Annotated in this window: 93 protein-coding genes, 4 pseudogenes and 1 riboswitch; of the genes and pseudogenes, 48 read left to right on the top strand and 49 right to left on the bottom strand. The window is 62.4% G+C overall.

Features of this window, described 5'->3' with window-relative positions; genetic code table 11:
- The 8 genes and pseudogenes from LIX93_RS13030 to LIX93_RS13065 form a co-directional block, all read right to left on the bottom strand.
- A pseudogene (locus LIX93_RS13030) lies at positions 1-1,164 on the bottom strand (adhesin); the annotation flags it as partial.
- Between the two features lie 160 nt (positions 1,165-1,324).
- A complete protein-coding gene (locus LIX93_RS13035) occupies positions 1,325-1,672 on the bottom strand; it encodes an immunity 8 family protein (RefSeq protein ID WP_226504472.1) in 348 nt (115 codons plus the stop codon).
- A gap of 8 nt (positions 1,673-1,680) precedes the next feature.
- Positions 1,681-2,046 (bottom strand): hypothetical protein, encoded by a 366-nt coding sequence (locus tag LIX93_RS13040; RefSeq protein ID WP_226504473.1) that lies wholly within the window; start codon positions 2,044-2,046, stop codon positions 1,681-1,683.
- A 58-nt stretch (positions 2,047-2,104) separates the two neighbouring features.
- Positions 2,105-2,395, bottom strand: a complete 291-nt coding sequence (locus LIX93_RS13045; RefSeq protein ID WP_226504474.1) for a hypothetical protein — start codon at positions 2,393-2,395, stop codon at positions 2,105-2,107.
- The gene (locus LIX93_RS13050) at positions 2,392-14,949 is read right to left on the bottom strand and encodes a hemagglutinin repeat-containing protein (RefSeq protein ID WP_226504475.1); all 12,558 of its coding nucleotides are present in this window, start codon (positions 14,947-14,949) and stop codon (positions 2,392-2,394) included. Before LIX93_RS13050 ends, LIX93_RS13045 begins: the two co-directional genes overlap by 4 nt.
- 21 nt (positions 14,950-14,970) lie before the next feature.
- Positions 14,971-16,671, bottom strand: a complete 1,701-nt coding sequence (locus LIX93_RS13055; protein ID WP_226504476.1) for a ShlB/FhaC/HecB family hemolysin secretion/activation protein — start codon at positions 16,669-16,671, stop codon at positions 14,971-14,973.
- Between the two features lie 218 nt (positions 16,672-16,889).
- Positions 16,890-17,573 (bottom strand): GNAT family N-acetyltransferase, encoded by a 684-nt coding sequence (locus LIX93_RS13060; protein WP_226504477.1) that lies wholly within the window; start codon positions 17,571-17,573, stop codon positions 16,890-16,892.
- A 172-nt stretch (positions 17,574-17,745) separates the two neighbouring features.
- Positions 17,746-18,414: a polysaccharide lyase family 7 protein gene (locus tag LIX93_RS13065; protein ID WP_226504478.1), complete on the bottom strand. Its 669-nt coding sequence runs from the start codon at positions 18,412-18,414 to the stop codon at positions 17,746-17,748.
- A 431-nt stretch (positions 18,415-18,845) separates the two neighbouring features.
- Here LIX93_RS13065 and LIX93_RS13070 point away from each other — a divergent pair, with 431 nt between their 5' ends.
- From LIX93_RS13070 to LIX93_RS13080, 3 genes are all read left to right on the top strand, one after another.
- Entirely contained in the window at positions 18,846-20,693 is a 1,848-nt protein-coding gene (locus LIX93_RS13070) for a diguanylate cyclase (RefSeq protein WP_226504479.1), read from the top strand.
- Between the two features lie 133 nt (positions 20,694-20,826).
- Positions 20,827-21,663 (top strand): aldo/keto reductase, encoded by an 837-nt coding sequence (locus tag LIX93_RS13075; protein WP_226504480.1) that lies wholly within the window; start codon positions 20,827-20,829, stop codon positions 21,661-21,663.
- Positions 21,664-21,740: 77 nt separating this feature from the next.
- Positions 21,741-22,802 (top strand): SDR family oxidoreductase, encoded by a 1,062-nt coding sequence (locus LIX93_RS13080; RefSeq protein WP_226504481.1) that lies wholly within the window; start codon positions 21,741-21,743, stop codon positions 22,800-22,802.
- Positions 22,803-22,888: 86 nt separating this feature from the next.
- On the opposite strand, the gene LIX93_RS29725 is transcribed toward LIX93_RS13080, so the two are convergent.
- The gene (locus LIX93_RS29725) at positions 22,889-23,260 is read right to left on the bottom strand and encodes a hypothetical protein (RefSeq protein ID WP_226504909.1); all 372 of its coding nucleotides are present in this window, start codon (positions 23,258-23,260) and stop codon (positions 22,889-22,891) included.
- A gap of 233 nt (positions 23,261-23,493) precedes the next feature.
- On the opposite strand from LIX93_RS29725, the gene LIX93_RS13090 reads away from it, so the two are divergent.
- The 3 genes from LIX93_RS13090 (at position 23,494) to LIX93_RS13100 (ending at position 26,494) form a co-directional block, all read left to right on the top strand.
- Positions 23,494-23,742, top strand: a complete 249-nt coding sequence (locus LIX93_RS13090) for a hypothetical protein (RefSeq protein WP_226504482.1) — start codon at positions 23,494-23,496, stop codon at positions 23,740-23,742.
- A 184-nt stretch (positions 23,743-23,926) separates the two neighbouring features.
- Complete coding sequence (locus LIX93_RS13095) at positions 23,927-25,159, top strand: N-acetylmuramoyl-L-alanine amidase (protein WP_226504483.1); 1,233 nt, start codon at positions 23,927-23,929, stop codon at positions 25,157-25,159.
- A gap of 243 nt (positions 25,160-25,402) precedes the next feature.
- Positions 25,403-26,494, top strand: a complete 1,092-nt coding sequence (locus tag LIX93_RS13100) for an enoyl-CoA hydratase/isomerase family protein (protein WP_226504484.1) — start codon at positions 25,403-25,405, stop codon at positions 26,492-26,494.
- A gap of 88 nt (positions 26,495-26,582) precedes the next feature.
- Here LIX93_RS13100 and LIX93_RS13105 read toward each other — a convergent pair whose 3' ends face one another.
- The 5 genes from LIX93_RS13105 to tam form a co-directional block, all read right to left on the bottom strand.
- Complete coding sequence (locus LIX93_RS13105; protein ID WP_226504485.1) at positions 26,583-27,224, bottom strand: 3-oxoacid CoA-transferase subunit B; 642 nt, start codon at positions 27,222-27,224, stop codon at positions 26,583-26,585.
- 8 nt (positions 27,225-27,232) lie between these two features.
- Positions 27,233-27,928: a 3-oxoacid CoA-transferase subunit A gene (locus tag LIX93_RS13110; protein WP_226504486.1), complete on the bottom strand. Its 696-nt coding sequence runs from the start codon at positions 27,926-27,928 to the stop codon at positions 27,233-27,235.
- Positions 27,929-28,203: 275 nt separating this feature from the next.
- Entirely contained in the window at positions 28,204-29,154 is a 951-nt protein-coding gene (locus LIX93_RS13115) for a FecR domain-containing protein (RefSeq protein WP_226504487.1), read from the bottom strand.
- Entirely contained in the window at positions 29,151-29,648 is a 498-nt protein-coding gene (locus LIX93_RS13120) for a sigma-70 family RNA polymerase sigma factor (protein ID WP_226504488.1), read from the bottom strand. The genes LIX93_RS13115 and LIX93_RS13120 overlap by 4 nt, the downstream gene beginning before the upstream one ends.
- 205 nt (positions 29,649-29,853) lie before the next feature.
- A complete protein-coding gene (gene tam, locus LIX93_RS13125) occupies positions 29,854-30,618 on the bottom strand; it encodes a trans-aconitate 2-methyltransferase (RefSeq protein WP_226504489.1) in 765 nt (254 codons plus the stop codon).
- 279 nt (positions 30,619-30,897) lie between these two features.
- On the opposite strand from tam, the gene LIX93_RS13130 reads away from it, so the two are divergent.
- The 6 genes from LIX93_RS13130 to LIX93_RS13155 are packed head-to-tail and all read left to right on the top strand — an operon-like array spanning position 30,898 to position 36,316.
- Entirely contained in the window at positions 30,898-31,749 is an 852-nt protein-coding gene (locus LIX93_RS13130; RefSeq protein ID WP_226504490.1) for an STAS domain-containing protein, read from the top strand.
- Between the two features lie 4 nt (positions 31,750-31,753).
- Entirely contained in the window at positions 31,754-32,116 is a 363-nt protein-coding gene (locus LIX93_RS13135; protein WP_226504491.1) for an STAS domain-containing protein, read from the top strand.
- Positions 32,113-32,517 carry an anti-sigma regulatory factor gene (locus tag LIX93_RS13140; RefSeq protein WP_226504492.1) on the top strand — a complete coding sequence of 135 codons (405 nt, stop codon included), beginning with the start codon at positions 32,113-32,115 and terminating at the stop codon, positions 32,515-32,517. Before LIX93_RS13135 ends, LIX93_RS13140 begins: the two co-directional genes overlap by 4 nt.
- Positions 32,508-33,518: an ATP-binding protein gene (locus tag LIX93_RS13145; protein WP_226504493.1), complete on the top strand. Its 1,011-nt coding sequence runs from the start codon at positions 32,508-32,510 to the stop codon at positions 33,516-33,518. Before LIX93_RS13140 ends, LIX93_RS13145 begins: the two co-directional genes overlap by 10 nt.
- Positions 33,511-34,386, top strand: a complete 876-nt coding sequence (locus LIX93_RS13150) for an ATP-binding protein (protein WP_226504494.1) — start codon at positions 33,511-33,513, stop codon at positions 34,384-34,386. The genes LIX93_RS13145 and LIX93_RS13150 overlap by 8 nt, the downstream gene beginning before the upstream one ends.
- Complete coding sequence (locus tag LIX93_RS13155; protein ID WP_226504495.1) at positions 34,376-36,316, top strand: response regulator; 1,941 nt, start codon at positions 34,376-34,378, stop codon at positions 36,314-36,316. The genes LIX93_RS13150 and LIX93_RS13155 overlap by 11 nt, the downstream gene beginning before the upstream one ends.
- Before the next feature lie 120 nt (positions 36,317-36,436).
- On the opposite strand, the gene LIX93_RS13160 is transcribed toward LIX93_RS13155, so the two are convergent.
- The 3 genes from LIX93_RS13160 to LIX93_RS13170 all read right to left on the bottom strand — a co-directional run bounded on the left by LIX93_RS13160 (position 36,437) and on the right by LIX93_RS13170 (position 39,801).
- Positions 36,437-37,870 carry an MFS transporter gene (locus tag LIX93_RS13160; RefSeq protein ID WP_226504496.1) on the bottom strand — a complete coding sequence of 478 codons (1,434 nt, stop codon included), beginning with the start codon at positions 37,868-37,870 and terminating at the stop codon, positions 36,437-36,439.
- Positions 37,871-37,895: 25 nt separating this feature from the next.
- Positions 37,896-38,699 carry an N-acetylmuramoyl-L-alanine amidase-like domain-containing protein gene (locus LIX93_RS13165; protein ID WP_226504497.1) on the bottom strand — a complete coding sequence of 268 codons (804 nt, stop codon included), beginning with the start codon at positions 38,697-38,699 and terminating at the stop codon, positions 37,896-37,898.
- Between the two features lie 214 nt (positions 38,700-38,913).
- Positions 38,914-39,801, bottom strand: a complete 888-nt coding sequence (locus LIX93_RS13170; RefSeq protein WP_226504498.1) for an RHS repeat-associated core domain-containing protein — start codon at positions 39,799-39,801, stop codon at positions 38,914-38,916.
- A gap of 340 nt (positions 39,802-40,141) precedes the next feature.
- Here LIX93_RS13170 and LIX93_RS13180 point away from each other — a divergent pair.
- From LIX93_RS13180 to LIX93_RS13200, 5 genes and pseudogenes are all read left to right on the top strand, one after another.
- Positions 40,142-40,477: pseudogene (locus LIX93_RS13180) on the top strand (queuosine precursor transporter); the annotation flags it as partial.
- A 264-nt stretch (positions 40,478-40,741) separates the two neighbouring features.
- Entirely contained in the window at positions 40,742-40,990 is a 249-nt protein-coding gene (locus LIX93_RS13185; RefSeq protein ID WP_226504499.1) for a hypothetical protein, read from the top strand.
- A 103-nt stretch (positions 40,991-41,093) separates the two neighbouring features.
- On the top strand, positions 41,094-41,288 hold the full coding sequence (locus tag LIX93_RS13190) for a hypothetical protein (RefSeq protein ID WP_226504500.1): 195 nt from the start codon (positions 41,094-41,096) through the stop codon (positions 41,286-41,288).
- A 178-nt stretch (positions 41,289-41,466) separates the two neighbouring features.
- On the top strand, positions 41,467-42,513 hold the full coding sequence (locus LIX93_RS13195; RefSeq protein ID WP_226504501.1) for a nucleoid-associated protein: 1,047 nt from the start codon (positions 41,467-41,469) through the stop codon (positions 42,511-42,513).
- A complete protein-coding gene (locus LIX93_RS13200) occupies positions 42,491-43,936 on the top strand; it encodes a hypothetical protein (protein ID WP_226504502.1) in 1,446 nt (481 codons plus the stop codon). The genes LIX93_RS13195 and LIX93_RS13200 overlap by 23 nt, the downstream gene beginning before the upstream one ends.
- Positions 43,937-44,249: 313 nt before the next feature.
- Here LIX93_RS13200 and LIX93_RS13205 read toward each other — a convergent pair whose 3' ends face one another.
- Positions 44,250-45,380, bottom strand: coding sequence for an MBL fold metallo-hydrolase (locus LIX93_RS13205; protein ID WP_226504503.1), 1,131 nt, complete (start codon positions 45,378-45,380; stop codon positions 44,250-44,252).
- Between the two features lie 157 nt (positions 45,381-45,537).
- Between LIX93_RS13205 and LIX93_RS13210 the strand changes: the two genes are divergently transcribed.
- Both LIX93_RS13210 and LIX93_RS13215 read left to right on the top strand, forming a co-directional pair.
- The gene (locus LIX93_RS13210) at positions 45,538-46,149 is read left to right on the top strand and encodes a TetR/AcrR family transcriptional regulator (RefSeq protein WP_226504504.1); all 612 of its coding nucleotides are present in this window, start codon (positions 45,538-45,540) and stop codon (positions 46,147-46,149) included.
- Positions 46,150-46,282: 133 nt separating this feature from the next.
- Positions 46,283-47,641 carry an amino acid permease gene (locus LIX93_RS13215; RefSeq protein ID WP_226504505.1) on the top strand — a complete coding sequence of 453 codons (1,359 nt, stop codon included), beginning with the start codon at positions 46,283-46,285 and terminating at the stop codon, positions 47,639-47,641.
- Positions 47,642-47,804: 163 nt separating this feature from the next.
- On the opposite strand, the gene LIX93_RS13220 is transcribed toward LIX93_RS13215, so the two are convergent.
- Together LIX93_RS13220 and LIX93_RS13225 are read right to left on the bottom strand one after the other, a co-directional pair.
- Positions 47,805-48,335, bottom strand: a complete 531-nt coding sequence (locus tag LIX93_RS13220) for a cysteine hydrolase family protein (protein ID WP_226504506.1) — start codon at positions 48,333-48,335, stop codon at positions 47,805-47,807.
- 211 nt (positions 48,336-48,546) lie between these two features.
- Positions 48,547-49,365, bottom strand: coding sequence for a helix-turn-helix transcriptional regulator (locus tag LIX93_RS13225; RefSeq protein WP_226504507.1), 819 nt, complete (start codon positions 49,363-49,365; stop codon positions 48,547-48,549).
- A gap of 173 nt (positions 49,366-49,538) precedes the next feature.
- Here LIX93_RS13225 and LIX93_RS13230 point away from each other — a divergent pair, with 173 nt between their 5' ends.
- The 5 genes from LIX93_RS13230 to LIX93_RS13250 all read left to right on the top strand — a co-directional run bounded on the left by LIX93_RS13230 (position 49,539) and on the right by LIX93_RS13250 (position 56,898).
- Positions 49,539-50,981 (top strand): alanine/glycine:cation symporter family protein, encoded by a 1,443-nt coding sequence (locus LIX93_RS13230; RefSeq protein ID WP_226504508.1) that lies wholly within the window; start codon positions 49,539-49,541, stop codon positions 50,979-50,981.
- A gap of 316 nt (positions 50,982-51,297) precedes the next feature.
- Positions 51,298-51,495, top strand: a riboswitch (cobalamin riboswitch).
- 40 nt (positions 51,496-51,535) lie between these two features.
- Positions 51,536-52,561, top strand: a complete 1,026-nt coding sequence (locus tag LIX93_RS13235; RefSeq protein ID WP_226504509.1) for an ABC transporter substrate-binding protein — start codon at positions 51,536-51,538, stop codon at positions 52,559-52,561.
- Entirely contained in the window at positions 52,558-53,595 is a 1,038-nt protein-coding gene (locus tag LIX93_RS13240; RefSeq protein WP_226504510.1) for an iron chelate uptake ABC transporter family permease subunit, read from the top strand. The genes LIX93_RS13235 and LIX93_RS13240 overlap by 4 nt, the downstream gene beginning before the upstream one ends.
- On the top strand, positions 53,592-54,374 hold the full coding sequence (locus LIX93_RS13245; protein WP_226504511.1) for an ABC transporter ATP-binding protein: 783 nt from the start codon (positions 53,592-53,594) through the stop codon (positions 54,372-54,374). Before LIX93_RS13240 ends, LIX93_RS13245 begins: the two co-directional genes overlap by 4 nt.
- 148 nt (positions 54,375-54,522) lie before the next feature.
- Positions 54,523-56,898, top strand: coding sequence for a membrane-bound PQQ-dependent dehydrogenase, glucose/quinate/shikimate family (locus LIX93_RS13250; protein WP_226504894.1), 2,376 nt, complete (start codon positions 54,523-54,525; stop codon positions 56,896-56,898).
- A 51-nt stretch (positions 56,899-56,949) separates the two neighbouring features.
- On the opposite strand, the gene LIX93_RS13255 is transcribed toward LIX93_RS13250, so the two are convergent.
- The 4 genes from LIX93_RS13255 to LIX93_RS13270 are packed head-to-tail and all read right to left on the bottom strand — an operon-like array spanning position 56,950 to position 60,538.
- Positions 56,950-57,783 carry a sugar phosphate isomerase/epimerase gene (locus LIX93_RS13255; protein WP_226504512.1) on the bottom strand — a complete coding sequence of 278 codons (834 nt, stop codon included), beginning with the start codon at positions 57,781-57,783 and terminating at the stop codon, positions 56,950-56,952.
- A gap of 2 nt (positions 57,784-57,785) precedes the next feature.
- Positions 57,786-59,027 (bottom strand): FAD-dependent oxidoreductase, encoded by a 1,242-nt coding sequence (locus tag LIX93_RS13260; RefSeq protein WP_226504513.1) that lies wholly within the window; start codon positions 59,025-59,027, stop codon positions 57,786-57,788.
- Positions 59,028-59,085: 58 nt separating this feature from the next.
- Positions 59,086-59,406: a MocE family 2Fe-2S type ferredoxin gene (locus tag LIX93_RS13265; RefSeq protein ID WP_226504895.1), complete on the bottom strand. Its 321-nt coding sequence runs from the start codon at positions 59,404-59,406 to the stop codon at positions 59,086-59,088.
- Between the two features lie 49 nt (positions 59,407-59,455).
- Entirely contained in the window at positions 59,456-60,538 is a 1,083-nt protein-coding gene (locus tag LIX93_RS13270) for a fatty acid desaturase family protein (protein ID WP_226504514.1), read from the bottom strand.
- Between the two features lie 182 nt (positions 60,539-60,720).
- On the opposite strand from LIX93_RS13270, the gene LIX93_RS13275 reads away from it, so the two are divergent.
- Positions 60,721-61,770 carry a LacI family DNA-binding transcriptional regulator gene (locus LIX93_RS13275; protein WP_226504515.1) on the top strand — a complete coding sequence of 350 codons (1,050 nt, stop codon included), beginning with the start codon at positions 60,721-60,723 and terminating at the stop codon, positions 61,768-61,770.
- On the opposite strand, the gene LIX93_RS13280 is transcribed toward LIX93_RS13275, so the two are convergent.
- From LIX93_RS13280 to LIX93_RS13305, 6 genes are all read right to left on the bottom strand, one after another.
- Positions 61,745-63,040, bottom strand: coding sequence for a serine hydrolase (locus tag LIX93_RS13280; RefSeq protein ID WP_226504516.1), 1,296 nt, complete (start codon positions 63,038-63,040; stop codon positions 61,745-61,747). The two genes, LIX93_RS13275 and LIX93_RS13280, sit on opposite strands and share 26 nt — an antisense overlap.
- A 267-nt stretch (positions 63,041-63,307) precedes the next feature.
- Positions 63,308-65,206: a sigma 54-interacting transcriptional regulator gene (locus LIX93_RS13285; protein ID WP_226504517.1), complete on the bottom strand. Its 1,899-nt coding sequence runs from the start codon at positions 65,204-65,206 to the stop codon at positions 63,308-63,310.
- Between the two features lie 99 nt (positions 65,207-65,305).
- Positions 65,306-66,511 carry a multidrug effflux MFS transporter gene (locus tag LIX93_RS13290; protein WP_226504518.1) on the bottom strand — a complete coding sequence of 402 codons (1,206 nt, stop codon included), beginning with the start codon at positions 66,509-66,511 and terminating at the stop codon, positions 65,306-65,308.
- A gap of 187 nt (positions 66,512-66,698) precedes the next feature.
- Positions 66,699-67,892: an amino acid aminotransferase gene (locus LIX93_RS13295; RefSeq protein WP_226504519.1), complete on the bottom strand. Its 1,194-nt coding sequence runs from the start codon at positions 67,890-67,892 to the stop codon at positions 66,699-66,701.
- A gap of 30 nt (positions 67,893-67,922) precedes the next feature.
- The gene (locus LIX93_RS13300; protein ID WP_226504520.1) at positions 67,923-68,534 is read right to left on the bottom strand and encodes a YitT family protein; all 612 of its coding nucleotides are present in this window, start codon (positions 68,532-68,534) and stop codon (positions 67,923-67,925) included.
- A 347-nt stretch (positions 68,535-68,881) separates the two neighbouring features.
- Positions 68,882-69,340 carry an Lrp/AsnC family transcriptional regulator gene (locus tag LIX93_RS13305; protein WP_226504521.1) on the bottom strand — a complete coding sequence of 153 codons (459 nt, stop codon included), beginning with the start codon at positions 69,338-69,340 and terminating at the stop codon, positions 68,882-68,884.
- A 400-nt stretch (positions 69,341-69,740) separates the two neighbouring features.
- Here LIX93_RS13305 and hpxO point away from each other — a divergent pair, with 400 nt between their 5' ends.
- The gene (gene hpxO / locus LIX93_RS13310) at positions 69,741-70,934 is read left to right on the top strand and encodes an FAD-dependent urate hydroxylase HpxO (RefSeq protein WP_260524784.1); all 1,194 of its coding nucleotides are present in this window, start codon (positions 69,741-69,743) and stop codon (positions 70,932-70,934) included.
- A 96-nt stretch (positions 70,935-71,030) separates the two neighbouring features.
- On the opposite strand, the gene mqo is transcribed toward hpxO, so the two are convergent.
- The 9 genes and pseudogenes from mqo to argH form a co-directional block, all read right to left on the bottom strand.
- Positions 71,031-72,686 (bottom strand): malate dehydrogenase (quinone), encoded by a 1,656-nt coding sequence (gene mqo / locus LIX93_RS13315; protein ID WP_226504522.1) that lies wholly within the window; start codon positions 72,684-72,686, stop codon positions 71,031-71,033.
- Positions 72,687-73,119: 433 nt separating this feature from the next.
- Positions 73,120-74,019, bottom strand: a pseudogene (locus tag LIX93_RS13320) (transporter substrate-binding domain-containing protein).
- Positions 73,973-75,340 carry an MmgE/PrpD family protein gene (locus LIX93_RS13325; protein WP_226504523.1) on the bottom strand — a complete coding sequence of 456 codons (1,368 nt, stop codon included), beginning with the start codon at positions 75,338-75,340 and terminating at the stop codon, positions 73,973-73,975. Before LIX93_RS13325 ends, LIX93_RS13320 begins: the two are co-directional and overlap by 47 nt.
- On the bottom strand, positions 75,337-76,230 hold the full coding sequence (locus LIX93_RS13330; RefSeq protein WP_226504524.1) for a polysaccharide deacetylase: 894 nt from the start codon (positions 76,228-76,230) through the stop codon (positions 75,337-75,339). Before LIX93_RS13330 ends, LIX93_RS13325 begins: the two co-directional genes overlap by 4 nt.
- Positions 76,223-77,071, bottom strand: a complete 849-nt coding sequence (locus LIX93_RS13335; RefSeq protein ID WP_226504525.1) for a polysaccharide deacetylase — start codon at positions 77,069-77,071, stop codon at positions 76,223-76,225. Before LIX93_RS13335 ends, LIX93_RS13330 begins: the two co-directional genes overlap by 8 nt.
- A gap of 167 nt (positions 77,072-77,238) precedes the next feature.
- Entirely contained in the window at positions 77,239-78,072 is an 834-nt protein-coding gene (locus LIX93_RS13340; protein WP_226504526.1) for an ABC transporter substrate-binding protein, read from the bottom strand.
- A gap of 36 nt (positions 78,073-78,108) precedes the next feature.
- Positions 78,109-78,873 (bottom strand): amino acid ABC transporter ATP-binding protein, encoded by a 765-nt coding sequence (locus tag LIX93_RS13345; RefSeq protein WP_226504527.1) that lies wholly within the window; start codon positions 78,871-78,873, stop codon positions 78,109-78,111.
- Positions 78,874-78,885: 12 nt separating this feature from the next.
- Entirely contained in the window at positions 78,886-79,761 is an 876-nt protein-coding gene (locus tag LIX93_RS13350; protein WP_226504528.1) for an amino acid ABC transporter permease, read from the bottom strand.
- A gap of 16 nt (positions 79,762-79,777) precedes the next feature.
- On the bottom strand, positions 79,778-81,205 hold the full coding sequence (gene argH, locus LIX93_RS13355; protein ID WP_226504529.1) for an argininosuccinate lyase: 1,428 nt from the start codon (positions 81,203-81,205) through the stop codon (positions 79,778-79,780).
- Between the two features lie 250 nt (positions 81,206-81,455).
- On the opposite strand from argH, the gene LIX93_RS13360 reads away from it, so the two are divergent.
- Positions 81,456-82,367, top strand: coding sequence for a LysR family transcriptional regulator (locus LIX93_RS13360; protein WP_226504530.1), 912 nt, complete (start codon positions 81,456-81,458; stop codon positions 82,365-82,367).
- A gap of 2 nt (positions 82,368-82,369) precedes the next feature.
- Here LIX93_RS13360 and LIX93_RS13365 read toward each other — a convergent pair whose 3' ends face one another.
- Entirely contained in the window at positions 82,370-83,332 is a 963-nt protein-coding gene (locus LIX93_RS13365) for a LysR family transcriptional regulator (protein WP_226504531.1), read from the bottom strand.
- A gap of 601 nt (positions 83,333-83,933) precedes the next feature.
- Between LIX93_RS13365 and LIX93_RS13370 the strand changes: the two genes are divergently transcribed.
- The 5 genes from LIX93_RS13370 to LIX93_RS13390 all read left to right on the top strand — a co-directional run bounded on the left by LIX93_RS13370 (position 83,934) and on the right by LIX93_RS13390 (position 88,455).
- Positions 83,934-85,181, top strand: coding sequence for an OprD family porin (locus tag LIX93_RS13370; protein WP_226504532.1), 1,248 nt, complete (start codon positions 83,934-83,936; stop codon positions 85,179-85,181).
- Between the two features lie 133 nt (positions 85,182-85,314).
- The gene (locus LIX93_RS13375) at positions 85,315-86,184 is read left to right on the top strand and encodes a transporter substrate-binding domain-containing protein (protein ID WP_226504533.1); all 870 of its coding nucleotides are present in this window, start codon (positions 85,315-85,317) and stop codon (positions 86,182-86,184) included.
- A gap of 156 nt (positions 86,185-86,340) precedes the next feature.
- Positions 86,341-87,111: a class II aldolase/adducin family protein gene (locus LIX93_RS13380; RefSeq protein ID WP_226504534.1), complete on the top strand. Its 771-nt coding sequence runs from the start codon at positions 86,341-86,343 to the stop codon at positions 87,109-87,111.
- Positions 87,108-88,034 carry a glyoxylate/hydroxypyruvate reductase A gene (locus tag LIX93_RS13385; RefSeq protein WP_226504535.1) on the top strand — a complete coding sequence of 309 codons (927 nt, stop codon included), beginning with the start codon at positions 87,108-87,110 and terminating at the stop codon, positions 88,032-88,034. The genes LIX93_RS13380 and LIX93_RS13385 overlap by 4 nt, the downstream gene beginning before the upstream one ends.
- A gap of 172 nt (positions 88,035-88,206) precedes the next feature.
- On the top strand, positions 88,207-88,455 hold the full coding sequence (locus LIX93_RS13390; RefSeq protein WP_226504536.1) for a DUF6555 family protein: 249 nt from the start codon (positions 88,207-88,209) through the stop codon (positions 88,453-88,455).
- Between the two features lie 37 nt (positions 88,456-88,492).
- Here the strand turns inward: LIX93_RS13390 and LIX93_RS13395 are convergent, their stop codons facing one another.
- On the bottom strand, positions 88,493-89,425 hold the full coding sequence (locus LIX93_RS13395) for a LysR family transcriptional regulator (protein WP_226504537.1): 933 nt from the start codon (positions 89,423-89,425) through the stop codon (positions 88,493-88,495).
- Positions 89,426-89,562: 137 nt separating this feature from the next.
- On the opposite strand from LIX93_RS13395, the gene LIX93_RS13400 reads away from it, so the two are divergent.
- The 6 genes from LIX93_RS13400 to LIX93_RS13425 all read left to right on the top strand — a co-directional run bounded on the left by LIX93_RS13400 (position 89,563) and on the right by LIX93_RS13425 (position 95,542).
- Positions 89,563-90,753, top strand: a complete 1,191-nt coding sequence (locus LIX93_RS13400; protein WP_226504538.1) for a fumarylacetoacetate hydrolase family protein — start codon at positions 89,563-89,565, stop codon at positions 90,751-90,753.
- Between the two features lie 85 nt (positions 90,754-90,838).
- A complete protein-coding gene (locus LIX93_RS13405) occupies positions 90,839-92,626 on the top strand; it encodes an IlvD/Edd family dehydratase (RefSeq protein ID WP_226504539.1) in 1,788 nt (595 codons plus the stop codon).
- 209 nt (positions 92,627-92,835) lie between these two features.
- Positions 92,836-93,738 carry a sugar phosphate isomerase/epimerase gene (locus LIX93_RS13410; protein WP_226504540.1) on the top strand — a complete coding sequence of 301 codons (903 nt, stop codon included), beginning with the start codon at positions 92,836-92,838 and terminating at the stop codon, positions 93,736-93,738.
- Positions 93,739-93,939: 201 nt separating this feature from the next.
- Positions 93,940-94,317 carry a copper homeostasis periplasmic binding protein CopC gene (gene copC, locus LIX93_RS13415; protein WP_226504541.1) on the top strand — a complete coding sequence of 126 codons (378 nt, stop codon included), beginning with the start codon at positions 93,940-93,942 and terminating at the stop codon, positions 94,315-94,317.
- Between the two features lie 3 nt (positions 94,318-94,320).
- Positions 94,321-95,172 (top strand): copper homeostasis membrane protein CopD, encoded by an 852-nt coding sequence (gene copD, locus LIX93_RS13420; protein ID WP_226504542.1) that lies wholly within the window; start codon positions 94,321-94,323, stop codon positions 95,170-95,172.
- Between the two features lie 112 nt (positions 95,173-95,284).
- Positions 95,285-95,542: a hypothetical protein gene (locus tag LIX93_RS13425; protein ID WP_226504543.1), complete on the top strand. Its 258-nt coding sequence runs from the start codon at positions 95,285-95,287 to the stop codon at positions 95,540-95,542.
- A gap of 6 nt (positions 95,543-95,548) precedes the next feature.
- Here the strand turns inward: LIX93_RS13425 and LIX93_RS13430 are convergent, their stop codons facing one another.
- From LIX93_RS13430 to LIX93_RS13445, 4 genes and pseudogenes are all read right to left on the bottom strand, one after another.
- The gene (locus LIX93_RS13430) at positions 95,549-95,791 is read right to left on the bottom strand and encodes a hypothetical protein (RefSeq protein ID WP_226504544.1); all 243 of its coding nucleotides are present in this window, start codon (positions 95,789-95,791) and stop codon (positions 95,549-95,551) included.
- A gap of 403 nt (positions 95,792-96,194) precedes the next feature.
- Complete coding sequence (locus LIX93_RS13435; protein WP_226504545.1) at positions 96,195-96,974, bottom strand: SDR family oxidoreductase; 780 nt, start codon at positions 96,972-96,974, stop codon at positions 96,195-96,197.
- A 106-nt stretch (positions 96,975-97,080) separates the two neighbouring features.
- On the bottom strand, positions 97,081-99,228 hold the full coding sequence (locus tag LIX93_RS13440; RefSeq protein WP_226504546.1) for a PAS domain-containing protein: 2,148 nt from the start codon (positions 99,226-99,228) through the stop codon (positions 97,081-97,083).
- 111 nt (positions 99,229-99,339) lie between these two features.
- Positions 99,340-99,498, bottom strand: a pseudogene (locus tag LIX93_RS13445) (LysR family transcriptional regulator); the annotation flags it as partial.
- Between the two features lie 351 nt (positions 99,499-99,849).
- Between LIX93_RS13445 and LIX93_RS13450 the strand changes: the two are divergent.
- The 7 genes from LIX93_RS13450 (at position 99,850) to LIX93_RS13480 (ending at position 109,667) form a co-directional block, all read left to right on the top strand.
- The gene (locus tag LIX93_RS13450) at positions 99,850-100,365 is read left to right on the top strand and encodes a sigma-70 family RNA polymerase sigma factor (protein ID WP_226504897.1); all 516 of its coding nucleotides are present in this window, start codon (positions 99,850-99,852) and stop codon (positions 100,363-100,365) included.
- Positions 100,362-101,366: a FecR domain-containing protein gene (locus LIX93_RS13455; protein WP_226504547.1), complete on the top strand. Its 1,005-nt coding sequence runs from the start codon at positions 100,362-100,364 to the stop codon at positions 101,364-101,366. Before LIX93_RS13450 ends, LIX93_RS13455 begins: the two co-directional genes overlap by 4 nt.
- 50 nt (positions 101,367-101,416) lie before the next feature.
- Entirely contained in the window at positions 101,417-102,574 is a 1,158-nt protein-coding gene (gene ampC, locus LIX93_RS13460; RefSeq protein ID WP_226504548.1) for a class C beta-lactamase, read from the top strand.
- A gap of 100 nt (positions 102,575-102,674) precedes the next feature.
- A complete protein-coding gene (locus tag LIX93_RS13465) occupies positions 102,675-105,089 on the top strand; it encodes a TonB-dependent receptor (protein ID WP_226504549.1) in 2,415 nt (804 codons plus the stop codon).
- Between the two features lie 356 nt (positions 105,090-105,445).
- Positions 105,446-107,545 carry a TonB-dependent siderophore receptor gene (locus LIX93_RS13470; protein ID WP_346015222.1) on the top strand — a complete coding sequence of 700 codons (2,100 nt, stop codon included), beginning with the start codon at positions 105,446-105,448 and terminating at the stop codon, positions 107,543-107,545.
- 26 nt (positions 107,546-107,571) lie between these two features.
- Complete coding sequence (locus tag LIX93_RS13475) at positions 107,572-108,618, top strand: substrate-binding domain-containing protein (protein WP_226504551.1); 1,047 nt, start codon at positions 107,572-107,574, stop codon at positions 108,616-108,618.
- The gene (locus LIX93_RS13480; RefSeq protein ID WP_226504552.1) at positions 108,615-109,667 is read left to right on the top strand and encodes a substrate-binding domain-containing protein; all 1,053 of its coding nucleotides are present in this window, start codon (positions 108,615-108,617) and stop codon (positions 109,665-109,667) included. The genes LIX93_RS13475 and LIX93_RS13480 overlap by 4 nt, the downstream gene beginning before the upstream one ends.
- Positions 109,668-109,716: 49 nt before the next feature.
- On the opposite strand, the gene LIX93_RS13485 is transcribed toward LIX93_RS13480, so the two are convergent.
- Positions 109,717-110,838, bottom strand: a complete 1,122-nt coding sequence (locus tag LIX93_RS13485; protein ID WP_226504553.1) for an NADH:flavin oxidoreductase — start codon at positions 110,836-110,838, stop codon at positions 109,717-109,719.
- Between the two features lie 101 nt (positions 110,839-110,939).
- On the opposite strand from LIX93_RS13485, the gene LIX93_RS13490 reads away from it, so the two are divergent.
- Positions 110,940-111,335 (top strand): helix-turn-helix domain-containing protein, encoded by a 396-nt coding sequence (locus tag LIX93_RS13490; RefSeq protein WP_226504554.1) that lies wholly within the window; start codon positions 110,940-110,942, stop codon positions 111,333-111,335.
- A 107-nt stretch (positions 111,336-111,442) separates the two neighbouring features.
- Here LIX93_RS13490 and LIX93_RS13495 read toward each other — a convergent pair whose 3' ends face one another.
- Positions 111,443-111,985 (bottom strand): glutathione peroxidase, encoded by a 543-nt coding sequence (locus tag LIX93_RS13495; protein ID WP_226504555.1) that lies wholly within the window; start codon positions 111,983-111,985, stop codon positions 111,443-111,445.
- Between the two features lie 89 nt (positions 111,986-112,074).
- The gene (locus tag LIX93_RS13500; RefSeq protein WP_226504556.1) at positions 112,075-113,313 is read right to left on the bottom strand and encodes an EAL domain-containing protein; all 1,239 of its coding nucleotides are present in this window, start codon (positions 113,311-113,313) and stop codon (positions 112,075-112,077) included.
- 260 nt (positions 113,314-113,573) lie between these two features.
- Here LIX93_RS13500 and LIX93_RS13505 point away from each other — a divergent pair, with 260 nt between their 5' ends.
- Together LIX93_RS13505 and LIX93_RS13510 are read left to right on the top strand one after the other, a co-directional pair.
- Positions 113,574-114,038, top strand: a complete 465-nt coding sequence (locus LIX93_RS13505; RefSeq protein ID WP_226504557.1) for a hypothetical protein — start codon at positions 113,574-113,576, stop codon at positions 114,036-114,038.
- A 111-nt stretch (positions 114,039-114,149) separates the two neighbouring features.
- On the top strand, positions 114,150-114,488 hold the full coding sequence (locus LIX93_RS13510) for a glycine zipper 2TM domain-containing protein (RefSeq protein WP_226504558.1): 339 nt from the start codon (positions 114,150-114,152) through the stop codon (positions 114,486-114,488).
- A 65-nt stretch (positions 114,489-114,553) separates the two neighbouring features.
- On the opposite strand, the gene LIX93_RS13515 is transcribed toward LIX93_RS13510, so the two are convergent.
- On the bottom strand, positions 114,554-115,300 hold the full coding sequence (locus tag LIX93_RS13515) for an IclR family transcriptional regulator (protein ID WP_226504559.1): 747 nt from the start codon (positions 115,298-115,300) through the stop codon (positions 114,554-114,556).
- Positions 115,301-115,343: the final 43 nt, after the last annotated feature.

Genomic DNA, 115,343 nt, shown 5'->3' on the forward strand with positions numbered 1-115,343 from the left:
GGCCATACCAGCGACCGCAGCAATGGCGCCTGATATCAAAAATTTTGCGCCGATCACTTCCGCCGAGCCATTCATACCATCGTTGCCTGACTTGGCGTATTCCTGTTTCCCCTCTTCGTTATTCTCGACTACCAGCTCAACGTCCTGATCCGTCAGCACGTTTACAATCTTCGTCGCTCCATTCTCCACCAACCGCTCGGCGGTTGGGCCTAGCGTATGTTCGAATACGACGGAACCCAGATATCCAGCAGCGGCTGTTACCGGTCCCAGGGCGACTTGGACCGCCAACATCCCAGCTGCAATTTGCTCTTTTGGCACCATGACACTGAATTTGGCAACATTTATCAGTGCATCTTGATAAAGATTGTTATGTATGTAGGTGCTATCCAGTTGAATCGACGGATTCCCGTTTTTATCCAAAACTGTGGTGGATGTTGATGTTCCTGGCAGTGAATCCACGGCTTCTGGGCACTTTCCAGCACATTGCTGCAGCTTGCCAAAGCTTGTGAAGACCGCGTCCAGCGATGAGTAAACCTCTGGGCGCCACGTGCCTAGGACAGAACTGGACAAACCGTTTTCCAGTAATTTTTTTGTCAGCGCCAGTGCCTTTTCATTTCCTAGAGCTGCTTTTGCTTGCTGAGGAACATCATCTATCGTCACCAGCGGCGCACGCAGTCGATTCAGATTACCAAGAAGCTCATTGATCTGCGCCGAACCATAATTCCTGGCATCATCTTCCCACCGCTTCAAAGTCCCCGGCACATCCATCACCGCATCAACTGAAGACTTCGTCACATATAAATCAGTCCGGTGTTCTTCATCCTTGGTAATCTCATACGCCTTACTGACATCCCGATTCAGCCCAGCCGTAGAATCCGCCCCAGTCTGCTCATCCCCACGCACCACAACATTCCCCGCACCTACCGTCGCGCGGACGATCTGCTGGCGATCCTTGTCGTACTTGTAACCCGAGGCACTCCAGCCGGCTTCGCCGGTTTTACCCTTGCCGACCTGACTGCTGTCCTGCTGGGCGCTCGCGCCACCAGTGGCATAGCTCCCGCCAACATTCAGGTAATAGGCGTGCTCGGTATCCTTGCCCGCGATATCGCTGAAGCCCAGGGTGCCGGTATCGAGCAACAGCTTCCCGGCATCCGATGCGATCAATGCTCCATCGAGCTGGGTGTGATCCGGGAAAAGAGTGCAATTAGGGTGCAAATAGGGTGCAAAAAAACCGGCGCAAGGTCAGGGTGTCAGATCAAGTCGAGACTTCTACAGATAAAGCAACACCGGCACATGGCCGGTGTTAGATAAACAATCTTATTGATTAGGATTGGTAATCATCAAACTCCCAGGCAAATATCTTTCCCAGCTTTATCACGATAGTTTCCCAGCTATCCCCCTCGCAGCGACTCACATACTCATGAATCAATCCATTAATAGTCGAAAAATCATATTCTCGAACAATTAATAGACCTCTCCCCCAACGAGGCTCCCACATTGTCTCTTCTAACCACTTTGGAGTGCAGATGAAAAGCTCAAAATCATCTGCCCCTTGCGTACTATCAAGCCCAATTCGAATACGAAGACTTAAAGAAAAGTTGTCTACTTTCTCAGGAACGTAGGTCTCGACATCAAAAAAATCATTAGAAATACTTTTTATAACAGCACACATCATTCCTCCTAGTCAGCCACATTTAGATGGCCGTTACTTACTTTTACGCGCTGACCTGTTACCGGGTTGATGCTGTACGTTTCAAAATTGGCCTGCACGCCTGTCGTTGCAAAAGATGAATCTTTGGGTGTTGGCGGCCTATATACACGAGTGCCGTCCGCGCTAATCAAACCAAGCCCATCACTTGTTTTTGTCGCACCATCTCCAACCCAGGTTTTACCCAACTGATTAGCTTCGGAAGATGTACCTTGACCTATAGAGAAGTTCGGATTTTTCGTTCCACTGCCGTTCACAGCTGCAGCTAATCTTGAGTCCTGAGCCGCAATATTGCTCAGGTTTTCTTGTATCAGTTGATCCTTCAGCTTTGGATACAAGGCCGCATTTTCAGCGCCGGAGCTAGCAGCTCCACCTTTTGCACCGACTAATTATCGGCTATGGGCAATACTCCACCGTATAATCACTCTCTAGTTCTTGTTGTATCGATTTGGCCAGTTGCATCCCCTCGGCTTTGTGCCGAAGCTCTGCCTCAGGTGTAGTAAAACCAGAATCTGGCGGGTAGTCACTGTTGAACGTCGCCTGATACTCACCGTCCCACTTACTGATTTTGGCCCTCAACTCTTGAGAAATCGGCAGATCTTCAATATCAATGTGCCCCATTCTATCCGGATCTGGGCAGAATATCGGTCCAGCCAAATACTCACTTGTTAGTCTTAACTTGATCATGGCAATGGCTTCCAGGAGCTGACCGGATTAGCTCGGACCACGAAGCCGTTTGAGCCAACCCCAACAGCAATATTTTGTTCAACACCATTGTACGTGATGCGATAAACGTTAGCCGAACCATTGGTCCCGACAACTTCTCCACGCTCAAGAGCATTCATCACAACATTTGGAATGTCATCACGGGAGATCCCTTTATTGATAAAGTCGACTTCGTGTCGCTTGTAGATGTGTTGCAACCCGGCGGCATCAGTACCATTTTCCAGCCAGACGGTTCGGCCGTCTGGCAATCTACGGATATCAACCACATTTTCTGGTGTGATCTTAGTGCCTACAGGCAAGCCCGAGATCAATTCGTCTCTTGTCAGAGTCGAACCTGACACTCCTTTTGGACCAACGACATCCGCCCCTACCCCACGGTCGGAGCCATTATACTCCTTCCAACCCGGATGATAAGGGTCTGCCTTCATCTCGGGCGAAATCGTCACGGTTTTCCCCGCTCCGCTCTTCGCCCAAAGCGCACCAATCCCTGCTGCGGCCATACCAGCGACCGCAGCAATGGCGCCTGATATCAAAAATTTTGCGCCGATCACTTCCGCCGAGCCATTCATACCATCGTTGCCTGACTTGGCGTATTCCTGTTTCCCCTCTTCGTTATTCTCGACTACCAGCTCAACGTCCTGATCCGTCAGCACGTTTACAATCTTCGTCGCTCCATTCTCCACCAACCGCTCGGCGGTTGGGCCTAGCGTATGTTCGAATACGACGGAACCCAGATATCCAGCAGCGGCTGTTACCGGTCCCAGGGCGACTTGGACCGCCAACATCCCAGCTGCAATTTGCTCTTTTGGCACCATGACACTGAATTTGGCAACATTTATCAGTGCATCTTGATAAAGGTTGTTATGGATGTAGGTGCTATCCAGTTGAATCGACGGATTCCCGTTTTTATCCAAAACTGTGGTGGATGTTGATGTTCCTGGCAGTGAATCCACGGCTTCTGGGCACTTTCCAGCACATTGCTGCAGCTTGCCAAAGCTTGTGAAGACCGCGTCCAGCGATGAGTAAACCTCTGGGCGCCACGTGCCTAGGACAGAACTGGACAAACCGTTTTCCAGTAATTTTTTTGTCAGCGCCAGTGCCTTTTCATTTCCTAGAGCTGCTTTTGCTTGCTGAGGAACATCATCTATCGTCACCAGCGGCGCACGCAGTCGATTCAGATTACCAAGAAGCTCATTGATCTGCGCCGAACCATAATTCCTGGCATCATCTTCCCACCGCTTCAAAGTCCCCGGCACATCCATCACCGCATCAACTGAAGACTTCGTCACATATAAATCAGTCCGGTGTTCTTCATCCTTGGTAATCTCATACGCCTTACTGACATCCCGATTCAGCCCAGCCGTAGAATCCGCCCCAGTCTGCTCATCCCCACGCACCACAACATTCCCCGCACCTACCGTCGCGCGGACGATCTGCTGGCGATCCTTGTCGTACTTGTAACCCGAGGCACTCCAGCCGGCTTCGCCGGTTTTACCCTTGCCGACCTGACTGCTGTCCTGCTGGGCGCTCGCGCCACCAGTGGCATAGCTCCCGCCAACATTCAGGTAATAGGCGTGCTCGGTATCCTTGCCCGCGATATCGCTGAAGCCCAGGGTGCCGGTATCGAGCAACAGCTTCCCGGCATCCGATGCGATCAATGCTCCATCGATCTGGGTGTGATCCTGGGTACGGATGTTCACATCATTGGCAGCGGTTATGGACGTCTGCTGCTCGACCCATTTGGTCGAGCCCGTTGTTTGGCCATAGCCCACAGAGCCACTGGCACTGCCACCTCCCAGTCCCACCACGACGGTGGCACTCACGTCGAACTCCTTGCCGCTCACCTTGCCGGTGTTCGGCGCCGAACTGACGGTCAGGTTGCGGCCCACGTCCCCGTTGACGCTATCGCCACGCAGGGTCGCACCGCTGATGGTGGTGTCGCGGCCGCTGGTGAAGTTCAGCTGGTCGCCAGCATTGAGGTGGGCTTCCTGCTGTTGCGCGCCTTCACGGTCGAGGTTGCCGCGGCCGATATCGACACTGGCGTAAACGCCGATGCCTTGCTGGCCGACGGCGATACCGGCGCTGCCGCCGCCGTTGTGGCGGGCATCCTGGCTGCTGGAATCGTTCTGCGCAGCCTTGATGGTCAGGTCGTTGCCCGCGTTGAGGTTGATGTCACGCTGTGCTTGCACCTGGGCGCCGATCAAACTCAGGTCGTTGCTGGCAACCAGGTTGATGTCGCGGACGGCGTTCAGGGCGCTCGGCGTCGAAGTACCTTGGCTAGAGTTGCCGGTAGCGATGCCGGTACTACCGCCCACCCCGATCTTGAAGCCGCCAGTGGTGCCACCGATGACACCGCCTTTGCTCTGGGTCTCTTCGCTGTCGGTCCCTTGCGCACCTTTGGCGACATCAATGGTCACGTCGCGGCCACCGATGCTGATATCACGACCGGCGTTGAGACCACTGCCGCGCACGGTCACGTCATTGCCAGCGACCATCGACACATCATTGCCCGCCTGCACGATCGAGCCGCGTTGGCTGTCGACGGTCTGGGTGACGGTCTGGCTCTGGCTGGTGTTGCCAATATGGCCGTCCATGGTCGGGCCGTTGAGGAACTGCGATATGGCGTCCACTGCCTTAAGCGTGCTCGACGCTTTGCTGACACCGTCTTCACCTTTGCCCGCGCCGCTCAACGCATCGCGAGTGTTGCCCAGGTTGTGGTTGATGGTGCCGGAGATGCCGTTGGTACTGACGCTTTTACTGGCGGTTTGCTCGCTGTGTTCGCTGGCGGCATCGATGACGATGTTGCGACCAGCCTGGTAAGCAATGTCATTCCCGGCGTAGGCATCGGAGCCCTGCTGCAGGATGTCGCGGCCGGCGCTCACGCTCAGGTCCTGACCGGCACTTAGTTGGCTGGCGGCTGCGGTTTGTTGGGCACCGTTCGCAGTTTCCTTTATGGCTTGCTGGCCAGCGAAGGCGGTGAAGCCGTTGCGGTCCGCACTGACCTTGACGCCGACGGACTTGGTCTTCTCCCAGGTGTCGCTCTGCGCCGTCGAGATACCCGCGATGACATTGACGTCCTGCCCCGCGCCCAAGGTGATGTTGCGCCCGGCGCTGACGCCGCTACCGACGATGTTGATGTCCCGAGCGGCGTTGAGGGTCGCATCCTGCTCGGCGCTGACCTGGCTTCCTACATTGGTTGTGCTCTGGGCCAAAGCGCCGGCCTTCTGAGCAGCGCTGAAGCTGATACCCCCCTTTGTACCCATGATGCCGGTGCGTGTACTGTACTGCTCACTCTTGCTATAGGCCGTATCGCTGGCGGCCACCAAGTTGATATCACCGCTGCTGTTGATCAGACCGGCGTGCAGCTCGGCATCATTGGCAGCGGTGACATTACTGGCGCGCACGCGCACATCGTTGCCGGCAACCACGACCACGTCGTTGCCGCCGTCCACATCACTGGCCACTTGCGAAGCCGTGGTTTTCAGCTGGCTCTTGCCACTCTTCGAGAGGCCCAGGAAGCCCGATTTGGTCTTCTTGTTGTACGAGCCATGCTCTTCAGTACCGGACAGAATCGCCACGTCACCGGTGCCACCGACCATCACATCGTGACCGGCCTTGAGCTGGCTGCCGATGACGCTGACGTCACGGCCGCCATCGAGGCTGACGCCGCCATCAGCGGTACTCGATGTGTTGATGGTCAGATCGCTGCCCGCGGTGATGACCGAGGCGACATTGGTACTGTCGTAGCTTTCCTTTTGCTGGCTGCTGCTGCGGCCAAACGACCCTTTTTTCTTCTTGAAGTAGAACGAAGACTTCTCGTCCATGGCCGACGCGATGGTCACGTCCTGGCCGGCGTCGATATCGACCGCTTTGGCCGCAGTGACGTGGCTGGCAACGATGCCCAGGTCGGTACCTGCACTCAGGACAACATCGCCTCCAGCGCTGATATCGCTTGATACTTGAGTCACTTGATCGCGCTGACTAGTTACCTTTTTCGATTTGCTGTACGCATGCTCCTCATCCGCCGCCGAACTCACCGTTAAGTTCTCGGTGGCCGTCATGGCCACATCACCCTTCGCGGCCACCTGACTGGCGATCACATTTATATCCCGGCCGCCCTGCACAGCCACATCGCGGCCCGCGTCTACGGTCGAGCCGAGCTGCGTGATATCACTGCTGGTGTGCTTGCTGTTCAACACCTGGCTGTTGGTGACCTGCGTCGCCGCGATATTCACATCGCGCCCGGCGGTCAGGGTCAGATCACGGCCGCTTTGCAGGGCGCTGCCGACGTTGTTGATGTCTCGCCCAGCGGAAATGCTCAGATCATTGGCCGCCTCGATACGCGAGGCGCTGTCGGCATAGTCCTTGTGCAGTTGGCCGCGGGCGGTGCTGTCCAGCGCGACCACGGTCCGTTCGTTGACCACATCACCGGTGACGGCGGTGACCGCCACGTCGCGCCCAGCAATGATGCCGCCGGCCTTGTTGGTGACGTTGTTGATCGCCAGGGCATCCAGCCGGTCGCCAGCGTCGATCAGGCCGCTGTTGACCAGGTCCTGGCCAGCGGTGGCGCTGAGGTTGCCGGTGGCTTTCAGGGTGCCGGCGTTATCGAGGTTCTGGCCGGCGGTGAGGCTGACGTCGCTACCGGCGATGAGTGCGCCGGTCGGCCCGAGGCGGCCGTCGGCCTGGGCCAGATAGACCACGGGCACCAGGACCTTTTCGCCGTTCACTTCGTGCTCTTCGAGCCAGACGATGTCGTGGGTCAGGGACGCGACTTGGGCGCTGCTGAGGCCGACGCCGATGGACAGGTTGAGGGCGTCCTTTTCGGCGACGGCGTTGTTCATCAGGTATTGGTACATCGCCTCGTTGGAGGTCTGGCCGTCGATAAAGGCTTGGCCAGTGCGGGCGGTGACGGCTTGTTGGATCAGGCGTTGCTCGTAGAGGCCGTCGCCCAGGCGTTTGGCGCTGGTGTCGGGATCGTAGCCGAGGGCCGCGAGCAGGTAGTCCGAGCTCATGAATTGCTTGAGGTCGGTGAGCGCCGGGTTGGTTTCGATCAGGTATTTGCCGGTGCTTGGTTTGGCGGCGGAGCTGGGCAAGCCTTGGACGCGCGCGATGTTCTGCGACGAACTTGAGGCCGTTTGGATGTGGGTAGCGCTGCCCGCGACGGCGGAGCCCTCACGGTCGACAGCCGCAAGTTGATAGCCGCCCACGACGGTGTCATCGGTAGCGCTGATGCGAATGTCGCGGGACTGCAGGCCCGGGATGGCTTGATCACGTTGCGCGGTGGTGATGCTTGCCCCGCCTATGGACCAGTCGTTTGCCGCCGCGCCTGGCTGGGCGCTGGTCTGGCCGCTGAGGCGGAACAGGCCGTTCTGGCCGGTGGGCAGGCTGAAGCCGGGCAACGCGGTGGGGTCGATCTGTTGTTGTGCCAGGTCGGGGGGCAGCTGTGCGTTGACCCTGATGACCACCCGCGCGCCAGCGGCGGCTTGGGTGTTCTGGACTTGATTGGTGCCTGCGCTGTAACCGTAATCCTCGTGGATCACGCTGTTGGTGAGGTTCTGGCTGGCGGTGATTGCCACCTTGCCGCCGGCCTGGATGACGGCGTTACGCACGGTGCCGGTGCTGGCGGCACCGGTGCTGTCTTTGGCGACTTCTACGTCGCTGACCAAGGTGTATTGGGTAATGAGAGTAGGGAGCGCGAGCAGGTTATTGGGGTCGTATTGGGACAGAGTCGCGGTCTCGAAGCCATAGCTGAGTCCGGACTCAGCAATACCATAGACTTCACCATTGAAGGCGGACTTGACTACTTTCCCAGTAACCGAGTCGGTCAACTGGACGCGTTTATACGTATTGCCGTCTCGCCCGCCCTCACGATAGGTCGCGGACTTTGCAATCGCGGTGCGTATTGCTCCTGTATCGTCGATGTAAGGCACCAGCGGGAAATCAGGATTGTCGCGCTGGTTATAAGGCATCACCACATTTGCCATGAGGCGGTTGGCGGTACCATCCGTGATATTACCCGTGGCATAGGTACGGGTACGCTCGATGCTGCCGCCAACCGAACCGACGTTCTGCAGATTATCAGCCTCGATAGTAATATTGCCGCTGGCCGCGATGGTGCTCTTGCTATTAAGGAAAGTACCGCCGTGAAACGAGAAGTCCTTACCAACCGACAGTGTGGAGGCGGCGCTGATATCAGCATCGGCCCCTTCGAATATTTCACGAGCAATGATGGTGAAGTCGTAATAGTCGCCTTTGCAGTCATTGCACCTGACCGCCATGCTCCCCGACGTCAGCGTCCGCTCGCCCGTTCCAGTCCCACCCTCAGTCCTGTTCTCAAACGCATCCGCATCAATCCCGAACGCCCCGGCACTCTCCATCCCACCCGAGATATTCAACACACTCGCCGAGCGCGTCACGCCGTTGTACCCACCAATGCTCACATTACCCAAGCCGTACACATTGGCCGCGTGGTTGGTGAGTGCATTGGCGTGCAACGCCAGGTCGCCACCCGCGAAGATCAACCCGCCCTCGTTGAGCAATGTGGGCGTGCTCAGGCTGACGTTCTGGCCGCCGCCCAGAGTCCCGTAGTTATTGATGGCACCGGCGCTGGCGGTCAAATCACCTCCGGCGGTGATGCGCCCGAGATTGCGCAGGGTCCCGGCTACCGAGAACACACCTTTACCGCCGCCACTCAGTCGCGAGGTAGCGGCGTTGAGGTCGGCCTGATTGGCTACGAACGTCAGGTCGCCGACGCTGGTCAGGCTCCCCGCGCCGCTGTACGTACCCGCGATTTGCAGATCGGCGCTGCCATTGCTGGCGATCAGGCCGTCGTTGTTCCAGTTGCCGCCGCGGCCGACAAAGGTGCGGTTGGTCAACAGTTGGCCGGTGGCAGACTGGTTGAAGGTGCCTATGTTGAGGTTGAGGTCGCCGACTTGCAGCACGCTGGTGTTGGTCCAGCTGTCGCCGCTGATGCTCAGGCTGCCGTTGCTGACCAGGTTGCCGCCCGCGTTCTGCAACAGATTGAGGCCCAGGCCAAAGGTGCCGGTGCCGCTGTGCAGGATGGAACCGCCGACGTTTTGCAGAGCGCCGACGTTGAGCGCCAGGTTGCTGTTGGCCGTCTCCAGGGTGCCGTTGCTGTTGTTCAGCAGGCCGCTGACATTCAACAGCGTGGTACCGCTGGCGCCCAACGCTCGCAGCTTGCCAGTCTGATTATCAATGCTCGCCGCAACAATGCTCAGCGTACTGTCACTTTCAATTACCCCCAGCCGATTGTTCAGCGCCCCGCTCAAACTCAAATCAATCTGCTGCCCGCCAATCTGCCCGTCATTGTCGCCGCTGTTATCAAAGTTGTTGCCGGTAACGCTGACCCGCTGCTTGGCATACAACCCGCCATTACGGTTATCAAAATCACCGGTATTGATCAGCGCATCACCGGATTGCGCCGACACCCGCCCGCCGTAATTGTTGAAACCCGCCAGCGCCCGAATATCCAGGCTCTGCGCCTGAGTGATGCCGCCCTTGTGATCAAGGTCATAACCGTTTTTCAGCACGCCGGTAATGCGCGCCGTAAAAGCTTGCTGCAGGCTGGCCAGCACCCCGCCGCGGTTGTCGACGTTAGTGGCGGTGACGTTCAGCGCTCCGCCCTGCGCGAGAATCTTGCCGCTGAGGCTGTCGATATCGCCGGTAACCGTGAGGTCCAGCGCGCCTTGGCTTTGCAGTGTGCCTTTGCCGTTGGCCAGGCTGGCGGCTTGCAGTTTGAGGTTGGCATTCTTGCTGTAGATCAGGCCGTCATTGGCGTTTTGCAGCGCGCCGCTGGCGGTGATCAGCAACGCGTCGTTGGCGGCCAGCGTGCCGCGGTTGCTGTTGTCCAGCCCGCCGGTAAACAGGGTAATCGCCCGTTGGCTGGTCAGTTCGCCGCCTTGGTTATCGACCTGGGTAGCGCGCTTGAGCAACAGGTTGCCAGCGCTGGCGAGCTTGGCATTGGTGTTGATCAGTTTGCCGAGCAAGTCGAGGGTCACGCCGCCGTTGCTGGCGAGGCTGCCTGCGCTGTTGTCGAAGTCGGTCGCGGCCAGGCTCAAGTCCTGTTGCGCGTTGATCGTGCCAGCGGCGTTGCTCACATTACCGGCGTTGATCAGCAACCCCGCGCCACTGTCGATCAGGCCGTTCTGGCCGTTGTTCAACAGGCCGCTGACGGTCAAGGTCTGCCCTGCTCCACTGGACAGAATCCCGCCTTGGTTGTCGACGCTGGCCGCGCTGACGCTCATTGCTTGCTGGCTGACCAGCGCCCCCGAGTTGCCGTTGAGCAGCGCGCCGGCAAGGCTGACATTTACCTCGGCGTTGCGGCTCGACAGGGTCCCGCTGTTGCGGTTGTCGAGGCTGCCACCACTGACGCTCAGCCCTTGCCAACCGGAGATCAAGCCCAGCGCGTTGAGCACCGAATCGGCACTCACGGTCAGCACCTGATTGCTGATCAACTTGCCGCTGCTGTTATCCAGGGTACGGCCGCTGAGGCTGAAGCTTTGGCTGCTGGAGATTTCGCCATTAGCATTTTTCAGGTCGCGCAGGTGGCTGAGGGTCAGCGGGCTGCGGGTGGTGATGAGGCCGTTGCGGTTATCGAGATCGGCGCCGTTGAAGTCGAGGTTCAATGCGGTGGCGCCGAGCAAGGAGCCACCGGCGTTGTCGATGCCCGTGGCTTTGACGGTGAGCGCTTGGGCGGCGTTGATCAGGCCGTCGCTCTGGTTGCCGAGCAGGCCGGTGACGTTGAGGGTCAGGTCGCTGCGGCTGGTAAGGGTACCGGCGCTGTTGTCGAGGCTGCCAGCAGCGGCATCGACACTGGCGGCGGCGATCATGCCTCTGACGTTGGCCAGCGCGTGCGCCACGCGCACCGTCAGCGCCTGGTTGCTGAGCAGTTTGCCGTTGCCGTTGTCGAGGCTGTCGGCGCTGAAGGTATAGGCCTGGCCGCTGGAGATCTCGCCGTTCTGGTTGTTGACGTCGGCGAGGTTGTTCAGCAGTAACGCGCCGGTGGCGTTGATCAGGCCGCTGCGGTTGTCGAGTTGGCCGTGGTTGAGGTCGAGGGTCAGGTCGGCATTGCTGAACAGTTCGCCGCCTTGTTGATCAAGGCCGATGACGTCAGCGCGCAGCGATTTGTCGGCACCAATGCTACCGCCATCGCGGTTGGTCAACTGCGCTGCGTGCAGTTGCAGGCCATCGGCACTGCTCACCCGGCCGTCATGGCTGTTGTCAAAATCACCGGTGTCGATCGACACCGCACCTTTAGCGCTCACCAGGCCTTTTTGCGTGTTGTCCAAGCGCGTGCTGCTGAGCACCAGCGTGGCATCGGTCACCAGCCGGCCGCCTTGGTTGGTGATCGCGCCGGTGCTGTCGACGGTCAATGCGTCCGCGCTGGACAGGCTGCCGCCATTGTTGGCCAGCGTGCCGGCGCGCACCTGCAGCGTGCCTTCACTGCTGATCAGGCCAAGCGTGTTGAGCAGATCGCCGTCGAGGCGCACATCAATGCCGTGTTGGCTCAGCAAGCTGGCGCCGCTGTTGTCCAGGCGGGTACCCGTCACTGTCAGGCCGGTGCTGCCGGACAACACCCCGGCATTGCGGTTAAGGGTTTGGTCGATAGCCAGCGCCAGGCCTTGCTGGGCGATGATGCGGCCGGCATCGCTGTTGTCGAGCTGTTCGCCGGTCAGGCTGATGTCGCCCTGGCTGGAGATCTCGCCGCCGCGGTTGTCGATGCTGGCGACGTTGAGCACCATCGCGCCGTGGGCGCCGATCAGGCCGGCCTGGGTGTTGTCGAGGCTCGTACCGGTGAGGCTCAGGGTGGTCAAGGCGATCAGCTGACCACCGGGCTGCTGTAGCGCGCCGATGGTTGCAGACAGACTTTTTTGGCTGGCGATCTGGCCGTTGCTGTTGTCGACGCGGGCGGCCTGGAGGCGCAGGTCGCCGTCGGCGATCAGGGTGGCAGTGCGGTTGATCAGGGTGCCGGCGACATCCAGGTCAAGGTCGCTGCGGCTGCTGAGTTCACCCTCGGTGTTGTCCAGGCTGGCGGCCTTGGCATCCAGCACCGCCGCCGAGATCACCCCTTTGACGTTGCTGAGTGCCCGGGCGACTCGCACCACGAGCGCTTGATTGCTCAGCAGCTTGCCAGCGCTGTTATCCAGGCTGTCGGCATTGAACTGGAACGCCGACGCACTGGAGATTTCGCCGTTCTGGTTGTTGACCGCTGCCAGGTTGTTGAGCAGCAAGGCGCCAGGCGCGTTGATCAGGCCGTTCTGGTTGTCGAGCTGGCCATGGTTGAGGTCGAGCGTCAGGCGGGTATTGCTGAACAGTTGACCGCCGCGCTGATCGAGGCCGGTCACGCTGGCCTGGAGTGCCTTGGCGGCGGCGATGCGGCCTTGATCCTGATTGGTGACCTGGCCGGCAGTGAGGTCGAGGCGATCGCTGCTGGTCAGCTTGCCGCTGTGGCTGTTATCGAAGGCCCCGGTGGTGACGGCGGTCGCGCCCTTGCCGGAGATCATGCCGCTGTTGCGGTTGTCGAGGCTGGCGCTGCTGAGGGTCAGGCCGCTGTCGGTGCTGATCGAGCCTTGCTGGTTGTTCACATCGCCATCGCTGGCGACGCTGAGTGCGCCGGCACTGGAGAGTTTGCCGGCGGCGTTGTTCACGTGACTGGCAGCGGCGTTCAGCGCGCCTTCGCTGCTGATCAGGCCGTTGCCGTTGTCCAGCGCGCCGGTCAGGTGGACGACCACATCGGTCTGTCCGCTCAGTGTGCCGTGGCTGTTGTCCAGCTGCCCGCCGTCTAGGCGCAACGCGGTGCCGGCGTAGATCAAACCGTTGTTCTGGTTGATCACACGGGCGATGTCGAGGGCCAGCACGGTGCCAGAAAGCAGCTTGCCGGCATCGCTGTTGGTCAATTGGCTGGCTTTGACTGTCCCGCCCGCCTGGCTGGAGATTTCCCCGGCGCGGTTATCGATGCCGTTAGTGATAGCCAGGCTCAGCGCTTTTGTCGCGCCTACCAGGCCGCCAGTGCGGTTATCGAGGTCGCTGGCTTTGAGCGTCAGGTTGCCCTGGGCGGTGACTCGGCCTTGCTGGTTGTTCAGCGCGGCGACGGTGGCGTTGAGGTCGGCCTGGCTCGCAATCACGCCGTTGGCGTTATTGAGGTCGCCAGCGTCCAGTTGCAGGGCGTTGCCGCTCAACGTGCCGTTCTGGTTATTCAAGGCAGCACCAGCGCTTGCGTTCAGCGTGCGCCCGGCGTTCAGCTGGTGGCCGCTGTTGTCCAGCGCCTGGGTGACCGTCGCAGTCAGGTCCCGACTGGCCACCACACTCCCGGCGTTGCGCAGATTCTGCGCCCTGAGCACCACATCGCCGTTGGTATTGCGGCTGTTGTCGGCATTGACACCGGCTTCGACGATAGCGTTGTTAGTCAGCTGCCCGCCACTGCTGAGGCTGATGCGATCGCGCGCCGCCACGTTCTGCTGCACCGCCAGCGCGCCGGCCGTTTGCACCTCGACGCTCTGCCCATAGATCGCCCCCTGGGCCTCCAGGCTTGCCGCTTGCACCTTGACGGCGCCATTGGCCGAGGCCTGGGCCATGCTCAGGTGGCCGCTGGCGTCGATCTGAATGTCCTCGGCGCTGGCCGCCAGATTGCCGGCCAGACGCACGCCCACGCCCTTCTCGGTGCCCACCAGTTTGATCGCACCGGCGTACATGCCGCCCAGCGCTGAACTGTCGATGGCCAGTTGTGGCGCGTCGCTGCCGTCGTCGGCCAGCGCGGTGGGGTTGAGGGTCTGCGCGTTGACGTCGTTGCGCCCGGTGACGAGGGTGAGGCTCTTGGCGTGCAGCTCGGCGTTGATTTTGGCGCTGCGGGTGATGATCTCGAACTGATCGACGTTGTCGGCGTTGAGCCCGGCGCCTTCGACCGTGACGCTGCCGTTCTGCACGTTGAAGTGGTCCAGCGCGCCGTTGCTCAGCACCGGCTTGCCGGTGGTCAGGGTCACGCGCGGGGTGTTGATGAAGCCGCAGCCGTTGCAGGTGACGCCGTAAGGGTTGGCGACGATGACGCGCGCCGCCTGACCGGCGACTTCGGTGTAGCCATTGAGCTGGCTGGCGTTGGCACCGGTCACTTCGTTGAGGATGGTGCTGGCGGCCTGCCCCTTGAAGTTGGGGTTGCCGACGATGATGCCGCCCAGTTGGGTGCTCTGGGTACGGCCGCTGGCGTTGTTGAGGATCACCCCCTGACTGCCGACGTTGTACTGCTGGTATTGGTTATGCGACAGGCCGCTGGCGTTGGGCGCGGCGATGTTGACGATCGGCACACCGTTGCCGGCCTGGCCCAGGGTCGTGTTGGGGGTGGCGACGACGATGCCCTCGGCCTGCGCCCACAGCGGTTGCCAGAACATGGCGTTGGCCAGCAAGAACGCCAGCCCGCGCTTGGGCAGGCCCCAGAAGCGCTCGCGCTCGATCAGGGCGGCCGAGGGCTGGCGGGCGAGCAGGTCGAATTGGTTAACGTCCATGTTGAAAGTTTCCGAACAGCGTTAAAGGAAGAAATCGAGGCGAAAGTAGATCGGCGATTCGCGCTCGATCAGTCCCGCAGGGCGTTCCAGGGAGTGGGCGTAGGTCGCGCTGACGGCAACGTGCTGGCCGCGCGCGAACAGCTCGAAGGCGTTGCTCGACAGGCGCCCATGCTGGTCGCCGTTGTAGCGGTCGTGGCGGATCACGCCCTGGTCGTAGCCGATGGAGGCGCCGTATTCGCTGAAGGCCGGGCGCAGCCAGTCGAGGTTGACCGGGCGGGTCAGGCGCAGGTCGTTGCGCCAGTAACCGCCGCTGTCGCCACTGAGGAATTGATCCTTGTAGCCGCGCACCGAGGACGAGCCGCCGAGGCTGGTGCGCTGGGCACTGAACAGCACGTCTTCGCTGCGCTGCCCGGTGGCCAGGCTGCTGAAGCTGAGGCGCTCGCCCCAGAGGGTGAACGGCTGCAGGTAGCTGAGGGTGCCAGTGTATTTGCGGTAGCGCGAATCGGGCGCGCCGGGGCCGGAATGATCCTCGCTCTGTGCGCCGAAGCCGCCGACGCCTTGCTGCATGCCGAGGTCGAGGTTGACGAAGGCCGAGCCGATGCGCCGGCCGTGGTTGAAACCGTACTGCACTTCGCTGAGGCTGGGGCTGCTGCCGCTGAGCAGGCTGTCTTCGACGTAATTGCGGGTGCGCATGTGGGAGAAGCCGACACTCAGGGAGGTCTTGCTCACCGCGTCGCGATGGATCACCCGTTCGGCATGCAGGGTGTGAGTTTCGCTGTCCCCGCTTTGCTCGAACGAGTAGCCGTTGGCTTGCGCAACGGAGCGGTAGTCGCTCTGGCTGTAGCTGTAGTTGAAGGTCCACCAGCCCAGCGGCAGGCTGTAGTTGAGCATGGCGTTTTTCGACAGTTGCTGATGATCGCTGACCGCATCGTGGCCGCCACGCAGGGCCAGCTGATCCATCAGCCCCAAGGGGCTGTCCCATTCGAAACCGGTGTTCCACTGCTGCTCGCCGGTGCTCTTCTGGCCGTCGTTGTTGCGTGACAGGTTGGCGCGCCAGGGCTTTTGCTCGGTGTTTTTGACCAGTACGTCGCTGCCGCCGACCTCGGTGCCGGGCGCCAGCTCCATCTGCGCCTGGTTGGAGGGCAAGCGGTTGACCTGATCCAGCAGTTGTTCGACTTCGCGCAGATTGAGGCGTTGGCCCTCGTGGCCGGGGAACGCCATGGTCAGCTCGCGCGGCGACAGGCCACTGCCCGCCTCGCTGCGCAGGTGTTCGAGCTTGCCTTCGACGATCAGGACTTGCAGGTGCCCGGTGGCGAGGTCCTGCTGCGGCAGGTAGGCGCGGGAGGTGACCAGGCCTTTGTCGATGTACAGGTTGGTAATGACCTTGAGCAGCTCGTTGAGCTGGGCGACGCCCAGGCACTGGCCGATGTAGGGCTTGGTGAGCGTCTCGCGCTCACCGGCAGACAGCGCGTCGGCGCCCTTGAGTTCGATGCTTTGGATGGTGAAGCAGCGGCTGCTGGCCGGTGCTGCGGGGGCGACCGGGGCGGTGGTTTTACCGGGCAGGTCACGCAGCTCTTCGAGGCGCCGCTGTTGATCTTGCAGCAGACGGTCCTGACGGTCGCGGATCAGGTCCTGGTCGCCAGGGGTGGGCGCGGCATCGACGGTAAAGGGGGCAGCGGACAGCACAAGCAGCAATGCAATCCTGGCAGAGGCAAAATCCACGAGACGTCCTTGAGTGGCTCTTTAATATCACGGCGGCGATATTAGTGAGCCACAATTCTGGCGTCAACGTTTTGTATCAAATCATGTCGAAAACGTTACTTGACGCCGACGAATGGTCAAGAGGCGTCTAGCACGCACTGTACCGAGCCCGCATACCCCACATTGGCCCGCCAGGACAGCGCAATTCCCCCGAACGATTGTCGGAACAAGCCCCCTCGCTACTGCGCAGACCGTTGCTGCACGCACAACACCGCCTGCCGCGTCAGCTGGTCCAAATGCCGGTTGCGTTGCTTCTCGGCATCGGCCATGGCGCGCTTGCCGTGCTGCTTGAGCAGGTAGGCATGAATCTGCTGGACCTCGACGCTGCGGTAGATCGGCGCGATGTCCAGCTGCGGGATCAGCCCGTGGGTCGCGTGGTCGCGGGTGTTCATCAGCACTTGCGGGCCGCGCGCGCCGAGCACCTCGAAGCCCAATGCTTCAAACGTCAGGACTTTGCCCGGATGGCAGGCCAGTTCGGCATGGGGATAGCGGGCGGTCATGGCCGCGAGCAGGCGGCGCGCGATACCGCGGCGGCGATGGCCCTTGCTCACGGCCAGGTAGGCCAGCGCGCAGGCATCGGCGTCGTCCTTGACCGGCAGGTACAGGGCGAAGCCGAGCACGGTGTCCGGGTCGTCGGGGTCGCAGGCGGTGATCAGCTCGGCGGGGATGCCCTTGGCGCCATCCATGCCGTCGAGGTACAGGTGGACCTCGAAGCCCACACCGTATTGATAAAGGTTGTACAGCGGGTTGCTTGGCGCGATGGCGACGCTGCTGATGTCGGTGAGGTTGTCGACCACCAACTGCAGGATCTGGCTTTTTATCGGTTCGGCCGGGGTGGTGCGGTAATGGTTGAGGCTGTACATCAGGGGGACGGCTCCGGGGTCAAGTCAGGCTCGGGCATGATAACCCGATCGGAGCGTATCCCCTGCCAGCAACTGTAGCGAGGGCGCTTGCCCCCGAAAAAACCGATCAGTCAGCCCTTGCTGCACCGGCTCGGCCAATCGGGGGCAAGCCCCCTCGCTACATGGGGTGGCATCAGCTCTTCTTGGCGTGCTCTGCAGTCAATTTGTAGAACGTCGCCGCGCCGCCTTCAGTGGCGTAGCCGGTGTTGTCCTGGGTATACACGCCGGCCTTGAAATACAGGGCTTTGGGTGCCCAGGTGCTATCGACCTTGGTGCTCCACTGGTAATTGAAGGCGTTGACCGTCAGGTTGCCCGCAGGCGTCAGGTGGATGGTGTAGGTGAAGCGCTGGTTCATCGGCACCATCTGCGCGACGGTAATCACTTCAGGCTCCGCGTCTGGGGTGACACGGTACTTGACCACCAGGTTGCCCAGGCGCTTGGCATCCTTGTACTGGTATTCAAGTTTGAGCATCGGCTCGGTGCTGCCGAAGCAGTGGATCTGGCCGATGACGATCTTGCCGGTCGAAGGCACCTGATTGACGGCTACCGCAGCGCGCAGCATGTTGTCGGCGGCGCCGTATTGCCAGTTGTTGACGCTGCCATCGGCTTTGGTTTCACGCAGTTCGGTACGTGGGTACACAGCGTTGGCGGTCTTGCTGCCGGTCACCGGTGCCCAGAAGAACAACGTGTCGCCCGACTTGAAGTAACCGTCGGTGTAACCACTGACCAGCTGCGGGGTATTGATGGTCACCGAGGGGGTGCCGACGGGGATGCTCAGGTTCCAGGTATCGAGAGTGATCATGCTTGACTCCAAAGGGGGCGCGATTAGCCGTTGCACGGTCAGGCTGAGGTGCCCACCGCTTGGTCAATGCTGTTATCGGCGCTCCTGACTGGAGCTGAAACGGTACGGCCATAAAGATGACGCCGTTAATTTGGCGAATCCTGTAAGGGCCATTATTGCGCTATCAAGGGCCTATTCCGGGCTTGAAAAGCCAACTCAATCCCGCCGCGCCTTTGCAGGCAGCGGTACCGCCAAGCTTTTGGCTGAAACCCGTCAAGGTAGATGAAAAATAATTCAGTCGGCTGCGCCAGTTCCCGACCAATGGCACTCACGTGGCAGCGGTTGCAACGTATTTTCCGGCAATTTCCCGCAGGGCCTTCAGCTTGCGGAGTACTTTCCGATACCTTGTAGATAACCGCCAAAAACCACTGGCATCGCCGCCGAGACCGAACATGTTGATCGCGCCCCATCCGACCAATGAAGAAGCCCGCTTGCGCCTGCTGCGCAGCCTCGGGGTGCTGGATACGCCGCCGGAAGAAGACTTCGATCGCATTACCCGGGTTTGCGCCGAACTGCTGCAGGTGCCCATCACATTGGTGTCGCTGGTGGACGAGAATCGCCAGTGGTTCAAGTCCAAGATCGGCCTGAAGGTGTGCGAAACCTCGCGGGACGTGGCGTTCTGCGCCCACGCCCTGCATGTCCAGGACATCCTGCTGATCAAAGACGCCACCCAGGACCCGCGCTTCAGCGACAACCCGCTGGTGGTCGGTTCCCCGCATATCCGCTTTTATGCCGGGGTACCGCTGCGCAGTGACGACGGCCTGGTGCTGGGCACCTTGTGTGCGATCGACACCCGCCCTCGCGACCTGACGGCCAAGGCCCTGGCCGCGTTCAAGGACCTGGCCAGGGTGGTGGAACGCGACCTGTTGCACCGCAGCGCAGCCCTGGATATGCGCGCGGCCTGGGAGGGCGACCGCCAGGCCAAGGTGCTCAGCGAGGCGCGCTTCGCCCTGGTGTTCCAGCAGACGCCCAGCGGCAAGGCGATCGTCGATCTGCAGGGGCGCTTCAATGCAGTCAACCCCAAGCTGTGCGCCATCACTGGTTACTCGGAAGACGAGCTGCTCAAGCTCACCTTCGCCGCAATCACCCACCCGGACGACCTCGAAAAAGACCTGCTTCACGTGGCCGATCTATTGTTCGGCCGAAACACCACCTATGCCATGGAAAAGCGCTATATCCGCCGTGATGGCTCACTGGTCTGGGTCGAGATCAACGTCTCGCTGGTGCGTACCGAGCAAGGCGAGCCTGACCACTTCATCGCGGTCATCCTCGACATCACCGATCGCAAACGTGGCGAAGAAGTCCTGCACAACTACCAGGAGGAGCTGGAAAGCAAGGTTGTCGAGCGCACCCGCGAACTCACCGCCAGCCGCGAAACCCTCCAGGCGATCGCCGATAACATGCCGATCCTGATCGCCCACGTCGACCGCGACCTGCGCTACCTGTTCAACAACGGCGTGTATCGCCAGGTATTCGGTATCGATCCGGCGACGCTGCGTGGCAAGTACGTCAAGGAGGTGCTGGATCCGGAACTGTTCAGCGAGCTGCTGCCGAACTTCCAGCGCGCCCTGGCCGGCGAGCGGGTGGTCCATGACGGCCTTATCTACAACCTTGAGCAGGGTCGAATCTGGACCGCGACCTACGTGCCAGATGTGCGCAACGGTGAAGTGGTGGGCTTTTACGTGATGTCGCAGGACGTCACCGACCGCACGCGCGTGGAGCGCAACCTGCGCGACAAGGCCATGCTCGACCCGCTCACTGAACTGCCCAATCGACGTGCCTTGCATGAGCACCTGGAGCACGCGATCGGCAACGCTGTCCGTTCGCCCGAACCGTTCGCGCTGTTCTTTCTCGATCTCGATGGCTTCAAGGCGGTTAACGACCAGCACGGCCACGACGCCGGTGACGAGCTGCTCAAGCAGGTCGCCACGCGCCTCGAGCAGACGGTGCGTAAAGGCGATTTCGTCTGCCGTCTGGCGGGCGACGAGTTCGTGGTGGTGGCCCACGGGGTGCCGAATCCGGAGATTGCCGGGCGCATCGCCGAAAACCTGTGCGAGGCAATCGCGACACCTTTCGCGTTGAGCCTGGGCGCCGTGAAGATCGGCACCAGCCTGGGCATCGCCCTGAGCCCTCCAACCGGGGGCGTTGCCGCGGCATCCTTGCTCACCCAGGCCGATAACGCGATGTACGAAGCCAAGCGTCGGGGGCGCAATGGCTATCGGTTTGCCAGCGGGGATTAAGGCGAGCCAGTGTAGTTTATTCATAGCGGCCATTCCCGTGACAAACGCCGAGCCTCTGCGTCGAGCTTTTCGCAACTTTATCGTGTCAGCCCCCTCGAACACTGGGCACCCTTTATTCATCGAGGAGACTCCCATGGCATCCGCCCCCCTGATTACCCTCAACGACGGCGTGAAGATCCCCCAGCTCGGCCTTGGCGTCTGGCAGCTCGACGACGATCAGGCTTATGCGTCGTCCACCGCCGCGCTCAAGGCGGGTTATCGGCACATCGACACCGCGAAAATCTACGGCAACGAAGCCGGCGTCGGCCGCGCGGTGGCTGAAAGCGGCCTGCCCCGCGAGCAGATCTTTATCACCACCAAGCTGTGGAACGAGGATCAGGGCTACGACAACACCCTGCGCGCCTTCGACGCCAGCCTTGAGCGCCTGGGCCTCGAGACCCTGGACCTGTACCTGGTCCACTGGGCCATCCCGAAAAAAGGCACCTACCGCGACACCTGGAAGGCCTTTGTGCGGCTGCAGGAAGAAGGCCGCGTACGCTCGATCGGCGTGTCCAACTTCAATGTCGATCACCTGGAACACATCATCGAAGACACTGGCGTCACGCCCTCGGTGAACCAGATCGAGACTCACCCCGACTTCGCCCAGACCGACCTGCACGCCTGGTGCCGCGCCAAGGGCATCGTCAGTGAATCCTGGAGCCCGTTGGGTCAAGGCGGCGAGCTGCTCAAGCTGCCGCTGTTCGCCGACATCGCCAAGCGCCACGGCAAGACACCCGCCCACGTTGTTCTGCGCTGGCACTTGCAGCATGGCCATGTGGTAATCCCGCGGTCGTCGAATGCCGAGCGCATCGCGGCCAATATCGACGTGTTCGATTTCGAGCTCAGCAGCGAAGAGCTCAAGGCCATCGACGGTATTCGCCAGACCGGCCGCCTGGGGCCTGATCCAGAAACCATCGAAATGGGCCTGTAAGCTTTATCCCCTTTTTTTGCACCCCGCGGCGCGGTGGGCCTGCAACGGCCACCCTCGTCGCCACGGAGGTTTTGTGTATGTCTGAATCAGCATTGGTCGTCGGCGTCACCGGCATCGTCGGCAGCGCCATTTCCCGTTTGTTGCTCGATCGCGGCTGGCAGGTGGCCGGGCTTTCGCGCACGCCCACCGAGCAGCAAGGTGTGACCCCGGTGGTCGCCGACCTCAACGATCCCGAAGCCCTCAAATCCGCACTCAAGGGCCTGGCGCCGACTTACGTGTACCTGGCGACCTGGTCGCGCCAGGCTACCGAAGCCGAGAATATCCGCGTCAACGCCGCTCACATACGCAATGTGCTGGACGCCCTGGCGGTGGACGGCTCGGTGCGCCACGTAGCGCTGGTGACCGGTCTCAAGCACTACCTTGGCCCGTTCGAGGCCTACGGCAAAGGCGCCCTGCCGCAGACGCCGTTTCGCGAAGAACAGGGCCGCCTCGACGTCGAGAATTTCTACTACGCCCAGGAGGACGAAGTCTTCGCCGCGGCCGCGCGTGACGGTTTTACCTGGAGCGTGCATCGGCCCCACACCATCATCGGCGTGGCGGTAGGCAATGCCATGAACATGGCCACGACGCTGGCCGTGCATGCCTCGATCTGCAAGCACACCGGCCGGCCGTTCGTGTTCCCCGGATCTGCAGCGCAGTGGAACAGCCTGACCGACATGGCCGATGCCCGGCAGCTCGCCCGGCAACTGCTATGGGCGGCAACGACTCCGGCCGCCGCCAATCAGGCCTTCAACATCGTCAACGGCGACGTGTTCCGCTGGCAATGGATGTGGGGCCGGATCGCGCAGTGGTTCGATATTCACCCGGCGGCCCTGCCTAGCGAAACCCAACCGTTGGAGCAGCAGATGGCCAACGACGCCGAGGTGTGGAAGACCATGGCCAGCCAGTACGGACTGCAGGAAGCGGATATCACTCGTTTGATCTCGCCTTGGCACACCGACGCCGACCTCGGCCGGCCGATCGAAGTGGTCACTGACATGTCCAAGAGCCGCAAGCTGGGCTTTCTGGATTACCAGGCCACCGATGATGCCTTCTTCGATGTCTTCACTCAGTTGCGTGAGGCGCGGTTGATTCCCTGACCCACTGTGTCGCGAGGGCGCTTGCCCCGATGGCGCCGGCAGGAGTGCCGACTTCGGGGGCAAGGCCCCGCGCTACAAGGGTGACCTTACAACGCGTGGACGCGCACATCGGTGATGCCCATCACCGCAGCCTGGGCCAGCACCTGCTCGGCGCTGGCTTCGGCGTTGGGCATCAACAGGCTGTTCTCGCCGTCACCAAAATGCAGCATCAACAGATGCAAGGCCGCCTCCGCTGTGGTCATCGAGGTCGCCTCCCATTGCACGTCGTGGTGATGGGGCTCGTGCTTGAGCAGGTAGTCGATACGCAACACCCGCACCGCTTCGCTGCTGATCGGCTGCTTCTCGCCGGTACGCTCGGCGCTGTCTGCCGGACCGATCACCGGGTACAGGTCGTCTGCCAGCGGCACTGCCGAATCGGCTGACTGGATACCGCTTTTGTAGTGGGGATTGATGTCCATACACACCTCGCTTGCCGGCCGCACGTATCGGGCCTGTTCGCTTTGGAGCCAGCCGAATCGTCAGGGTGCCCGGCAATGGGATGAGTGGTCATGGGGGAACCGTCGAGCAGACCGATGGAATCCTCGCGCCGCCAGCCAGTCACAGCTGTCATGCAACCTGCAGTCGCCGCTGCTTGATGGCACACGGCGCTGGCAGGCATTGCATGTATTCAATCACTGCATCAGAGGTAGACATGACCATTGATAAAGAGCTTGAGAAAGAAGTGCTCACTCGACTCCTGCACGCTCATCCACAAGGCCTGGGCAAGGAGATCCTCGACAATTATCGCGGCGAGACGGCGGTGTTCGAAACCCTCGACGCCCTGCAGAACCGCGGTCTGATCCAGCACGGGCATGTCAGCGCTAAGGAAAGCGGCGCGCCAACGGTCAACTATCCCATCAAGCTCTCGGCGGCGGGGGTCAATGCCGCGCAGACGATGTAGTCAAGGGTGCCCGGCCCCTGCGCCGGGCACCATAGCGCCCCCTCGCTACCTGAAGTTTTCGCCCTCAGCCGCGCAACAAACCGCCTTTAACCCCGCAACATGAAATTTCTCTCAGCTTTGTCTCTTAACTCTTTGTTACCGCTAATATTCAAAGCTCGAAATAATGCTTATGGAAGGTTTCTCCATGCACCGGCGCCGATTGCTGACTTTCCTGCTTGCGGGTGTCACCCTGCCCGCTCCTTTTCTTGCCCAGGCCGCGCAAACCGTGTTGGCGGCCCGCGGCTGGCGACACGACGGCAAGATGCGCCTGGTGCTGGACCTCAGCGGCGACGTGCGCTATCAAACTTTCGACCTGGATGCCCCGCCGCGGATGATCATCGATCTGCATGGCACCCGCCTGGCCAAGGCGCTCAACGATGCCTCGCTGGTCGGTGCGCCCCTCAAGGCCATCCGCAGCAGCGACCGCGGTAACGGCGATACGCGGCTGGTGCTGGAGTTCGTCGAGCCGGTGGACAGCAGCAGCTTTGTGCTGCCGCCTTCCGGCGAAGCGGGCCACCGCCTGGTGCTGGACTTCAAGCCCAAGTCCGCGCCGGCTACCGTCGCGGCCGTGACCGAGCCGGCCGCCCCAGCCGTGGTCGCGCAGACCACGCAGCCCGAGATCAACCGCCGGCCCGGCCAGCGGGACATCATCGTGGTGGTCGACGCCGGCCATGGCGGCAAGGACCCCGGCGCGCTAGGGGCCAACGGCGAGCAGGAAAAACACGTAGCGCTGTCGATCGCGCAGATGCTGGCCGCGCGCATCAACCGTCAGAAAGGCTACAAGGCCCGCCTGGTGCGCAACGACGATATCTTCATCCCGCTGCGCAAGCGCGTCGACGTGGCCCGCAAATACAACGCCGACATGTTCGTGTCGGTGCATGCCGACGCCGCGCCACGCCGCACCGCCTCGGGTGCTTCGGTGTTCGCGTTGTCGGAACACGGCGCTACCTCGACCATGGCGCGCTGGATGGCCGACCAGGAGAACAGCGCCGATCTGATCGGCAGCAAACAGCTGCTCAATCTCAAGGACAAGGACCCGATGGTCGCCAACGTGATCCTCGACATGTCGCTCAACTCCACCATCAGCGCCAGCCTCGACCTGGGCGGCATCGTGCTCGACAGCGTCGGCAAGGTCGCCGGGGTGCATGGCGAGCGCGTCGAGCAGGCAGGCTTTGCGGTGCTCAAATCGCCGGACATCCCTTCGATTCTGGTAGAGACCGGCTTTATCTCCAATGCCCGCGACTGCCAACGGCTGATGGACATGCGCCACCGGCAGAGCGTCGCCACGGCGATCTTCGACGGCGTGAGCGGCTACTTCGGGCGCAATCCGCCGGCCGGTACCTACCTGGCCGAGGCCAAGGGCAATAGTCTGGCCTGAGGTTCGACGATAGCCGCACCGGCCTCTTCGCCGCCGAACAGATCGAGCCGCGAGGAGGTGCTCGAACATACCGTATTTCTTCGAACCAACGCCGCGCCCCTCATGTCTACCGATTTATACCGGCCGAGCACACGGTATAAACGCTTTGGCGCGCTGCACGTTTACCGATTGATAGGGGCAAAAATACCCTGTTAGCATCGATAGCCACCGCGCAGCCATCCAATAACGAACAGGGAGTCAGTCATGACGGCACCGGTTTCATCGCTTCTGGGTAATGCCCCCAGCCTGCTGGACGCGCAAGTGACCAGTGAGGTGCGCAATCATATCGGCTATCTGACGCTCAATCGGCCGCAGGGGCTCAACACCCTGACGTTGGCGATGGTGCGCAGTCTGCAGGGCATTCTCGACGCATGGGCCCTCGATAGTCATATTCAGGCGGTGGTGCTCCGGGGCTCAGGCGACAAGGCGTTCTGCGCTGGCGGCGACATCCGTGCGCTGTACGACAGCCACCTGCAGGGCGACACCCAGCACGTGAGTTTTTTCCAGGAAGAATACGCCCTCGACCTGACCCTGCATCACTATCGCAAACCGGTGCTGTGCGTGATGCATGGCTACACCTTGGGGGGTGGCATGGGCCTGGCCCAAGGGTGCGATCTGCGCATCGTCACCGACAGCAGTCGGCTGGGCATGCCAGAGGTCGCCATAGGCTACTTCCCGGATGTGGGCGCCAGTTATTTCCTGCCGCGTATCTGCGGCGAGCTGGGCATCTATCTGGGCGTCACCGGCGTGCAGATCGAAGCTGCGGACGCCTTGTACTGCGGGCTGGCCGACTGGTACTTGCCGCAGCATCAACTGGAAATGCTGGAGGACCGACTGGACCGCATCAGTTGGTCCGACATGCCGCTCAAGGACCTGCAGAACGTGCTGAGCAAGCTCGGCGTGCAAACTCTGCCCGATGCGCCACTGGATCGTCTGCGGCCCGCCATCGACCACTTCTTTTCGCAGCCGAATGTCGGCAGCATGATCGAGCAGCTGCATCAAGTGACGGTTGCCAATAGCCACAAATGGGCCGATGGCATCGCCTCGCTGATGGAAACTCGCTCCCCTTTGGCGATGGCGGTGACCCTGGAGATGCTGCGCCGCGGGCGCGGGCTGTCGATCGAGGGCTGCTTCGATATGGAGCAGCACCTGGGCCAGCAGTGGTTTGACCACGGCGACCTGGTCGAAGGGATTCGCGCGCTGCTGGTGGACAAGGACAAGCTGCCGAGGTGGCGTCATCGGGGGATGGCGGAGCTGAAGGCGGATCAGGTGCAGCGTTTTTTTGCGGGGTTGTGACCGCCGCGCAACACCGCAGCGACCGCTTCGTGGACCGAGCCCAGTCCCATAGGGAGTAATGCGGGCCCACGCAGCGGCGTTTTTGCGGTTACTTGATCAACGGCACGCCACTGAGTTCTTGTAGCGCTTCAAAGCTGATATCCGCGACGATCTCGCGCACCTTCAGGCCATCCGAGGTCACGTCCAGAATCGCCAGATCGGTATAGATACGACTCACGCAGCTGATTCCGGTCAGGGGATAGGTACACTCGGGCACCAGCTTGCTTTCGCCGGTCTTGGTCAGGTGGTCCATCATCACGAACACCTGGCGCGCGCCGGTGGCCAGGTCCATCGCCCCGCCCACTGCCGGGATCGAGCCTTCGGCACCGGTGTGCCAGTTGGCCAGATCACCTTTGACCGACACCTGAAAAGCGCCCAGCACGGCGATGTCGATATGGCCGCCGCGCATCATCGAGAACGAGTCGGCGTGGTGGAAAAACGCACCTCCGGTCAGCAGCGTCACGTGCTGTTTGCCGGCGTTGATCAGGTCGTCGTCCTCTTGCCCTTCGGCCGGGCTGGGGCCCATGCCCAGCACGCCGTTTTCACTGTGCAGGAACACTTCCTTGTCGCCCAGGTAGTTGGCCACCAGCGTCGGTACACCGATACCGAGGTTGACGTAGGCGCCTTCAAGGATGTCTTCGGCCACTCGCTGGGCCATTTCGTTACGCGAGAGTTTCTTGGTGACAGTCATGGCAGGCCTCAGACAGCGTTGGCGGACGAAGAAGTGGGGTAGCTCTGCACCGCTACCACACGCTGGACAAAGATGCCCGGAGTGATGATGTGCTCCGGATCCAGCTCACCCAGTTCGACGATTTCGTTGACCTGGGCGATCGCGGTCTTCGCCGCCATGGCCATGATCGGGCCGAAATTGCGTGCTGCCTTGCGGTACACCAGGTTGCCCCAACGGTCGCCCTTGTAGGCCTTGATCAGCGCCACATCGGCGTGCAACGGCATTTCCAGCACATAGTTGCGACCATCGATCACGCGGGTCTCCTTGCCTTCAGCCAGCAGGGTGCCGAAGCCGGTGGGCGAAAAGAACGCACCAATGCCCGAACCGGCGGCGCGGATGCGCTCGGCCAGGTTGCCCTGCGGCACGACTTCGAGTTCTACCTTGCCGGCACGGTACAGTTCGTCGAAGACATAGGAGTCGGATTGGCGCGGGAACGAGCAGATGACCTTGCGTACGCTGCCGGCCTTGAGCAGCGCGGCCAGCCCCAGGTCGCCGTTGCCGGCATTGTTGCTGATGATGGTCAAGTCGCGCGCGCCGCTGGCGATGACGCCATCGACCAGCTCCGAAGGCATCCCGGCGGTGCCGAAGCCACCCACCATGATGACCGAACCGTCGGCGATCCCTTCCACCGCGGCAGCGACGGACTCAAAGGTTTTATTGATCAAAGCGAGCTCCTGGTTTTCCTGGAGTATGAATGGATCGAGGCGCAGGCCATGAACAAGACTCGGCCACGTCTTCAGCTCTTGTTATCAGCGTAGCCGAGCGGGTGTCGGCAGCGACGGCAGGCGGCCGGGTGGGCGCGCTTGTCGTCTTGCCCCATAGCGTGCCGCAAGTTGAGGCCGGAGGAAAATATCTACGGCGAAATCGGTGCGATTATCGGACCGCCGTTCGCTGACCGGCGGGTAGTCAAGCGAGCGCGCAGTGCAGGTGCTAACCGCTATCAGCTCATCGGTTTGCGCATCTGCACCGTGACCCAATAGCGGGTGCGCGATTGCACCTCGATAGGCAGGCTGGCGCTGAGCAGACGCAGGATGCGATCGGTATCGTCCAGCCGGAAGATGCCGGTGACCCGCAGCGCCGCGACAGGCGGTGACCAGCGTAGTACGCCGGGACGATAGCGGTTCAGTTCCTCAAGGAAATCCCCGAGTGGCTGGTCCATGGCTGTCAGCACGCCGTCGCGCCAGCCCAGTTGCAGGCCATCGAAGGCGCTCAGCGGGCCGACGCCCTGAGGCAGCAGGCGCACTTGCTCACCGGCCTGGAGCAGCATCGATGCGCCGTGCAAGGGCATTAATTGCGCGCTGCCGCGCACCACCGCGACCTCGCAGCCGTGCGCCAGCTGGCGCACGCAGATATCACCCTGACCGACCCGCACCTGACCGGCCGAGGTGAGCACGGTGTTGGTCTGCGGGCCCGGGACGCTGAGCGCTACTTCGCCTTCAAGGAGGCGGATCGAGCGCGCCGCGAGGTCGAGATCGACCGCCGTGGCAGTGTTGAGCTGCAGGCTGGCGCCATCGAGCAAGGCAATGGAGCGCCGCTCGCCGGTGGCGGTGCGCACATCGGCAGTCCAGCTGTCCCACGGCATCTGCCGCGCTACCAGCCAGGCGCTGGGCACCACAGCGGCCACCGCCAAAGTGCGCTTGAGCAGTTGGCGGCGGTCGAGCGCCGGCCGATCGAGGCTGGCCAACGCCAGGGCCGGCGGCAATCCGGCGAAGCGCTCGCGCAATTGCTGGGCTTTTTGCCAGGCGTGTTCGTGGCGGGTGTCGCTGTCACGCCAATGCTGCAACCGCGCGTGATCGCCCGCATTGGCCCCACCCGATTCCAGCAATGCCAGCCACTGCGCTGCGGCGCGGGCCACCTGGCGTGCCTCGGTGCTGGGCGCGAGGCTACTCACAGCTCGGCCATCAGGCAGTGCTCATAGGCCTGCGCCATGTAGCGTTTGATGGTGCGCTCACTGACTCGCAGTCGCGCGGCGATGTCGCGGTAACTGAGGCCCTCGAGCTGCGCCAGCAGAAACGCCCGGCGGACGGCGCCAGGCAGACCGTCGAGCAAGGCATCCAGGGCTTGCAGCGCTTCGAGCAGGAGCCAGCGCTGCTCCGGCGACGGCGCACAGGTCTCAGGCAGCAAGGCCAAGGCATCCAGATAGGCCCGCTCGAGGCTGCGCCGTTGGTAGAAGTTGATCAGCAGACGTTTGCCCAGCGTCAGCAGATAGGCGCGTGGCTCGCGCAGTTCGTGGAGCGGCTGGTCGCTGGCGTGCAGGCGCAGGAACGTATCGTGGCTGAGGTCGGCGGCATCCCAGCGGTTGTCGAGCCGGCGCCGCAGCCAGCCTTCGAGCCAGCTGTGGTGGTCGCGGTACAAAATAGCGAGGGCGGCAGCTGAGTGGCTCATGGAGGGGACGCGCACCAATCGAATATGAATGAGAAACATTCTAATTAATGATACGTCCACAGGCTATAGCGATCTTCGCCAGTTGCGTAGTCGCCTTATTGCGGCGCGCATGACCGACGAAAACAGCCATTAACCTGCGCATCCCCGTTCAAGTGCACCGGCGCGATGCGTTCGGAGCACTACTGCGACCCCTCGCGCGCTGCACTTAACGCGTCGCCACGATAAACAACCGCGGGAACGGCAACAGTACCGTACCGTCCGGCAGCGCTGGATACGCGGCTTGGATCTGCGTCAGGTAGGCCTCGAGAAAAGCTACCTGCTCGCCCTCCTCCAGCCTTTGCAGATAAGGGCGCAACGCCGATCCCGTGAACCAATCCACCACGGCCTGATGGCCGCCGGCCAAGGGGTGCAGGTAGGTCGTGCGCCAGACGTCGACGCTGCTGCAATGGCTGGCCAGCAGTTGGTAGTAATAGCTGGGCGCATGGCGATCGGGGTGTTTGACGCTGCCGATCTTGCTAGCCCATGGCCCTTCGGCGGCCACTTGCCGCGCCAGGCGATGGGAGGGTTCTTCGAGGTTGTCCGGAGTCTGCACCGCGAGAGTGCCGCCTGGCGCCAACTGCTCCACCAGCCGAGGATAAAGCGTGGCGTGGTCGGGTAGCCATTGCAGCGAGGCGTTGGCGAGAATCACATCGACTGGCTCGTGCGCCGTCCAATCGGCAATGTCCGCCAGCTCGAACGTCAGCGCCGGCAAGCGCTTGCGCGCATCGCCGAGCATGTCGGCGGAGCTGTCCAGGCCACTGACCTGCGCGCCGGGGAAACGCTGGGCCAGCACCTCGGTCGAATTGCCGGGGCCGCAGCCCAGGTCTACCGCCTGGCGCACGTGCTGGGTGGCAATGGCTGCGACCAGATCGCGGACCGGGCGCGTGCGTTGCTGTTCGAACATCGTATATTGCTTGGCAGACCAGCTCATGGGGTGTCCTTTTTATAGCGCCCCGGTGGGGCGGGTTCACGCATGCAGCGCAACAGAGTTGTAGCCGCGCCAGGTATCTGCTGGCGAGATTAGCATGCCTGCAGCGATGGATTTTATCGGCTGCCAACGGAACGATTTCTAGGCGCTATCCTCAATTGCCCAATAAGTGATCAGGCACCGTTTGGCAAATTGAAAAGTGCAAATCGACGGCACCGTCAATTTGCTTGATACTCCGCACCACGTTGCCCACCTCTATTCAGAAAGCCCAGGAGCTCACCCATGGCTGCGCTGCACGCCCGTACAGTCGACACTTTCAAGAAACAGCAACCAGCGATTGCCAGCGTCTGGCTGACCGGTCTAGAAGCCGGTGGTGCGCTGCGCAACGTCAAGGAAGAAGAGGTCAAGCAGCAGACCCGGGATTTCCTCCACGCCCTGGTCAGCGGCCTGGAGCATGGTGAGTCTCTGAACGTAGCCAGCAGCAACTGGGACGAGGCCCGTTCGTTCCTCGAGAAGCTTTCCAATAGCCGTGCACTGCTGGGCCATGATTCCCACCAGACCGCCAACTTCATCTTCGCGCTCAAGGGCCCGCTGTTCGAAGCGCTGCAACGTGAATACGAAGCCGACCCTGCGTCCCTGGCCAGCCAACTGCTGCAAGTTTCCGATCTGCTGGACGCGCTGGGCCTGCACACTATCCGCACCTTCCAGAAATCCCGCGAAGCGGTAATCAAGCGTCAGCAGGAAGAACTGCTCGAGCTCTCCACCCCGGTGGTCAAGCTCTGGGACGGCGTGTTGGCGCTGCCGATGATCGGCACGCTCGACTCGCAGCGTACCCAAGTGGTGATGGAATCCCTGCTGCAGCGCATCGTCGATACCGGCTCGGAAATCGCCATCATCGACATCACTGGCGTGCCGACCGTCGACACCCTAGTGGCCCAGCACCTGCTCAAGACCGTCACCGCCATTCGCCTGATGGGCGCCGACTGCATCATCAGCGGCGTGCGCCCTCAGATCGCCCAGACCATCGTGCACCTGGGCCTCGACCTGCAAGGCGTCGTCACCAAGGCCAACCTCGCTGACGCCCTGGCGCTTGCCCTGCGCCGCCTGGGCGTGACCGTCAGCAAGGCGGTCTGAGCCCATGGACCGCATCCCGATTCTACAAATGGGGGCTTACCTGCTGGTGACCATCCAGGTCGACATGCATGACCAGCTGGCGCTGACACTGCAGGACGATCTGTCCGAGCGCATCAGCAAGACCTCGGCCCGTGGTGTGCTGATCGATATCTCGGCGCTGGACATGGTCGACTCGTTCATTGGCCGCATGATCGGCACCATCTCTGGCTTGTCACGGATCATGGACGCCGAGACCGTGCTGGTGGGCATGCAGCCGGCGGTGGCCATCACGCTGGTGGAGCTGGGCATGACGCTGCCCGGCGTGAGCACGGCGCTCAACGTCGAGCGCGGCATGCGCTTGCTGCAAGAACGCGTGGCGCAATCATGAATGTACGCAGCAGCGGCACCCAGCCCGTGCGCATCGAGCAGGACGTGGTGCTGGCCCGCCAGAGCGCGCGCAAGCTGGCAACGGAATGCGGCATGCGCTTGATCGACCTGACCAAGCTGGTGACAGCGGTCAGTGAGCTGGCCCGGAACACCGTGGTCTACGGCGGCGGTGGCGACATGGACTGGCAGATCCTCGAGGACGGCCCGCGCGTCGGCCTGCGCCTGACGTTTCGCGACGAAGGCCCTGGCATCCCCGACATCAAGCTGGCGCTGACCGATGGCTGGACCTCCGGCGGTGGTCTGGGCCTGGGCCTGACCGGTGCGCGCCGGCTGGTCGAAGACTTCGAGCTGGACACCGCTCCCGGCAAAGGTACCCGTGTGACGATCGCCCGATGGACTTGACCCTTTACAGCGCGCTGACCCAGGTCGTGGCCCTGGAAGATGAGACCCAGGTCGGCGAAGCCCGCCGTACCGCGCAAAAGCTCGCCGAGCTCGCCGGCTTCGACACCCATGATTGTGGGCGTGTGGCGCTGGTCGCCACGGAGCTGGCCAGCAATACCCTCAAACACGCGGGCCACGGCCACCTTCACCTGCGCGCGCTGCCTGCGCTGGCAGGGATCGAGCTGATCGCCGTGGATCGCGGCCCGGGTTTCGACCTGCATGACTGCCTGCCCGACGGTGTTTCCACCCGCGGCACCCAAGGCATCGGCCTGGGGGCGCTGCTACGCCAATCCGAGGTGTTCGACGTTTATGCCGATGCCCGTGGCTCGGTGGTGCTGGTGCGTCTGTTCGCCAAGCGCGAACGCGGCAGCGACTGGCCGGTAGGCATCAGTCAACATTCGCTGCACGACGATCCGGCCTGCGGTGACGCCTGGCAGATCTGCCGCCACGGTTCGCTGCTCAGCGCGCTGGTGGTCGATGGCTTGGGCCACGGCCCGGAAGCCGAGTTGGCCGCGCAGGCCGGTTGCAAGGCCTTCACGCGCGCCCCTCACGGCAACCCGGCGCTGCTGTTCGACGACATGCACCAGGCCATGAACGGCACCCGCGGTGGCGCTGTGGCGGTGGCCCAGTTCGATGCGCATGACGGCAAGCTGCGCTTCACCGGCATCGGCAATATCGGCGCCTGCCTGGTCTCGCCTGACAAGAGCCGCGGCATGGCATCGCATCCGGGCATCGTTGGCGCGCAGTTTCGGCGTGCGCAAACTTTCGACTTTCCGCACGCGGCGGGCCAACTGCTGATCCTGTTCAGCGACGGTCTGCAATCGCGCTGGAATCTGTTGGACTATCCCGGCCTGGTGCACCGTCACCCGGCCGTCATCGCCACCGTCCTGCACCGCGACTTCTGTCGGGGACGCGACGACGTGACGGTCTTGGTTATCGCGCTGGAGGCACCCGATGTCTGACACTCCCGAACTCGATCCAGTCGCCAGTGCCGCCCTCATCAAGCGCTTGCAGGCAGAGGCCGAGGCCCTTCGCGCCGAGCTCGACGAAACCAACCAGGGCGTGCTGGCGCTGTATGCCGAGCTCGACAACCAGGCCGAAGAACTGCGCCAGGCGTCGGACCTCAAGAGCCGCTTTCTGTCGTACATGAGCCACGAGTTTCGTACCCCACTGGGGTCGATCCTCAGCATCACCAGCCTGCTCGCCGATGAGCTGGACGGCCCGCTGGGCCCCGAGCAGCACAAGCAGGTAGGCTTTATCAGCACCTCGGCGCGCGAGCTCAGCGACATGGTCGACGACCTGCTCGATCTGGCCAAGATCGAGGCCGGGCGCATCTCCATTTCGCCGGCCTGGTTCGACATGCTCGACCTGTTCGCCGCCCTGCGCGGGATGTTCCGGCCTATCGTCGATGCCGGCGCGGTGGACCTGATCTTCGAAGAGCCCGTGGGCCTGCCACGGCTCTACACCGACGACAAGAAGGTGGCGCAGATCCTGCGCAATTTCATTTCCAACTCGCTGAAGTTCACCCAGGCCGGCGAGGTGCGCGTGTCGGCGCGCCTGGAGAACGACCGGGAGATCCGCTTCGCGGTCAGCGACACCGGTATCGGCATCCCCGGTGAATTGCACAACACCCTCTTCGAGGATTTCTCCCAGATCGATTCGCCGCTGCAAAAGCGCCTGCGCGGCACCGGCCTGGGGCTGTCGCTGTGCAAGCGCTTCGCGATGTTGCTGGGCGGCCGCGTGGGCGTCGAAAGCACCCCTGGCGTGGGGTCGGTGTTCTATGTAGTGATTCCCTTGGCGCTTGCTCTGGAGCCTGACCATGATGCGTGACACCCGTGTCCTCATCGTCGACGATAACGCGGCCACCCGTTATGCCCTGCGCCGCCGTCTCGAACGCCATGGCATCCAGATCCTCGAAGCCGGCACCGGGCTCGATGGCCTGCAGCTGATCGCCGTCGAGGCGCTCGATGCGCTGATCCTCGACGTCAACCTGCCGGACATGAGCGGTTTCGATATCGTGCGCCAGTTGCGTGCGGCACCGGCCACTGCGCTGCTGCCGATCATTCACGTGTCGGCGGCATCGATCCAGAGCGGCGACATCATCACCGGCCTTGAGGCGGGCGCCGATGCCTATCTGATCCACCCGGTCGATCCGGATGTGCTGATGGCCACGCTCAAGACCCTGTTGCGGGTGCGCGATACCGAGTCGGCACTGCGCGACAGCGAGGCACGCTTTCGCGAGATTTTCGTCAACATCGCGGCGCCCATCGCCGTCATCGATGAAGACTTGCAGGTGATCGAATGCAACTACGCCTTCAGCCAGCTGTTTCAGGATGACCTCAAGTCCATTCGCCTGCGCGAGCGCTTTGCGGCCCATCAGGACGCGGTGATCGACGACCTGTGCCTGCGCCTGCAAAGCAACGAACGCTGGCGTGGCAACCTGGCTGTGCAGGTCGATGGTCAGATGCGCGAAACCGAATGGCAGGTATCGCCCTATCGCACGCCTGGGCACAGCCTGGTGTTTATCGAAGACGTCACCGAGCATCGGCAACGCGAACGCCAGCAGCGCAAGCAACTGGCCACGGCCAACACCCTGCTGGCCGTGGAAGTGGCCGAGCGCGTGCGCACTGAAGCGCAGTTGTTGCAGGTGCAAAAGATGGACGCTCTGGGCAAGCTCACCGGCGGCATCGCTCATGACTTCAACAACCTGCTGACCGGCATCATCACCGGCCTTGAACTGATCAAGAAGCGCGTCGAAGCCTCCCGGACCGATTCGGTGCTGCGCTACGCCGACGCCGCCTTGAGTTCCGCCACCAGCGCTGCCGCCCTCACCCATCGCATGCTCGCCTTCGCCCGCCAGCAGCCGCTGGACACCCGGCCGATCGATATCAACGAGCACGTGCACTCGCTCGAAGACCTGCTGCAGCGGACCATCGGTGAGCGCATCATCTTGACCCTGGACCTCACCGGTATCGCCGCCATCGCCATGATCGATCCTATCCAGTTCGAGAGCGCGGTCCTCAACCTGGTGATCAACGCCCGTGACGCGCTGCCCGACGGCGGCACCATCAAGCTGTCGACCTATGCCGCTCATTCCCGGGGCGACAGTCGCCTGGCCGATGGCGACTATGTGGTGCTGTCGGTACGCGACGATGGCGTGGGTATCGACCACACCGTGATCGACAAGGTCTTCGATCCGTTCTTCACCACCAAACCAGTGGGCAAAGGCACCGGGCTGGGGCTGTCGACCATCTACGGCTTTGCGCGGCAGTCGGGCGGTGATGTGCATATTCGCAGCCTGCTCGGCCATGGCACTGAGGTGACGCTGTTTCTCCCGGCCGGTCAGGCGGTCGAAGCCCCGGTAGCGGAGCTGATCGAGCAGCCGCACCGTGGCGCCGGCGAACACGTACTGGTGGTCGAGGACATGGCCTCGGTCCGCATGTTCGTGCATGACGTGCTGGTGGATGCGGGGTATCGCTGCACCCTGACGGAAGACGCCGATCAGGCGTTGACGCTGCTGGCGGCGGATGGCTCGGTGGATATCGTGCTGACCGACGTTGGCCTGCCGCAGATGAATGGCCGCGAACTGGCCGACAGCGTGCGCCAGCGACATCCACAGCTGCCGATCCTGTTCATGACCGGCTATGCAGAGAATGCGCTGGATTTGCAGACGTTTCTTGAAGAGCGGATGGACATGGTGATCAAGCCGTTTCGGATTGCTGACTTGCTGGGGCGGTTGCGGACATTGTTAGCGCCTTGATCAGGCATTGATACATCCAGCAAGCCTTGCTCCCACTGCATTGGCAGCGCCTGAGTCGTACTCCTGTGGGAGCAAGGCTTGCCCGCGAAGAGGCCCTCAAGAACACCGCCTATCCCTGCGTCACCGCTCCAGCACATGCTCCCCCGCCTTGCGTTCCAGCGCATAGATATCAATCAACGCCAGCAACCCAATCACCGCCACCCCCACGAAGGCTACGCGAAAATCGCTAGTCAACGCATGGTCGCTGTGGCCTTGCACGGCCATCGACAAGCGCAGGAGCAAGGCCCCAACCGCCACGCCCATGCCCATCGCCAGTTGGAAAAACATGCTGAACATCGTCGACGCCGCGCTCATGCCGCTCTTGGGCACATCCGCGAATCCGACCGAGTTGTAGCAGGTGAACTGCAACGAACGCGACAGCCCGCCCACAAACAACACCAGCGCGATGACCGGCCATGGCGTATCGGCACTCAGCAACGCACAAGCGAGGATCGACAGCACGCCGATCACGCCATTGACCAGCAGCACCGTGCGAAAGCCCCAGCGGCGCATGGTCGCGGTGGTGAACGGCTTCATCAGCAAGTTACCGGCGAACACCGCCAGCACCAGCACCCCGGCCGTTACCGGAGGCAAACCGAAGCCGACCTGAAACATCAACGGCAACAAGAACGGCAAGGCGCTGATGGCGATGCGGAACAACGAGCCACCATAGATACTGGAGCGAAAGGTCGCGAACTTCAGGGCGTCCAGGGCCAGCAACGGCGCCGGATGCCGACGGCAATGGCGAATTGCGACCCACGCCAGCACTACCCCGACGACCAGCATCAGCACCGCCACGGTGAGCCGCTGCGATTGCGCTTCGCCGAGCCACTCCAGGCCCAGCATGATGGTCGCGCAGGCGCCCGCGAGCCACAGGAAACCCAGGCTGTCGAACGGTCGCACATGGTCGTCACGCCCGGCCGGCACCAGCACCAACGCGCCGGCGATCGCGATGATGCCCAGCGGAATATTGACGAAAAAAATCCACGGCCAGGTCGCATAGGTCACCATCAAGCCGCCCAACGGCGGCCCCAGGATCGGCGCCACCAAGCCAGGCCAGGTGATCAGCGCGATCATCTTCACCAGGTCCTTTTTCTCGGTGGTGCGCAGTACCGACAAACGCCCCACCGGCACCATCAAGGCGCCACCGATCCCCTGCAATACGCGAGCGACTACAAAGGTGTCGAGCTCGGTGCACAGCCCGCACAGCAACGAAGCCAAGGTAAACACGGCAATGGCAATGGCGAAGATACGCCGCGCACCGAAGCGATCGGCCATCCAGCCCGAGAGCGGGATGAAGATCGCCACGGCAATGATATAGGCGGTGATGCCGATGTTCAGATCCACCGCGCCTACACCGAAGGTCTCGGCCATTTTCGGCAAGGCCGTGGTGATCACCGTGGCATCGAGGTTCTCCATGAAAAACGTCACCGCCACCAACAGCGCGACATTGCGGGCTCGGGTGGTGGTGGCCTGATCAGGGCTGGCGGCGATGGCCGGACTCGGGTTAGACATGGGCAATCATCCTTGGTTGAAACGCTCAGATTTTTCCGGTGTCCGGCATCGGCCGCAGCACGACGATGCCCGGAACACTCTTTACGTAGGCCAGAAACGGCGAATCCACCACCTTCATGTTGGCCACACGGTAGGACGCATTGCGCAGCATCGGCCCCTGCTCGGTAGCGATGTAGATGCCCGCGTGGGTCACATCCAGCCCCTGCTCGGGGGTATAGATGCCGATGTAGTCGCCCGTGCGCAGGCGCGCAAGCAACGCCTGATCGACATAACGGCTGGGGATGTAGTTGACCTGGCGGCGAGTGACGCCCAGTTGCGCGAGGAACGGACTGCCGTCGGCCTTGCGATTGAGGTCCTTGGTGACGCTCAAGCTGTGCTCGCTCAGTTCGCGAGTGACGTCGTAGGCATTGACCGGCTGCGTCGCCGCCCAGTCGGTAAAGAAGTGCCGACGATGGAAGTAGCTGACCTGATTGTCGCTGTAGCGGGTGCGCACCAGGTTCTGCACGAAACCGGCATAGCTTGACGACTTGCGCAGCGCCTCGACGTAATCCAGGTAGGTGAAGCAATCCACGCTACGCAGGTCGACCACCAGTTTTTCCGCAGTCATGGGCGAGCCGATCAACGTCTGAGCCTGGTAAGGCGTACCGAGGAACTGCGCCGACACTGCAGCGATGCGCGCGCCGGCATCGTCGTTGGCGTCGCTGCGCGGCAGGTGCAAGGCACTGTCGATACGCTGCGCTGTGACCGGGTCGATCATCACCAGCGCCGCACTGGCCTGGCCGATCGCGCTGGCACACAGCAGTGCCAGCATCCACTTGAAGATCTTCAACGCCCCCCCTTTTTCGGTAATTGGCTGGGTATAGATTGCCGCGCTGCGTATCGTACATGGGGTGGGTGGGGGTTGAGTGTGAAAATTTGCCGCGAATCGGGCGGATGCAAACATCAATGCGAAATCCCACCGCGCAGCGAGTCCTTCAGGCTAATCAGCAATGGAACGTCTAATGGGCGAAACTGCGCAATCTTCTACAGCACTACACCAGGGGTCACGTATGCGTGAACCAATCACTGCGTATACGGGCATTGATTTCAGCTCTCGTTAAAGTGTGTGTCGAATAGGCTGGCGGGAGACCTCTTATGCTCTGATGTCCGAAAGGGGCTTCAACCTGATAGGCAGGCGGAAGCTGACGAGTACCGTTTAGTAGCGCCGAAGTTTCATAATCCGGAATCAGGTGATTAAGGCCTGCGACGTTAAACGGCTCCGGTGGAACCGTCCCACGAGGCTGCATATAGCGGAACGGATTAAGATTTTCAGCGCCTGGACCTGGAGGAAGGTAAACGTCTGCGACACCGGCAACCATCTTGAGCATTCGAGCAGCAGTAGTACGGCGCTCGGCCACGAGCGGTAAGGTATGCGCCACAGTGGTCGCACCCATGATACGCGCTGTCAACTCGTCATGGTAACTGGCCAGACCAATTAACCTTTCCATACCAGGAGCACTTATCAATGGCGGCGGTGAGCCAGAAGCAAATGGATATCCAGGTGGGAGCGCAGGCAGCGGTCGATATGAAACTGGGGGCCGGGCGAAGGTTTTTTTAAGCCATTCCCATATTCTTCCTGAGGGATCAGAGCGATTGATCGGATCCCCCGCACAGTATACATACGCATTCAATCCTCCAGCGCTGAACGGACTCAATTCATCGGGTGCGCTGAATCGCCGCAACACCGGATTGAAAGCCCTGTAGCCATGACCCAATAAATAGTGGCCTGTCACTTGCTCACGTTTTTGCCCGCAGAAACTGCCAGAGGGCAAAAGCGAAAAGCCGAACGGGCAGTAGCGGATCCTGATGTGGGACACCTTTCCCACCCAATGCGTCACTGACCTGCCCTGCACCACGCCGGCCAAGATATTTGTTGATCCGTAGATGTGCACCACTGGGTCTCTCGAACTTTGGTTATCGGATCGACTATCCGCGTCGATCAACCAAGTGTCTACTCACAGATCTGCTAGGTCGGTGATGTGCGCTGCGGCATTGGTGATCCTTCTAGAGCTCCTATAGGCGTAGCGCGCGGACCTTGGATCAGCCATCCGATCCTATGGACTGAGCGACGTCGTCCATGATCGCTTTGGCCATTTCGCCGAGGTACAGGGCTGACAGAGCCAGGTGCTTGGTCGGATCACTGTTGCCCAGAGCTGATTCGAAGATGAGCTTGTTGGCGCAGTCTTGCAGGATGGAGGCGTGTTCCAGCGCATCGGTGGCCGGGATGTGGGGGTTATCCAGCAGGTGTCATCTGTTTTAATCGCATCTGCAGTCTCCTTCCTGGTGTCGGAATACGTCAACGCCTATCTGCTCTGCAAGATCAAGGAACTGACCAACTCCAGATTTCTTTTCCTGCGGGTATTCCTGAGCACGCTGTTCGCAGTCATCCTCGACAGCTTTCCATTCTGCTTTATCGCGTTCTACGGAACATTGGATAATGCCGACATCTTGAAGATGGTCTACGTTCAAATCGCCATCAAAGTGATCTTGGCATTTATTAATATCCTCCCCGCTTACGGGGCCAGGGCATTATTCCGACGCTACATCCCGGCAAATCATCCGACCTGAAGCACAGTGGCGAGGTGCTTGAAATATTTTGTCACTTTTTCAAGCGCCACCGCCCAATCTGCATTGTGTTTTACCAAACATCTGCACCGATGGATAAATCATCAGTAACACCTAATTAAACCAATAGCGTAAGTTTCTGCCTTCGATCGATTCATTACAGGGAAACGCTTCCCTTTTGCCATCGACAAGAAAATCAACTTAGGCGTACCCCGGCAAACTTTGTCGGGAGTTCCGGCGCTACCAATACATCATGCGGCTAGCGTCATGACCGAGGACAAGACCATGAATCATGAAAATAAACGAAATGCCATTGCCTATGTACGCGCGGACATCGACATGCTGTGCGAGCAAACGGAAGACAGCGAACGACGGGCCTTTCACAACCGTGCCCATGGTGGCCTGTTTGCCATTCGGGCCGGGGGCTTGATCACCGATGCAGAACTTCATGTGATTGCGCAGGAACTTGACGCGGCGAATACCAAAGCGTGCGGCCAGGTACGTGCTCGCCGGTGATGGGCGTAGTCGCCCAGGCGCACTCCCCAGGCCCGGCATGAAACCGGGTCAGCTTGGCAACAGGGGGACGATACCCGCCCCCATAACTGCAAGGACATACACGATGACCCAGACAGTGGAACAAGCGCAGGCCGCCCTAGACGCCGCGAAGGCCAATTACCTCGCAGAATTGGAGCGCGATTGTGAGCGCCGAGACGGCAGTTTCGCCCAGGAGCAACGCCGAGAGGAGCATCAGCAACGTTTGCGTGAGGCAGTTGCCCAGTGCGAACGCGACCTGGACGCGGCAAAGAAACCGTAATCATTCAACGCGCGCAAAGAACCAAGGCGCGACATTCGCATCTCGACACCAGGAGCACTCATGGCCACTCACGCAGAACTCGTAAAAGTGCAGCAAGGGAATCCCGTTCCTCTCCCATCGACCAAACAATCAAAACAGCCCGTCATCTGACTATCAGAGGCTTTTGCAGGAGATTAGTGTGAGTTTCTTTACTGATGAAGAAATCGATTCGCTGTCCATCGAGAGTATGATTTTGCATGTCGTGGGCCCCCAGACGTTCACAGCCAACCCAGCCCGCCAAGTGCAACACGAAGCGTTTTTTATCGGCAAAATTATCGATACGGCAGTGGATCCGGTGTTCAGCTTTGACACTCACTCTTCTACCAAACGCAAACTCGAAGACATCGCCAGCGGCAGGAATACCTTCGAACGCGGGGCTCAGGCGCTGGCGTCGAGTTTCAACAGCAAGCACGTGAGCAGCAGCAGTGATGGCGCGTTGTTCATCTTCGAAATGAGCGTCAAAGACCCTAACGTGCGCATCTACAGCTTGATCAAATATGATTATCGCGAGGCGCTGCAGCAGGATCCGAAGCAGCCGGACGGTGTATTGCTGCGGATTATCAATGCCTTTATCGACGACAACCGTGCAGTGCAGAAAGCCGCATTGATCCGCGTAGTCGCAGGTGTTGCCGAGGATGAAGTATCGGCCCGTGATCGGGTAAAACGGGCCGCACCAGAGCTCTCGGACTACTTCCAGGACTTCCTCGGGGTAGCGCGCGAAGTCGACGATGCAGAGCTGAGCCAAAAGGCACTTGAAGTGGTTCAGGCGACGCTGCAGAAGTTCAAGGCTGTTCTTCCCGATAAGGATGTTTCCACCGCACTGGCGACAGCGCGGGGGATTCTTGGCCAAGCGCCGAAGGTCAATAATCAAGCGATCATCGACGCGATTATCGAGGGCGCGGGTAACCCGGCCGATGCCACATTGATCAAGAAGATCACGGACGAAACCCAAAAACGTATCCGCAGGGCCAAACTCGAAAACCTGACCTTCAAGCCGGTGCGCAAGGTATTGCGTCAAGCGCCCACCCGGCGCCTGAAAACCACCGAGGGGGTGATCGTGATCTTCCCGGACGACGCCGCCGGATCAACCGTACAGATCCTCGACAATGGCGCTGCCGGCAAGCGCATCATCATCGACACCAAGCAGATCACGGAAGACGACCTTGTCGCTAGACGCGCTGGCTGAGCTGCTTGATACGCTCGCCAGCGAACACGGCGTATGGATCAATGAAACCCCAGACTGCGTCCTGACATCCAGACTCGACGCCTGTTGCGCAGGCAGATTGGCGATGGCTGTCGAACACCTGGGCTGGTGCTATCAACTGGTGGACAGCGCGAACAATCCATTCACGCTCGCCAGCCTGGATGAAGACTTCTCGCCCTATCGGCTGACGCTGCATAAAGTCCCTCCACGAGAAGACGGCGCGTTGTATCTGCTCACTGCCACAGGCTTCAGCGATACGCTGGATCGCGGACACCCGGCCGATCGCTGGCGGCTGGCGCGGCTGGAGCACTCCTTCACGACCCAAGGACGGGCATACGGCAATTGGCAAGCGCCGCTGTCTTTCAACAAGGCTGCCGAGACCCAACCTCCGCGCACACTGGTCCGAGAAACAGCAGCCAACCGCCGTGTGCCAGAAGATATCCGGTTCTGGCTACTGGCTCAGCACAGCCATATAGATATGACGGATCCCTTGCACAGCATCTGGGCCAGCAAGGCCTTTGACGCGCTGACCCGCGCCTTGGCCAACGAGCTGGGTGCAGACGATGACGCGCTGATGTTCCATGGCCCGCCGGCACTGCGCTTGCCGCCATGTGACTTGCCCCCTGCGCAACGGCCGCAGATAGACCTTCTCGGGTTCTCTCAGCTTCAATCCGCGGCGCAATGGGTCTATGAATTGTCCCGAGAGGCTGCCCTTCGCCACTCGATGCTCTCAGCGGAAATTGCGCGTGCAGGGCGGGAGCCCTGCGAACCGGCGAGGTACTTCGCCGCCCACCTGGCTAACGCATTGGACAGCGCGAAAACGGTGTATCAGCTGTATATGAGCGGGCTGGGCATCGACACGCTGAATTCGCTGACTGCCCTGCGCGGGAGTGTCTGTGATGATGCGGCCAGAACCACCGAAGCGACACAGCAGGCCCTGACCAAGGTCGCTGCGGCGCTAGGCGTGGGGCTCACCGTCATCGCCACACGCATCAGCAGCGACATCAGTCCGTGGCTGGTTTTCGCAGCCATGCTAGTCGCCTGTATCTATTGTTTTATCGAACTGTGGGCCGGCTGGCGATTGATCCAGATCCGCCGCAAGGCTCGCGATGCCTGGCATCCGCGGTTGTATCGGTTTTTGCCGTCAGCGGATTACAGAGAGATGGTCACTGCGCCTACTGAACACTCGGAATGCGTGTACCTGTGGTCTACGGGCGTCGGGTTTCTGATGGTGGTTTTGTTGAGTACCGTTGCAGTGGTTAACAGCTTCCTATACATCAGCACGGAGCCTGTTTCAGTCGAGCCAGGACCGAGCACAGAAGCAGAGGCTCAGGGGCCTACGCGCAAAGGAACTGAATATCCCCCACTCATGCGGCTCACGATTGGGCAACGGTCCACACATTGAAGCCGCCGATCACCTACGCTGGCCTTGATGAGCGCCATGAAGAAAACCATCCAGGGGCTGCCTGGTCAGATCGCTCAAAGAAAACGGTCTGGCCCTCATAGCTGATCAGCGCTTTGATAAACTGCAACTTGCCAAACAGGCAATTATCTTCTGGACTCGCCTTCGATCTGACGATAGCCCAGGCCCTTGAGCAGCGTACAGAGTTCAGGCCACGTCACACACCGCTGAGGTTCAACAACCAAATAATCAATTTTGTTGTTTGGACATCGCACACGCCATCTGCGACTGAATTCAGTCGCAGATGGCGCCACCGTCAACTCTGGCTTACCCCTGACCCGTTGGGCCGCGCCATCCCCTCCCAATCCGGCTTTTGCTCGCTCCCCTGCGCCACCGCGGCCACCTCACCCTCCACCACGCCAATCCACCACGGCGCACACGGGCTCGGGTAATCCAGATAAAACGGCTGCCCCATCTCCGGCGTGGCGATGCGCACATTGCTCTCCCATGCCAGCGCCTGAATGCGATCCAGCGGTTCGTGCCAGGCATGCAGGGCCAGGTCGAAGGTGCCGTTATGGATCGGCATCAGCCAGCGCCCACGCACATCGAGATGCGCTTGCAGACTTTGCTCGGGGTGCATGTGCACATCCGGCCAGTCGACGTTGTAGGCGCCGGTTTCCATCAGCGTCAGGTCGAACGGCCCGAAGCGCTCGCCAATCAGCTTGAAGCCGCTGTGGTAGCCGGTGTCGCCGCTGAAGAACACCCGATGCTTGTCGGCGATGATTACCCACGATGCCCACAGGGTCTTGTTGCCGTCGCGCAGCCCGCGCCCGGAGAAGTGCTGGGACGGTGCCGCCACCAACTCGACGCCGTACAAGCGCACCGACTGCCACCAGTTGAGTTCATGCACCTTGGCCGCTGGCACGCCCCATTCGATCAAGGTCTTGCCGACGCCCAGGGGCGCGATGAAGTGCTCGGCGCGGTCCTTGAGGGCGAGGATGGTGGCGTGATCCAGATGGTCGTAGTGATTGTGCGAGAGAATCACCGCGGCCAGTGGCGGCAGCTCGTCAAGGCTGATGGGCGGCTGATGGAAACGCTTGGGGCCGGCCCACTGCACCGGGGATGCGCGCTCGGCGAACACCGGGTCGGTCAACCAGAAACGCTGGTTGAGCTTGAGCAGCACGGTGGAATGGCCGAGACGCCAGACGCTGTTGTCGGGCGCCGCCAGCAACTGGTGACGGGTAATGGCTTGCACTGGAATAGGTGCCGCAGGACGGGTATCGGCCGGTTTGTTGAACAGGCTGTTCCAGATGATCCCAAGGGTCTTGAGGGTGCCGGCGCGATGGCGCGGCGCGTGGTTGACGTAGCGACCGTCCAGCTGGCGCAGGGTGGCTGGGGTATGGCTGGACGCGCTGACGGGGGTGAGGGTATTTGAGGGGTGGGACATGGCGGCATGACTCCATGAAAGGTGCGGCGCTGGCGGGCTGGCCCGACCGAGTGACGGTAAAACGAAAGAGGTACACTACACAGTGTAGTTTCTAGCTTGCATCATTCTCCCAGCCAAGTAAACTGGTCAGTGTACTTATTTTTATTCAAGAGCCCCCATGACCACCCTGCCCCCGAGATTGACCGACCGCAAACGCGAAGCCATCGTCGAGGCTGCCATCGACGAGTTTCGCGATAACGGTTTCGAGGTCACCAGCATGGACCGCATCGCGGCCCGTGCCGAAGTCTCCAAGCGCACGGTGTACAACCACTTCCCCAGTAAAGAAGAACTCTTCGCGGAAATCATGGAGCGACTGTGGTCGCGCTTTCCGCCCGCTTCCGACGACCCCTACCGTCCCGATGTGGGATTGCGCGAACAACTGCGCGAACTGCTCGAAGCCAAGATGGCCAGTTTGTGTGACCAAAATTGCATCGATCTGGCGCGTATCGCCATTGGCGCTACGGTTCATTCGCCTGATCGGGCCATGGTGTGGGTCACGCGTATAAACGAACGCGAGGAGACGGTCAGCGTGTGGGTGCGGGCAGCCCAGAAAGACGGCCGCCTCAAGCCCGTCGATCCCGGTTTTGCTGCCACCCAGATACACGCGCTGATGAAGTCCTTCGCTTTTTGGCCGCAGGTGACACTTAATGAATCACTTCTGTCGCCCGAGCGCCAGGCCGAAGTAGTCGATGGCGCGCTGGACATGTTCCTCAGCTGGTATGCTGTGTAACGGGCCGGCAGCAAGGCCTACCTCTCGCTTCACCCCAAACAATGATCGCCAGCTTGCACGCAATGCCAACGTCAATGGCAGACGCTGCGGCGTTCGGCACAGGTCAGTCCGTGTCATGTACGAAGGATTTTCAATGGAACAGCAAGCGCGCCCCGGCCAATTGCGCCGCGGCCTCAAGAACCGTCACATCCAGCTGATCGCCCTGGGCGGGGCCATCGGCACCGGGCTTTTCCTGGGCGTGGCTCACACCGTGGCCATGGCCGGCCCATCGGTCATCCTCGGCTACGCCCTTGCCGGAGTCATCGCTTTTTTCATCATGCGCCAGCTTGGCGAAATGGTGGTCCAAGAGCCGGTTGCCGGTACCTTCGCGCATTTTGCCGCGCGCTACTGGAGCCCGCAGGCGGGCTTCATGGCCGGCTGGAACTACTGGGTGCTTTATGTGCTCGTGGGCATGGCCGAGCTGACCGCGGTCGGCGTCTATGTGCAGTACTGGTGGCCTGACGTCCCGACCTGGATGTCGGCGGCGATCTTCTTCGTGGCCATCAACCTGATCAACCTGCTCAATGTGCGCGTGTTCGGCGAGATGGAGTTCTGGTTCTCGATGATCAAGGTCATCGCCATCATCAGCATGATCGTCTTTGGCGCCTACCTGCTGGCCAGCGGCAATGGCGGCCCGGACGCCAGCGTCGCCAACCTCTGGCAGCACGGCGGCTTCTTCCCCAATGGCGTGCGCGGCCTGCTGATGGCCATGGCCTTCATCATGTTCTCCTTCGGTGGCCTGGAGCTGATCGGTATCACCGCAGCCGAAGCCGATGATCCCAAGGTGAGCATTCCCAAAGCGACCAATCAGGTCATCTACCGCATTCTGCTGTTCTATGTCGGTGCGCTGACCGTGCTGCTGTCGCTGTATCCGTGGCAGAACGTCGTCACCGGCGGCAGCCCTTTCGTGCTGATCTTTCACGCACTGGACAGCAACATCGTTGCCACCTTGCTCAACGTGGTGGTGCTGACAGCGGCGTTGTCGGTCTATAACAGCTGCGTGTACAGCAACAGCCGTATGCTGTTCGGCCTGGCCAACCAGGGCAATGCGCCCAAGAGCCTGCTCAAGGTCAGCGCTCGCGGTGTGCCACTCGCAGCATTGGGCGTCTCGGCAACAGCCACCGGCGTGTGCGTACTGATCAACTACGTGATGCCGGCCAAGGCGCTGGAAATTCTGATGGCCCTGGTGGTCGCGGCGCTCGTGCTCAACTGGATCATGATCACCATTACTCACCTCAAGTTTCGCAGTGCGCTGCGCGCTTCAGGCCAGGTGTCGAGTTACAAGAGCTGGGGTTACCCGATCACCAACTATATCTGCCTGGCATTTCTGGCAGGCATTCTGGTGATCATGGCAATGACGCCGGGCATCAACGAATCGGTGCTGTTGATTCCGATCTGGTTGGCCGTGCTGGCAGTGGCCTATAGAAGCAAGCTGCGTCGCGCGGGGCGTTAACCAGCAGCTTGACTGGCTGGCGGTGGCGTTGCGGCAATCGCTTTCGCCGCCGAACGCGCAACCTTGCTCCCACAGAGTCGACTGGAATGGAGTCGTACACCCGTGGGAGCAAAGCTTGCTCGCGAAGAGGCCAGCACTGGCTGCAGCAAACCACCAGGCGGGATCAGCCCTGGAAGCTCACCTCGGCAGTCGACAGCAATTTCACGAACGGCCCTGCCAATACCTGATTGTGATGCGCGATGATCGCCGCAGCGTCCAACACCGGACTGTCCATCGTGGTATGGGCATCCGCCACCAGCACCGCCTTGAAGCCCAGGTCCCCGGCCAGACGGCCAGTGCTGTCGATGCAATAATCAGTCTTCATCCCGCAGATCACCAACTCCCCTACCCCCGCGTCATCAAGCCATTCGGCCAGCCCGGTGTTGAAGAAGCAGCTAGGTCGAGTCTTGTCGACAAAATGATCCTGATGAACATCAACCCCGAGCTCCGGCAGCACTTGCCATAGCGCACTGCCGGCCGCGATTGGCGAGCCTTCGGGGCCGGTGTGGCGAACCACAACCACAGGCGCTCCGGCAGCTCGGGCTGCCACGATCAGCGCATTGATATTGGCCAGCACCCGCTCCCCCTCGTAAGGCGCTTGCGGTCCGTGAAACAGACCGACTTGCATGTCGATCACCAGCAGAGCTTTTTTCATCGTCCTTCTCCATCGTTGGCCAGCCTGGACGGAGAAAACAAAAGGCCCCGTCCAGTGTTTGCTGGCGGGGCCTTTGTTGCATACCGATTCGACTCAGGTACACACCAACGGGCCGCCAGAGGCGGTCGTGGTGGTGGTAGTGAGGTCGAGCTTGTGCGAGTTCATGGGACAATGCTGCCCTTGCTGGCAATAGGGTGTCAACCCGCAACCGTCATTCGACTTCGTACAAACCGTGCACATTGGGAATGGCCTGCAAGCGCCTGCGCACGTCATCGTCGATCAGCGCATCATCTGGATGATAAAGCCGCACCTGACGATAGGCGTTGATGCGGTTGATCTCCAGCCCCAGAAACTCCCACACCACACGGGTGCAGGCCGGGTTGCGCCGGTCGCCACTGGACACCCCGGTTTTAAGACCGTTGAGGCGCGTAATGCGGCTCTTGAAGCTGGGGATAAGGATGGTCTGGCTCATTTCGTTGACCGTCAACGATTCGAAATCCACCAGAAACAGCCGATCCTGCAACGCGAACGCGGCCCCCAGATAGCGGCAGCGCACCCAGTCGTCGGCGTGGGGATCGCTGGTGCTGGAACGCTCCTGACGCTCCTGGCGCTCGAACAGAAACGTGCCCTGCTCCTCACGCAGATGCACCAGGGACACCAGGATGGTGCCCGGCACCGACATGCAATTGGAGTACTCGAAATAATAGCCACAGTAGCGCGACAGATCTGCGGCCTTTTCCCGCAGCGGCGCCAGCATAGCCAGCAACGGGTCCTGAGGTGCTGGCGTCGGCGCGGAGGATGCGCGGGCACCGATCAAACGCGCGAATTGCTCGGGCGGCAAACCAAGCTCGTAATCCTCGACCCCGAAAAAGTCGCCGATACGCTTGAGGTTGTAGGCCGTTGGCTGGCTTTGCCCGCTAAGGTACTTGTTGAACTGCGCGCGGTTGATCACCAGCAGCCGACAGACTTCCGAGATAGAGCGGTAGTGGCTGCAGGCAAGTTTTAGATTGGTACTGAAATGTTGACTCATGACCCAGCTTTGAATTGGTGCGACAGACGCCATGATAGCATCAAGTCGCACCAAATCGGAGCAACCCGCGAAATTGTCACAGAGTATGTATCAGCCAATCATGCCCCCTTTCGCGGTGACGCGTCCGTTGCGCTTGTCTTTACAGGTCAAAACAACAAGAGGGAGCACCTAACATGCTTGAAATGATCAATGATTTCCTTTCCGGGAAAGTCCTTATCGTGCTGATCGTCGGACTGGGGAGCTACTTCACCCTGCGTTCACGATTTGTGCAATTCCGCCATTTCGTGCACATGTTCAGTGTTTTCAAAGAGTCGATCCGTGGTCAGGGTGGCCAACTGAGCTCCTTCCAGGCCTTGATGCTGAGCCTCGCCGGGCGCGTCGGCGCCGGTAACATCGCCGGTGTCGGCATTGCCGTGACCCTGGGCGGCCCAGGTGCGGTGTTCTGGATGTGGGTCACGGCCCTGGTCGGCATGGCGAGCAGCTTCTTCGAGTGCACCCTGGCCCAGGTCTACAAGCGCAGCGAAGGCGAAGGCATGTACCGCGGCGGCCCGGCCTACTACATCCTGCACGGCCTGAATCTGCGCTGGATGGCGATCGTGTTCTCGATCCTGCTGCTGGTCACCTACGGCTTCGCCTTCATGGGCCTGCAGTCGTTCACCGTGACCCACTCGCTGCAGAATGCCTTCGGCTACGACCCGCACTACACCGGGATCATCCTCGCCGTGTTGCTGGGCGTGGTGTTCCTGGGCGGTATCAAGCGCATCGCCTCAGTCTCCGACTTGTTGGTACCGGTCAAGACGCTGGCCTACATCGGCGTGACCCTGTACGTGATCTTCACCCAGATCGACCACGTGCCGGCCATGCTCGCCACCATCGTCAAGAGCGCGTTTGGCCTCGACCCGGCCTTCGCCGGCCTGCTTGGCAGCGCCATCGTCATGGGCGTCAAGCGCGGCGTATTCGCCAACGAAGCCGGCCTTGGCAGCGCCCCTAACGTCGCCGCTGTCGCCTCCGTGCGCCACCCGGCCGCTCAAGGCGTAGTACAGGCGTTCAGCGTGTTCCTCGACACCTTCGTGATCTGCACCTGCACCGCGCTGCTGATCCTGCTCTCGGGCTTCTACACCCCCGGTTTCGAAGGCGACGGCATTGCCCTGACCCAGAACTCCCTGGCGGCGGTGGTCGGTGACTGGGGTCGCACCTTCGTCAGCATCGCGCTGTCGCTGTTCGTGTTCACCTGCATCCTCTACAACTACTACCTGGGCGAGAACAGCCTGCAGTTCCTCAGCCGCAATCGCTTCGTGCTGCTGGGCTACCGCGCACTGGTGATGGTACTGATCGTCTGGGGCTCGACTCAGGACCTGTCCACCGTCTTCGCCTTCGCCGACATCACCATGACCGGCCTGGCGTTCGTCAACCTGACCGCGCTGTTTTTGCTGTTCAAGGTCGGCCTGCGGGTGATGCGTGACTACGATGAACAGCGTCGTGCAGGGGTCAAGCAACCGGTATTCGATGCGGCCAAGTTTCAGGATCTGGACATCGATGAAAAAGCCTGGCCGGTAGAGGCTCAGAAAGTTGCTGGAGGCGACTACGCCGCCGAGCTGGCACAAGCGCAACGCTGATTGACGCAGTAGAACGAAAAGCCCCTTGCGAGGGGCTTTTTTGTGGAGGAAAAACCGCTCTAGATCCGCCGCTACAGAGCTGCGTAGGATTAATTCCCGCAGATTTCGGAATCGTCCCACATCCAAAAACCTGTTTTTTTGCTACTCAACGATTGGACGTACGCGTAAGGATCTATCAATTACCCAATCTACCGGAATAGATGCGTGCCAATGAGGCTGCGCAGCGTTCCAGGCGCCTGGAAACAAACCCGAGCAAACGACCTGCACATCACGTCCTTCGCGACGCAGATCAGCATTTCCTCCAACAAAAACAATCACGTACCATACCCCCGCTGGTTCCTTCACAGGATTAATAGGGAATCCGTCACGCGCCCACCCGCCGTGAAACGGAACTGCCCCCGCAACTGTAGGCGTCGAGCCGCATTCCGTGTACCGCCACTGGGCCCTCCCGGGAAGGCTGGAACGCAGCCATGACACGCCAGTCAGGAGACCTGCCGGCCGCAGTATCGAGTACCCACCGGCGGGGTGTCCGGAGTTCGTAGCGAGCATTTTTCATGTCATTGATTCGTCCAGCCCTTATGTTGAACGGCCTGTTGGCCGGCCTGATCACCTGTAGTCCGGCGTCTGCCGCAGCCACCCATTACCCGCTGACCGTGGACAACTGTGGCACCCCGCTGACATTCGTACAGGCGCCGCGCCAAGCCGTGACCATCGGCCAGTCGACCACCGAGATTCTCTACGCGTTAGGCCTTGGCGAGCGCCTGGTCGGCACTTCGCTGTGGTTCAACCCGGTACTGCCGGCGTACCAGAGCATCGACGCCAAGGTGCCCCGCCTGGCCGACAATCAACCGAGCTTCGAGGCGGTGATCAGCAAGCGCCCGGACCTGGTGGCCGTGCAGTTCGAATGGTCGGTCGGCCCGCAGGGCGCAGTGGCCACCCGCGACCAGTTCAACGACCTGCACATCCCCGCCTACGTGATGCCCACCGATTGCGAAGGCAAAGACAATCTGGTCGGCGCCGACGGCACCCGCTTGCGCCCGTTCAGTATCGACAGCCTGTACAAGACCATCAGCCAGTTGGCGACGATTTTCGACGTCAGTGACCGCAGCACTCAACTCAACGCCGAATTGGCGGCGCGGCTGGCCGCGGCGCAGGCCAAGGTCGCGGCCAAACAGCTGAACAACGCCACCGTGGCGTTCTGGTTCTCCAGCCCGGACCTGGCCAGCGATCCGTATATGGCCGGGCGCAAAGGCGTGCCGGATTTCATGGCGACGACCCTCGGCCTGCACAACGTGGTGCAGTCGGATGAAGAATGGCCCACCGTCGGCTGGGAGAGCATCGCCAAGGCCAATCCCACGGTGCTGGTAATTGCGCGAATGGATCGGCGCCGCTTCCCGGCGGATGACTACCTGAAGAAGCTCGAATTCCTCAAGAACGATCCGGTGGCGCGCAACATGGAGGCGGTCAAGCACGGCCGCATCGTGATCCTTGACGCGCAGTCGATGGAAGCCACGGTGCGCATGTTCGATGGCATCGATGGCCTCGCCGATGCAATCGACCACTTCAAGCTGCCGAAATGACCCGCAGCCTCGCTGTCGCCTTGCGCCAACTGCTGCTGCGCCTGAGCTGGGTGCTGCCGCTGCTGGCGCTGGCCTTGCTGGCCGGTGTGGCGATCGGTGAAACGCCGTTGGCGCCCAGCGTGGTGCTGCAGACATTGGCCAACCAGCTGGGCCTGGGCAACTATCCGCTGGATGCGATCGATCAAGGCATCATCTGGAACTACCGCCTGCCGCGCGCGCTGGTGGCGGCGGCCTGCGGCGCGGGTCTGGCGACGTGCGGCGTGGTGCTGCAGGCGCTGTTGCGCAACGCTTTGGCCGAGCCGTATCTGCTGGGGATTTCCGCGGGGGCCTCGACGGGTGCGGTGCTGGTGGCGTTGATCGGCATCGGTGGCGGCGCCATCTCGTTGTCGATGGGCGCGTTCAGCGGCGCGGTGCTCGCCTTCGTGCTGGTGGTGTTGCTGGCACGCGCTGGCAACGCGGCAGGTGCCCGCGGGCAGATCATCCTCGCGGGTATCGCCGGCTCGCAGCTGTTCAACGCCCTCACGGCCTTCCTGATCACCAAATCGGCCAACGCCGAGCAGGCCCGCGGCATCATGTTCTGGCTGCTGGGCAACCTCAGCGGCGTGCGCTGGCCGGCGGTGACCCTGGCGGTGCCGGTGGTGTTGCTGGGCTTGTCGGTGTGCCTGTGGCACCGGCGCGCGCTGGATGCCTTCACCTTTGGTAGCGACTCGGCAGCGGCCTTGGGTGTCGCCGTGCGCCCGGTGCAATACGTGCTGATCGGCAGCACCGCACTGATGACCGCCGTGCTGGTGTCGCTGGTCGGCTCCATCGGTTTCGTCGGCCTGGTCATCCCCCATGCCATGCGCTTGCTGGTGGGCCTGCGCCATGCACGCCTGCTGCCGGCCAGCGCCTTGGCCGGGGCGGTGTTTCTGATTGCCGCTGACGTCATCTCGCGCACCCTCATCAGCGGCCAGGTGCTGCCCATCGGGGTGATTACCGCGCTGGTCGGCGCGCCGGCGTTCGCGCTCATCCTGATCAAGGCCAGACGCCCATGAGTATTCATCCCACACCAGTACTGGCCTGTACGCAACTGGGCTGGCGCCACCAAGGCGCGACGATCCTTGAGGGAGTCGATCTGCAGGTGCACGCGGGTGAATCCCTGGCGCTGGTCGGCCCCAACGGCTCGGGCAAATCGACCCTGATCAAGCTGCTATGCGGCGTGCTCGCAGCGTCTGCCGGCGAGGTGCGCCTGTTCGGCCAGCCGTTGACCGACTACCTGCGCCGCGATATCGCTCAGCGCATCGCCGTGGTCGAACAGCACAGCGAGACACTCGACGCCATCAGCGTGCGCGATGCGGTGGAATTGGGCCGTACGCCATGGCTGAGCGCCTTGGCGCCGTGGTCGACGGAGGACGATCGGCATGTCCAGCAAGCCTTGCAAGCCGTGGACCTCATGCACCTGAGCAAGCGTCGCTGGCACAGTTTGTCGGGCGGCGAGCGGCAACGGGCGCAGATTGGCCGCGCCATGGCCCAGCAGCCGCAAATCCTGCTGTTGGACGAGCCCACCAATCACCTGGACATCCAGCATCAACTGTCGATCCTGGGACTGGTCCAGCGCCTGCCAGTGACCACGGTGATCGCCCTGCACGACCTCAACCAGGCACTCACTTGCGACCGCGTGGCGGTGTTGGACAAGGGTCGCTTGATTGCCCTCGGTGCACCCGAGGAGGTCCTGGTGCCGGAGTTGTTGTTAAAGACGTTCGGCGTGCATGCGCATTATCTGGTCGATCCTGAAGATGGCGCGCGGCTGTTGCGCTTTCGACCGGTTGACTAACCTGCGCGCTTGATTTTCATGCAGTCTGCGCCGGCATAACCTAATCAATTGGAACCCAAACGCTCCAGCCAGGGTCGATGTGACTACGATTTATCATTCGGCCAGATCCCTCCTCATGCCAATTCCCCAGACGCCGCTGTCGTTACCAATGCGACTGTGGCTCGTGCTGCTGAGCCTGTCGATCGGTGCTGCCGGGCTGTTCATGAGCCTGTTCGGCTATCGATTGCTTGCGCTGCACGGCAGTGCCTATTTCGTCGTTTGCGGCGTGGTCCTGTTGTTGTCCGCAGCGCAACTGGTGCGGGCAAAAACGGCAGGGGTGGCGCTCTTCGGCGTCGCGTATATCGGCTCGGTAGGCTGGGCAATCATGGACGTGGGGCTGGCCTTCTGGCCATTGATGTCACGCCTGCAGCTGCTGACAGTATTGATGATAGCGGTGCTGCTGACCCTGCCGCGGCTCAGGCGCGGCGAAGGTCGCCCTCCCTTGAAAACCCCGACTTACGCCTGCGCCACCGTACTGATACTGGCTTCGCTGGGCGCCGGCGGCTCGATGTTCTTGCCGCATGCAGAGGTACACGCCTCGACTCCCATCCCGCCGCGTATTCCCGTGACAGTCGGTCACGAACAAACCGATTGGCAGCACTACGGCAACACCCCAGGTGCGTCACGCTTCGTCGCCCTGGACCAGATCAACAGCGATAACGTCCAGCGCCTGCAAGTGGCCTGGTCCTACCACACCGGTGATATACCCATCAGCCCCACCGGCAACGGCGCCGAGGACGAAACCACGCCGCTGCAGGTCGGCCAGCAGCTGTTCGTCTGCACCCCCCACAACAATGTCATCGCCTTGCAGGCCAGCACCGGCAAACAGTTGTGGAAGACCGAGATCAACGCCCAGCAGAAAACCTGGATGCGCTGTCGCGGGCTGGCTTATTTCGATGTCGATCAACCGGTGTCGCAACCCAGCGTCGCCGGTGCCACGGCTGTGCCATTGCCCCTGCCGCAGATTGGCGCGCTGTGCCGTCAACGCATCGTGCTCAATACCATCGAAGCAGAACTGATCGCGCTGGATGCCCACACCGGCCAGTTCTGCACGGATTTCGGCATCGGCGGTCGAGTCGATCTCAAGCCGGGGATCGGCAAGGGCGTGGAATCCAATCAGTACTCGCTGACCTCCGCGCCGACCCTGGCCGGGACCACTGTGGTGGTCGGCGGCCGGGTTGCCGACAACGCCAGCACCGACATGCCCGGCGGTGTGATCCGCGGCTATGACGTGATGACCGGCGCGCTGCGCTGGGCCTTCGACCCCGGTAATCCGCAAGTCCGTTTACTGCCAACGCCCGGCCAGACCTACAGCCGCTCGACACCCAACGTTTGGGCGCCGATGTCCTACGACCCGGCCTCCAACACCGTCTACCTGCCCGTCGGCAGCTCGGCCATCGACTTCTATGGCGTTCAGCACCATCCCCTGGACCGCCAGTTCGGTGCTTCGCTGCTGGCGCTGGATGCCACCACCGGCTTGGAAAAATGGCATTTTCAAACCGTTCACGATGACCTCTGGGACTTCGACGTGCCCATGCCGCCAAGCCTCATCGACCTGCCCCAGGCCGACGGTACCAGCACCCCCGCGCTGGTGTTCGGGACCAAGGCCGGGCAACTGTTCGTGCTCGACCGCCTGACCGGCAAGCCCCTGACCCAGGTCGACGAACAACCCGTGATGGCCGGTGATATCCCAGGCGAAACCTATTCGCCCACTCAGCCGGTGTCCATAGGCATGCCCCAGGTCGGCACCGAGCGCCTCAGCGAAGCGGATATGTGGGGCATCACGCCCTTCGACCAGTTGCTGTGCCGCATCGAGTTCAAATCGCTGCGCTATGACGGCCTGTTCACCCCACCCGGCACCCAGACCACGCTCAACTTGCCGGGCTCGCTGGGCGGCATGAACTGGGGTGGCTTGAGTATCGATCCGACCCGCCAGTACCTGTTCGTCAACGACATGCGCGTGGGCCTGGAGGTCCAACTCGTGGCGCAGGGGGAAGAGGTCAAAGGCAAGAAGCCGCCACGTGCACTGCAGGGCACACCTTACGCAATCAGCGTCAAGCGCCGGTTTCTATCGCCGCTGGGCATCCCCTGCCAGAAGCCTCCCTTCGGCACCCTTACCGCCGTCGACTTGAAGACCCGCCAGATCGCCTGGCAGGCGCCGATCGGAACCGTGCAGGACACCGGTCCCCTGGGAATCAAGATGCACCTGCCGATGCCGATCGGCATGCCAACACTGGGCGGCACCCTGGCGACCCAAGGCGGGCTGCTGTTCATCGCCGCAACCCAGGACCACTACCTGCACGCCTTCGACACCGGCAATGGCAGCGAACTGTGGAAGGGCCGCTTGCCAGTCGGTAGCCAAGGCACGCCGATCAGCTATCGCGACCCGGCCACGGGTAAACAGTACGTGGTGGTCACCGCCGGCGGCGGCCGTGGCTCACAGGATCGCGGTGACTACGTGATCGCCTACGCGCTGCCGGATTGAACTGCGCGGCCCCTTGTGAGAGCGGGCAAACCTCGCTGACACAGGTGTCCGTCAGCCATTCGCTACCTCGTGCCACAACGCCCGCACCCGGTCCTTGAGCAGCAGCGCCTCGGCCCAACGATCAGTGATGTCGCGGCCATCGGCGCCGGTAATGGCGTAGGGTGGCGGGCCTAGTTCGCAGGTAAACGACAGGCTGCCCGTGGTATCAGGTCGCGCCAACCAATCGCTAAAGCCATAGCGCCACCAGCTCATGAACTGCTCTACCCAAGGCTGATGCTGGGCGAAGCTGATCGGTACCTGCACCTGTTCGCTACTGGCCACGCGGCCATGGTAGGCCCAACTGCGTTGCAGAATCTGGCGGATCTGTGCGTCGTCCACCGGATCGGCCGGGGTCGGCAGCTCGCGGCCGACCACATAGTGCGACAGGTCGGCGAGCAGTTTCAGATCCGGCAGCGCATCGAGGAGGTCTAGGGTAAAGATCAAGTCGTTGGTGATGCGATAGCGGTGAGTCTCGATCAGCACCGGGAAGTCCACCTGCTCGGCCAGGCGCTGCCAGCCCTCGATCAGCCCGATGGCCTCCTTGAGGCTGCGCGGACGCACATCGGCTTGCAAGGTCAGGTGATGACAACCGTAACGACTGATCACATCCAGCGCCGCTGCCAGATCATCGACTGTGCGCGGGAACAGCTGGCCCTCGATCTGCAGGCCGAGGCCGTGGGCGGCCGTGGCCAGGCGCTGGACCGCCGCAGGCTGGTAGAAGTGATCGGTAATGCCGTCGAAGCCCGCCGCAGCGATCTGCTCGAGCTGGGCTTCGAGCGGCAGGTCGTTCTGGCCTCGATGGTCGAGCATTGCCCACATCGACTGGAACACCACGAATGCTTTCATGTTCAACCTCGCAACAGTTGCTTGAGTGACACGCCCGGGTCGGCGAGTTCGGTGCTCGACAGCACTTTGCCGTCGAGGATCAGCCGCTCACAGAGCTTGATGTCCTTGCCGATACTGGCGCCCTGCCCCCAGCCACTGACACCTTGCAGGCGCTGATCGCCATCAAGGTAAAACAGCAAAAAAGCCCCGTTGGGCAGTTCGCGGGTGGCATCGGGCGCGTTGTTGCCGGTACTGCCGACGGTCTGCAGGCCCCAGGCGAATTGATCCGACCAAAACGCCGGCAAGTCGCTGAACGGCAGTTGCCGGCCCAGTAGATTGAGCGCGGCATGACGGCCCTGAGCCTCGGCGTTGCGCCAGGTTTCCTGACGCTGGAACGGGCTGCCAGGGCGCAAGCGAAACTCGCACACATCGCCGGCGGCGTAGACGCCCTCGGCGGTGGTGCCCAAGCACGCGTCCACTTGGATACCCTGGCCGATGTCGAGCCCGCCCGCGCGGGCGAGATCGACGTTGGGCTGCATGCCGATGCCAACCACCAGCAGGTCGCACGCCAGCTGTGAGCCATCGGCCAACTGCACGGCTGCGGCACGCTCGGCGCCCAGTACGGCGCTGATCTTCACGGCCAGGCGCACGTCTACGCCTTGTTCCTGATGCAAAGCCAGCAGCGCCGCCGACAACCGTTCTGGCAACACCCGTGCGGCCAGGCGCTCACCGGCTTCGAGCAAGATCACCTGGCAACCGAGCGCCCGCGCGGTCGCGGCCACCTCCAGGCCGATGAAACCGCCGCCCACTACCACCAGCCTGGCGCCGGGCTGCAGATGGTCGCGCAGCAACAGGGCCTCGTCATGGGTGCGCAGATACAGCACGTTGGGCCAGTGCGCAGGCACCTGCGGCAAGCGCCGCGCCCGCCCGCCGGTGGCCAGCAACAAACCGTCGTAGGGCAGCACACGGCCATCGTCCAGGTGCAGTTCCCGCCGCTCGGTGTCGAGCCGCGTAGCACTATGGCCGGCTATATGCTCGATGGCCAGCTGGTCCAGGCGCGCGGCGTCGCACAGGCTGTAGCTGTGCAGTTGCGCGGTGCCCTGCAGCAGGCCCTTGGACAAGGGTGGCCGCTCGTAGGGCAGATGCACCTCGTCACCGACCATGATCAAGCGCCCATCGAAGCCTTCTTCGCGCAGGGTCAATGCCGCTCGCCCCCCGGCGTGACCGGCGCCGACGATGATGATGGTCTCGGGTTGGTTGATCATGATGCGCACTCCTGGACCCATCTGCGCCGGCAAGAGGCCATTCGCGACACCCCGATACTCATGCTCCAATCGCCAATTGCACTCTGCCCTGCTCGACGCGCACCGGGTAGGTCTTGAGGTTCACGCACACCGGCGCACCGAGGGCCTTGCCATTGCGGTAATCGAAGCGGCCGTTGTGTTTAGGACATTCGATCACGTGGTCCATCACCAGGCCGTCCGCGAGGTGGATCTTCTCGTGAGTGCACAGGCCATCGGTGGCGAACCAGGCGTTGTCCGGCGAGCGGTACACGGCATACGTGTGGTCCTGATGATCGAAGCGCAGCACATCTTCTTCGTCGACATCGTCCACGGCGCAGACATCGATCCATTGATTGATCAGAACTAATTCGGTCATGGCTGTATTCCTTGTTATGGGTAGTGCAATCAGGTCAACCGGTCACGGCATGGGCGGTGTCGGGCGAGGCCTGGCGCTGCGGCGTCACTCGGTGCACGAAATACTCAGGGTCGCGACGCTGGCGCCACAGCGTTGGAACGATCTCCCGGTAGGCCGCGAACAGGCTCGGATAAGGGACTGGGCAGTCATCGCGCATCGCTTCGTGCAGCTTCGGCAGGGCGTGGTATGGCACCATCGGGTACATGTGATGCTCGAGGTGGTAGTTCATGTTCAGGTATAAAAAGCGCAGCACCGGGTTCATGTAGATAGTCCGGCAATTACTGCGGTGATCGAGGCTGTCCTCGGCCAGCCCGACATGCTGCGACACGCCGAACAGGTACGACAGCCAGCCGCCGTACAGCAGCGGCGTGCCGATCAGCAGGACCGGTAGCCAACTGCCCAGCACTGCGGCACTCATTACCGTAGCGGCGAAAATCGTCAGCCAGATGCGCGCGGTAAAGGTCACTTTTGGCCACTCGGATTCGGGGATGAACGTCTGCTCGGCATCGGTCATGCGCCCCTGGGCATGGCGCCAGAGCGAACCGAGGGTGTTCCAGGCGTGGGGGATCTGTGTGAGGTTGAGAAGCATCTTGCCGAGCTGCGGCGGGCGCGGCTCGACGATTTCCGGATCACGCCCGACGATAACGGTATCGGTGTGATGGCGAGCATGACTCCAGCGCCAGACATGGGGCTCGAACAGGGTCATGAAGGACGCTATCTGATAAACCGCATCGTTCATCCAGCGGGTCTTGAAGGCCGTGCCATGACCGCATTCGTGCCAGCGCGCATTGGAGGCCGAGCCATACAGCACGCCATACACCAGCAAGAACGGCACGCAGCCCCAACTGCCCCACAACCACACGGCGCCGCCAGCGCTCAGCCCAAGGCTCAGGAACCAGATCGCGGTATCGCGCAGGGCCGGCCCATCACTGCGCTGCATCAGCTCCTTGAGGCGCTTGCGGGGAACGGGAGATTGGTACCAGGTGGCAGAGACCAGGCCGTTTTCGGCGGCCCGCCGGGCTTCGGGGCCGGTCAGGCTGTAGTCCCGGGGAGTGAAGGTGGAGCGGTCTTCAGGCATGTTGTCGTTCTCGGCAAGTTTGATTATTGGAATACTTGCTTCGATGCGGTGCACATCGTTGAACAGAAATATAGGCAGCCACCTCCTGCCCCTCAAGACTGGCAGGGCATTCCCTCTCAAGCTATCATTCGCGCCGTATGCGCCTTGATAGTTTTCTTTCAAGGCCTGATCCAGGCCCCGCCATGAACAATAAGAAACGCCCCACCATCGCCACGGTCGCGGCCTTCGCCGGGCTCAGCGTGGCCACCGTCGACCGGGTACTCAATGCCCGCGCACCGGTCACCGAGGACACTGCCCAGCGCGTATTCGCCGCCGCAGAAGCCGTCGGTTACTTCGCCGCGCGGCTGATCGGCCAGCGCATCCGCGAACGGCGCCCCAGCTACCGCTTCGGCATCCTGCTGCTGGGCACCGCCCCGGACTTCTACAACAACCTCGCCAACGCCATCCGCGAGGCGGCTCGCGATCACCCCGCGGCCAACCTGGCCTGCCAGTTCGAGTACATCCACGACCGCAGCCCGGCCGCCATCGTCGAGCAGATCGAGCAACTCGCCGTGCAATGCGACGCGCTGGCGGTGGTCAGTTACACCCATCCGCTGATCAACGCGTGCCTGGCCCAGATACGTGCCGCAGGAGTGCCGGTGGTCGCCCTGCTGTCGGACATCGACGAGCATTTTCAAGAACCCTACGTCGGGCTCGACAACCACGAGTTCGGTCGCACGCTGGGCTGGCTGCTGGCCCATACCTGCGGTGCGCGCGAGGGCAGCGTCGGCGTGCTGTTGGGCGGCCATCGCTTTATCGGCCATCAGACCCGCGTCGATGGCTTGCGCAGCTACCTGCACGAGCATGCGCCGGGCCTGCGCCTGCTTGATGCGTTGATCAACATGGACAACAGCGACATCAGCGAGGAAGCCACCCTCGACCTGCTGGCCCGCCATGACGACTTGCGCGGGCTGTGCGTGGTGGGGGGTGGCGGCGACGGCATCATCAGCGCACTGCGCCAGCTGCCATTACCCGCGCGGCTGTGCTGCGTCGTGCCCGAGTCCACCGCCCGCTCCCATCAGGCGTTGCGCGATGGCCTGGTGCGCGCGGTCATCGACACGCCAGCCACCGCTACGGCGCAAGCGTTGATGAATCTGTTGGTGACGTTACAGGCGGGCGAGCCCTTCGATGCGCAGCGCCACCGCATCCAGGTGGCGCTGCAGATCATCACGGCCGAGAACGCCCGGCTGTGACCACCGGGCCGACCGCATCCTGCTTGCGCAGGGTATCGACCACCGCATCGAAAAACACCATCGGGTTGATGGCGTCCTTGTTCAGCGGCCGGGGCTGGGCGGCGAAGGTGACGATCACGACCTTCTGCACGGGGTCGATATAGATGTTCTGGCCCAGCAGGCCGACCGCCGCGTAGGCGTGATCCTGCAGCGAGCCTTTGGTCGAGGCGGTCCACCACATATAGCCGTAGCCGGCCTCCTTGCCGTTGGCCAACGTCTTGCTGGTGGTGGCGTCTGCGACCCAATGAGGCGGCAGGATAGTGCGACCGTCGACCAGGCCGTTGTCCATGAAAAACATGCCGAAACGGCCGTAGTCACGCAAGGTGGCGGCGATACCGCTGCCGCCGATTTCCGTGCCGTCGGGCGAATCCAGCCACCAGGTGGCATCGGCCTCCATGCCGTACGGCTGCCAGACCTTTTGCGCCAGGTACTGGGACAGTGGTTTGCCGGTTGCCGCGCGCACCAGTTCGCCCAGCACCTGGGCCTCACCGGTGTTGTAGTTGAACACCGTGCCGGGCGCACTGGCGCGCTGCAGGTGACTCATCAGCACCAGCGCCGCACCCGGTTGCTGGGCCATCTGCAGGCGCAGCAAAGCGCGGCGATCGGAGGTCGGGTCGGTGGCGGTTTCGTTCCATTTCGCGCCCGAGGCCATCATCAACAGATTGCGCACGCTGACGCCGTCGTAGGCCGTGCCCTTGAGCTGCGGCAGGTAGTCGACCACCTGAGCGTCGAGGCCCTTGATGCGGCCTTCCTGAATTGCGATGCCAGCCAGGGTCGAGGTCACCGACTTGGCCACCGACATCGACATCCAGCGGGTCTGCGCAGTGTTGCCGCGCTGGTAGCTCTCGTGGACGATCTCGCCGTCGCGGATCACCAGCAGGCCGGTGATGCTGTCCAGCGCGAGAAACTCGGCCAGGCTGTAGGCGCGGCCCTGGTAGGTGAACTTGATGTCGGTGAGGGGCGTTTTGGCGTAGGGCAATGGCTGGGCATGACCGCCCGCCTTGATCACGCGACTGGGGAACAGCCGGTCGATATTGCGGTAGGTGTTGACGGCGATATCCGGGCTCAGCGTGCCCGCATACATCGCTTCGGCCGTGCCTATCGGCTGGTTGGCAAAAGGATAAGGTGCGGGTTTGCTCGCGCAGCCCCACAGGCCGATGGCGATCGCCAGCAACAGGGCGCCTCGAACGCTTGACTGCCCACACCCGATACGGACGAAACCTTGCAGCATGCACAGTCCTTGCTCGGTTCACGAGCGGCCATGGGATACACCGCTCGGCCATAGGGCGAGCGACATACATGAATATTTATTTATACCCGATCTGGAGTGCCAATAAACCTCCCAGCCGCCAAGTGGCGTGGCTGGTGTGCTGAATGCCGGGGTTGTTGGGTGGCATCGAGGGTGGCATCGAGGCCGCCTTCGCCACCAAACTGAACTGCACCGTTATGGGAGCAAGGGGGCGCGTTCAGTGGCGAAGGGGCCCGCATGCTCGACGCATCACGCCTCGATGTTCAACCGCTTTAGCCGCGACGCCAACGTGGTGGGCTTGAGCCCAAGCATTTCGGCCGCGCCCCCTTTGCCGAACAGCTTGCCGTGGCACTGCGCAAGCGCGGCCAGGGTGTTGTCGCGCTCCAACTGGCGAATCTGCTCGTCGGTGAGAATTTCCGGCGTCGCGCTGATCGCCATACTGACGCCTGGCTGCGCGGTAACCTCCGGCAAATCGATTTTCAGGTCTCGGCCTTGGGAGGTAATCAACGCCCGCTCGATGACGTTCTGCAACTCGCGAATATTGCCCGGCCACGGATAGCCTTGCAGGCGTTCCAGATCGGACTGCAACAAGCGCCTCCCCGTAAGGTTCAAGCGCCCACCGATCTGCTGGAGAAAATGCAACGCCAGCGGCGCGATATCCATGGGGCGCTCGCGCAGTGCCGGGGACTGCAGCGGGAAGACGTTCAGGCGAAAGTACAGGTCCTCGCGAAAGCGCTTGGCCTCCACCTCGTGACGCAGATTGCGATTGGTGGCAGCGACGATGCGCACATCGACCTTGCGTGTACGCTCCTCGCCGACCCGCTCGAACTGGCCCTCCTGCAACACCCGCAACAGCTTGCTTTGCAGATCCAGGGGAATCTCGCCGATCTCGTCGAGAAACAAGGTGCCGCCATCGGCCAGTTCGAAGCGCCCTACCCGGTCCCGCACCGCGCCGGTAAAGGCGCCGCGAATGTGGCCGAAGAACTCGCTCTCGAACAGCTCCGCCGGTATCGCGGCGCAGTTGACCCGGATCAGCGGGTGGCCGCTACGCTTGCTGGCCTGGTGAATCGCCCGGGCAATCAGCTCCTTGCCAGTGCCCGACTCGCCATGGATCAGCACGCTGGCATCAGTGGGCGCGACCACGTCGATCTGCTTGATGATCTTGAGGATCGGCTCGCTCTGGCCGACGATCTCGCGGTAGTTGTGCTCGATGTGGATTTCTTCCTGCAGGTAAGCGTTCTGCTCCTCCAGGCGTTTTTTCAGATCCTTGAGTTCATCCAGCGCGGTCTGCAGTTGCAGCTCGGTGGTGCGCCGCTCGGTGATGTCGCGAAACACTACCACCGCGCCGACGATGCGGCTGTCGGCGATCACCGGTGTGCTGGTGAATTCCACCGGGAACGAACTGCCGTCGCGCCGCCAGAACACTTCCTGACGCCCCTCGTGCACCACACCGTCGTGCACCGCGCGGTAGATCGGGCAGTCCTCGACCGGATAGTGCGAACCGTCGGCGTGGCTGTGGTGATGGATGCGGTGGATGTTCTTGCCGATCATGTCCTTGGGCTGCCAACCGAGCATGCGCGCACCGGCGGGGTTAACGAAGGTCGCCAGGCCCTGATTGTCGATGCTGTAGATACCGTCCCCGACCGCGCTGAGCAGCAACTGGTTGTCGCGCTCCGATTCCTGGAACAGGTTGAGGATATTGCGCCATTCCAGCAGGCCGCCGCGCATGGTCCGTGCGGTGTCGGCCTGATCGCGCTGGTACTGTTTTTCGCTGCGCTCGTGCAGCACCAGGATGATCTGCAGTTGGCCCTTGATGCTGAGGGTGGTGGCGCTGATTTCGAGTTCGATGCGCTCGCCGCTTTTGCAGTTGCAACTGAGCCCGTCGGTCCAGCCACGGCCTTTTTCCAGCACGGCCTGACTGAACACGATGAGGTCGGCCAGTTGATGACCAAACAGCTTGCTCACGGGCAGCGCCAGCAACTCGTGGCGCGGGTAGCCGAGCAACTGGCACGCGGCGATGTTGAGATCCCCCAGGCGATCTCCATAAGGATCAAGCAGCGCGATGGCTTCACTGCAGTGTTCGAACACCATGTGGCGTGACCCATAGGCCAGGTCCGCCCAGCCGCTGAGACAGTCATCGTCGGTCATACGAATTCTCGTGAAAAGCCGCTACGAAGATTCGTATTTCTACGCCGTTGCCAAGGGATTGAACAGGGGCAGATGGTGTCGCAAAAGGCGGATCAGCGATCATCGCCGAGCCGGTTCACCCTCGGCCTGTTCCTCACTGATACCCCAAAAGCCCAGCAGGCATCCCACACCACCGATGCCCAATGCGACGCACAGCGGGACCGGCGTGCCATCGGCGAAGGCGCTGACCATCCAACTGAAGGCCATGCCGCTGGCGAACTGGACCGCCACTGCCAGGCCGACCGCAGCGCCTGCCTGGCGCTGAAACAGGGCCATCAGGCTCGCCGTGCAGTTGGCGCCGATCAGCCCGGCGGTGGTCATGTACAGCACCACGCACACAATGATCACCGCCGGTATCGCCCAACCCAGCAAACCGGCAGCCGTGAGCGCCAGCCCTGCCAGCGCAGCGACCCAGGCGCCTACCTTGAGCATTGCCAACGGCCCGACCTGGTTGACCTGGCGCGCGTTGATCACCGAGGCCAGGATGATGCCCAGAATGTTGAGCGCGAATACCCAGGCGAAGGCGCGCGGCGAGAAGCCGAAATGCTCGATGAACACGAACGGCGACGCGGTGACAAAGGCAAAGATGCCGCCGGAAGAGAACCCCATGCACAGGATGAACGACATCGCCTGGCGATGCCCTAGCACGCTCAGGTAGCCGGCGAACGCTACGCCGACGCTCGCGCTGCGCTGCGCGGGCACGTGGCTTTCCTTGAGCCACAGCGCGGTGGCCAGCCAGCAGATCAAGGCCAGTAGCAACAATGCCAGGAAGATGCTGCGCCAGCCGTCGATCAACACCAGCCAGGTACCGGTCATGGGCGCGACCAACGTGGCGACCATGGTAATCAGCTGCATCAACGACAATACCCGCGCCGCCTGCCCCAAAGGGAACAGATCACGTACTACCGCACGCGCTAGCACCAAGGCCGAAGCACCGCCCAATGCCTGGACGAAACGACAGACCAGCAGCTGCTCGACGCTTTGCGTCAGCATGCACCCCAGGCTGGCGACGATGTACAACGCAATGCCGCCCAGTAACAGCGGACGGCGCCCATAGCGATCCGACAACGGCCCATAGGCCAGCATGCCCAGGCACAGGCCGCCGAGAAACACACCGATGGTCATTTGTACCAGCGCGGCGGAACTGCCCAGCTCGCGGGCGATGGCCGGCAGGCTGGGCAGATAGGTATCGATGGACAGCGGCACGAAAGCCGCCAGCGCGGCCAACAACAGGATCAGGCGGGGCGTACCGCTTTGGGCTTGCATGCAATGACTCACTCGTTACGCAAAAAAGGCAATGATAGCCCTCTAGCCTGCACGGCGGCGAGCCTCGAATGGGACAACGTCAGGCCATCTGACTGCGTCGACCCCTTCGCGGCCGAACGCGCAACCTTGCTCCCACAGGTGTACGGCTTCGCAGCTGCTTGCACTGTGGGAGGGCCCTGCCCACGAATCAATCGATTCGCGCGATCGCCTCAGCCACCACCTTGACGTTGCCGGCATTCAAGCCCGCCAGGCACATGCGCCCGCTGTCGATCAGATAGATGCCACATTCGCGGCGCAGATGGGCGACCTGCTCGGCGCTCAGGCCGGTGTAGCTGAACATGCCCTTCTGGCGCAGCAGATAGTCATGGCGCCCGTCCGGGAACGTGTCGCGCAGCAGTGAAGCCAACTGGGTACGCATCGCGCCGATGCGCACGCGCATCTCTTCCACCTCGGCCAGCCACTGGGTGCGCAGGGCTTCATCGTTGAGCACGATGCTGACCAGGCGAGCACCGTGGCTGGGCGGGCTGGAATAGTTGCGGCGCACGGTGGCCTTCAGCTGACCGTGGACGTTGGCCGCAACCTGGGCGCTGGCACAGACCACCGACAGCCCGCCGACGCGCTCGCCGTACAGGGAGAAAATTTTCGAGAACGAGTTGCTCACCACCAGCGTCAGGCCGGCGGCCGTCATGGCGCGGATAGCGTAGGCATCTTCCTGCATGCCGTCGCCGAAGCCCTGATAGGCGGTGTCCAGGAACGCAATCAGCTCCCGCTCGGCCAGCACCTTGATCAACTCGTCCCACTGCGCCGGCTGCAAGTCGGCGCCCGTCGGGTTGTGGCAGCAGGGATGCAGCAACACGATGCTGTGCGCCGGCAATTGCCCAAGGGCCGCGAGCATGGCGGCGAAGGCCACGCCGCCGGTGCTCGGGTCGAAGTACGGATAGGTGTTGACCGTGAACCCGGCGCCGCCGAACAGTGCATGGTGGTTCTCCCAGGTGGGATCACTGACCCACACCTGCGACTGCGGGAAATACTGACGCAGAAAATCCGCACCGACTTTCAGCGCCCCCGAGCCACCGACCGTCTGGATCGTTGCCACGCGGTCTTCGCGCAGCGCCGGCGATTGGTCGCCAAACAGCAAGCGTTGCACCTGCACGCAATAGTCCGTCAGCCCTTCCATCGGCAGATACAGCGCCGGACGCTCACCCTGCGAGAGCAGGCGGCGATGGGCTTCGGCCACCGACGGCAAGGTCGGAATACGGCCCTCGGCGTCGTAATACAAGCCGATGCTGAGGTTGACCTTGCTGGCGCGGGCATCGGCCTGATAGGCGTCCATCAGCGACAGGATCGGATCGCCAGCGTAGGAGTTGACGTGGTCAAGCATACAAATAGCTCCAGCAAGAAAAGGCAGACATCAGGCGTGGTACCGGCCCGAACGGTGGTTAAGCGCAATGATCAGGTTGATCAGCACGGCGCCGAGCACCGAGATGGCCAGAATCGGCCACGACACGATGGTCAACGACAGCAGCAGGATCAGCACATCGGCGCCCATCTGCAGCCAGCCGGCGCGCCAGCCAAAACGTGCCTGCAGGAACAGCGCAAGAATATTCAGGCCGCCTAGGCTGGCACGGTGCCGGAAAAGCACGATGAAGCCAACCCCCAGAATGATGTTGCCGATGACCGCTGCGAACAACGGCTGGATCTGCTGCAGGGTAATGAAATGCTGCACCTGATCGGAGAACAGCGACACCAGGCCGATGGCAGCGAAGGTCTTGAGGGTGAAGACCCAGCCCATGCGCCGGAACGCCAGATAATAGAACGGCAGATTGATCATGAAGAAGGTCAGGCCAAAGGCATAGCCGAACGCGTAATGCAGGTAAAGGGCGATGCCGGCGGTGCCACCGGTCATGACCCCGCCTTCGCGCGCCAGCATCAGACCGAAGGCGATCAGCAGCGTGCCAACCAGCAAGGCCATGGCGTCTTCGCCACGGCTGTGGGGATAGGGGGTGATGGTTGCAGTGGTCATGTGGCGCTCGACGTTGCGGGGCGGAAATCGGCGGGTCCAAAAGTCGAACGCAAAATAGCAAGAATGACGTATCCGTGTATATAAATAAGATTGAATGCACGGATCGCGCATTTATAGGCTTTAAATAAGCCAGGCGTGCATGGCTTTGGACTGTCCACGCGGCTCTGCAAGATCTGCGGTGAAGCCACTGGCGCTTTCGCAGGCAAGCCTTGCTCCCACAGTGCAAGCAGCCCTGGGCCTTACACCTGTGGGAGCAAAGCTTGCTCGCGAAGAGGCCGGCACAGCTTGCCCAAAACCGTAATGTTATCCATCACCCGACGCTGTGGGAGCCTTCTCAGTGCATTTTCTCAGCCCGCCACCAACCCCGCTTCCTTGAGACGCTGCAGCACCACGGCGGTTTTCAAATGGCCGATCGTGGCGCTGCCCGACAACCGGCCCATCAGCGCATTGAGTTCCACCAGCCCCGCTACCGCGACCTTCAAGGCGTAGTCGGCGTCGCCCGTGGTCTTGTAGGCATCGATGATCGCCGGGTCATGCACCACAAAGGCTTCGAACGCGGCAGAGGTCTGCGGGCTATGGCTGTTGAGGCTGACCTCGATCATCGCGACCATCTCGGTATTCATCGCCTGGGGAGCCAGCCGGGCGTGATAGCCAAGGATCAGCCCCGCCTGTTCGAGGCTCATCCGCCGACGCGAGCATTGCGAAGCCGAAAGGCCCACCATTTCGCTCAGGTCCTGATTGCTCAAGCGCCCATTGCCCTGCAACAGGGTCAGGATCTTCAGGTCGAATTCGTCAATCGCAGTCATGGGTCTACCGTTCCTCGCAAAACAGGACGCGCAGATTAACAGCTTCAAGCGGATCCATGACGTCACACCTCTAGCATGGGCTGCAGGGATTCGCACCACCGTGGCGCACCCCAGCCAAAAGTTGCGCCACGATGCAGCAGCCCGCGTGCGCCAGACCGATAGAGGGGCAAGCGCAAGAGGCACCAGCGTGCCCACTCAACTCTCTGTTTATCTGGACTTGAAGCTGCATTCGGTGAATTCTCCTGCGTAACCAGCACTAATTCCCTCAGTCGCCAGTAGCGATGACAAAACTGGCAGGCAAACTGCAATAGCTGACCAAACGATCAGGTTTTATACTGCCCTCCTCTATGGCCAGCTTGCCAACCTCATCACGTTGTCATTTCAATCACGGTGCATCGCCATGTCTCTTTCTGCTTCGACCTCACAGCCTCTGGACATCGTCATCATTGGTGCCGGCATCGGCGGGCTGTCGGCGGGCATTGCCCTGCAGCAGCGCGGCCACCGCGTGCGCCTGTTCGACCGGGTACCCGACCTGACACCTGCCGGCGCGGCGATTTCGGTATGGCCCAATGGCGTCAACGTCCTCGAAAAACTCGGCCTCGGCGCGGCGATCAAAGCGGCCAGTGGCGAGATGCAGAGCATGAGCTACAGCACCCACGACGGCGCGTTGCTCACCCGCTTCAGCTTGCAGCCGCTGTACGACGCGGTCGCGCAGCGCGCCTGCCCTATCGCCCGCACCGCCTTGCAGCAGATCCTTCTGGACGGCTGTGGCCGCGACAACGTCACCCTGGGCGTCAGCTGCGAAGGCGTGGAGCCCAGCGGCGACGGCATGCGGGTAAAGTTTTCCGACGGCCAGCAGATCCAGGCCGACCTGGTGGTGGCTGCCGACGGCACCCATTCGCGGCTGCGCAACTATGTCGTGGGCCATGACGTGACACGCGATTACTGCGGCTACGTCAACTGGAACGGTCGCGTCGACGCCACCGACGACCTGGCACCTGCCACCGAGTGGACGCAGTTCGTCGGCGATCACAAGCGCGTGTCGCTGATGCCTATGGGCAACGGCCAGTTCTATTTCTTCTTCGACGTGCCCCTGCCAGCAGGCACCCCCAATGATCGCACCCACTATCGTGACGAGCTGCGCGGTCATTTCAGCGGTTGGGCCGCGCCGGTGCAACACCTCATCGAGCGCCTGGACACTGCTATCGTCAGCCGGGTCGAAATCCACGACATGGTCCCGACATCCAGCTTCGTCAAGGGGCGTGTGGTGCTGCTCGGTGATGCCGCGCACCCCATGGCGCCGGATCTGGGTCAAGGCGGCTGTCAGGCCATGGAAGACGCCTGGGTACTTGCCCGCTGCCTGGACGCTGGCGATGTCGACGCTGCCCTCGCCCGCTACAACACCGCCCGCGCCGAGCGCACCGCGCAGATCATGCTGCGCGCCCGCGCACGCTCGCAGGTCACCCATGGCGGCGTACCGGCCGAGACGCAAGCGTGGTACGCGGAACTGGCGCACGAAACCGGCGAACGCGTGATTGCCGGGTTGGTGAAGACGGCCACCGGTGGCGGCGAGTTGCTCAGCGATCAAGGCTGAGAATCGATGGGCAACTGAGGCCCGGCACAGACAACAAAAAACCCGCCTGGCATCACTGCCAGGCGGGTTTCTTTTTAACTCAAGGTCAGGCCGCTATTACAGCGCCATGTCCTGAGCCGGTTTGCTTTCCTGCGGCTTGGCCGGCTTGGCCGGGGCCGCAGCGCCAGCAGCCGGGTAGGCAGCTGCGTCGAGCACTGGAGGCTTGTTCAGCAGCAAAACGTCGGCAGTGTAATCCCACTCCTGCTGAACACGTGCTGGCGAATCGTTGAGCTTGGTGCCGTAGCTTGGCACGATCTGATGCATCTTCTCTTGCCAGGCCGGGGTCGCAACCTGGGCCTTGAAAGCTTTCTCGAGCACGTCGATCATGATCGGCGCTGCGGTCGAGGCACCCGGCGAGGCACCCAGCAGACCGGCGATAGAGCGGTCCTGAGAGTAGACGACCTCGGTACCCAACTTCAGCACACCGCCCTTCTCGGCATCACGCTTGATGATCTGCACGCGTTGGCCGGCTTGCCACAAGCGCCAGTCTTCTTTCTTGGCGTGCGGGAAGTACTCTTTCAGTGCGTTGAAGCGGTCGTCGTCCGACATCATCAACTGGCCTGCCAGGTACTCGATCAGCGGGTACTGCTCCACGCCCACCTTGGTCATCGGCCACACGTTATGGGTCGTAGTGGTCGACAGCAGGTCAAGGTAAGAACCTTGCTTGAGGAACTTGGTGGAGAAGGTCGCGAATGGCCCGAACAGGATCATGCGCTTGCCATCCAGCACGCGGGTGTCCAGGTGCGGTACGGACATGGGTGGTGCGCCAGTCGACGCGATACCGTAGGCCTTGGCCATGTGTTGCATGGCGATGTCCTGGTTATCGGTCACCAGGAACGAGCCGCCGACCGGGAAGCCGCCATATTCGCGCGCTTCAGGGATGTCCGCTTTTTGCAGCAGTTTCAACGCACCGCCGCCGGCGCCGACGAAGACGAACTTGGCATCGGTACCGTGGGTGGTGCCGTCTTTCAGATTTTTGTATTCGACGTGCCAGCCGCCGTCCTTGTTGCGGGTGATTTCTTCGACTTCGCTCGACAGCTTCAACGTGAAGTTAGGCTTGGTCTGCAGGTTGGCAACGTACTGGCGAGTGACTTCGCCCCAGTTCGCGTCGGTACCGAGCGGCGACCAGGTGGCGGCGATCTTCTGGTTGGGATCACGCCCTTCCATCATCAGCGGAACCCACTGTTTGATCTGCGCCTGGTCTTCGCTGTACTGCATGCCACCGAACAATGGGCTGGCTTTGAGCGCCTCGTAGCGGGCCTTGAGGAATTTGACGTTATCGTCTCCCCACATGAAGCTCATGTGCGGAGTGGAATTGATGAAGGAGTGCGGGTTTTTCAAGACGCCCGACTTGACCTGCCAGGACAGGAATTGCCGAGTGACCTGGAACGCCTCGTTGATCTCGATCGCCTTGGCGATTTCGATCTTGCCGTCTTTACCGTAAGGGGTGTAGTTCGACTCGGCCAGGGCGGAGTGACCGGTACCGGCGTTGTTCCAGCCGTTGGAGCTTTCTTCGGCCACGGCGTCGAGACGCTCGACCATTTCCATCGTCCAGGTCGGTTCCAGCTCGTTGAGCCAGGTGCCCAGGGTGGCACTCATGATGCCGCCGCCGATCAACAGCACGTCGACCTTCTTGGCCTCTTCGGCGTGTGCCTGAATCATGCCCATCGACAGGGCGAGGCCCAGCAGAGCCTTGTTCGCTTTCTTCAACATACTGTGATTTCCAGGATAGAACGTCATCCGCCCGCCCGCTGCGATCGCGTGGTTTGCTGGCTCACGGGTTGCCAGCAAAGCGGGCAATCGGCGAACAGGCGGGGTGGACATACAAGGCCGATAAAAACTGCATCGTCCTCACTCTCATGCCCCCTGCGCTGACTTCTTGTAGGTTGTCTTCAGCTACTTGAGAAACAATGAATGGCTGGCCCTGCTTCGGGGCGCACAACATGAACTTACTGAAGCAATTGTAAAATTTGGGCGCACATTAGCGGCTTCGCCAAAGCATTGCAATGCTGGGGTGCGTCTAATTGCCACTAGTCGAGGAGTGGGCTGAAACGGTTGCGCGATTTGACTGTCGCGATGACCATTTAACGGCCGCGTGGAGCAGATCTTTAGGGCTCCCTTGACCAGAGGCCAGGTGCATTGCCAGTCACTGCCCACCATCGACAGTCACCTGTTTGATGCCCTGACTTTGCAGGTGCCACTGGTCGAGTACGCGCTGGTAGCTGCCGTCCGCCAACGATGCCTGCAGGCCCTTGACCAATTGATCACGCAGCGCGTCCTTGCCCTTGGCCACGGCAAAGCCGAAGTAATGCACCGACAACGGCTCGCCCACCAGCACATAGGTATCGGGCTCTTCGCTCATCAGGTATTAGACGTACTCAGGCCCCAGTACGGCGGCGTTCAGGCGGCCTTGCTTGAGGTCCAGGCGTACCGCCGCCGCGCCTGCCGCGCCTTGTACCTGGGCGGCGGGCTTACCTGCGCCGACGCAGGTCCTGTCGCTCCAGGCGTTGAGTTCGATGAAGTAATTGGTGGTGCGTGGGCTGCCGATGGCTTTGCCGCAGAAGGCATCGGGGGTCATTGCCGCTGGAGCATTTGCGCGCGTGGTGAACATCTGCGCACCGGTCTGCAGATAATCGACGAAGGTCATGTTGCTGCGGCGGGTCGGCAGGTCGGTAATGGCCGTGCCGATCACATCGATGCGCCCGGTGGCCAGGCCGCTGGTGAGTTGTTCGAAGCTCATCTCCTCAAACTTGAGGTCGACGTTCATCTGCTTGGCCAGAGCCTTGAACAGGTCGATGTTGAAGCCGGTGCTTTCGTTGGTGGTGGGGTTGCGGTAGGACATCGGCGGATAGGTGGCTTCGATGCCGACGGTCAGGGTGGTGGCGGCGTTGGCGGCAGTGGCGGCAGAGACGATCAGGGCAGTAGCGAGCAGTTGGGTCAGGCGTGGGGTCATGGGGCGCTCCTTGAGGTCGAGAATGTTCGGGGGGCAAGCCCCCTCGCTACAGGGGTGAGGCGGTTTGCAGCAGCCCAAGCAGCCGCGGCACATCGGTGTCGGCGCCCAGCGTCATGCACAGCTCGACCAGGCCATCGACCTGTGCGGCGGGCAAGGCGCGGATCGCCAACGAGCGAAACTTGTCGATCAAGGCTTCGTCGCTCAGCGGATTGAGCGGGCCGCCCAGCGCCAGCTTGACCTGACGCGTGGCGCTGCGACCGTCCGCGCTGGTGACCTGAACGAACGGTTCGTCCAGCGGCGCCAGGCGCGGCTCGATGCGCAGGCTGATGGCCGCCATCAAGCCCTGCACCTCGGGTGCTGCCCTGACCGCCCCCTCGTAACTGTCGAGGCCGGCATTGCCACGCAGGCAGCGCACCGCCAACGCATACGGCAGGCTCATTTGCGCGGCGGCCAGGGTGCGGGTGTCGACGCCCGCGCACATGTCCACCAGAAAGGCACTAGCGCGCACATCGATACGCTCGACCTGCGTGCCGTCAATGCCGAGCTCGGCCAGTAGTTCCCCGACCGCATCGATCGCCGCGTGGGTACCGCGGCAGGCGGCATAGGGCTTGATCGAACAGCGCGCGAGCTTCCACACGCGGCCCAGGTCGGCGGTCAGTGCCTGGGGCTCGGCCGCGGCCTGCGCATAGGTGCGCAAAAAACCACCCCAGCTGTCCTCGAATACCTGGCTGGGGCCGCTCATGCCTTGGCGGGCGAGCAGCGCGGCGAGCACACCCGCCTCGGCCGGGCGCCCGGCGTGCAGCTTCTTGCTGTCGGCGCCGTCATGAATGAACGACCACAGGCCACCGCTCATGCTCGCTGCCAACCCGAGTGCGTGGGCAGTCTGGTCAGCGTTCAACTGCAACAGCCGCGCGCAGGCCGCTGCGGCGCCGAACACGCCACACGTGCCGGTGGAGTGCCAGCCGGCGCCGTTGTGTGGCGAATAGCCGCCGCACGCTTCCAGCACGCGCCGGGCCACGTCGTAGCCCAGCACCATGGCCGTCAGCAAGGCCTCGCCGTTCGGTGGCTTCGCACACAATGGCAGGACTGCCAGCATCGCCGGCACTACCACCGCGCCGGAGTGATCGCAGCCACCGGCATCATCCAGCTCCAGAGCGTGGGCAGCGACGCCATTGACCAACGCCGCACTGCGCGCCGACAGCCGTTGCGACCCGCCCCATACGGCCACGTCGCCCGGCGGCTCGCTGCACAGCAACGCCCCCAGGCAGCGTTGGGTCAGCTCAGTGTTGGCGCCTGCCAGAGCGGCGCCCAAGGTGTCGAGAAAATGCCGACGCGCCTTGGCTACCACCGCCTCGGGGATCGCCGCGAACGGTGTATCGCAGACGAACCCGGCCAATGTGTGCAAGGCATTCATGGGCGCGGCTCCTGAGCCTGATGCCGGGCAAATACCGCGGCCGGATGATCGTCGGGCAACTGCGGATGCTCGACCGCCCACCGCTGCGCGACCTCCTCGGCGGTGGCGAACCACACCCCCGGCTGCGCCTTGAGCCAACCAAGCCACTCGTCGAGCAAACCGCTGCGCCCCACCGTACCGAGGATTTCCGGGTGCAGGCGCATCAGGTAGCACAGCCCGAAACGCTGGAAACCTTCGAAGTCGCGCTGCCAATTGAGCAGCACTTCAGCGTAACTGGCGATGCGCGCCTGGCTGGCGGGCACGGCCGGCGCCAGGTTGAAAGCGAAATACGGCTCGTCCTCCAACTCAACGTGCAGCGGCAGTTCCACCAAAGGCGCCGCTACCTGGCCTGCGGGATGCACATAGGGCAGATCGTCACCGCCCCAGGATGACGACCAGCGCAGGCCGGCGCTGCGCAGGTCGTCCGCCAGGCCCTGGGCATAGCTGCCCGCCGGTGCGCGAAAGCCGCGCGGGCGCTGGCCCGTCAAGCGCTCCAGGGCTTCGCAACCGCGCAGCACCGACGCCTGTTGCTGCTCGCGCGTCAGTGCGCTGAAGTCCTCATGCAGATAACCGCTGCATGCCAGCTCGTGGCCGGCGGCATGCACTGCCGTGACGACGTCGGGATTCTGTTCGGCGACGATGCCCGGCACGCACCAAGTGGTGCGCAGGCCGTGCTCGGCGAATATCGACAGCAATCGTTGGGCGCCGCGGGTGGTGCCGTAACGCCACACCGAAAGGCTTTTTTCGCGCCCGGCGATTGCTGGCACCTGGGTCTGAATCCCATGGATATCGTTGTAATCCACCGTAATGACCACGGCGCAGGTATAGGGGGCGGGCCAGGGGCTAGTCATTGCCGTGCTCCCGCGCCCAGAATTCGGCGACCTCATTACAGGTGGCAAACCACACGTCGGCGTGGCTGTGCATGTGCTGCACAAACTGCTCCAGCACGCTAATGCGCCCCGGCTTGCCGGAGATCTTGGGATGGAACAACGTGGTCATGCACAGGCCTTCGCGGTAGGTGCCGTCGAACTCGCGGCACCAGTTGTCGAGGGTCTGCTCGTAACTGGCGATGCGGTCGAGCCCGGCGGGGTAATTGGGTGCACGGGTATAGGCCAGCGAGGCGTAGTCGTCGAGTTCCCAGCGGCCCGGGATTTCCACCAGGCGCCGGCTGGCGTCGAGGGTGTCAATGAAGTACGGGCGATCGTCGCCGCGCATGCTGCTGGAATACTTCACTCCGCAGTCCATCAACAGCGCCGGGGTCTCGCTGTGCCAGTCACCGGACGGCGTGCGAAACCCCGTGGCGGTGATGCCCAAATGGCGCTTGAAGACCTCGGCGCTTTTGTCCATGACCCAGCGTTGCTCGGCCAGGTCGAGGGCGAAGAAGGATTCGTGGCGATAGCCGTGATAGGCCACTTCGTGGCCGCGTTCGAGGATCGCCTGGCACTGCCTGGGCCAGTTCTCGACCACCCAGGCCGGGACGAAAAAGGTGGTGGGCGTGCGGTGCGCGTCGAGCATGTCGAGCAACCGTGGCAAGGCTCGATAGGGGCCATAGCCGCCAAAGGTGAAGTACTCGGGTTTCTGCCAGATGGAACCGTCGAGCATCGCCGCGCCCGTTGGCCCGTCGAGATCGAACGCCATGGCCACGCAGGCTCGGGCCTTGCCGGGCCAGCGCAGATCGTTAGAGGTGTACATCGGGATTGCTCCGTGTCATTGGCGAAGATTTGGCGTGCCTGTGACGGCCTGTTCGCGGGCAAGCCTTGCTACAGGTGTACATCCCTTGCACCTGTGGCAGCGAAGCTGGCTCGCGAGAGCGGTCTGATGGACACCGCCGCTATCGCGGTTGTGTGCCAGAGCGAGCATCACCTCCCCTGGTTCAACTGCGCCTTGGCGACCGCGCCCTGCTCCAGGTTCCACTTCTTGAGAATCTTGCCGTAGCTGCCATCGGCAATCATGGCGTCAAGCGTGGCGACGATGGCCGCGCTCAAGCCCGGATTGCCCTTGGCCACGCCCAGACCGGCGAGCTGAAAGGTCAATGGTTCGCCGATCACCCGATAGGCACCCGGCTCCTGCGTCTGGATATACGGCAGGGTTTCGCTGCCCTGCACCGCCCCATCCAACCGCGCCTGCCGCAACTGCGCACGGGCGTCCGCCGAGCCTTCGGTGCCCACCACCACGATCGCCGGCTTGCCCTTGGCCTCGCAGTTGGCGGCGCTCCACTTGGCAATTTCCACCGGGAAGTTCGTGCGGCGGCTGGTGCCGACCTTCTTGCCGCACAGGTCGGTGGCGACCTTGACGTCCTTGCTGGTGTCCAGGATGTAGAACTGCGGGCCGGTCTTGAAGTAGTCGACAAAATCCACGGTCTTCTGCCGCTCGGGGGTGTCGGTCATGCCCGACAGCACGATGTCCAGCCGCTGAGTCACCAGGCCGCTGACCATTTGCTCGAAGGCGGTTTCCTGCCATTTCACCTCGATGCCCAGACGCTTGGCGATCTCCATGCCGAGATCGTAATCCACCCCGGTCAGCTGGTTGGTGCCAGGGTCCTTGAAGTCCATCGGCGGATAGTTGGGCATGATCCCGGCGGCGATAAAGCCCTTGTCCTTGATGGCGGTCGGCAGCCTGGCCGGATCAGCGGCCCAGGCGCCTGCGGCGGTGAAGACGGACAGTGCTGCGGTCAGAACGAGCATCTTTTTCATAACGGCTTCCAGAGTCAGCAAACAAAGGGATGGGAATCAGTTGAGTACCGCAGCGATGAATTCCTGGGTGCGCGGATTGCGCGGGCTCATCAGCACTTCTTCCGGCGAGCCAGTCTCGATGATCTGCCCGGCGTCCATGAACACCACGCGGCTGGCCACCTCTCGGGCGAAACCCAGCTCGTGAGTGACCACCACCATGGTCATGCCACTGGCCGCCAGGTCGCGCATCACCGACAGCACCTCGCCGACCAGCTCCGGGTCGAGGGCCGAGGTGGGCTCGTCGAACAGCATCAGCTTGGGGCGCATGGCCAGGGCGCGAGCAATCGCCACCCGTTGCTGCTGGCCGCCGGAGAGCTCGATCGGGTAACTGTGGGCCTTGGCCGTCAGCCCTACCCGCTCGAGCAGGTCCATGGCCTGCTCGCGGCATTCCTTTTGCGGGCGGCGCAACACCTGGGTCGGGCCCTCGATGATGTTTTCCAGCACCGTCATGTGGGCGAACAGGTTGAAGCGCTGAAAGACCATGCCGGTAGCCAGGCGCTGGCGGGCGATCTGGGTGTCGCTGAGCTCGATCAACTTGCGGTCCACCGAGCGATAGCCCAGCAGTTCGTCGTTGACCCACAGGCCACCCTGATCGACCTTTTCCAGCTGGTTGATGCAGCGCAGCAAGGTGCTCTTGCCCGAACCCGAGGGGCCGATGATGCACACCACCTCGCCGTAGGGGATGTCGAGATTGACGTCCTTGAGCGCCTGGAAAGCGCCGAAGAACTTGTTGACGTTGACCGCCTTGACGATATTTCGCATGTTCGTGTCCCCTTAGCTGCGCTTGCCGGCGCCGCGGCCGAAACGACGTTCCAGGCGGCTCTGGCCGAAGGTCAGCACCGTGACCACCGCCAGGTACCAGATGCCCGCGACGATCAGCAGCTCCATCACTCGGGCGTTGGCGTAGTAGATGTTCTGCGCGTTGTAGAGCAGTTCGGAGTACTGGATCACGCTCGCGAGGCTGGTCATCTTGACCATGCCGATGAATTCGTTGCTGACCGGCGGGATGATGATGCGCATCGCCTGGGGCAGGATGATCCGCCGCAGCGCCTGCAAGCGCGGCATGCCGATCGACTTGGCCGCCTCGTACTGGCCGCTGTCCACCGACAGCAACCCGGCACGCACCACTTCCGAGGTGTAGGCGCCTTGATTGATGCCCAGCCCGAGCAAGGCCGCGGCGAACGGCGTGATCACCTCGACGGTCTTGAACTCGAACAACCCGGGGATGCTCAGGGTCGGGAAGATCAACGCCAGGTTGAACCACAGCAGCAACTGCAGGATCAGCGGGGTGCCGCGGAACAGCCACACGTAACCACTGGCCACGTAGCGCAGCACTGGATTGTGCGACATGCGCATGATCGCCACCACCACCCCGAGGACCACCCCCAGCGCCATGGCCAGCACGGCCATGACGATGGTGTTGAGCAAGCCGAACATGATCGAGCGCGCCGTCAGGAACTGCTCCACGTAAGACCACTCGATATTGCCCTTGGCGAATGCCTGGGCCAGGCCCAGCAGCAATAACACGATGATCGTCGCCGAGGCATAGCGGCCGTAGTAGCGACGCTTGACGACCTTGTAGGTCGAGAGGTCGTAGTGGGCGTCTTGCGCGGTCAGCGCCGCAGCGCCAGGAACGTGAGTCTGTGGCATGGGAGTCCCCTGTCGGTCAGCCGCGCGGGCCGGAGTAATCCAGCGCCCATTGCTGCTGGGCGCCCAACTGCTGCTTGAAGCGTTCGATCTGCGCACTGACCTGGGCCGGCGCGGTGCCGTTCCAGCCGTTTCGTGCCGCGAGCGCGGCCTCCAGCGTCAGGGCCTTGCGCACGTCTTCGGTCAGGCGCGCGTCGACTTGCAGCAGCAATGCGGGGCTGGCGTCTTCCAGGCCGATACCGGCTTCTTCGCAGGCCTGTACCAGCTTGCCGGTCACTTCATGGGCCTCCTTGAACGGCACGCCGCGTCGCGACAGCCAGTCCGCCACTTCGGTGGCCAGGGTGAAACCGAGCGGGGCCTGGCGCAGCAGTTCGTCGGTGCGCACCGTCATGGTCGCGACCATTCCGGCGAACGCCGGCAGCACCAGGTGAATGGTGTCGAGGCTGTCGAGCACCGCGTGCTTGTCTTCGCTCAGGTCGCGGTTGTAGGACAGTGGCTGGGCCTTGAGCACCGAGAGGATGCCGGTCAGGGTGCCGATCAGACGGCCCGACTTGCCCCGCGCCAGCTCGGCGATATCGGGGTTCTTTTTCTGCGGCATGATCGAGCTGCCAGTGGCGTAGCCGTCGTCGAGGCTGACCCAGTTGAACTGGCGCGAGGTCCACAGGCAGAACTCTTCGGCCAGACGCGAGACGTTGACGCCAAGCATGCTCACCGCAAAGAGGAATTCGGCCACGTGATCGCGGCTGGCCACGGCGTCGATGGAGTTTTCGCACGGCCCGCTGTAGCCCATCTCGGCCGCCGAGGCGTGCAAGTCGCCAGTGATGGCGGAGCCGGCCATGGCTGCGGCGCCCAGCGGCGACAGGCTGAAGCGCCGGTCCCAGTCCTGCAGGCGCTGGATGTCGCGGTGCATGGCCTGCGCGTGGGCCATCAAGTGATGTGCGAAGACGATCGGCTGCGCCTGCTGCAAGTGGGTGAAGCCCGGCGCAATGCTGTGCACGTGCTGCTCGGCCTGGGCCACCAGCGCCTTTTGCAGTTCAAGCAGCGCCATTACCAGCACCCGTGCCTGATCGCGCAAAAACAGACGCATGTCGTTGGCCGATTGATCATTGCGCGAGCGTCCCGCGCGCAGCTTGCCGCCCAGAGTGCCAAGGCGCTCGGTGAGCAGGCGTTCGATAAAGGTGTGCACGTCTTCGTCGGCAGCGATCGGTTCGATGCGCCCGGCGGCGAAATCTTCATCGATGCCCTGCAGGGCCTGGATGATCTGGGCGGTTTCAGCCGCGTCCAGCAAACCGGCGCGCTGCAGCTCGTTAGCGTGGGCCTTGGAGCCGGCGACGTCATACGGGGTCAGGCGAAAATAGGCCTTGGGTGAGCGCGACAGGTTGGCCATGGCTTCACTGGGGCCGGTTTTGAAACGGGCGCCCCAGAGGCGGTCGGTTGGCTCGGACATGTACAGTTCTCCATTGGCACGTAGCTTGCAATTTGCCTTTGTCGCAAGCCCCTTTATGCAGGGGCTTGTTGGCCACTCTGTGAAGAGTTGCTAAAGGATCGATTAAACAGGTCGCGGTGAATCGACCGGATGAGAGGGATACTAGAAAGCCGACCGAACGGGGTAAATACATTAAATGGAAAGTCAACTTTCTCAATCCGCCAATGTACCGAAAAGAGCCAGCGATACTGCACTTTCCATGGCCACCGCCATGGACCTTAAACTATTCAAAGTGTTCAAGGCCGTGGTGGAATCCGGTGGTTTTACCGCCGCACAATCCGAACTCAATATTGGCCTGGCCGCGATCAGCAAACAGATATCCGATCTAGAGATTCGCCTGGGCATGCGTTTATGTACGCGCGGGCGCGAGAAGTTTGGTTTGACCGAACAAGGCAAAGTTATATATCAGGCCAGCCTCGACCTGTTTTCGGCGCTGGACGAGTTTCGCGGGCGTCTGGGCAATGTCCGCGGCGAGCTGCTGGGCGACCTGAATATCGCCGTCATCGACAACACCTGCTCCGACCCCAATTCGCCCTTGGTGCGCGTGCTGCAGGACTGGCAGGCCAAGGCGCCCAAGGCACGCATGCGACTGAGCGTCGCGCCCCTGGAAGAGATCGAACAAGGCATCCTCAAGGGCCAGTTCGCCGCCGGCATCGTGCCGGTGTACACCGACAAGCACGAGTTCGAGGTGCTGTCGATGTACAAGGAAACCTCGGAACTCTACTGCTCTTGCGATCACTCGTTCTTCAACTTGAGCGATGACGAGATCGACGACGCCAAACTCTCCCAAGCCGAATACATCGAGCATGTCTACGCCAATCACCAGGATAAATTCCGCCCGCTGGGCCCGCGCAACATCAGCGCCATCGCCACTCAGGTCGAGGCCGTAGCCATGCTGGTGCTGACCGGGCGCTACCTGGGCCATCTGCCCACCCACTGGGCCAAGCACTACGTCGACCGCGGGCAGATGCGCTCGGTCAAGCCCAAGCGCTTTCGCGTCACCACCCCTTTCAAGCTGCTGCACAAGCCCACCGGCCGCAGCAACCCGCTGCTGGATGTGTTCCTCGAAATCCTTCAGCAGCATCTGGCCAACAACGTCGCGATCCTCGCCAACGGCGCCTGAATTCAGACCGTGGCGTCTGCCAGGGCGGCCGTGGCTTCGCGCAGGCCTTGCAGGAACTGCGCCTCGGCGCGGCTCAGGCGCTGCTCCTTGTTCCATAGCAGATTGACGTCCACGGTGCACACCTGCTCCGGCGGCAGGGGCCACAAATGCCCGGCCGCGCGCTCGCGCTGATACAACGGATGGGGCAGGCAACCAATGCCAAAGCCCGCCAGCACCAGACGCAAGACCTCCTGACTGTTGGCCGAACAGCCCTTGATCGGCCCACGCCAGCCGTGGCGATGGCGAAATTCGGCCAAAGCGTTGAGGGTGCCGCCCAGCAGGTCGCTGGTGAACAGGATCAGCGGCTCGTCCTTGAGCATCTCGACACTCACGTCTTCGCGGCCGAACAACGGATGCTCGGGGCCGCAATAGAAGCGGTAATGTTCACGGGTCAGGCATTCCTGAGCCAGCCAGGGGTAGCTCAGCGGGGTGATCGCCAGGCCGAAGGTGGCGGTTTTCTGCTCCAGGGCGCTGAGAATTTCGTCGTTGGATTGCACCACGATTTCCACCGCCACCCCAGGAAAACGCCGGTTCAGGCTGGCCAGGCTGCGATCGTAGGCAGCGCAGCTGATGCCATCGATCGACAGCAGCCGCACCTTGCCCACAACCTGGTCACTGGAGCCCTCGATGGCGGCGTCCAGCTGGGCGAACTGCCCCTGTACGTCATTGGCGATACGCAGCGTCTCGATGCCGGCGATGGTCAATTGGAAGCGCGGGCCGCGACGCTCGATCAAGGCGGTGCCCAGTTGCTCTTCGAGCCGCTTGAGCGCCTGACTGACCGCAGGCTGTGACAGATGCAAGCGCACCGCCGCCTTGCTGATGCTCAATTCCTGGGCAATGGCCTGAAAGGTGCGCAACAGGTTCCAATCGACCCGCTCACTGGAGGAACGCAGGTTCGGTCGTACCCTTCCCAGACTTTTACTCATATCACTGCTCGTTCAAATACTGAATGTAAAAAACAATAATGCGCTACCCCTCGAGATCGACCCGAGCGTTCTATACAGCCGTTTCCAATAGCAGCACAACGCGCGCACTGAATACTGCCATAGTTTCACCTTGAAGCGTTCATGATCAATATGAATTGACGGATACTTTAAATATACCGACCAAGATATTGCCCGCCGATGGCGCATAATCTAGATTGGCGCCCCAGAATGAAGCACCCTACTCCCAATCTAATAACCTCAGGATAAAAATCAATATCCAGCGCTGACGCTGTTTATTTGGCAAACCAATATTCACTATAAGAAATGCTTTCTTGCACCTGTGCACTGGCGCTTATAACAATAGATTCAACGCCAGATAGCGCCCCTCCACAAGAGCGATTCAACGCGTCGGTAAAAGCCGTCCACCGTGTTTTCAGTGACGCAATATACGGTCGCCACCGCCCGCCTGCACGCCGCTTTCCCGCCTAAAGGCATGGCCGTCCATTGAACGGCCAGCCGCCCCCCTGTCCGCCAAAGACTGCCCACCCAACTGCACCGCGCGCCTTGCTGCGGTGACGATCGTGTTAAAGGAGCCGTTCCAATGAGTGTCAGCAAAATCAGTTTCGCCGCCCTGCTCGCTACCGCCTGCACCAGCCCCGCAACCTGGGCCAGTGATCAGTCGGATGCGACGGGTTTTATCGAAGGCACCCATCTGACCATCAAGACCCGCAACATGTACATGCAGCGCGACAACCACGCCAAGGGCGCTGCACAGAACTACGGTGAAGAATGGGCGCAGGGCTTCGTCGGCGTGCTGGAATCGGGCTTCACCCAAGGCGCCGTGGGCTTCGGCGTCGACGTGCTGGGGCAATATGCGATCAAGCTGGACACCGGCGGCGGACGCTACGGTGGCGGCACCAACCTGCTGGAAACCGACAGCAGTGGCCCCAAGGACCAGTACGCCAAGGCCGGCGGCGTGTTCAAGATGCGCGTCTCCAACACCGTGCTCAAATACGGCACGCAGATCCTCTCGATCCCCGTGCTGAGCACCTCCGACAGCCGCCTGCTGCCCGAGACCGTCGACGGTTTCTCGGCCGCCAGCAAGGACATCAAGAACCTGCGCCTGGACGCTGGCCATTTCACCGCGCTGACCAACCGCAACCAATCGTCCTACGACAGCGGCCGCATGACTTCGGTCGACTATGTGGGCGGCCAGTACAAGATCACCGAGGCGCTGTCGGGCAGCCTCTATTACGCCAAGACCGACGATTACTTTCGCAAGTACTACGTCAACGCCAACTACGTGCTGCCTCTGAGCCAATCCCAAGCGCTGAAATTCGACTTCAACGGCTACGACACCAAGAGCATTGGCCAGGCCCGCAGCGGCGACCTGGACAACCGCATCTGGAGCCTGGCAGCCGCCTACAGCATTGGCTCCCACACCTTCACCCTCGCCCACCAACGGGTATCGGGCACCGGTGACTACATCTATGGCCCGGACGGCAACGCCAACTTCTACTTTGCCAACTCGGTCCAGTATTCGGACTTCGACTACGAGAACGAAAAGTCCTGGCAGGCCCGCTACGACCTCAACATGGTCGGCTACGGCGTGCCAGGCCTGACCTTTATGACCCGCTACATCAAGGGCTACGACTTCAAGAGCGGCACCGGTGCCGACCTCGACGGCAAGGCCTGGGAGCGTGACATCGAAGCGCGTTACGTGGTGCAGAGCGGCCCGGTCAAGAACCTGTCGTTCCGAGTGCGCCAGGCGGCCTATCGCAGTTCCGATCGCGGTGGGCAGATCGACGAGATCCGCATCATCACCGAGTACCCGTTCAACATCCTGTAATCCGGAAAGGCTTTTGCATGGTGATTGACTTGCTGGTGAATCGCTGGCTGGTGAATCAATAGCACCGTGCAGACCGCCGGACACGAGCCACGGGCAATGCCTGTGGCTCCCCCTTTCGTGACTGGAGTGACCGATGTTCAAGCGCACGTTTCGTCACCTGAGTACCGCGGCCATTGGCAATGTCGCCCTGGCCGTCGCCCTGCTTTCGTGCACTGGCATGGCCAATGCCGCCGACACCCGTGAGGCCGCTATCGTCCTGCCCGCCAACATCCTGGCCGCAAAAAAAATCAAGATCGCGCTGTTCGCCGGCTTCCCGCCTATGGCCTGGAAGAAGCCGGACACCAACGAGCTGGTGGGCGTCGACGTCGAGCTCGCCCACTACCTGAGCAAGCGCCTGGGCGTGGCCGTCGAATGGCAGGAGGTGTCTTATGAATCGGCCATCAACTCGCTGGTCACCGGCCGCGTCGACATGGCCTTTAGCCTGCTGGACGCCCCGGAAGCGGCCGACCGGCTCGACTATCTGCCCTACCTGACCTCGGGCATGCAACCCTACGCGCTCGCCAGCCACGCACCGATCGCCAGCGCGCTGGATATCTGCGGCCTCAAGGTCGGCGCCAACCGGCGCAATGGCTTCGACGCGGCCATGCGCAAATGGAGCGATGCCAACTGCCTGCCCGCAGGCCTGCCTGCCGTGCAGGTACAAGCCACTGACGGCACCGCCACCGCGCGCCTGGACCTCAAGCAAGGCCGCGTCGACGTCGCCGTGCAGAGCAGCGAATCGGTGCCCACCAGCATGGCGCTGGAACAAGGCACCTACGTGACCATCGGCAAGCCGCTCAACAGCCTGCAGATCGTCGCCGCGTTCCCCAAACAGTCCAGCGCCCTGCGCGATGCGGTCAGCCAGGCACTCAAGGACGCCGTGGCCGACGGCAGCTATGCCACCGCACTGGCCAAATACGACCTCGGTAATAACAGCGCCGCAAACGCTATCCTGGCCCATTGATAGGCCAGCGGATCAAGCACAACCTGACGTGAAGACCGCGCCTGCCGATGAGCGAAGACACGCATGGACGCCCGACCGACCTTCAAACTGCACTGCCACGCTCAACTGCCCACACCTGCTCGATACCTGAGCAGCCACAAGAGGAATGCCCCCACCATGAACACCCTGCCCAACGCTTTGCTGACCAGCATGCCGGAACCTGAGCGAACCGCGCGCTGCGAACTGGCCGCCCTGTACCGGCTGCTGGCGCACTTTCGCATGACCGACCTGATCGACACCCATATTTCCCTGCGCCTGGAGGACGGCTCCGGGCATTTCCTGATCAACCGCTACGGCGTGCTGTTCGAGCACATTAAGGCCAGCGATCTGGTGCGCATCGATGGCGACGGCAACGTGGTTGATCGCTATTTCCCCAATCACCGGGTCAACCGCGCGGGCTTCGTCATCCACTCGGCCATCCACGCCGCGCGCGCGGATCTGCATTGCGTGATCCACACCCACACCGCCGCCGGCATAGCCGTGTCGGCCCAGGCCAAGGGCTTGCTGCCGATCAGTCAGCACGCGTTGAAGTTCTACAACCGCTTGGGCTATCACCGCTACGAAGGCATCGCCCTGCGCCTGGACGAGCGTGAACAACTGGTGCGCGACCTCGGCCCGCACAGCGCCATGATCCTCTGCAACCACGGCCTGCTGGCTGCGGGGCCGAGCGCGGCGGCAGCCTTCCAGACTATCTTCATCCTCGAACGCGCCTGCCAGGCTCAGATCCAGGCACTGGCGGGCAACAGTGAGTTGATCCTGCCGGATGCCGAAACCTGCGAGTTCACTGCCCAGCAGTATGAGGGCGATGACGAAAGTGGCTTGATCGAACTCGGCTGGCAGGCCGCGCTGACCCTGATCGAACCGCAACGCCAGGACTACTGCGCATGAGCCCGATCGTGTTGATCGATATGGGCAACGACATCACCCAGGCGCAGCGGATCATGGCGCAGCGCCGGCCCGAGTTGCAGTTCTGCCGCCCCGGCGATCCCGAAGCCCAGCACGCCGAAGTGGCCATCTGCTGGACGCCACCACCCGGGAGCCTGGGCGCCTTGCCCATGCTCAAGCTGGTGCATTCGGTGGGAGCCGGGGCCGATCCGATCATCCGTGAACCCAGCCGCCCGGCCACCTTGGCCGTGTGCCGGATCGTCGATCCGGGGCACTGCCAGGGCATGCTTGAATACGTGCTCTGGGGCGTGCTGCATTACCACCGGCAGTTCGACCAGATCCTTGCCAATCACCAGCGCCAACACTGGCAGCGGCTGGCGCAAAAGCCGGCGCAGCAGACTCGCGTCGGCGTCATGGGCCTCGGCCAACTGGGCAAGGCGGCGGCGGTGCAGCTGGCCCGCCTGGGCTTCCATACGCGTGGCTGGGCCCGTAGCGCGCAGCAGATCGACGGCGTGCAGACCTTCGCCGGCTCGCAACTGCCGGCCTTCCTCGAGGGCCTGGATATCCTCGTGTGCCTGTTGCCCCTGACCGAGCACACGCGCGGCATTCTGTGCGCCGAGACGTTCGCCCAACTGGCGCCCGGCGCCGTGGTGATCAACTGCGGCCGCGGCGCGCACCTGCGCAGCGCCGACTTGCAGCACGCCTTGGCCAGCGGTCAGCTGCGCGCGGCCTTGCTCGACGTATTCGAAACAGAGCCCTTGGCGCCCGACCACAGCCTGTGGCAGACACCCGGCGTCACCGTGACCCCGCACATTGCCTCCAGTGCTTCGTTCGAGGTGATCGCCGAGCAGATCCTGGCCAACATCGACCGTCTGGAGGCCGGCTTGCCATTGCTCAATACCGTCGACAGTCAGCTGGGCTACTGAGTGCCGATGCGCTGATTTGCCCCGGCAAAAGGCCGCGCCAGACCCTTGACGGACCGTAGATATTCAGGTCAATCAGGGCCTTAGCAGCCGCTCGTCGCCTTTGATAATTTTTTGACTGAATTTTGCGCTTTGCCCCGAATCATTTAATCATCGCCACCGGGGAGCCCCAGACATGCCAAACGCAAAACTCTACGTCATCGATTACAACCTGCATGGCGAGCACAAGTCATTCATCCTGCGTGCCGACAAGATGGACAACGCCGAAGCCTGGCATTGGGCGAGCTGCGACGCTGGCATTGGACGCATCGGCCGCTTTGGCCGCAGCGAGGTGAAAAAGACCAGCAAGCCCATGGCCGAGAAGTACGGCATTACCGATGTGGTCTGGCGCGCGTCGGAGATGGCACCGATGATGCCGGACTGAGCTCGGGAGGGAGATCTCGACCCTGTTCACTGGCCTCTCAACGCTGAGCATTATCGATCAATATCTGCGCAAACTCCTGCGCTGGCCCCACCAGCGCCTCGCCCTTGCGGGTGAGGATGCCGTAATCCTGTGGCGCCAGCCGTAGCGGCGTCTCCAGCACCTTGAGCAAGCCACTGTCGATATGCGGCCCGACCATCGAGTCGGGCAGCATGGCGATCATCGGCCCGCTCTGCAACACCTGCAGAAAGGTCTGCATCGAGATCGTATCGATGGTGTTCTTCGGCGTGGCGATGCCGGCACGGGCGAAGGCAGCGTCCATGCGCGCCCGGATCGGCACCCCCACCGGATAGAGAATCCACGGCCACTTGCCCAGCTCCGCCAAGGGCGTCGGCCCCGACTCGCACAGCGGATGGCGGCTGTTGACGACGATGCTGAAGGGCTCCGGGCCCAGCGCGGTGAAGTCGTAACGATGCTGCTGACGCTCATCGGTGTAGCGCGCCACGGCCAGGTCCAGGGTGCGGGCGTCGAGCATCTCCATCAGATGATCGCTGGTCTGCTCCACCACCTCGATCGACAGCAATGGCCAGCGCTCTTTGATGGTGACGATGGCACCGGGCAACGACACCGCGGTGGCGGCAAAAATACCGCCGACCTTGAGATAACCATGACCGCCCTCGCGCAGGCTGCTGATCTGTTCGACGAAACCGCGGGCGTCGTTGAGCGCGATATGGGCATAGCGCACTACGTATTCACCGAGGGCAGTCGGCGGCATGCTGCGTGGCAGGCGCTCGAACACGGCAAAGCCGAGCAGGCTTTCGATCTCTTTGAGCATTTTGCTGATGGCCGGCTGGCTGAGGTTCATCTGCTCGGCAGCGGCATGCATGTTGCGGGTGCGGCCCAGGGTATCGATGAGCACCAGATGGCGAAATTTGAGCCAGTTGCAGAAGTTCGAAAAGGACAGGTCCGACATGGGGAAGCCTTTGTTGTGGGGGGTGACGGGCGCAGGTTGGCAATAACCCGGCGTTATCAATGACTGAAGATATGTCATTGGAGTTTATCGGTCACCCCCTCTAGCGTGAAGGCTTTACACAATAAGGAAGGCCTGCGATGACGATCACCCTCACTGCCCAGAATACCCTGCCCGCCGACGGCCTGGCCGGCACCTTGATCGGTCGCGCCTGGGTGCCGGGCCAGGTCGCAGGGCCTTCGCCAGTGGTGCTGCGCGCCGATGGGGTGTTCGATCTGTCCGAGCGCTACAGCACGTTGAGCCAATTGCTCGAGGCCGAGGTGCCGTTGCAAGCGGTGCGTGGCATTGCGGGCAAACGCCTGGGCAGCGTCGAGGAGCTGCTCGCCAATAGCGGCCCCCATGCCGACCCGAGCAAGGCATTCTTGCTCGCTCCGGTGGACCTGCAGGTGATCAAGGCGGCCGGGGTGACCTTTGCTGCCAGCATGATCGAGCGCGTGATCGAGGAACAAGCCAAGGGCAATCCAGCCAAGGCCGAGAGCGTGCGCGCCACCGTGCAGCAGGCCATCGGCGAAAACTTGCGCAGTATCAAGCCAGGCTCCGAACAGGCGGCCAGGCTCAAGGCGGTGCTGATCGAACAAGGGCTGTGGTCGCAGTACCTGGAGGTGGGCATCGGCCCCGATGCCGAGATCTTCACCAAGGCGCCGGTGCTGGCGGCGATCGGCAGTGGCGGCGAGATCGGTATTCATCCCAAATCGGAGTGGAACAACCCCGAACCCGAGGTGGTGCTGGCGGTCAACAGCCGCGGACAGATCGTGGGGGCGACCCTGGGCAACGACGTCAATCTGCGCGACTTCGAGGGCCGCAGTGCGCTGCTGCTGAGCAAGGCCAAGGACAACAACGCCTCGTGCGCCATCGGCCCGTTCATCCGCCTGTTCGATGAACACTTCAGCCTCGACGACGTGCGCCGCTGCGTAGTCGGTCTTGAGGTGCGTGGCGAAGACGGTTACGTGCTGCAGGGCTCCAGCTCCATGGATCAGATCAGCCGTGATCCCGAAGATCTCGCCGGCCAGGCGCTTAATGCCAACCACCAGTATCCGGACGGCTTCGTGCTGTTCCTCGGGACGCTGTTCGCGCCCACCGAGGACCGCGACCATGCCGGCGGCGGCTTCACCCACAAGCTGGGCGACCAAGTGAGCATCAGCTCGCCGCTGCTGGGCACCCTGCGCAATCAGGTCACCCATAGCAGCGACGCCGCGCCCTGGACCTTCGGCGTCGGCGCGCTGCTGCGCAATCTGGCCGGGCGCGGGTTGCTGTCACCCGACTCACACTGACCGCGCGTAACATTGACCAACCTGCAACCGATCGCGAGGGGGCTTGCCCCCGACTGCACTCCCATAACTACAAGAGCACACCGCCATGAGCGATACCCGCCCCCGTCCCCTGCGCAGCCAGCAGTGGTTCGACGACCCCGAACACGCCGACATGACCGCGCTCTACGTCGAGCGCTACATGAACTACGGCCTGACCCGCGACGAGCTGCAATCCGGCCGGCCGATCATCGGCATCGCCCAGACCGGCAGTGACCTGACCCCCTGCAATCGTCATCACATCGAACTGGCCCAGCGCGTCAAGGCCGGCATTCGCGACGCGGGCGGCATCCCCATGGAGTTCCCGGTCCACCCGATCGCCGAACAGAGCCGCCGCCCGACCGCCGCGCTGGATCGCAACCTGGCTTACCTGGGGCTGGTGGAAATCCTCCATGGCTACCCGCTCGATGGCGTGGTGCTGACCACCGGTTGCGACAAGACCACCCCCGCCTGCCTGATGGCGGCGGCGACCACCGACCTCCCCGCCATCGTGCTCTCCGGCGGGCCGATGCTCGATGGCTGGCACAAGGGCCAGTTGATCGGCTCCGGCACCGTGCTGTGGCACGCCCGCAACCTGATGGCCGCCGGCGAGATCAACTACGAAGGCTTCATGGAAATGACCACCGCCGCCTCGCCGTCGGTGGGCCACTGCAACACCATGGGCACGGCGCTGTCGATGAACGCTCTGGCCGAAGCCCTGGGCATGTCGCTGCCGGGCTGCGCGAGCATCCCGGCGCCCTATCGCGAGCGCGGGCAGATGGCCTATGCCACCGGCAAGCGCATCTGCGACCTGGTGCGCGAGGACATCCGGCCGTCGCAGATCATGACCCGCCCGGCGTTCGAGAACGCCATCAAGGTGGCGTCTGCACTCGGCGCCTCCAGCAACTGCCCGCCGCACCTGATCGCGATCGCCCGGCACATGGGCGTCGAGCTGAGTCTGGCGGATTGGCAAGCGCTGGGCGAAGACGTCCCCCTGCTGGTCAACTGCATGCCGGCCGGCAAGTACCTGGGCGAGAGTTTTCACCGCGCCGGTGGCGTACCGGCGGTGATGCACGAGCTGCGCAAGGCCGGCCAGCTGCATGAAGACTGCGCCACGGTCAGCGGCAAGACCATCGGCCAGATCGTCAGCGCTACCGCCAGCAGCGATGCCGATGTGATCCAGCCATACGACAATCCGCTCAAGCACCGCGCCGGCTTCATTGTGCTGAGCGGCAACTTTTTCGATAGCGCGATCATGAAGATGTCTGTGGTCGGCGAAGCGTTTCGCAAGACGTATCTTTCGGAGCCGGGCGCGGAGAACAGCTTCGAAGCCCGCGCCATCGTCTTCGAAGGGCCCGAGGACTATCACGCGCGCATCAACGATCCGTCGCTGGACATCGACGAGCGCTGCATTCTGGTGATTCGCGGCGCCGGTACCGTGGGCTATCCGGGCAGCGCCGAGGTGGTCAACATGGCGCCGCCGGCAGCCTTGATCAAACAAGGCATCGACTCGCTGCCGTGCCTGGGCGATGGTCGCCAGAGCGGTACGTCGGCCAGCCCGTCGATCCTCAACATGTCCCCCGAAGCGGCCGTGGGCGGCGGCCTGGCGCTGCTGAAAACCAATGACCGGCTGCGCGTCGACCTCAACAACCGCAGCGTCAACCTGCTGGTGGACGAGGCCGAGATGGCCGAGCGCCGCGCCGCCTGGGCGCCCAGCTATCCGGCTTCACAGACGCCCTGGCAGGAGTTGTATCGCCAATTGGTGGGCCAGCTGTCGACCGGCGGCTGCCTGGAGCCGGCGACGCTGCACCTGCGCGTGATCGCCCGTACCGGCGGCGAGCCGCGCCATTCCCACTAAGCGCTTCGCCGCCGGGCGGGCGCGCCTGCTCCCAGATTTACCTGTGTAAACCTTTGGGAGCGGGCGTGCGCGCCCGGGGGCGCCAGGGTCCAGGAGGCGACAAGGGCTTTTTGACGTGTTTACTTCAACCCCCTTGTTGCTGCCGCGCTTGCATCTGCCTAGCATCTAATCCGAGCGTTCATAACAATAAAGAGCTTCGGAGAACAACAATGAAGATCGCCCTCGACCCCTACATGCACCGCCACCTGAGCTTGCCCGAGCTGTGCCGGAAAACGGCCGAAATGGGTTTCGAATACCTGGAGATGTCGCCGCGCGATGATTTTCTGCCCTGGTGGGTGCATCCGCGCGCCCACAAGGAGCGCATCGGCGAATTCAACAAGGCCCTGCGTGATCATGGCCTGCAGTTGGCGTCGATCCTGCCGATGTACCGCTGGGCCAGCCCCCATGAAGACGAACGACGCACCGCCGTCGAACACTGGAAACAGGCCATCCAGATCGCCGTGGACATGGGCTGCACCACCATGAACTCGGAATTCGGTCGCGGCCCGTCGCCCGATCGTGGCCATACCGTGAGTTGCTGCGGCGGCATGCACAGCCACGAATCCAGTGAAGCGGCCTGGTGGCGCTCGATGGAAGAGTTGGTGCCGATTCTGGAACACGAAGGCGTCACCCTGAACGTCGAACCGCACCCTGAAGACTGGTGCGAAACCTTGAACCCGGCGCTGGACATCATCAAGACCATCGGCTCGGACAACGTCAAGTTCCTGTATTGCGCACCGCACACCTATTACTTCGGCGACGACATGGCGAAGATGATCGCCGAGGCGGGCTCGATGATCGCCCATGTGCACATCGCCGACACCTACAACCACAAGGCGTCCTCGGGGCTGCGCTATATCGTCAATCCACCGGGGGCGAAGGTCACGGTGCACCAGCACATGGACATGCATCAGGGCGAGATCGACTGGGACGTGTTTTTCGGCGCGCTGGCCAAGACCGGCTTCGACGGTATCGTCACGGCGTGCGTGTTCGGCTGGGAAGAGCGCGCGGATGAGTCGGGCAAATTCATGCGCCAGGAAATCCAGAAGTACGTGGACAAGTATTTTCGTTGATTGCTGGCGGCCTTTAGGGCCGCTTCGCGGGCCAGCCCTGCTCCCACGTTCCAGCGTCGTACACCTGTGGGAGCGAGGCTGGCCCGCGAAGCGGCGCGCTCGGATGATGTCACTGCCCTGCACCTGAACAATATTTAAGCTTTATCCCCCCCGTTGGTTATGGTTTATTGGCAGCCTTTTCCCCCTGCCAAGGATTTGCCCATGCCTGCCTCCCGCCTGAAACTGCTGTTCGCCGGTACCTCTGTGCTGCTCGGCTGCCTGCTGTCGCCATTGGCCTTTGCCCACGCCCACCTGAAAACCCAGACGCCGGCCGCCGATGCCACGGTTGCCGCGCCCACCGAGCTGCGCCTGAGTTTTTCCGAAGGTGTCGAGCCGAGCTTCAGCCAGGTCACCGTGACCGGTGCAGATGGCAAAAGTGTCGCGGTCAAGGCACTGAACACCGCCACCGGCGATAACAAGACCCTGATCGTGACCCCCGCCGCACCGCTGGCGGCCGGCAAATACAAGGTGCAGTGGCAGGTGCTGTCGGTGGACACCCACAAGAGCAACGGCGACTACAGCTTCACGGTTGGCCAGTAATTCATGAGCGTTCTGGTCCTGCTGCGGTTCGTGCACTTTTCGGCGGTGCTGGTGTTGTTCGGGGTCAGCGTGTTTCGGCCATTGCTGGTCGGCTCACCGGCCCTGCTGGCCAACCTGCGCCGGCGCATGGACCCGTTTTTGTGCATCATCGCGCTGCTGGCGTTTCTCAGCGCGGTCGGCTGGCTGCTCGCGGCGGCCGCCGACATGGCGGGTTCATGGCCGGTGGGCGTCAAGGCCGAGACGCTGCGCAAGGTGCTGTTCGAGACCTTCTTCGGCAAGGTCTGGGCCGTGCACGTGGTGTTGTGCCTGGTGCAACTGGTCTACTGGCGTATTCCCGGCGGGCGGTCGGCGCGCATTCCACTGGTGCTGGCCAGCCTCGTGCTGCTGACCCTGGCACCGGTCGGGCATGGCGCGATGTTCAACGGTATCGCTGGCGTGTTGTTGATCGCCAACCAGGCCCTGCACCTGGCGTGCACCGGTGCCTGGCTGGGGGCGCTGACCTTGCTCGCATGGGTCCAGAACCGCCCGCAGGACCACGACCTGCGCGCCCTGCTGGCACGCTTCAGTGGCTATGGGCTGTGGCTGGTGGCAGGCATCATCGCCTCCGGGATCATCAACGTGCGGGCCATGACCGGTACCTTCTTGCCTGGGGCGTCAGGCTTTGCCTGGGTGCTGGGCATCAAACTGGTATTGGTGCTGGGGATGCTGATCCTGGCCAATTACAACCGCCGCTGCAGCGCGACAGCCAGCCTGGAACGCCTGCGCGCCAGTGTTTCGGCGGAATGGCTGCTGGGCTTCGGTGCGTTGGCGGCGGTATCGCTGCTGGGTACCCTGGCTCCTGTGCCGCTCAACTGAGTCGGTCATGTCGGCAGTTCGTCCGGCGCCGCATGCAAATCCGCAGCGGCGCAGTGATCGGCCGGGTATACTGCCGCGCTCAATTACCACTGTGTACGTTTCGGAGTCGTTTATGCCTGCCAAGCCCCCTACTGTCGCCGCCGCACCAGACACCGGCATCGAGGCTGACATCGACGCCGCTGCGGTCGCACCCGAAACCGCCTCCGCTCAAGACAGCAAAGCTGCCGTTCCGGCCTTCCGCTTTCCTTTCAACGCAGGCGCATTGACCAAGCCGGGCCCGGCCAACTATCCGGGCGCTGGCAAATCCAACCACGACAAGACGCCGGGCCGCGCCCCTAACGGCACGCGCCGCTCGATGGGCAAGCGCTGACAGCGATCAAGGCGTCACCGGGACATTGGTGGTAACCAGGTGCGGCTGCGGCGCGCTATTGCGGATCACTTCACTGACCAGTTGCTGCGGGCCCCGGTGGCAACGGTATTTGACGCCGCGCCGCGCCGGCATGGCATTGACCGTCTCCATGCATTCGGCCTCCGAGGCATACGCCACGCGCTTGCGCTCATCGACACACCCTTCCGTACCGCTGCACAGTGTCATCACTACGAAAAAGACTGTCATCATTGCCGAGATCTCCTTGCTTGCCGGGCGGTGACCCACAGTCGTCCGTGCTCGGGGCATGGCTGCCACAAACGGTCTGAAAGGCTGCGGAAATAGCCAATGGGGAAGCGCCTGGCGGCTGCCAAAACGGGGATTTGCCCATCGATTGAGGCGGATTCTGCGCTTGGATATCAGGGCGAACAATGGCCCAAGGCCGCCACCCGTCGGAATAACGTCATATAGCTAACGAAATTTTCACGTTATTTTTAACTTGTTGATTTATATGGATTTTATAAGTGACGATAACTTGGCGCGCTAATTCCGAGTGATTTTCGTTACACCGCTATATTGGCGCCAATAACTCCCACACTGGCGGTAAACCCCCGGTCTAGAAGGGTTTATCGCAGTTTCCGGCATCTTGGTGACGTCAGCCGCGGCCGGCAAAAGGCATATTAGTGGCCATCACCGTCATATTCAGCACGTTGGCCGACAGCGGCAGCGATGCCATGTAACGCACGGCTTCGGCCACATCCTTCACGTCGCACATCGGCTCCACCGCTGTAGTGCCATTGGCCTGCAGCACGCCCTTGGTCATGCGCGCCGACAGTTCGGTCAGGGCATTGCCGATGTCGATCTGGCCTGCGGCGATATTGAATGCTCGTCCATCCAGCGCCAGGGTCTTGGTCAGGCCCAGCACGGCGTGCTTGCTGGCGGTATAGGGAGCGCTGAACGGCCGCGGGGTGTGGGCCGAGATCGAGCCGTTGTTGATGATCCGCCCGCCCTGAGGCTGTTGCCGACGCATGAGTGCGAAGGCGCCACGGCTGCACAGGTACACGCCGGTCACGTTGGTGTTGATGACGTTGAGCCAGTCCTCGACGGGCAGCTCGTCGATAGGCACGGCCTTGGCGCCGATGCCGGCATTGTTGAAGATCACATCGAGGCGGCCATAGACCTCTTCCACGGTGGTGAACAGGGCGTCGACACTGGCCTGGTCGCGCACGTCGGTAGAAATGGCCAGGGCTTCGCGCCCTTGCGCGCGAAGCTCTTGCGCCAGGGCTTCCAGCGGCTCGATGCGACGCCCGGCCAGTGCCAGTCGATAGCCATCGGCGGCGAGCTCCAGGGCTACGGCGCGGCCGATGCCACTGCCGGCGCCGGTCACCAGCGCGATCTTGCCGTGGGCGGGAGTGGTCGGGTTGTTATCGGACATTGTCATGACTCCTGGGCAGTTATGCAGCGGGGGCAGAGCGGTGCGCTCAAAGGCCTACAGCATAGACTGCCTGCCACCGTTGCCGCCAAGGCTAATTCCAGCCGGTTCAGGCCTGAACGCTACCCACCGCAAGGGGCTGCTGAGTCAATACCGTGCGCAGCATGGTGCCCAGGTCCTGCGGGGAATAGGGCTTGCTCAATAGATAGGTGCCGGCATGCAGCTCGTTGTTGCGGGTAATGACCTCGCGGGTATAGCCCGAGGCGAACAACACCGGGATCGGCGGGTGCTGCTGCCGTGCCCAGGCGGCCAGATCGGCGCTTTTGATTCGACCGGGCATCACCACATCGCTGAAGATCAGGTTGACCGCCAGCCCTTGGCGCAAAAGCGCCATGGCCTCATCGCCATTGCTCGCCGCCTCGACCTGATAACCCAGCAGCCGTAGCAATTCGATGGCGGTCTGGCGCACGCCTGGGTCATCCTCCACCACCAGCACGGTCTCGTGCCCGCGCAACGGGTCGTCGTCGGCGAGTTCGACGCCCAGGGGCTGGTCGACGCCATCGTGACACCGGGCGAACAGCAGGTGCACCGTGGTGCCCAGCCCGGGCTGGCTGGTGATACTCATGTAACCTCCGCTCTGCTTGACGAAGCCGAACACCATGCTCAGCCCCAGCCCCGTACCCTGCCCCACGGCCTTGGTGGTAAAGAACGGCTCGAACGCCCGGCGCAGCACCTCGGCGCTCATGCCGCGGCCGCTGTCGGCCAGCGCCAGCAATACGTAATCGCCGGGCACCAACTCCTTGTCGGCGCAGAACTCGGCGTCCAGGTGGCGATTGGCACCGGTGATGCGCAAGGTGCCTTCGCCGTCCATGGCGTCGCGGGCGTTGATGGCCAGGTTGAGGATGGCGTTTTCCAGCTGGTTGCGGTCGACCCTCAGGTTCCAGGGTTCCTCAGGCATCTGCACATCCACCGTGATGGTTTCACCCAAGGCACGCTGCAGCAGATCGCCCAGGCCTTCATAGATGTGGCGCACGTTGTACACCGCCGGGGACAACGGCTGGCGCCGGGCGAATGCCAGCAACTGCGCCGAAAGCCGGGCCCCGCGGTCCACTGCACCAAGCGCCGAAGTCACCCGCGCCTGCACGCGGGGGTTGTCGCCCTCATGGCGTGCCAGCAAGTACAGATTGCTGGCAACCACCTGCAGCAAATTGTTGAAATCGTGCGCAACGCCGCCGGTCAGCGCGCCGATCGCTTCGAGCTTCTGCGACTGGCGCAGTTGTTCTTCCATGGCGACGCGGGCCTGGACCTCATCGATCACCCGTTGCTCGAGGGTGCGCGACAGGCTCAGCAGCGCCTCTTCGGCGATCTTGCGCTCATGGATATCGATCAGCACGCCGGGGAAGCGCAGCGGTTGGCCGGCCGCATCGAAATCGCAACGGCCACTGGCGAGCACCCATAGCCAGTGGCCGTTCGGGCGGCGGATGCGGTATTCGGCGCTGTAGTTACTGCCATTGGCGACGGCCAGAGCGATCTGCTGGTTGACGTATTCGAGGTCGTCGGGGTGGATGATGCGCGTGGCCTCTTCGATGGGACGTCCTTCCAGCATCTGCTCGTGAGAGAAACCGAACGTGCGGGAGAAACGCTCGTCGCCAGAGAGCCGATTGATGCGGATATCCCACACGAAGGTGCCCAGCAAGGCGCCGGAATTGAGTGCCAGCTGCAAGCGCTCGTTAGTGATGCGCAAGGCATTCTCGGCCGCGACACGCCGCTGCTCCGAGATGATATGGCTCGTGGTCTCGATCACCACCGCCAGGACCCCGGCCGGTGCGCCATCATCTCCGGGGCACGGGCTGTAATGCAGGTCCATCCATACCGTTTCGGGCTGGCCATCGCGCAGCAGTACCAGTTCCTTGTTGCTATAGGACAAGGTGCCACCGGCAAGGCAGGTGTCCACCACGTAGCGGTTGAACTCCGCCACCTCGGGCCAGCCCAGCTCGACGGCGGTGCCCAGCAAGTAAGGATGACGCCCACCGGCGAACACGGCATAGGCATCGTTATAGATCATGTAGCCGTCCGTGCCCCACAGCATCACCAGCGGCATCGGCGAGGCCAGCAAATACTGCACGGCCTGACGCAGCGCCGGGCTCCACTGCTGCAGCGGCCCGAGGCCCGTGGTCGACCAGTCGAGCGTGCGGATACGCTCGGCCATTTCACCGCGCCAGCCGGGGCAACCATGGTCATCAGATAGAAAGGACATCGAGCCACTCGAAAAAGGGGGGCAAATACGTGTTTTGCAGTGAGCGCTATATAGCCTATCTGCGAGGGCGGTTCAATCTCCGACTGGGTGCGATCGCCGGTGTCACTTGCTTCAAGCATCTGCCTGCAAGTCGCGCTCCTCGCTGGCGAGGGCCTCGGGCAACGTGGCGCGCAGGTGTTCGACCCAGGTCTTGATCCTGGCATCGAGAAACTGGCGGGACGGATAGATGGCGTAGAGGCTGAGGTCGCGCAGACGGTACGCCGGCAGCAGCCAGGACGTTCGCTGATCCGGGCCTTTGAGGAGCCTTCAGCGAGCAACCGCCAACGCGCGCTGACAGCAGTGGAGGAAGCCCTCGAGCAAACGCAGTTGTCACCGCGCTCGATCCGCTACCTGCACGTCATCCGCGCGGCGCTGCTGGACGAGCAATCGCCGCTGGCGCGTAGCGAGGGATGAGGTCGGGCCGTGGACAGGGTTGGGCGTTAGGCATACCCATCGTGATCAAGAGCGCTTATCATGCGCGTTTCCCTTGGTCAGCCTTCCACGCCCATGTCCGAGCTCCCTCCTCACGAGCCCTGCGGCCCACCTCCAGCCACCGAGCCGTCTGCCGGCGGCTCCGAGGCCATGCTGCAGACGTTTCTGCAGCAACAGGGGCGTATGGAAAAACAGCTGAGCCGTTGGGTGGCTTGCCGCGCCACGGCTGCTGACCTGGTCCAGGAGCTGTTCATTCGCCTGTGGCGGCGCAAGGATGTGCAGGTCGAAGACCTGGGCCAATACATGATGCGCAGCGCGCGCAATCTGGCCATCGACCATTTGCGCAGCCAACGCAGCCGCCTGCGCACCGAATCGGCGCTGCTGCCCGAGCAGATCGTGGGCGCGCCCAGCGCGGTGGAAGATGGCCACCAGGCCGACCACGATCTGCATCAGGTCGATGCCGCGCTGCGGACACTGCCCGAGCGTACTCGCCACGTGTTCCTGCTCAACCGCATCCATGGCCAGTCCTACAGCGAAATCGCCGGTGCGTTGGGGATCTCCGCCAGCGCCGTGGAAAAGCATATGATGCGTGCCCTGCAGGTCTGCAAAGACAGCATTGACATGGACTCGTCCAGCCGTAACAGCCACCGGAAGGCCCGATCATGACCCCGATCACTCCTGCATCGCGCCAGCAGAGCGAAGACGTCGCCCTGCTGTGGGTCACCCGCCTGGCGGCCGAGCCGGATAACCGGCAACTGGCCGAAGCGCGCTTGAGCCCTCAGGAGCGAGGTGACCTGCAGCGCTGGCTCGACGCCGACACCGGCAATGCGCAGGCCTACGCTCGTGCCCGCCAGTTGTGGCAGCTGACCGCGATGCCGGCGGCGCGTCTGGCTGGCGAAGAAGACGCCGCGCTGCAAGCGATCCTGCGCCGTGGCCGACAGCGACCACGGCGACGCCTGGCGGCGCTGGCGATTGCCGCGAGCCTGCTGTTCGCGGCCGTCTCGATGCTCGCCTGGCAGCCTGAGCGCTGGATTGACAACCTGCAGGCCGACTACTCCAGCGCGCCTGGGCAGCTGCGCACCGTGACCCTCGCCGATGGCAGCGAAGTGACCCTCGACGGCGACAGCGCGCTGGACGTGTCAGTGACCGATTCTGCTCGCAACGTGCACCTGCGCCGTGGGGCGGCGTTCTTCAAGGTTCGCCATACCGGCCAGGCCTTTGTGGTGCACGCCGACACGGGCGAGGTGACAGTGCTGGGGACGCGCTTCGAAGTCCGCCGCGAAGCGCATGGCACTGGAGTCACTGTCGAAGAAGGCCGGGTCGCGGTCAGCCCGTTGCCAGGCATCGCTGCTCAGGTGCTGACCGCCGGCGAGCGTATCGACTACCGCGACGGCCATGCCGGCGCCCTGCAAAGCGTCGACCCACGACAGGCCTTCGCCTGGCGCGATGGCCGCCTGAGCTTTCGCCGCGTGCCACTGGCCGATGCCCTCGCCGTGGTGCAACGCTACTACCCGCAGCGTATCGTGCTACTTGATAGCAGCCTCGGCGCCCGCCCGGTCAGTGGCGAGTTCAGCAGTCAGGATCCGACGGTGGTCCTCGCCGCCTTCCAGGCCGTGCTGGGGTTTTCCCAACAGCGCCTGCCGGGCGGTACCTTGCTGATTCATTGATGCGTGCGCCTGCGCGTGCAAACCGATACAAAACTGCCAAGGCTGCCGCTATGCCCATCACTGTAAAAAACCTCCTGTCGTTGGCCGTGCTCGTGCTCGCCACCGGAGCCAGCGCCGCGTCCGCGTCCGCGTCCGCGTCCGCGTCCGACCCGCGAGACCAACAGGTGCGCGAGCGCATTCGGGCGGTCATGCAGCAATACGACATCCCCGGCATGGTGGTGGCCATTACCGAGCAAGGCCAACATCGTTTCTACAGCGTCGGCCAGGCGACCCGAGCGCCGGCCACGGCGGTCAGTGCCGATACCCTGTTCGAAGTGGGTTCGGTCAGCAAAACCTTCACCGCCACCCTGGCAGCGGTCGCGCATATCGAAGGCCATCTGCAACTCCAGGACAGTGTCGGCAAGTATGTCCCGTCGCTGGCAGGTTCAGCGTTTGGCCAGCTACCGCTACTGGCCCTTGCAACCCACACGACCGGCGGCCTGCCCTTGCAGGTGCCCGACTCGATCGGCAGCAATGAACAACTATTGAGTTACCTGAGCGCTTGGCACCCTGAACAGGCGCCAGGCAGTTACCGCACCTACTCCAATATCAGCATCGGCGTGCTGGGTGTGATCGCCGCGCAAACACTCGCCCAGCCCTACGATCATGCCTTGGTGCAGAACATCTTCAAGCCATTGGGCATGCAACACAGCTTTATCGAAGTGCCCGCCAGCCAGCAGCGTTTTTACGCGTTCGGCTACACCAGGGACAACCGTGAAGTACGCGTCAACCCGGGCGTGCTTGCCACTGAGGCCTACGGCGTGAAGACCTCCGCCCGGGACATGCTGCGCTTCGTCGACGCCAATCTCGGCCGCATCGACCCGCACTCGGTACTGGGGCGCGCCATCGCCATGACCCACAGCGGCTACTATCGGGCCGGGCCGTTTACCCAGGCGTTGATCTGGGAGCAATACCCGTCGTCGGCGCCGCTGACAGCATTGGTGGCCGGCAATGCTGGCGAAGTCATCACCCAAGGCCTGCCAGTTACCGCGATCAACCCACCTCAGCCTGCGCCCGCCGCCAGCTGGATCAACAAGACCGGCTCTACCAGCGGCTTTGGTGCTTATGTGGCGTTCATGCCCGCACGTCAAAAGGGCATCGTCATCCTCGCCAACAAGAACTACCCCAATGAAGCTCGGGTGCGCCTGGCGTATGCATTGCTCAACTGAATCCACAGGAAGGCCTGCGCGCCACCCACTTGACGCGTGCACATCAATTGTTAATGAGATATATTCGCATTAATTTCCCTGATCAAGAGCCTAGCCCGCGATGCGCTGCCGGTTGCCCTATACCCTGCTGGCACTCTTGCTCAATGGCATCGCGGCAGCGCCCACCAGCTTCGCCGCCGACCTGGGCCAGAACAGCGCTCCGCGCTACGGTTTCGCCCTCCCCGCGCAACCCCTGAGTGACGCCTTGGCCGCCGTCAGCCGCCTGACCGGTCAGAACGTGGTGTATGCCGAGGACCTGCCCTATCGCCTGCAAGCGCCGCCCCTCAAAGGCACTTTCAGCGCCGAAGAAGCCTTGGCGCGGCTGCTGGCCGGCACCTCGCTGGCGGTCCAGCGCAGCGACATGCATACCCTGGCGATCAGCGCACCGGCGCCCACGGGCGATAACATCCAGCTGCAGCCCCTGAACATCGATAGCGACCGCCCGCGCGGCTATCAGCCCGATGCCGTGACCCGGATCAGCCACTCCCGCCAGCCCTGGCTGGAACAACCGCAAGCCATCAGCCGCGTCAGTAACGACGTACTGCGCGACCAGCAGCCGCGCAACCTGGACGACGCCTTGCGCCACGTCAGCGGCCTGACCCAGGGCAACACGCTCGGCAGCACCCAGGACACGCTGATCAAGCGCGGCTTTGGTGACAACCGCGACGGCTCGATACTGCGTGACGGCATGCCCGTGGTGCAAGGCCGCAACTTCAACGCCACGACCGAAAGCATCGAGGTGCTCAAGGGCCCTACCGCCCTGCTTTACGGTATTCAGGACCCTGGCGGGGTCATCAACGTGATCAGCAAGACCCCGCAGCTGCGTGCCCGCAACGAGCTGCAAGGCAAGGCCTCGAGCTTTGCCCAAGGCCGCAATGGCGGCGATGTGACCCTCGACAGCACCGGCCCACTGTTCAGCGACGCGACCGGGAGCACCGGCCTGGCCTACCGGATGATCATCGATCATCAGGACGAAACCTACTGGCGCAACTACGGCCAGCACCGCGAAACCCTGGTGGCACCCTCCCTGGCCTGGTACGGCGAGGCCGATGAAGTGCAGATCGGCTATGAGCACCGCACCTTCGTCACCCCCTTCGACCGCGGCACGGTGATCAACCCTGCCACCGGCCATGTGCTCGACATCCCCTATGACCGGCGCCTGGATGAACCCTTCAACGACATGACGGGGCGCTCGGAGCTGCTGCGCCTGAGCTACACCCATCACCTGGACGATAACTGGCAGCTGCGCGCGGCCTACGGCTACAACGAAGAATCCTACGATGCCTATCAAGTGCGCATCAGCGGCGTGAACACCCAGACCGGCACCCTGACGCGGCGCATGGACGGCACCCTGGACTCCATCAGCCGCGACCAGCAAGGCCAGCTCGAGCTGTCCGGCAGCACGCAGCTGTGGGGCCAGGCGCACGACCTGCTGCTAGGCATGAGCAACGAGCACCGGCTCTACTATCGCGGCGATCTGCTGCGCCAGAGCGCCCTGAGCACCTTCAGCTATCTGGACCCGGTGTACGGCCGTGAAGTCGCGCCCACCACTGTCTCGCCCGGCGACAGCGATCAGTCGGACCGCCTGCGCACCAGCGCCTGGTACCTGCGCGACAGTATTCACCTCAACGATCAATGGATCGCCACCCTCGGCGCCCGCGCCCTGGTATACGACCAGTACGCCGGCCGTGGTCGGCCGTTCCATGCCAACACCGACATCAACGGCAGCGCCTGGGTGCCCAGCGCCGGGCTGGTGTATCGCTTCGCCCCGCAGTGGTCCTGGTACGCGAGCTACAGCGAATCGTTCAAGCCTAATTCCAGCATCGCTCCGCTCAATGCAGCGACCACGCAGATCATCGACTCCACCATCCGCCCGGAACAAGCCAAGGCCTGGGAAACCGGCCTCAAATACGAGCGCGATCAAGGCCTCACCGCCAGCCTGGCGCTGTACGACATTCGCAAGCGCAACGTGCTGGTCAGCGAAACCGTCAATGACGAGCCCGTCAGCCGCAACGCGGGCGCTGTGCGCTCGCGCGGCATCGAACTGGAAGCCAGTGGCACCGTCTCCGAGCGCTGGGAGCTGATGGCGGCGTACTCGTTCACCGACGCCTGGGTCACACGCGACCCGCAGTTGCAGGGAAAGCCGCTGCAGAACGTGCCGCGCCAGAGTGGCTCGCTGTACGCGAGCCGGGATATGGGCAGTTTGATGGGCCTGGGCGACGTGCATATCGGCGGCGGCCCGCGCTACGTCGGCGAGCGCGCCGGTGACGCCGCCAACAGCTTTCGTCTGCCGGCGTATACGGTGACGGACGCCTTCGCGCGGCTGGACACCCATGTAGGGGGGCACAAAATGCAGTTGCAGTTGAACGTGAACAACCTGTTCAACCGCGAGTATTACCCGTCTAGCGTGAGCCAGTACATGGTATCGGTGGGCGATCCACGGCAGGTGGTGGTGTCGAGTAGTGTGGAGTTCTGACCGGTGAATGGCGCTAGGCGTCTGGCCCCTTCCCCGCCGAACGCGCACCCTTGCTGCCACAGATGCATGCCGACAGTCCAGCTCTGTGGGAGCACAGCTTGCTGGCGAAGAGGCCGGTGCACCTTGCACAAAATCCAGCCTGAATGAAAATTATTCAAACTTTTTACTGAGGTGTTTACCCTCGGTCTCCGTGTAGTGAATGAAAAGCAATCTTGTTCGCACTCACTTCACACGGATCACCACTCATGAAACACCCTGTTGCGATGGCGCCCGGCGCCCTGATGGCGTCACAGTTGGAGATTATCGGGGGCACGCCCTCTCGCTACAGGGGCGCTGCGTGCGCCGCCGGGGTATTGATGCTGGCGCTGGGGCAACCCGTGTGGGCTGCGGACACGCTCGAGATCGGCGCGGTGAATATCGACAGCACCACCGAGCAGACCGCCACCGAGAAAAGTCAGGTCAGCTACCAGGCTGTCAGCTCCACCGTGGCTACCCGCACCGAAACCCCGCTGATCGAAACGCCGCAGTCGGTCAACGTCGTCACCCATCGGGTGATCGAAGACCGCGCCCCGCAAAGCCTGGACGAGGCCATCAACGCGGTCAGCGGCGTCAAACAGGGCAACACCCTGGGCGGCACTCAGGACGCGATCATCAAACGCGGCTTTGGTACCAACCGCGACAACTCGATCATGCGTGACGGCATGCAATCGGTGAACGCGCGCAACTTCACCCCCACCACCGAACGCGTCGAAGTGCTCAAGGGCCCGGCGTCCATGCTCTACGGCGTGCAGGACCCGGGTGGCGTGATCAACGTGGTGACCAAGAAGCCACAACTGACCCAGGCCAATTCCATCTCTGCCTGGGACACCAGCTTCGGCGGCGGCGGCGCGCAGATCGACAGCACCGGGCCGCTGGGCAACACCGGCCTGGCCTATCGTTTTATCTACGACAAGCAGCAATACGATTACTGGCGCAACTTCGGCAGCACCGATCAGGAAGTGATCGCGCCGTCGTTGTCCTGGTTCGGTGAAGACACCACCCTTACCGCCGCCTACGAGCACATGGAGTACTCGGTGCCGTTCGACCGCGGCACGCAGATCAACACCACCACCGGCAAGGTCCTCGACATCCCCCGCTCGCGGCGCCTGGACGAGCACTTCAACATCACTACCGGGCGCTCGGACGCCTTCAACCTCAACGCCGAGCATCGCCTCAACGACGACTGGACCCTGCGCGCCGCGTATGGCTACAGCCGCAACTATTACAACGATCACCAGTCGCGCTACGTTTCCGCCGACTTCGCCACGGGCCAAGTGACCCGCCGTGGCGATGCGACCCGCGACGCCTTGCAGGTGGCCCACACTGCCACCGTCAACGCGCTGGGCGATCTGGAATTGGCGGGCATGCGTCATGAGGTGCTGGTGGGCGTCGACTACATGAAAAACGACCGCACATTGGGCGACCTGATTCGCAACATCAACGACACTGCTTTCAATTACAACGATCCGGTCTACGGTCAGGTGCCCGTGCCGAGTCGCGTCAGCGCTGCCAACAGCGACCAGACCGACAACCTCAAAACCCACGCGCTATTCTTGCAGGACAACCTGCACCTCAACGACCAGTGGATCCTGCAGGCCGGCCTGCGCTACGACTCGTTTACCGAATACACCGGCAAGGGCCGGCCCTTCATCGTCGGTTCCGATCAAGATCGCAGCAAGCTGGTACCGCGCCTGGGCCTGGTGTACCTGATCCGCCCGGACTGGTCGGTGTATGGCAGCTACACCAAGTCGTTCCGGCCTAACACCTCGATCGCCACGCCGATCGGCGACTTGCCGCCCGAGGAAGGCACATCCTACGAGGTGGGCACCAAGTTCCAGAACGACAAGGTCACCGCTACGCTGGCGGCATTCAATATCGTCAAAAAGAACGTTCAAACCAGCGCGACCTGCGGCACCGAAACCTGCACTCGGGTCGGCGGTGAAGCGCGCTCGCGCGGCGTCGAACTGGACGTCACCGGCCAGCTCAGCGCCGCCTGGAGCGTGACCGGCAGCTATGCCTACACCGACACCGAATGGACCGAAGACCCGATCCTCAAGGGCACTCCGCTGGACGGCGTGTCAAAAAACACCGCCGCGCTGTACCTGACCCGCGACTTCGGCCAGGTCGGCATCGGCAACCTGCGCGCCGGCTTCGGCGGGCGTTACATGAGCAAATGGGGGGTCAACGACGGCGCAACGGGCGCAGCCAACCACGAGTACTACCTGCCTGAAGCCAAGGTCGCCGATGCCTTCGTCGCCTACAAGCTCAAGGTCGAGCACAAGGATGTAACCCTGCAGCTCAACGTCAAGAATCTCTTCGACGAAACCTACTACGTCAGCAGCAGCGGCCTTGGCTCGCCCGCCATCGTGATCGGCGAACCGCGCCAGGTCATCGGCAAAGTGACCGTGGCCTTCTGATGCCTGCCTCTTTGAAAGGACCCTGCATGCCCGTTACCCTGCTGCGCGCCCTGGCCTTGGCCACGGGCGCCCTGCTCGCCGGCCACGCCAGTGCGGCTAGGCCACCCGTGCTCGATGCCGGATTGAGCGACTACCAGCCACAAAGCCTGAGCCCCACGGCAGGCGCCTCGTATCTGGACGCCACAGGTGCCATCCGCATTGGCGGCGCCGAACACGTGAACTACATCGTCGAGCGCTTCAACACGGCGCTGGCCACGGCGCATCCGGGCTGGCGTTTCGTCAACGAATCCAAGGGCACCACCAGTGCCGTGCCATTGCTGACCCACGGCGTAACGCTGTTCGGTGCCATGGGCCGTGGCATCAATGAGCTGGAAACCAGCGCCTACCGCAAGATCGTCGGCACCGCGCCGCTGGAAATCCGTATCGCCTATGCGGCCAACGACACCTCCCAGCACCTGGCCACGTCGCTGGCGGTGTATGTCAACCGTGCCAACCCGCTGGCGCAGCTCAGCGCGCTGCAGGTGACCCGCGCCTTGAGCGTCGGCAACCCTGAGGGCGACCTGTCGACCTGGGGCCAACTGGGCCTCGCGGGCGAATGGCGCCTGCGCCGCATTCATCCATACGGCACGCCTGAATTCACTGGCTTCGGTACCTACATGCAGGCCGCCCACCTGCGGGGCCGGCCGTTGACTCCGGGCTATGAGGCCTATGGCAACACCGAGGCAATCCTCGAACGCCTGGCCGCCGACCCCGCCGGCCTGGCCGTGGCCGCCATCGGCCTGGAGAACGCGCACATCAAACAACTGCCGATCGCTGACGCCAGTGGCGCGCTGACCACCGGCACCCCGGCGCAAGTGCGCGACGGCCGATACCCTTATGGCCGTTACTTGTATCTGTACCTGCGCCGCGAACCCGGCACGGCCATCGACCCGGCGGCCCGTGAATACCTGCGTTTTGTGCTGTCGCGTCAAGGCCAGCAGATCATCGCCGCCCAGCCCAAGGGGTACTTCCCGTTGAGCGCAGCGGATGCCCGTGCCGAATTGGCCAAACTGGATGAGGTAGCACCGCAATGATGGGCCCTGCATTGATCAAATCGACCCGACGTGCCGCCGCCCGCTTCGCCTTGCTGGCGCCCCTGCTGATCGCCGCGCCACTGGGCGCAGGTGCGGCGCACGCTGAAGACTTTCGCGTACCCGCCAAAGCAAGCTACGTGACCCGCGACGGCGCCATCGCCATTATTGGCAATGACGGTATGCAGCCGCTGATCGAGCAGCTCGATGCGCTGTTCATCCAGCAGCACCCGGGATTGCGTTTTGTCGTACGCGGCGAAGGCTCCTCGGTTGGCCTGCCGGCCCTGACCGCAGGCGCCACGGCAATCGCGCCGCTGTCGCGGGAAGCCTGGCTGGGCGATATGCACGGCTATGAGCAGGTGTTCGGGCGCAAGCCGCTGGACATCCGCATCGGCTATTCCGGCTGGGGCCCGCGGGACAGCGGCAAGACGCCACCGGCCGTGTATGTGCACCCGGACAACCCCTTGGCGCAGTTGAGCCTGCAGCAGCTGGCGCAGGTGGTGACCGCCGGGCAGGCAGCAGGCGATATCAACACCTGGGGCCAGTTGGGGCTGACCGGCGACTGGGCGGCGCGGCGCATCCATGTGTACGGCCTGCGCGACGATGGCGGATTTGCCACCAATCAGCGGATGGATCGCTTTGGCGGCTTGCCGTTCAGCGTCCACTACGAGGCATTGGACAGCGTCGCCCAGGTGCTCAAGGCAGTGGCCGGCGACAGTCATGGCATCGCCCTGACCGGCTGGGCCAGCACCGGCAAACTCGCGCCGGGCTTGCGTTTGGTGGCGTTGAGCACGGCCCCGGGACAGGCGGCCCATGGCCCGGCCTATGACGAGGTGGCCAGCGGCGCCTATCCGTTGTCGTCGTACTTGCACTTGTTCGTCAATGCCACGCCGGGGCAGCCGCTGGAGCCGTTTATCAAGGCGTACCTGCAAGTGGCGTTGAGCGACGAGGGTCAAGCGCTGGTGAGGGCTCAGCGTGATACCGCCGAGGGGTATGTGCCGTTGAGTGCCGAGGAGCTGGCGACAGAGCGCGAGAAGCTGAAGGGGTTGTAGCCCTGCAGCGAGGGGGCATGCCCCCTCGCTGCATTGAGGTGCCGGGTTACTAAGCCAGTTCGCCCAGATCGGCAGCATTGAAAGGCTTGAGGCTCTCACGGTCGCCATCTCGAACCTTGGCGACCCAGCGCGGATCGCTGAGCAACGCGCGGCCAACGGCGATCAGGTCGAATTCGTCCTTTTCCATACGCTTGACCAGCTTGTCGAGACTGGTCGGCTGCGAGCTCTCCCCGCCAAACGCGGCCATGAAGTCTCCGGACAACCCCACCGAGCCCACGCTGATGGTCGCCGCACCGGTGAGCTTCTTCGCCCAACCGGCGAAGTTCAGCCCTTCTTCACCGTCCAGCTCCGGAAATTCCGCCTCCCAGAAGCGTCGCTGCGAGCAATGCAGAATATCCACCCCGGCTTCGACCAGAGGCACCAGCCAGTCGGTCATGGCCTGCGGTGTGGTGGCCAGGCGTGCGGCGTAGTCCTGCTGCTTCCATTGGCTCAGGCGCAGGATGATCGGGAAGTCCTCGCCCACCGCGGCACGCGTGGCCTTGACCACCTCGGCGGCAAACCGCGAGCGCTCCTTGATGGTTGCGCCGTTAAAATGATCGGTGCGCTGGTTGGTGCCGCCCCAGAAGAACTGGTCGATCAGGTAACCGTGGGCACCGTGGATTTCAACGGTATCGAAACCCAGGCGCTGCGCATCGGCAGCAGCCTTGGCGTAGGCGGCGATGGTGTCGGCGATGTCTTCGTCAGTCATGGCGGCGCCACGCGGAGTATTCGGGGCCACCAGGCCTGACGGGCTTTCGATGCCGTGCGACGGGGTCCAGTCGGTGAGGAAGCTGGCCACCGCGCCGACGTGCCAGATCTGCGGGGCCATCTTGCCGCCGGCCGCATGCACCTCGTCGATCACCTGCTGCCAACCGGCCAAGGCCGCTTCGCCGTGGAAAAACGGAATGCCAGGGTCGTTACGAGAAGCTGGACGATCAATGACCGTACCTTCAGACAGTATCAAGCCGACGTCGCTTTCGGCACGACGGCGGTAATAGGCGGCGATGTTGGCATCCGGCACGCCTTCGGGGGCGAACGAACGGGTCATCGGCGCCATGACGATGCGGTTCTTCAGGGTCAGCGACTTGAGCGTGAAAGACTTGAACAACGGATCGAGGCTGGATTGGCTCACGGTTGAAAGCTCCAGTGGAAATGAACGCCCATAGTATAAGATGTATACCTGATATCAATCAGGCACCGAAAAGCTATCAGGTATACCCGAGGAAACCCGTCATGCCCGCCGATCAAAATGAACACGTCGAACGCAAGGTGTTTCGCGCCGATTGCTCCAGCCGCTTGCTGCTGGAGCAGATCGCCGATAAGTGGTCGGTCCTGATCCTCGCGGCGCTGTGCCCGCAGCCCTTGCGGTTCAACGAAGTCCGCCGACGACTCGATGGCATCACACAGAAGGCCCTGACCCAGGCCCTGCGGCGCCTGGAGCGCAGCGGGATCGTCGCGCGGCGAGTGATTCCCAGCTCGCAGGTCGCGGTGGAGTACAGCATCACGCCACTGGGCCGGACACTGGAAGAGCCGTTTCGGGCGTTGTATCACTGGACGGTGAATCATTCAGAGCAAGTGCTGCAGGCGCAGCAGGCGTTTGATGAGCGGGTGCTGGAAACCACTGACTGAACCCGACGCTTGTAGCGAGGGGGCTTGCCGCCGATTCGATCCCCCAGATACCCCCGGGTGCCAGGCCGATTTCCGGGGGCAAGCCTGCGCGCTACAGGAGCGGGATCTTACTTGGCCAGCTCAGCCTCGATCGCCGCCAGCAGCTGCGGATCGTGGGCAGCGATGTCCGGAGTAAAGCGCCCGACCACTTCGCCGGTGCGGCTGATCAGAAATTTTTCGAAGTTCCACTGCACTTCCGGCACGGGACGTACCGGGATACCCTTGCCAGTCAGACGTTCACGCCATGGCCCTTCGCCAACCGCGTCCGGCCTGGCCGCCGTAAGCGCCTGATACAGCGGATGCTTGTCTTCATCCACTACCGAGATCTTCGAGAACAACGGGAATTTAACGCCGTAGGTCAGGCTGCAGAAGGCCTTGATCTCGTCCTCGGTGCCGGGCTCTTGCGCCTTGAAGTCGTTAGCCGGGAAGCCAAGCACTTCCAGCCCTTGCGCATGTTTTTCCTCATAGAGCTTTTCGAGGCCTTCGTATTGCGCCGTCAGACCACACTTGGACGCCACATTGACCACCAGCAGTACCTTGCCGGCATAGGCTTGCAGGGTTTGTGGGGCGCCGTCGATGGTGGTCAAGGGGATGGTGTAAAGGTTGCTCATGCTCAGCTCCAGTAGAGAAGTCGGGCAACCACTGTAATGACCACGGGCAGCCCCTACAATCAAATGTTCCCGCACTGCCCCTGCTCACGTCAGGCCTGGCGCGGCTGATCGTCATCGCTGAGGCGCTGGGCATCATGCAACTCCATCGGGCTGCCGAGCAGAAAGCCCTGGATCCGATGCACGCCCAAGGCTCGCAAGGCATCCAGTTCACCGGTGGTTTCCACCCCTTCGGCGATCACCGTGCTGTCGGTTTCACGGGCGAAAGCGATCAGTGCGGACGCCATGGCGCGCAAGATTGGATCTTGATCGATACCGCGGGTCAGACTCATGTCGAGCTTGATCATGTCGGGGGCCAGCTTGACGATATGGCGCATGCTGGCGAAACCGGCACCGGCATCGTCAATGGCCAGGCGCACACCCGCACGACGCAGGTTGACCAGCGCCGTTTGCAGGCGTTCGTAATCGGAGATGACCGCATGCTCGGTGATTTCCAACACGATGCGCCGCGCCGAATAACCGTGCAGCAACGGCGTCAGACGGCCGCTGAAGATCAACTGCGGCGAGCAGTTGACACTCACATAGATGTTATCAGGCAAGCGCGACAGCCCCAGCAGCGCCAACTCGATGGCCCGGCACTCGAGCTCGAGCCCCAAGCCGGCTTCCGTCGCGTCCTGAAACCACAGGTCCGGCGTGCGCGCGGTGTCACTGGTGAATCGCGACAGCGCCTCCCAGCCGCCGATGGCCAGGGTCCTGGCGTCGAAGATCGGCTGATAGACGATCGAGGGTTGAAACTCCTGCAGCAGCGCGCTGATCCTGCGGTGCTTGATGGTCCGCTCGCTGACCGCCTTGAGGTCCAGCTCGAGCTGCTCGGTGACCAGCTCGGCGAAGGCACGCATCACCTGCATGTCGCGGTCGCTCAAACTCTGGTCGGGGGCGAAACCGAAGCAGCAAAAGGTGCCATACAAGTTGCCGTCACTGAGGTAGATCGGCACGCTCATGTGCGAGCCGATCGGCAGTGCGGCGGTTTCCGGCAGGCTCATCGCCAACGGCACCTGGGAGGTGTCGGCGATCAGTTCGGGCAACGCGCCATCGACGACGCGCTGGCAGTAGCCCACTTCCAGCGACAGCACATCGCCCTGCTTGATGGGCGAAATACCCTCGGCATCGACATGCATGAACACCCGGTCGGCACTGCGAAAACGCGAAACGAAGGCGACATCCATGCCCAGATGCTTGCGCAAGGAGCGCAGGACCCGTTCGATATGACCGGAATCGGCATCGACGGTATCTTTTAGGCTGATCAGTTCGGCGAGTTGAACGGCTGACATTCCATTGACCTCCAGTGGCCTGCGACTACAGATAAAACACGCGGGTATAGGGGGAGCACTGCTTTCAGATTAGCAGCATTGTGTAACGCCGGCGAATCAACTGCCGAACGGCCGTCAATTATCTGACTAATGGCCACCCCGTCGATATGCGAAGGATTTCGGCCGGGTAATCGATAAAAACAGTGACCTGCCTCGTGCTAGCGCGAATGCATGCCTACACTCAGGGCTAAGTCTATTGGTACACCGGATAAGGGATGTCTATGAAACGACTAGCAGCGGCGGGACTCTGCTGCATTCTGGCAGGCTGTAACACAGGTCAATTTACCGAAGGGCAAAGCAGCAACTTTCCAGTTCAGGTCACGCAGATAAACGCGTCGATCGACAGCGCCACCGACAGCGTCGATGTTGCGGTGGCGGTCAAGAACGCTTCGGCGGTGGCAATCCGCTCCATCACACTGGTCATCACGCCTTACGATGTCGCTGGCAAACGCACCTCGGCGCCCGGTGGCGAAGTCACCTTCAGTGCGCCGCTCAAGTCCGGCGACAGTATCGGTCCGCAAACTTTCAACCATGTATGGCAGGGCTCCGATGTACGCTGCATCGAGGTCAGGCTGATCAAGGTCACGCTGATGGACTACTCCACGTCGAGCATCAACGGCCATGCGGCCAATAACTTGGTGGCCAATAACAGCCGGCGTGAATGCCATATCAGTGGCGACGACTGAGTTGAGGTATGTATCAACCATGATACTCGCTGGATACTCGATTTCACTTGCCTGACACCGGGTGCAGCGATGAGCATCGCGAACCTTTTTCTACCTGTGTGAGTCATGCGAATGAAAGTCCTCTCTGCCTTGGCCTTGGCGTTGTCCCTGGCAAGCACTGGCGCCCTCGCCAATGAAGTGGTGGGCGCGGTGGTCGGTGGAGCTGCCGGTGCCGTGGTGGGTAATCAGGCCGCCGGCACTCAGGGCGCTGTAGTCGGTGCGGTGGCCGGCGGCGTGCTGGGCGCAGTGGTGTCGAACCTGCTGGATGAGGGTCACGGCGGCGGCCATCACGATCATCATGAAGAGCGCGGCCGCGGCCCCGAGATGCGCGGCCCAGGTGGCCCTGGTGGACCCGGCGGCGAGCACTTTCACGATGATCGTCGCGGCCCGCCCGGTGACGGACCACGCTGATCCTCAGAGCCTGAGTCCATTTGCCATTGCAGTCGCTGCAGCGCTTTGGAAGGCCTGCATTCAAGTCAGAAGACCACCTGCAAGATCCCCTGGCGGCACTCCTTCAAGGCCATCTTGATGCTGTCATGGGCCTCGGCAATCCGAGCAGTCGGGCCAACGACCGAAACTGCATAGTGGCCCTGATCGATCGGCAGGCTGGTCGACACTGAACCGACCCCTGTCCTGTGCTCCCCCGCATCATAGGCGAAGCCCTCACGGCGAACTGCGGCGAGCTCGACCAGCAATTGCTCCAGCGTCCGCGTCATGGGTGTCATCTGTTTCATCTTGCCGGTCAGCATCTCGATCACCGCGTCATCGCTCATCGATGCCAGCACCACCTTGCCTGCCGACGACGCATAGACCGTCAGGAAGGTCCCCGAACCAGGCGCCACGCGCAGCTCCTGATGCGACACCACTGAATGCAGGATCAACATTTCCAGGCCATTGGCGTGGGTCAGCACCGCGGTTTCACCGGTCTGGTGCGACAGGGCCTCGAGGAACGCCCGGGCGCGGTGGGTGATGTCCAAATGGCTGCGCGCGGCCAGGCGCATCAGCGCAGGCCCAAGACGCACGCCGCCTGCGCCGCGCACCTCGAGCAACTGCTCAAGCGCCAGGGCATCGACCAGCCGTTGTACGGTGGAACGCGGTAACTCGATACGCTTGGCTATCTCCCCCAGGCTCAGCCCCTTGGGCTCATCTTCAAGACTGCGCAGGATAGACGCCGCGCGCGAAATCACCTGAATGCCACTGCGCTCTGCATCATCGGAACTCATCTGCCTTGCTCCCTGTATCGCTGATCGGTACACTGCACCGAAT

The sequence above is a fragment of the Pseudomonas sp. MWU16-30317 genome, from assembly GCF_020515695.1.
GTDB lineage: Bacteria > Pseudomonadota > Gammaproteobacteria > Pseudomonadales > Pseudomonadaceae > Aquipseudomonas.

Excerpts from the sequence above, each read along its gene's own strand:
- LIX93_RS13035 (WP_226504472.1), bottom strand. The coding sequence starts at position 1,672 with ATGTGTGCTGTTATAAAAAGTATTTCTAATGATTTTTTTGATGTCGAG.
- LIX93_RS13045 (WP_226504474.1), bottom strand. The coding sequence starts at position 2,395 with ATGATCAAGTTAAGACTAACAAGTGAGTATTTGGCTGGACCGATATTC.
- LIX93_RS13050 (WP_226504475.1), bottom strand. The coding sequence starts at position 14,949 with ATGGACGTTAACCAATTCGACCTGCTCGCCCGCCAGCCCTCGGCCGCC.
- LIX93_RS13060 (WP_226504477.1), bottom strand. The coding sequence starts at position 17,573 with ATGTACAGCCTCAACCATTACCGCACCACCCCGGCCGAACCGATAAAA.
- LIX93_RS13065 (WP_226504478.1), bottom strand. The coding sequence starts at position 18,414 with ATGATCACTCTCGATACCTGGAACCTGAGCATCCCCGTCGGCACCCCC.
- LIX93_RS13070 (WP_226504479.1), top strand. The coding sequence starts at position 18,846 with ATGTTGATCGCGCCCCATCCGACCAATGAAGAAGCCCGCTTGCGCCTG.
- LIX93_RS13075 (WP_226504480.1), top strand. The coding sequence starts at position 20,827 with ATGGCATCCGCCCCCCTGATTACCCTCAACGACGGCGTGAAGATCCCC.
- LIX93_RS13080 (WP_226504481.1), top strand. The coding sequence starts at position 21,741 with ATGTCTGAATCAGCATTGGTCGTCGGCGTCACCGGCATCGTCGGCAGC.
- LIX93_RS29725 (WP_226504909.1), bottom strand. The coding sequence starts at position 23,260 with ATGGACATCAATCCCCACTACAAAAGCGGTATCCAGTCAGCCGATTCG.
- LIX93_RS13090 (WP_226504482.1), top strand. The coding sequence starts at position 23,494 with ATGACCATTGATAAAGAGCTTGAGAAAGAAGTGCTCACTCGACTCCTG.
- LIX93_RS13095 (WP_226504483.1), top strand. The coding sequence starts at position 23,927 with ATGCACCGGCGCCGATTGCTGACTTTCCTGCTTGCGGGTGTCACCCTG.
- LIX93_RS13100 (WP_226504484.1), top strand. The coding sequence starts at position 25,403 with ATGACGGCACCGGTTTCATCGCTTCTGGGTAATGCCCCCAGCCTGCTG.
- LIX93_RS13105 (WP_226504485.1), bottom strand. The coding sequence starts at position 27,224 with ATGACTGTCACCAAGAAACTCTCGCGTAACGAAATGGCCCAGCGAGTG.
- LIX93_RS13120 (WP_226504488.1), bottom strand. The coding sequence starts at position 29,648 with ATGAGCCACTCAGCTGCCGCCCTCGCTATTTTGTACCGCGACCACCAC.
- tam (WP_226504489.1), bottom strand. The coding sequence starts at position 30,618 with ATGAGCTGGTCTGCCAAGCAATATACGATGTTCGAACAGCAACGCACG.
- LIX93_RS13130 (WP_226504490.1), top strand. The coding sequence starts at position 30,898 with ATGGCTGCGCTGCACGCCCGTACAGTCGACACTTTCAAGAAACAGCAA.
- LIX93_RS13135 (WP_226504491.1), top strand. The coding sequence starts at position 31,754 with ATGGACCGCATCCCGATTCTACAAATGGGGGCTTACCTGCTGGTGACC.
- LIX93_RS13140 (WP_226504492.1), top strand. The coding sequence starts at position 32,113 with ATGAATGTACGCAGCAGCGGCACCCAGCCCGTGCGCATCGAGCAGGAC.
- LIX93_RS13145 (WP_226504493.1), top strand. The coding sequence starts at position 32,508 with ATGGACTTGACCCTTTACAGCGCGCTGACCCAGGTCGTGGCCCTGGAA.
- LIX93_RS13150 (WP_226504494.1), top strand. The coding sequence starts at position 33,511 with ATGTCTGACACTCCCGAACTCGATCCAGTCGCCAGTGCCGCCCTCATC.
- LIX93_RS13155 (WP_226504495.1), top strand. The coding sequence starts at position 34,376 with ATGATGCGTGACACCCGTGTCCTCATCGTCGACGATAACGCGGCCACC.
- LIX93_RS13160 (WP_226504496.1), bottom strand. The coding sequence starts at position 37,870 with ATGTCTAACCCGAGTCCGGCCATCGCCGCCAGCCCTGATCAGGCCACC.
- LIX93_RS13185 (WP_226504499.1), top strand. The coding sequence starts at position 40,742 with ATGACCGAGGACAAGACCATGAATCATGAAAATAAACGAAATGCCATT.
- LIX93_RS13190 (WP_226504500.1), top strand. The coding sequence starts at position 41,094 with ATGACCCAGACAGTGGAACAAGCGCAGGCCGCCCTAGACGCCGCGAAG.
- LIX93_RS13205 (WP_226504503.1), bottom strand. The coding sequence starts at position 45,380 with ATGTCCCACCCCTCAAATACCCTCACCCCCGTCAGCGCGTCCAGCCAT.
- LIX93_RS13210 (WP_226504504.1), top strand. The coding sequence starts at position 45,538 with ATGACCACCCTGCCCCCGAGATTGACCGACCGCAAACGCGAAGCCATC.
- LIX93_RS13215 (WP_226504505.1), top strand. The coding sequence starts at position 46,283 with ATGGAACAGCAAGCGCGCCCCGGCCAATTGCGCCGCGGCCTCAAGAAC.
- LIX93_RS13220 (WP_226504506.1), bottom strand. The coding sequence starts at position 48,335 with ATGAAAAAAGCTCTGCTGGTGATCGACATGCAAGTCGGTCTGTTTCAC.
- LIX93_RS13225 (WP_226504507.1), bottom strand. The coding sequence starts at position 49,365 with ATGAGTCAACATTTCAGTACCAATCTAAAACTTGCCTGCAGCCACTAC.
- LIX93_RS13230 (WP_226504508.1), top strand. The coding sequence starts at position 49,539 with ATGCTTGAAATGATCAATGATTTCCTTTCCGGGAAAGTCCTTATCGTG.
- LIX93_RS13235 (WP_226504509.1), top strand. The coding sequence starts at position 51,536 with ATGTCATTGATTCGTCCAGCCCTTATGTTGAACGGCCTGTTGGCCGGC.
- LIX93_RS13240 (WP_226504510.1), top strand. The coding sequence starts at position 52,558 with ATGACCCGCAGCCTCGCTGTCGCCTTGCGCCAACTGCTGCTGCGCCTG.
- LIX93_RS13245 (WP_226504511.1), top strand. The coding sequence starts at position 53,592 with ATGAGTATTCATCCCACACCAGTACTGGCCTGTACGCAACTGGGCTGG.
- LIX93_RS13250 (WP_226504894.1), top strand. The coding sequence starts at position 54,523 with ATGCGACTGTGGCTCGTGCTGCTGAGCCTGTCGATCGGTGCTGCCGGG.
- LIX93_RS13255 (WP_226504512.1), bottom strand. The coding sequence starts at position 57,783 with ATGAAAGCATTCGTGGTGTTCCAGTCGATGTGGGCAATGCTCGACCAT.
- LIX93_RS13260 (WP_226504513.1), bottom strand. The coding sequence starts at position 59,027 with ATGATCAACCAACCCGAGACCATCATCATCGTCGGCGCCGGTCACGCC.
- LIX93_RS13270 (WP_226504514.1), bottom strand. The coding sequence starts at position 60,538 with ATGCCTGAAGACCGCTCCACCTTCACTCCCCGGGACTACAGCCTGACC.
- LIX93_RS13275 (WP_226504515.1), top strand. The coding sequence starts at position 60,721 with ATGAACAATAAGAAACGCCCCACCATCGCCACGGTCGCGGCCTTCGCC.
- LIX93_RS13280 (WP_226504516.1), bottom strand. The coding sequence starts at position 63,040 with ATGCTGCAAGGTTTCGTCCGTATCGGGTGTGGGCAGTCAAGCGTTCGA.
- LIX93_RS13285 (WP_226504517.1), bottom strand. The coding sequence starts at position 65,206 with ATGACCGACGATGACTGTCTCAGCGGCTGGGCGGACCTGGCCTATGGG.
- LIX93_RS13290 (WP_226504518.1), bottom strand. The coding sequence starts at position 66,511 with ATGCAAGCCCAAAGCGGTACGCCCCGCCTGATCCTGTTGTTGGCCGCG.
- LIX93_RS13295 (WP_226504519.1), bottom strand. The coding sequence starts at position 67,892 with ATGCTTGACCACGTCAACTCCTACGCTGGCGATCCGATCCTGTCGCTG.
- LIX93_RS13300 (WP_226504520.1), bottom strand. The coding sequence starts at position 68,534 with ATGACCACTGCAACCATCACCCCCTATCCCCACAGCCGTGGCGAAGAC.
- LIX93_RS13305 (WP_226504521.1), bottom strand. The coding sequence starts at position 69,340 with ATGACTGCGATTGACGAATTCGACCTGAAGATCCTGACCCTGTTGCAG.
- hpxO (WP_260524784.1), top strand. The coding sequence starts at position 69,741 with ATGTCTCTTTCTGCTTCGACCTCACAGCCTCTGGACATCGTCATCATT.
- mqo (WP_226504522.1), bottom strand. The coding sequence starts at position 72,686 with ATGTTGAAGAAAGCGAACAAGGCTCTGCTGGGCCTCGCCCTGTCGATG.
- LIX93_RS13325 (WP_226504523.1), bottom strand. The coding sequence starts at position 75,340 with ATGAATGCCTTGCACACATTGGCCGGGTTCGTCTGCGATACACCGTTC.
- LIX93_RS13330 (WP_226504524.1), bottom strand. The coding sequence starts at position 76,230 with ATGACTAGCCCCTGGCCCGCCCCCTATACCTGCGCCGTGGTCATTACG.
- LIX93_RS13335 (WP_226504525.1), bottom strand. The coding sequence starts at position 77,071 with ATGTACACCTCTAACGATCTGCGCTGGCCCGGCAAGGCCCGAGCCTGC.
- LIX93_RS13340 (WP_226504526.1), bottom strand. The coding sequence starts at position 78,072 with ATGAAAAAGATGCTCGTTCTGACCGCAGCACTGTCCGTCTTCACCGCC.
- LIX93_RS13345 (WP_226504527.1), bottom strand. The coding sequence starts at position 78,873 with ATGCGAAATATCGTCAAGGCGGTCAACGTCAACAAGTTCTTCGGCGCT.
- LIX93_RS13350 (WP_226504528.1), bottom strand. The coding sequence starts at position 79,761 with ATGCCACAGACTCACGTTCCTGGCGCTGCGGCGCTGACCGCGCAAGAC.
- argH (WP_226504529.1), bottom strand. The coding sequence starts at position 81,205 with ATGTCCGAGCCAACCGACCGCCTCTGGGGCGCCCGTTTCAAAACCGGC.
- LIX93_RS13360 (WP_226504530.1), top strand. The coding sequence starts at position 81,456 with ATGGACCTTAAACTATTCAAAGTGTTCAAGGCCGTGGTGGAATCCGGT.
- LIX93_RS13365 (WP_226504531.1), bottom strand. The coding sequence starts at position 83,332 with ATGAGTAAAAGTCTGGGAAGGGTACGACCGAACCTGCGTTCCTCCAGT.
- LIX93_RS13370 (WP_226504532.1), top strand. The coding sequence starts at position 83,934 with ATGAGTGTCAGCAAAATCAGTTTCGCCGCCCTGCTCGCTACCGCCTGC.
- LIX93_RS13375 (WP_226504533.1), top strand. The coding sequence starts at position 85,315 with ATGTTCAAGCGCACGTTTCGTCACCTGAGTACCGCGGCCATTGGCAAT.
- LIX93_RS13380 (WP_226504534.1), top strand. The coding sequence starts at position 86,341 with ATGAACACCCTGCCCAACGCTTTGCTGACCAGCATGCCGGAACCTGAG.
- LIX93_RS13385 (WP_226504535.1), top strand. The coding sequence starts at position 87,108 with ATGAGCCCGATCGTGTTGATCGATATGGGCAACGACATCACCCAGGCG.
- LIX93_RS13390 (WP_226504536.1), top strand. The coding sequence starts at position 88,207 with ATGCCAAACGCAAAACTCTACGTCATCGATTACAACCTGCATGGCGAG.
- LIX93_RS13395 (WP_226504537.1), bottom strand. The coding sequence starts at position 89,425 with ATGTCGGACCTGTCCTTTTCGAACTTCTGCAACTGGCTCAAATTTCGC.
- LIX93_RS13400 (WP_226504538.1), top strand. The coding sequence starts at position 89,563 with ATGACGATCACCCTCACTGCCCAGAATACCCTGCCCGCCGACGGCCTG.
- LIX93_RS13405 (WP_226504539.1), top strand. The coding sequence starts at position 90,839 with ATGAGCGATACCCGCCCCCGTCCCCTGCGCAGCCAGCAGTGGTTCGAC.
- LIX93_RS13410 (WP_226504540.1), top strand. The coding sequence starts at position 92,836 with ATGAAGATCGCCCTCGACCCCTACATGCACCGCCACCTGAGCTTGCCC.
- copC (WP_226504541.1), top strand. The coding sequence starts at position 93,940 with ATGCCTGCCTCCCGCCTGAAACTGCTGTTCGCCGGTACCTCTGTGCTG.
- copD (WP_226504542.1), top strand. The coding sequence starts at position 94,321 with ATGAGCGTTCTGGTCCTGCTGCGGTTCGTGCACTTTTCGGCGGTGCTG.
- LIX93_RS13425 (WP_226504543.1), top strand. The coding sequence starts at position 95,285 with ATGCCTGCCAAGCCCCCTACTGTCGCCGCCGCACCAGACACCGGCATC.
- LIX93_RS13430 (WP_226504544.1), bottom strand. The coding sequence starts at position 95,791 with ATGATGACAGTCTTTTTCGTAGTGATGACACTGTGCAGCGGTACGGAA.
- LIX93_RS13435 (WP_226504545.1), bottom strand. The coding sequence starts at position 96,974 with ATGTCCGATAACAACCCGACCACTCCCGCCCACGGCAAGATCGCGCTG.
- LIX93_RS13440 (WP_226504546.1), bottom strand. The coding sequence starts at position 99,228 with ATGTCCTTTCTATCTGATGACCATGGTTGCCCCGGCTGGCGCGGTGAA.
- LIX93_RS13450 (WP_226504897.1), top strand. The coding sequence starts at position 99,850 with ATGCTGCAGACGTTTCTGCAGCAACAGGGGCGTATGGAAAAACAGCTG.
- LIX93_RS13455 (WP_226504547.1), top strand. The coding sequence starts at position 100,362 with ATGACCCCGATCACTCCTGCATCGCGCCAGCAGAGCGAAGACGTCGCC.
- ampC (WP_226504548.1), top strand. The coding sequence starts at position 101,417 with ATGCCCATCACTGTAAAAAACCTCCTGTCGTTGGCCGTGCTCGTGCTC.
- LIX93_RS13465 (WP_226504549.1), top strand. The coding sequence starts at position 102,675 with ATGCGCTGCCGGTTGCCCTATACCCTGCTGGCACTCTTGCTCAATGGC.
- LIX93_RS13470 (WP_346015222.1), top strand. The coding sequence starts at position 105,446 with ATGCTGGCGCTGGGGCAACCCGTGTGGGCTGCGGACACGCTCGAGATC.
- LIX93_RS13475 (WP_226504551.1), top strand. The coding sequence starts at position 107,572 with ATGCCCGTTACCCTGCTGCGCGCCCTGGCCTTGGCCACGGGCGCCCTG.
- LIX93_RS13480 (WP_226504552.1), top strand. The coding sequence starts at position 108,615 with ATGATGGGCCCTGCATTGATCAAATCGACCCGACGTGCCGCCGCCCGC.
- LIX93_RS13490 (WP_226504554.1), top strand. The coding sequence starts at position 110,940 with ATGCCCGCCGATCAAAATGAACACGTCGAACGCAAGGTGTTTCGCGCC.
- LIX93_RS13495 (WP_226504555.1), bottom strand. The coding sequence starts at position 111,985 with ATGAGCAACCTTTACACCATCCCCTTGACCACCATCGACGGCGCCCCA.
- LIX93_RS13500 (WP_226504556.1), bottom strand. The coding sequence starts at position 113,313 with ATGTCAGCCGTTCAACTCGCCGAACTGATCAGCCTAAAAGATACCGTC.
- LIX93_RS13505 (WP_226504557.1), top strand. The coding sequence starts at position 113,574 with ATGAAACGACTAGCAGCGGCGGGACTCTGCTGCATTCTGGCAGGCTGT.
- LIX93_RS13510 (WP_226504558.1), top strand. The coding sequence starts at position 114,150 with ATGAAAGTCCTCTCTGCCTTGGCCTTGGCGTTGTCCCTGGCAAGCACT.
- LIX93_RS13515 (WP_226504559.1), bottom strand. The coding sequence starts at position 115,300 with ATGAGTTCCGATGATGCAGAGCGCAGTGGCATTCAGGTGATTTCGCGC.